The organism is Actinomadura latina NBRC 106108 (assembly GCF_001552195.1).
Lineage (GTDB): Bacteria > Actinomycetota > Actinomycetes > Streptosporangiales > Streptosporangiaceae > Spirillospora > Spirillospora latina.
On the sequence record NZ_BCQS01000013.1, the window covers coordinates 230,687 to 324,448 of the forward strand.

92 protein-coding genes and 1 pseudogene (1 of these 93 running past the window's edge) are annotated in these 93,762 nt (G+C 72.2%); 48 read left to right on the forward strand and 45 right to left on the reverse strand.

The features are described from left to right. The 3 genes from AL2_RS20365 to AL2_RS20375 form a co-directional block, all read left to right on the forward strand. Positions 1-118, forward strand: the final stretch of a protein-coding gene (locus tag AL2_RS20365; RefSeq protein WP_067635692.1) for an ABC transporter permease. The gene continues 686 nt to the left of window position 1, outside the view; only the last 118 of its 804 coding nucleotides appear in the window; the start codon falls outside the window, past its left edge; it ends in the stop codon at positions 116-118. A gap of 56 nt (positions 119-174) precedes the next feature. Further along, on the forward strand, positions 175-1,011 hold the full coding sequence (locus AL2_RS20370) for an ABC transporter ATP-binding protein (RefSeq protein WP_067635908.1): 837 nt from the start codon (positions 175-177) through the stop codon (positions 1,009-1,011). 92 nt (positions 1,012-1,103) lie between these two features. Continuing rightward, a complete protein-coding gene (locus tag AL2_RS20375; RefSeq protein ID WP_245666766.1) occupies positions 1,104-2,381 on the forward strand; it encodes a flavin-dependent oxidoreductase in 1,278 nt (425 codons plus the stop codon). Between the two features lie 47 nt (positions 2,382-2,428). Here the strand turns inward: AL2_RS20375 and AL2_RS36540 are convergent, their stop codons facing one another. Beyond that, complete coding sequence (locus tag AL2_RS36540; protein WP_210748471.1) at positions 2,429-2,593, reverse strand: hypothetical protein; 165 nt, start codon at positions 2,591-2,593, stop codon at positions 2,429-2,431. Between the two features lie 10 nt (positions 2,594-2,603). On the opposite strand from AL2_RS36540, the gene AL2_RS20380 reads away from it, so the two are divergent. Then, positions 2,604-2,852 carry a hypothetical protein gene (locus AL2_RS20380; RefSeq protein WP_210748470.1) on the forward strand — a complete coding sequence of 83 codons (249 nt, stop codon included), beginning with the start codon at positions 2,604-2,606 and terminating at the stop codon, positions 2,850-2,852. Here AL2_RS20380 and AL2_RS20385 read toward each other — a convergent pair. Then, positions 2,818-3,450, reverse strand: a complete 633-nt coding sequence (locus tag AL2_RS20385; protein ID WP_245666767.1) for a TetR/AcrR family transcriptional regulator — start codon at positions 3,448-3,450, stop codon at positions 2,818-2,820. The two genes, AL2_RS20380 and AL2_RS20385, sit on opposite strands and share 35 nt — an antisense overlap. A gap of 116 nt (positions 3,451-3,566) precedes the next feature. On the opposite strand from AL2_RS20385, the gene AL2_RS20390 reads away from it, so the two are divergent. Together AL2_RS20390 and AL2_RS20395 are read left to right on the forward strand one after the other, a co-directional pair. Then, complete coding sequence (locus AL2_RS20390; protein WP_067635698.1) at positions 3,567-4,961, forward strand: MFS transporter; 1,395 nt, start codon at positions 3,567-3,569, stop codon at positions 4,959-4,961. Continuing rightward, a complete protein-coding gene (locus tag AL2_RS20395) occupies positions 4,958-5,644 on the forward strand; it encodes an SGNH/GDSL hydrolase family protein (protein ID WP_067635700.1) in 687 nt (228 codons plus the stop codon). The genes AL2_RS20390 and AL2_RS20395 overlap by 4 nt, the downstream gene beginning before the upstream one ends. Here AL2_RS20395 and AL2_RS39300 read toward each other — a convergent pair. The 5 genes from AL2_RS39300 to AL2_RS20425 all read right to left on the reverse strand — a co-directional run bounded on the left by AL2_RS39300 (position 5,626) and on the right by AL2_RS20425 (position 12,689). After that, complete coding sequence (locus tag AL2_RS39300; protein ID WP_245666769.1) at positions 5,626-7,527, reverse strand: bifunctional 3'-5' exonuclease/DNA polymerase; 1,902 nt, start codon at positions 7,525-7,527, stop codon at positions 5,626-5,628. The genes AL2_RS20395 and AL2_RS39300 overlap by 19 nt on opposite strands. A gap of 161 nt (positions 7,528-7,688) precedes the next feature. Then, positions 7,689-8,186, reverse strand: a complete 498-nt coding sequence (locus AL2_RS20410) for a DUF4234 domain-containing protein (protein WP_067635702.1) — start codon at positions 8,184-8,186, stop codon at positions 7,689-7,691. Positions 8,187-8,344: 158 nt separating this feature from the next. Then, positions 8,345-9,865 (reverse strand): metallophosphoesterase family protein, encoded by a 1,521-nt coding sequence (locus tag AL2_RS20415; protein ID WP_067635704.1) that lies wholly within the window; start codon positions 9,863-9,865, stop codon positions 8,345-8,347. A 329-nt stretch (positions 9,866-10,194) separates the two neighbouring features. Further along, positions 10,195-11,076 carry a diacylglycerol/lipid kinase family protein gene (locus AL2_RS20420; RefSeq protein ID WP_067635706.1) on the reverse strand — a complete coding sequence of 294 codons (882 nt, stop codon included), beginning with the start codon at positions 11,074-11,076 and terminating at the stop codon, positions 10,195-10,197. 5 nt (positions 11,077-11,081) lie between these two features. Continuing rightward, on the reverse strand, positions 11,082-12,689 hold the full coding sequence (locus tag AL2_RS20425; protein ID WP_067635913.1) for an FAD-binding oxidoreductase: 1,608 nt from the start codon (positions 12,687-12,689) through the stop codon (positions 11,082-11,084). A gap of 63 nt (positions 12,690-12,752) precedes the next feature. Between AL2_RS20425 and AL2_RS20430 the strand changes: the two genes are divergently transcribed. From AL2_RS20430 to AL2_RS36550, 4 genes are all read left to right on the forward strand, one after another. After that, on the forward strand, positions 12,753-13,361 hold the full coding sequence (locus tag AL2_RS20430; RefSeq protein WP_067635708.1) for a TetR/AcrR family transcriptional regulator: 609 nt from the start codon (positions 12,753-12,755) through the stop codon (positions 13,359-13,361). A 56-nt stretch (positions 13,362-13,417) separates the two neighbouring features. Continuing rightward, on the forward strand, positions 13,418-14,965 hold the full coding sequence (locus AL2_RS20435; protein WP_067635710.1) for a glycerol-3-phosphate dehydrogenase/oxidase: 1,548 nt from the start codon (positions 13,418-13,420) through the stop codon (positions 14,963-14,965). Positions 14,966-15,075: 110 nt separating this feature from the next. After that, a complete protein-coding gene (locus AL2_RS20440) occupies positions 15,076-15,981 on the forward strand; it encodes a ferredoxin family protein (protein ID WP_067635712.1) in 906 nt (301 codons plus the stop codon). A 185-nt stretch (positions 15,982-16,166) separates the two neighbouring features. Then, complete coding sequence (locus tag AL2_RS36550) at positions 16,167-16,463, forward strand: WhiB family transcriptional regulator (RefSeq protein WP_021600082.1); 297 nt, start codon at positions 16,167-16,169, stop codon at positions 16,461-16,463. A 259-nt stretch (positions 16,464-16,722) separates the two neighbouring features. On the opposite strand, the gene AL2_RS20450 is transcribed toward AL2_RS36550, so the two are convergent. Genes AL2_RS20450 through AL2_RS20460 form a run of 3 tightly spaced genes read right to left on the reverse strand, consistent with a single transcriptional unit; the run spans position 16,723 to position 19,547 of the window. Further along, positions 16,723-17,433, reverse strand: coding sequence for a phosphoribosyltransferase (locus tag AL2_RS20450; protein WP_067635714.1), 711 nt, complete (start codon positions 17,431-17,433; stop codon positions 16,723-16,725). 35 nt (positions 17,434-17,468) lie between these two features. Beyond that, positions 17,469-18,455, reverse strand: a complete 987-nt coding sequence (locus AL2_RS20455) for a phosphotriesterase family protein (protein WP_067635716.1) — start codon at positions 18,453-18,455, stop codon at positions 17,469-17,471. Positions 18,456-18,482: 27 nt separating this feature from the next. Beyond that, complete coding sequence (locus AL2_RS20460) at positions 18,483-19,547, reverse strand: YihY/virulence factor BrkB family protein (RefSeq protein ID WP_245666771.1); 1,065 nt, start codon at positions 19,545-19,547, stop codon at positions 18,483-18,485. Between the two features lie 661 nt (positions 19,548-20,208). Between AL2_RS20460 and AL2_RS20470 the strand changes: the two genes are divergently transcribed. Genes AL2_RS20470 through AL2_RS20490 form a run of 5 tightly spaced genes read left to right on the forward strand, consistent with a single transcriptional unit; the run spans position 20,209 to position 23,758 of the window. Beyond that, the gene (locus AL2_RS20470) at positions 20,209-21,876 is read left to right on the forward strand and encodes a nitrite/sulfite reductase (protein ID WP_168444741.1); all 1,668 of its coding nucleotides are present in this window, start codon (positions 20,209-20,211) and stop codon (positions 21,874-21,876) included. Continuing rightward, positions 21,873-22,040, forward strand: a complete 168-nt coding sequence (locus tag AL2_RS20475; RefSeq protein ID WP_067635722.1) for an Insertion element protein — start codon at positions 21,873-21,875, stop codon at positions 22,038-22,040. The genes AL2_RS20470 and AL2_RS20475 overlap by 4 nt, the downstream gene beginning before the upstream one ends. Then, on the forward strand, positions 22,037-22,747 hold the full coding sequence (locus tag AL2_RS20480; protein ID WP_067635724.1) for a phosphoadenylyl-sulfate reductase: 711 nt from the start codon (positions 22,037-22,039) through the stop codon (positions 22,745-22,747). The genes AL2_RS20475 and AL2_RS20480 overlap by 4 nt, the downstream gene beginning before the upstream one ends. Further along, on the forward strand, positions 22,729-23,490 hold the full coding sequence (locus AL2_RS20485; protein WP_067635726.1) for a sirohydrochlorin chelatase: 762 nt from the start codon (positions 22,729-22,731) through the stop codon (positions 23,488-23,490). The genes AL2_RS20480 and AL2_RS20485 overlap by 19 nt, the downstream gene beginning before the upstream one ends. Positions 23,491-23,527: 37 nt before the next feature. Next, positions 23,528-23,758 (forward strand): hypothetical protein, encoded by a 231-nt coding sequence (locus AL2_RS20490; protein ID WP_157438258.1) that lies wholly within the window; start codon positions 23,528-23,530, stop codon positions 23,756-23,758. Between the two features lie 2 nt (positions 23,759-23,760). Here AL2_RS20490 and AL2_RS20495 read toward each other — a convergent pair whose 3' ends face one another. Continuing rightward, positions 23,761-24,471 carry a DUF1707 SHOCT-like domain-containing protein gene (locus tag AL2_RS20495; protein ID WP_083946717.1) on the reverse strand — a complete coding sequence of 237 codons (711 nt, stop codon included), beginning with the start codon at positions 24,469-24,471 and terminating at the stop codon, positions 23,761-23,763. Positions 24,472-24,653: 182 nt separating this feature from the next. Between AL2_RS20495 and AL2_RS20500 the strand changes: the two genes are divergently transcribed. Further along, positions 24,654-26,279 (forward strand): acyl-CoA dehydrogenase family protein, encoded by a 1,626-nt coding sequence (locus tag AL2_RS20500; RefSeq protein ID WP_245666773.1) that lies wholly within the window; start codon positions 24,654-24,656, stop codon positions 26,277-26,279. A gap of 95 nt (positions 26,280-26,374) precedes the next feature. On the opposite strand, the gene AL2_RS20505 is transcribed toward AL2_RS20500, so the two are convergent. From AL2_RS20505 to AL2_RS20520, 4 genes are read right to left on the reverse strand one after another with little or no spacing between them, the layout of a single operon-like run. Further along, positions 26,375-27,457: a saccharopine dehydrogenase family protein gene (locus AL2_RS20505; RefSeq protein WP_067635731.1), complete on the reverse strand. Its 1,083-nt coding sequence runs from the start codon at positions 27,455-27,457 to the stop codon at positions 26,375-26,377. Position 27,458: 1 nt separating this feature from the next. Beyond that, positions 27,459-29,075: an AMP-binding protein gene (locus AL2_RS20510; RefSeq protein ID WP_067635733.1), complete on the reverse strand. Its 1,617-nt coding sequence runs from the start codon at positions 29,073-29,075 to the stop codon at positions 27,459-27,461. Next, on the reverse strand, positions 29,072-30,319 hold the full coding sequence (locus tag AL2_RS20515) for a thiolase family protein (protein WP_067635735.1): 1,248 nt from the start codon (positions 30,317-30,319) through the stop codon (positions 29,072-29,074). The genes AL2_RS20510 and AL2_RS20515 overlap by 4 nt, the downstream gene beginning before the upstream one ends. A gap of 40 nt (positions 30,320-30,359) precedes the next feature. Beyond that, complete coding sequence (locus tag AL2_RS20520; RefSeq protein WP_210748469.1) at positions 30,360-31,622, reverse strand: acyl-CoA dehydrogenase family protein; 1,263 nt, start codon at positions 31,620-31,622, stop codon at positions 30,360-30,362. A gap of 232 nt (positions 31,623-31,854) precedes the next feature. Here AL2_RS20520 and AL2_RS20525 point away from each other — a divergent pair, with 232 nt between their 5' ends. Further along, entirely contained in the window at positions 31,855-33,150 is a 1,296-nt protein-coding gene (locus AL2_RS20525; protein WP_067635739.1) for a PucR family transcriptional regulator, read from the forward strand. Positions 33,151-33,308: 158 nt separating this feature from the next. Here AL2_RS20525 and AL2_RS20530 read toward each other — a convergent pair whose 3' ends face one another. The 5 genes and pseudogenes from AL2_RS20530 to AL2_RS40125 all read right to left on the reverse strand — a co-directional run. Next, the gene (locus AL2_RS20530; RefSeq protein ID WP_245666775.1) at positions 33,309-34,415 is read right to left on the reverse strand and encodes an Acg family FMN-binding oxidoreductase; all 1,107 of its coding nucleotides are present in this window, start codon (positions 34,413-34,415) and stop codon (positions 33,309-33,311) included. An 82-nt stretch (positions 34,416-34,497) separates the two neighbouring features. Further along, positions 34,498-37,209 (reverse strand): pyruvate, phosphate dikinase, encoded by a 2,712-nt coding sequence (gene ppdK / locus AL2_RS20535; RefSeq protein WP_157438259.1) that lies wholly within the window; start codon positions 37,207-37,209, stop codon positions 34,498-34,500. Next, positions 37,202-37,657: an ATP synthase subunit C gene (locus AL2_RS40120; RefSeq protein ID WP_218003687.1), complete on the reverse strand. Its 456-nt coding sequence runs from the start codon at positions 37,655-37,657 to the stop codon at positions 37,202-37,204. Before AL2_RS40120 ends, ppdK begins: the two co-directional genes overlap by 8 nt. A 39-nt stretch (positions 37,658-37,696) precedes the next feature. Then, the gene (locus AL2_RS39305; protein ID WP_067635743.1) at positions 37,697-37,927 is read right to left on the reverse strand and encodes a hypothetical protein; all 231 of its coding nucleotides are present in this window, start codon (positions 37,925-37,927) and stop codon (positions 37,697-37,699) included. 64 nt (positions 37,928-37,991) lie between these two features. Then, positions 37,992-38,336 (reverse strand): annotated as a pseudogene (locus tag AL2_RS40125) (hypothetical protein); the annotation flags it as partial. On the opposite strand from AL2_RS40125, the gene AL2_RS20545 reads away from it, so the two are divergent. Beyond that, the gene (locus tag AL2_RS20545; RefSeq protein ID WP_067635745.1) at positions 38,230-38,682 is read left to right on the forward strand and encodes a pyridoxamine 5'-phosphate oxidase family protein; all 453 of its coding nucleotides are present in this window, start codon (positions 38,230-38,232) and stop codon (positions 38,680-38,682) included. The pseudogene AL2_RS40125 and the gene AL2_RS20545 sit on opposite strands and share 107 nt — an antisense overlap. A gap of 664 nt (positions 38,683-39,346) precedes the next feature. On the opposite strand, the gene AL2_RS20550 is transcribed toward AL2_RS20545, so the two are convergent. After that, complete coding sequence (locus AL2_RS20550) at positions 39,347-39,910, reverse strand: DoxX family membrane protein (protein ID WP_067635919.1); 564 nt, start codon at positions 39,908-39,910, stop codon at positions 39,347-39,349. 490 nt (positions 39,911-40,400) lie between these two features. On the opposite strand from AL2_RS20550, the gene AL2_RS20555 reads away from it, so the two are divergent. The 5 genes from AL2_RS20555 (at position 40,401) to AL2_RS20575 (ending at position 44,566) form a co-directional block, all read left to right on the forward strand. Further along, positions 40,401-40,715 (forward strand): SHOCT domain-containing protein, encoded by a 315-nt coding sequence (locus AL2_RS20555; RefSeq protein ID WP_067635747.1) that lies wholly within the window; start codon positions 40,401-40,403, stop codon positions 40,713-40,715. Between the two features lie 66 nt (positions 40,716-40,781). Further along, complete coding sequence (locus tag AL2_RS20560) at positions 40,782-41,303, forward strand: CBS domain-containing protein (protein ID WP_067635749.1); 522 nt, start codon at positions 40,782-40,784, stop codon at positions 41,301-41,303. 404 nt (positions 41,304-41,707) lie between these two features. After that, positions 41,708-42,124 carry an Hsp20/alpha crystallin family protein gene (locus AL2_RS20565; protein WP_067635751.1) on the forward strand — a complete coding sequence of 139 codons (417 nt, stop codon included), beginning with the start codon at positions 41,708-41,710 and terminating at the stop codon, positions 42,122-42,124. A 466-nt stretch (positions 42,125-42,590) separates the two neighbouring features. After that, a complete protein-coding gene (gene gap, locus AL2_RS20570) occupies positions 42,591-43,589 on the forward strand; it encodes a type I glyceraldehyde-3-phosphate dehydrogenase (RefSeq protein ID WP_067635753.1) in 999 nt (332 codons plus the stop codon). A gap of 689 nt (positions 43,590-44,278) precedes the next feature. Next, positions 44,279-44,566, forward strand: coding sequence for a MerR family transcriptional regulator (locus AL2_RS20575; RefSeq protein ID WP_083946733.1), 288 nt, complete (start codon positions 44,279-44,281; stop codon positions 44,564-44,566). A gap of 82 nt (positions 44,567-44,648) precedes the next feature. Here the strand turns inward: AL2_RS20575 and AL2_RS20580 are convergent, their stop codons facing one another. Next, complete coding sequence (locus tag AL2_RS20580; protein WP_067635755.1) at positions 44,649-45,146, reverse strand: RNA polymerase sigma factor; 498 nt, start codon at positions 45,144-45,146, stop codon at positions 44,649-44,651. A 108-nt stretch (positions 45,147-45,254) separates the two neighbouring features. Continuing rightward, positions 45,255-46,196: a MerR family transcriptional regulator gene (locus AL2_RS20585; RefSeq protein WP_067635757.1), complete on the reverse strand. Its 942-nt coding sequence runs from the start codon at positions 46,194-46,196 to the stop codon at positions 45,255-45,257. Positions 46,197-46,330: 134 nt separating this feature from the next. Between AL2_RS20585 and AL2_RS20590 the strand changes: the two genes are divergently transcribed. The 5 genes from AL2_RS20590 (at position 46,331) to AL2_RS20610 (ending at position 50,773) form a co-directional block, all read left to right on the forward strand. Then, positions 46,331-46,834 (forward strand): TspO/MBR family protein, encoded by a 504-nt coding sequence (locus AL2_RS20590; protein ID WP_067635758.1) that lies wholly within the window; start codon positions 46,331-46,333, stop codon positions 46,832-46,834. 135 nt (positions 46,835-46,969) lie between these two features. Next, positions 46,970-47,266 (forward strand): hypothetical protein, encoded by a 297-nt coding sequence (locus tag AL2_RS20595; protein ID WP_067635923.1) that lies wholly within the window; start codon positions 46,970-46,972, stop codon positions 47,264-47,266. Positions 47,267-47,419: 153 nt separating this feature from the next. Further along, a complete protein-coding gene (locus AL2_RS20600) occupies positions 47,420-48,889 on the forward strand; it encodes a phytoene desaturase family protein (protein WP_067635761.1) in 1,470 nt (489 codons plus the stop codon). Then, positions 48,886-49,797, forward strand: a complete 912-nt coding sequence (locus tag AL2_RS20605) for a phytoene/squalene synthase family protein (RefSeq protein ID WP_067635763.1) — start codon at positions 48,886-48,888, stop codon at positions 49,795-49,797. The genes AL2_RS20600 and AL2_RS20605 overlap by 4 nt, the downstream gene beginning before the upstream one ends. Before the next feature lies 1 nt (position 49,798). Beyond that, a complete protein-coding gene (locus tag AL2_RS20610) occupies positions 49,799-50,773 on the forward strand; it encodes a phosphate acyltransferase (RefSeq protein WP_067635765.1) in 975 nt (324 codons plus the stop codon). A gap of 5 nt (positions 50,774-50,778) precedes the next feature. Here the strand turns inward: AL2_RS20610 and AL2_RS20615 are convergent, their stop codons facing one another. Then, positions 50,779-51,513 carry a spheroidene monooxygenase gene (locus AL2_RS20615; RefSeq protein ID WP_245666777.1) on the reverse strand — a complete coding sequence of 245 codons (735 nt, stop codon included), beginning with the start codon at positions 51,511-51,513 and terminating at the stop codon, positions 50,779-50,781. Here AL2_RS20615 and AL2_RS20620 point away from each other — a divergent pair. Continuing rightward, positions 51,473-52,084, forward strand: a complete 612-nt coding sequence (locus AL2_RS20620; protein ID WP_067635925.1) for a glycerol-3-phosphate acyltransferase — start codon at positions 51,473-51,475, stop codon at positions 52,082-52,084. The genes AL2_RS20615 and AL2_RS20620 overlap by 41 nt on opposite strands. Here AL2_RS20620 and AL2_RS20625 read toward each other — a convergent pair. From AL2_RS20625 to AL2_RS20635, 3 genes are read right to left on the reverse strand one after another with little or no spacing between them, the layout of a single operon-like run. After that, a complete protein-coding gene (locus tag AL2_RS20625; RefSeq protein WP_067635769.1) occupies positions 52,035-53,153 on the reverse strand; it encodes a glycosyltransferase family 2 protein in 1,119 nt (372 codons plus the stop codon). The genes AL2_RS20620 and AL2_RS20625 overlap by 50 nt on opposite strands. Positions 53,154-53,155: 2 nt before the next feature. Then, positions 53,156-54,607, reverse strand: a complete 1,452-nt coding sequence (locus tag AL2_RS20630) for a phytoene desaturase family protein (RefSeq protein ID WP_067635770.1) — start codon at positions 54,605-54,607, stop codon at positions 53,156-53,158. Beyond that, entirely contained in the window at positions 54,595-55,389 is a 795-nt protein-coding gene (locus AL2_RS20635) for a carotenoid biosynthesis protein (protein WP_083946736.1), read from the reverse strand. Before AL2_RS20635 ends, AL2_RS20630 begins: the two co-directional genes overlap by 13 nt. A gap of 27 nt (positions 55,390-55,416) precedes the next feature. On the opposite strand from AL2_RS20635, the gene AL2_RS40130 reads away from it, so the two are divergent. Then, entirely contained in the window at positions 55,417-55,707 is a 291-nt protein-coding gene (locus AL2_RS40130; protein ID WP_312032861.1) for an SAM-dependent methyltransferase, read from the forward strand. Between the two features lie 225 nt (positions 55,708-55,932). Here AL2_RS40130 and AL2_RS20645 read toward each other — a convergent pair whose 3' ends face one another. Both AL2_RS20645 and AL2_RS20650 read right to left on the reverse strand, forming a co-directional pair. After that, positions 55,933-56,727, reverse strand: coding sequence for a DeoR/GlpR family DNA-binding transcription regulator (locus tag AL2_RS20645; RefSeq protein ID WP_067635774.1), 795 nt, complete (start codon positions 56,725-56,727; stop codon positions 55,933-55,935). A 114-nt stretch (positions 56,728-56,841) separates the two neighbouring features. Beyond that, a complete protein-coding gene (locus AL2_RS20650; RefSeq protein WP_067635776.1) occupies positions 56,842-57,630 on the reverse strand; it encodes an SAM-dependent methyltransferase in 789 nt (262 codons plus the stop codon). 112 nt (positions 57,631-57,742) lie between these two features. Here AL2_RS20650 and AL2_RS20655 point away from each other — a divergent pair, with 112 nt between their 5' ends. The 4 genes from AL2_RS20655 to glgX all read left to right on the forward strand — a co-directional run bounded on the left by AL2_RS20655 (position 57,743) and on the right by glgX (position 62,006). Continuing rightward, positions 57,743-58,603: a hypothetical protein gene (locus tag AL2_RS20655; protein ID WP_157438261.1), complete on the forward strand. Its 861-nt coding sequence runs from the start codon at positions 57,743-57,745 to the stop codon at positions 58,601-58,603. A 60-nt stretch (positions 58,604-58,663) separates the two neighbouring features. After that, entirely contained in the window at positions 58,664-59,212 is a 549-nt protein-coding gene (locus AL2_RS20660; protein ID WP_067635780.1) for a DUF4262 domain-containing protein, read from the forward strand. 24 nt (positions 59,213-59,236) lie between these two features. After that, on the forward strand, positions 59,237-59,824 hold the full coding sequence (locus tag AL2_RS20665; RefSeq protein WP_067635781.1) for a GNAT family N-acetyltransferase: 588 nt from the start codon (positions 59,237-59,239) through the stop codon (positions 59,822-59,824). A gap of 88 nt (positions 59,825-59,912) precedes the next feature. Continuing rightward, the gene (gene glgX, locus AL2_RS20670; protein WP_067635783.1) at positions 59,913-62,006 is read left to right on the forward strand and encodes a glycogen debranching protein GlgX; all 2,094 of its coding nucleotides are present in this window, start codon (positions 59,913-59,915) and stop codon (positions 62,004-62,006) included. Here glgX and AL2_RS20675 read toward each other — a convergent pair. Beyond that, complete coding sequence (locus tag AL2_RS20675) at positions 62,003-62,404, reverse strand: hypothetical protein (protein WP_067635785.1); 402 nt, start codon at positions 62,402-62,404, stop codon at positions 62,003-62,005. The genes glgX and AL2_RS20675 overlap by 4 nt on opposite strands. A gap of 148 nt (positions 62,405-62,552) precedes the next feature. On the opposite strand from AL2_RS20675, the gene AL2_RS20680 reads away from it, so the two are divergent. Then, the gene (locus AL2_RS20680) at positions 62,553-63,272 is read left to right on the forward strand and encodes a pyrimidine reductase family protein (protein ID WP_067635787.1); all 720 of its coding nucleotides are present in this window, start codon (positions 62,553-62,555) and stop codon (positions 63,270-63,272) included. On the opposite strand, the gene AL2_RS20685 is transcribed toward AL2_RS20680, so the two are convergent. Beyond that, positions 63,254-63,988 carry a dihydrofolate reductase family protein gene (locus AL2_RS20685; protein ID WP_067635789.1) on the reverse strand — a complete coding sequence of 245 codons (735 nt, stop codon included), beginning with the start codon at positions 63,986-63,988 and terminating at the stop codon, positions 63,254-63,256. The two genes, AL2_RS20680 and AL2_RS20685, sit on opposite strands and share 19 nt — an antisense overlap. A gap of 63 nt (positions 63,989-64,051) precedes the next feature. Here AL2_RS20685 and AL2_RS20690 point away from each other — a divergent pair, with 63 nt between their 5' ends. Beyond that, positions 64,052-65,143 carry an ATP-dependent DNA ligase gene (locus AL2_RS20690; RefSeq protein WP_067635791.1) on the forward strand — a complete coding sequence of 364 codons (1,092 nt, stop codon included), beginning with the start codon at positions 64,052-64,054 and terminating at the stop codon, positions 65,141-65,143. A 55-nt stretch (positions 65,144-65,198) separates the two neighbouring features. Here AL2_RS20690 and AL2_RS20695 read toward each other — a convergent pair whose 3' ends face one another. Then, complete coding sequence (locus AL2_RS20695; RefSeq protein WP_083946721.1) at positions 65,199-66,893, reverse strand: alkaline phosphatase D family protein; 1,695 nt, start codon at positions 66,891-66,893, stop codon at positions 65,199-65,201. A gap of 218 nt (positions 66,894-67,111) precedes the next feature. Between AL2_RS20695 and AL2_RS20700 the strand changes: the two genes are divergently transcribed. Next, the gene (locus tag AL2_RS20700; protein ID WP_083946722.1) at positions 67,112-69,493 is read left to right on the forward strand and encodes a HelD family protein; all 2,382 of its coding nucleotides are present in this window, start codon (positions 67,112-67,114) and stop codon (positions 69,491-69,493) included. On the opposite strand, the gene AL2_RS20705 is transcribed toward AL2_RS20700, so the two are convergent. Beyond that, positions 69,476-70,222 carry a FadR/GntR family transcriptional regulator gene (locus tag AL2_RS20705; RefSeq protein WP_067635795.1) on the reverse strand — a complete coding sequence of 249 codons (747 nt, stop codon included), beginning with the start codon at positions 70,220-70,222 and terminating at the stop codon, positions 69,476-69,478. The genes AL2_RS20700 and AL2_RS20705 overlap by 18 nt on opposite strands. Before the next feature lie 194 nt (positions 70,223-70,416). On the opposite strand from AL2_RS20705, the gene leuA reads away from it, so the two are divergent. Then, positions 70,417-72,201, forward strand: a complete 1,785-nt coding sequence (leuA, locus tag AL2_RS20710) for a 2-isopropylmalate synthase (RefSeq protein WP_067635797.1) — start codon at positions 70,417-70,419, stop codon at positions 72,199-72,201. On the opposite strand, the gene AL2_RS20715 is transcribed toward leuA, so the two are convergent. Continuing rightward, positions 72,198-72,425 carry a DUF4236 domain-containing protein gene (locus tag AL2_RS20715; protein WP_312032862.1) on the reverse strand — a complete coding sequence of 76 codons (228 nt, stop codon included), beginning with the start codon at positions 72,423-72,425 and terminating at the stop codon, positions 72,198-72,200. The two genes, leuA and AL2_RS20715, sit on opposite strands and share 4 nt — an antisense overlap. A 212-nt stretch (positions 72,426-72,637) precedes the next feature. Between AL2_RS20715 and AL2_RS20720 the strand changes: the two genes are divergently transcribed. Then, a complete protein-coding gene (locus tag AL2_RS20720; protein WP_157438262.1) occupies positions 72,638-74,578 on the forward strand; it encodes a Xaa-Pro dipeptidyl-peptidase in 1,941 nt (646 codons plus the stop codon). Between the two features lie 85 nt (positions 74,579-74,663). On the opposite strand, the gene AL2_RS20725 is transcribed toward AL2_RS20720, so the two are convergent. After that, positions 74,664-75,746, reverse strand: a complete 1,083-nt coding sequence (locus AL2_RS20725) for a DNA polymerase domain-containing protein (protein ID WP_067635804.1) — start codon at positions 75,744-75,746, stop codon at positions 74,664-74,666. A gap of 65 nt (positions 75,747-75,811) precedes the next feature. Here AL2_RS20725 and msrB point away from each other — a divergent pair, with 65 nt between their 5' ends. Then, entirely contained in the window at positions 75,812-76,213 is a 402-nt protein-coding gene (msrB, locus tag AL2_RS20730) for a peptide-methionine (R)-S-oxide reductase MsrB (protein ID WP_067635806.1), read from the forward strand. A 26-nt stretch (positions 76,214-76,239) separates the two neighbouring features. Here msrB and AL2_RS20735 read toward each other — a convergent pair whose 3' ends face one another. The 3 genes from AL2_RS20735 to hemG are packed head-to-tail and all read right to left on the reverse strand — an operon-like array spanning position 76,240 to position 78,990. Next, entirely contained in the window at positions 76,240-76,821 is a 582-nt protein-coding gene (locus AL2_RS20735) for a hypothetical protein (RefSeq protein ID WP_067635808.1), read from the reverse strand. Positions 76,822-76,862: 41 nt separating this feature from the next. Next, a complete protein-coding gene (gene hemQ, locus AL2_RS20740; protein ID WP_067635810.1) occupies positions 76,863-77,561 on the reverse strand; it encodes a hydrogen peroxide-dependent heme synthase in 699 nt (232 codons plus the stop codon). Beyond that, the gene (gene hemG, locus AL2_RS20745) at positions 77,518-78,990 is read right to left on the reverse strand and encodes a protoporphyrinogen oxidase (protein ID WP_067635812.1); all 1,473 of its coding nucleotides are present in this window, start codon (positions 78,988-78,990) and stop codon (positions 77,518-77,520) included. Before hemG ends, hemQ begins: the two co-directional genes overlap by 44 nt. Before the next feature lie 149 nt (positions 78,991-79,139). Here hemG and AL2_RS20750 point away from each other — a divergent pair, with 149 nt between their 5' ends. Both AL2_RS20750 and AL2_RS20755 read left to right on the forward strand, forming a co-directional pair. Continuing rightward, on the forward strand, positions 79,140-80,249 hold the full coding sequence (locus AL2_RS20750; RefSeq protein WP_067635814.1) for a hypothetical protein: 1,110 nt from the start codon (positions 79,140-79,142) through the stop codon (positions 80,247-80,249). A 128-nt stretch (positions 80,250-80,377) separates the two neighbouring features. Beyond that, positions 80,378-81,346, forward strand: coding sequence for a DUF4349 domain-containing protein (locus tag AL2_RS20755; RefSeq protein WP_067635816.1), 969 nt, complete (start codon positions 80,378-80,380; stop codon positions 81,344-81,346). Here AL2_RS20755 and hemE read toward each other — a convergent pair. Then, on the reverse strand, positions 81,343-82,356 hold the full coding sequence (gene hemE, locus AL2_RS20760; RefSeq protein WP_281181604.1) for a uroporphyrinogen decarboxylase: 1,014 nt from the start codon (positions 82,354-82,356) through the stop codon (positions 81,343-81,345). The two genes, AL2_RS20755 and hemE, sit on opposite strands and share 4 nt — an antisense overlap. A 230-nt stretch (positions 82,357-82,586) precedes the next feature. Here hemE and AL2_RS20765 point away from each other — a divergent pair, with 230 nt between their 5' ends. The 4 genes from AL2_RS20765 to efeU all read left to right on the forward strand — a co-directional run bounded on the left by AL2_RS20765 (position 82,587) and on the right by efeU (position 85,897). Continuing rightward, complete coding sequence (locus AL2_RS20765) at positions 82,587-82,796, forward strand: hypothetical protein (protein ID WP_157438263.1); 210 nt, start codon at positions 82,587-82,589, stop codon at positions 82,794-82,796. 154 nt (positions 82,797-82,950) lie between these two features. After that, positions 82,951-83,517 (forward strand): DUF3000 domain-containing protein, encoded by a 567-nt coding sequence (locus tag AL2_RS20770; protein WP_067635822.1) that lies wholly within the window; start codon positions 82,951-82,953, stop codon positions 83,515-83,517. 229 nt (positions 83,518-83,746) lie between these two features. Beyond that, positions 83,747-84,946 (forward strand): ribonuclease D, encoded by a 1,200-nt coding sequence (locus AL2_RS20775; protein ID WP_067635931.1) that lies wholly within the window; start codon positions 83,747-83,749, stop codon positions 84,944-84,946. A gap of 87 nt (positions 84,947-85,033) precedes the next feature. Beyond that, positions 85,034-85,897 carry an iron uptake transporter permease EfeU gene (gene efeU, locus AL2_RS20780; protein WP_067635824.1) on the forward strand — a complete coding sequence of 288 codons (864 nt, stop codon included), beginning with the start codon at positions 85,034-85,036 and terminating at the stop codon, positions 85,895-85,897. A 31-nt stretch (positions 85,898-85,928) separates the two neighbouring features. Here efeU and AL2_RS20785 read toward each other — a convergent pair whose 3' ends face one another. The 6 genes from AL2_RS20785 to AL2_RS37590 all read right to left on the reverse strand — a co-directional run bounded on the left by AL2_RS20785 (position 85,929) and on the right by AL2_RS37590 (position 91,048). Further along, a complete protein-coding gene (locus AL2_RS20785; RefSeq protein ID WP_067635827.1) occupies positions 85,929-86,291 on the reverse strand; it encodes a hypothetical protein in 363 nt (120 codons plus the stop codon). An 80-nt stretch (positions 86,292-86,371) separates the two neighbouring features. Beyond that, on the reverse strand, positions 86,372-87,559 hold the full coding sequence (locus AL2_RS20790) for an ABC transporter permease (protein ID WP_067635829.1): 1,188 nt from the start codon (positions 87,557-87,559) through the stop codon (positions 86,372-86,374). Then, on the reverse strand, positions 87,556-88,272 hold the full coding sequence (locus tag AL2_RS20795; protein ID WP_245666778.1) for an ABC transporter ATP-binding protein: 717 nt from the start codon (positions 88,270-88,272) through the stop codon (positions 87,556-87,558). The genes AL2_RS20790 and AL2_RS20795 overlap by 4 nt, the downstream gene beginning before the upstream one ends. Further along, a complete protein-coding gene (locus AL2_RS20800; protein WP_067635831.1) occupies positions 88,269-89,306 on the reverse strand; it encodes a peptidoglycan-binding protein in 1,038 nt (345 codons plus the stop codon). The genes AL2_RS20795 and AL2_RS20800 overlap by 4 nt, the downstream gene beginning before the upstream one ends. Then, complete coding sequence (locus tag AL2_RS37585) at positions 89,303-89,581, reverse strand: hypothetical protein (protein WP_157438264.1); 279 nt, start codon at positions 89,579-89,581, stop codon at positions 89,303-89,305. Before AL2_RS37585 ends, AL2_RS20800 begins: the two co-directional genes overlap by 4 nt. A 1,122-nt stretch (positions 89,582-90,703) precedes the next feature. Then, on the reverse strand, positions 90,704-91,048 hold the full coding sequence (locus AL2_RS37590; RefSeq protein WP_157438265.1) for a hypothetical protein: 345 nt from the start codon (positions 91,046-91,048) through the stop codon (positions 90,704-90,706). Positions 91,049-91,344: 296 nt separating this feature from the next. Between AL2_RS37590 and AL2_RS36575 the strand changes: the two genes are divergently transcribed. Together AL2_RS36575 and AL2_RS38100 are read left to right on the forward strand one after the other, a co-directional pair. Continuing rightward, the gene (locus AL2_RS36575) at positions 91,345-92,595 is read left to right on the forward strand and encodes a DUF455 family protein (protein ID WP_083946726.1); all 1,251 of its coding nucleotides are present in this window, start codon (positions 91,345-91,347) and stop codon (positions 92,593-92,595) included. A gap of 72 nt (positions 92,596-92,667) precedes the next feature. After that, positions 92,668-93,762 (forward strand): serine/threonine-protein kinase (locus AL2_RS38100; RefSeq protein WP_281181603.1); only part of this gene is annotated, 1,095 nt, incomplete at its 3' end.

The following is a 93,762-nucleotide window of genomic DNA, read 5'->3' on the forward strand; positions in this document are numbered from 1 at the left end:
GATGTGGGCCGGGATCGTGATGCTGGGCATCCTCGGCTTCCTGTTCAACGCCGTGTTCATGCTGCTGGAGCGGCGCCTGCTGTCGTGGCACGCGGGTGCGCAGAGGCTCGCGAGTTGACGATGACCGCCACGCAGACGAACCTCAAGACGTACACACGAGAAAAGGCGGCCGCGATGCTTCAGATAACCGGCCTCACGCACTCCTACGCCGACGGCCACCTGGCCCTCGACGGGCTCGACCTCACCGTCCCGGACGGCGAGATGGTCAGCATCGTCGGCCCGTCCGGCTGCGGCAAGTCCACGCTGCTGCGCTGCATAGCCGGGCTGATCACCCCCACCGGCGGAACGCTCACGCTGAACGGGAAGCCGGTCGACGGAGTGCCCGACGACCTCGCGGTGGTCTTCCAGGACTACAGCCGCTCGCTGTTCCCCTGGCTGACGGTCCGCGACAACGTGGCGCTGCCGCTGCGCCGGCGCGGCAAGTCCCGCTCGGAGCGGCGCGCCGCGGCGCAGGAGGCGCTGGAGTCCGTGGGGCTCCCGGACGCGGGGCGCAAGTACCCGTGGCAGCTGTCGGGCGGCATGCAGCAGCGCGTCTCGATCGCGCGGGCCCTGGCGTACCGCCCGTCGCTGATGCTGATGGACGAGCCGTTCGGGTCCGTGGACGCGCAGACCCGGGAGGACCTGGAGGACCTCGTCCTTCAGGTGCACCGGCACGAGAAGATGACGATCCTGCTCGTCACGCACGACATCGACGAGAGCGTCTACGTCGGCGACCGGGTGGTGGTGCTGAACCGCTCCCCCGCCCGGGTGCACGCCGACCTGCCGGTCCCCCTGCCGTCCACCCGCGACCAGATCGAGACGCGGGGCCTCCCCGAGTTCGTCCGGCTGCGCGCCGAGGTGGGCCGGCTGGTCCGCGGCGGCGCCAAGGTGCCGGGCGCGGCACCGGCCGACACGGCGTCCGACACGGCGTCCGACACGGCTTCCGCGCTGGGATCGAAGCCGGCGCGGTGAGGACGGCCGCCAGGCGCGGCCTACGACCGATACCGGGGCGGACCGGGCACGCTGGGTGCCGGGTCCGCCCCTACCATTTGAAGGGGCGTTATATGGGCGTGCGCGACATGCGCGTACTCATCGTGGGGGCGGGCATCGGCGGGCTCACCACGGCGTTGAGCCTGCACGAGGCCGGTATCGATGCGCTGGTCGTCGACTCCGCCGCACGTTTGCGGCCGCTCGGCGTCGGCATCAACCTGCTCCCGCACGCCGTCCGCGAGCTGACCGAGCTGGGCCTCGGCGGCGAGCTGGCGGACCTCGGCATCCCCACCGCCGAGATGGTGCATTTCGACCGGTACGGCGGCCGGATCTGGGGCGAGCCGCGCGGCCGGGCCCTCGGCTACAACTGGCCGCAGTACTCGATCCACCGCGGCGAGCTGCAGATGGCGCTGCTGGACGCGGTGCTGGCGCGGCTCGGCAAGGAGTCCGTCCGCACCGGCACCGTCTTCGAGGGCTTCGAGCAGGACGGGACGCAGGTGCGGGCGCGGCTGCTCGACCGCGCGTCCGGGACCGCCGAGACCGTCGCGGCGGACGTGCTGGTCGGCGCCGACGGGCTGCACTCGGCCGTCCGCGCGCAGCTGCACCCCGGTGAGCCGGCTCCGCTGTGGAACGGCATCCGGATGTGGCGCGGCCTCGCCGAGGGCGAACCGTTCCTCACCGGGCGGACGCTGGCCGTGGCGGGCAGCAACACCGCGTGCAAGATGGTCGTCTACCCGATCTCGATGCGCGCCGAGCGGCGCGGGAAGGCCCTGCTCAACTGGGTCGCGGAGGTCAAGCTCCCGGCCGCCCGGCTCGACGCGTCCGCCGACTGGAACCGGACCGGCAAGCTCGACGACGTGCTCCCCCACTTCGCCGGCTGGACGTTCGACTGGCTGGACGTCCCGGCGCTGCTGTCCGCCTCGGCGGAGATCCTCGAGTACCCGATGGTCGACCGGGACCCGCTCGACCGGTGGACGTCCGGCCGCGTCACCCTGCTCGGCGACGCCGCGCACCCGATGTACCCGATCGGCTCCAACGGCGGCTCCCAGGCCGTCCTCGACGCCCGCGTCCTGGCGCACGAGCTGGCCAGGGCCGCCGGCCCCGCCGAGGGGCTGCTCGCGTACGAGGCGGAACGCCGCGAGACGGTCAACGCGATCGTCCTGGCATGCCGTGACATGCCCGCGGACCGCATCCTGCACACGGTGAGCGAGCGGGCGCCGCAGGGCTTCGAGCGCATCGAGGACGTCCTGACCCCCGAGGAGCTGACCGCCATCACCGGCGCCTACCGCCAGACGTCGTTCTCCGACGTCGAGGCGCTCAACGCGCGTCCCGCGTACACGACCGCAAGCTGACGGACGGCGTCCGGGCGGGTTTCCCACGGGCGCGGTGAGGTTCCGCCTCACCGCGCCCCTGAGCCTGGCGGTCGCGCCGCGGCCGTGTCCATCTGCAGCGGGTCGACGGAGCGCGCCCCGTCCGCCGTGTTGAGCAGGACGGGCCAGACGGCGCTGAACACGATCGAGGCCACCTGCATCTGGGTGCCGAGGTCGAACAGCACGATGAACACCGGGACGAGGGTGGATCTTCGCCGGGTTGCGGCTCGCGCTGTCGCTGTCGCTGATCCTGATGGGCTTCTTGAGCTGCTCCCCGGCACGTCCGACGGGCTGGGCTTCGAGCTGACCAACGCGCAGAGCCAGTCGGACCTGCCGACGCTGTGGTCGGTGATCGTGCTGCTCGGCGTGCTGGGCTACCTGCTCAACGCGCTCCTGCTCGCCGTGGAGCGGAGGGCGCTCAGCTGGCACCGGGCGGCCCGCCGGGAGCCGTGACGGCGGCCAGGCGGGTGTTCATGGCGCGGGTGGCACGCTCGTAGAAGACGGGGTCGTCGTGGAGGAGCGCGCCGGCCGCGCCGGTGCGGCAGACGGCGTCCAGCTCGAAGGCGACCTGCGGGATGTCGGCGGACGCGTCGATCTCGCCGCGGTCGCGCGCCTCGCGGAGGCAGCGTTCCAGGAAGGCGCGCCAGTCGCGCTGCGACGCGGCGATGGCGTCGCGGACGCGGCCGGGACGCGCATCGAACTCGGCCATCGTGGAGTGGAAGAAGCAGCCGCCGGGGAAGACGGGCGCGCGCTGGTAGCGCTGCCAGGCGTCCAGCAGCGCGCGGACGCGCCCGAGCCCCTCGGGGACGGCGAGGGCCGGCTCGACCACGTGCTCGCGGAACACGGCGGACGCCTTGCGGACGGTCGCGAGCTGCAGCTCCTCCTTCGAGCCGAAGTGCGTGAACACGCCGCTCTTGCTGATCCGCAGTTCGGTGGCCAGCCGGCCGATCGACACCCCCTCCAGGCCCTCCGCCGAGGCGATGTCGGCGGCCCGGCACAGGATGACGTTGCGGGTCTGCTCGCCCTTGAGGAGCCGTCCGTCGGTGCTCACGCCCACCAATGTGCACGACCGTTCGTTCAAAGTCAATGCGCCCACCCCCTTGACGGCGTGGGTCTTCAGAGAAGAAAGTACGACCGTTCGTTTAATTTTCTTCGAGAGGCCCGCCCATGACCACCGAGACCACCGCGGCGCCGCCCCTCCGGGCCCGCGCGCGGCGGGACGTGCCCTGGCTGGCGGCCGGGGCGACGTTCCTGGCCATGCTGGACGCCACCGTGGCGAACCTGGCCGTCCCCGACCTGCACGCCGACTTCCCGGGCAGCCCGCTGTCCCGGCTGACCTGGGTGATCACCCTGTACGCGGTGCCGTTCGCGGCGCTGCTCGCCCCCGCCGGGCGGCTCGCCGATCTGGTCGGGCGGCGCGCGCTGTACCTGTGGGGCGCGGGGCTGTTCACGCTCGCCTCGCTGGCCTGCGCGCTGGCGCCGAACGTGCCCGTCCTGCTGGCGACGCGCGGCGTGCAGGGCGCCGCGGCCGCCGCGCTGATCCCCGCGTCCCTCGCCCTGCTGCTGCACGACACGCCCGTCGAACGGCGGGCGAGCGCGATCGGGCTGTGGAGCGCCGCGGGCGCGTTCGCCGCCGCCATCGGCCCCGGCGTGGGCGGCGTGCTGGTGGACCAGCTGGGCTGGCGGTCCCTGTTCGTCATCAACGTGCCGGTCGGCGTGGCGATGCTGCTCGGCGGGCTGCGGCTGCCGCGCGTCCGGGGCGAGGCCGGGCGGCTGCCCGACCTCGTGGGAACCGCCCTGCTCGGCGCGGGCGTCGGCGGGGTCGTGCTCGGCGTGACGCAGACCCAGGACTGGGCCTGGACGGACGCCCGCACGCTCGCGCTGCTGCTCGGCGGCGCCGCCCTCGTCGCGCTGGCCCTCCGGCGGTCGGCGCGCCACCCGGTGCCCGCGCTGGAGATCTCGCTGTGGCGCAACCGCGGGTTCGCCGCCGCGAACGCCGCCTCGTTCCTGTACGGGACGGCCCTGTACTCCTGGTTGCTGCTCGGCGTGCTCTACCTGACCGCCGAGTGGGACTACTCGATCCTCAAGGCCGGCTTCGCCTCGACGCCCGGCGCGTTCACCGCCACCGCGGCGGCGATCGTGATGGGCCGGCTCACCGGGCGCATCGGGGTCCGCCCCGCGATCACCGGCGGGGCGCTGATCATGGTCGCCGCGGGAGCGTGGACGATCGCGTCGCTGCCGGCCGGCCCGCACTTCCTCACGTTCTGGCTGCCGGTCGGCCTCCTCGTCGGGACGGGCATGGGGATGGTCACCACCGGCACCGCCTCCGCTGCCGCGCTGTCGGCCGGCCCGCTGCGGTTCGCCGGCGCCACCGGCCTCAACACCACGGCGCGCCAGATCGGCGGCGCGTTCGGCATCGCCGTCCTCGCCGCGCTGCTGCCCGCCGGCGCCGGGCACGACGACTACACCGCCGTCTACCTGTTCTGCACGCTGGCCGCCGCCGGCGCGGGCCTCGCGGGCCTGCTCCCGGCCGTCCGGCCCGCCGCGAAGGAGAGCTCATGACCGGGACCGCCCTGTCCGAGGAGACCGACCCGGCCGTCATGTCCGCCGCCGACGGCGTCGCGCTGCTGGCGGACGCGCCCTGGACGCGGATGGCGGTGATCGGCGACAGCATCGCCGAAGGCGTCCGCGAACCCGTGCCCGGCTACCGCGACCTGTCCTGGACCGACCGCGTCGAGGAGGTGCTCGGCACGGTGACGCCCGGGTTCGGCGCGCTGAACCTCGGCCGCCGCGGCGCCCTCGTCGCGGAGGTCGCCGCGGAGCAGCTCGGACCGGCGCTGGCGTTCGGCCCCGACCTGGCGATCGTGACGGCCGGCGGCAACGACATGCTGCTCCCGGAGTTCGACGCGGAGGGGGTGCGGCGCGGGCTGGCCTCGCTGGTCTCCGCGCTGCGCGCGACCGGGGCCGACGTCGTCACGATCGGGCTGCTGGACATCACGGTGTCGGGGCTCGTCCCGGACCCGTACCGGGAGCGGCTCTCGGCCCGGACGCGGCGGCTGGGCGCGCTGACCGCCGAGGTCTCCGCCGAGTTCGGCGGCGTCCACGTGCCGCATCCGCCGGACCATCCGCTCGCCGCCGACCCCGGCATCTACAGCACCGACCTGCTGCACCTGAACGCGCGCGGGCACGCGTTCGCCGCCGCGAACACGGTGCGGGCGCTCGCGGCTCACTTGGCGTCGGCGTAGCGGTCGACGACGGCGACCTCCATCGGGAACACGACCGGGGTGTCGCCGAACAGCAGGCGGCGCGCCTCGTCGGCCGCCGCGTGCACGGCGGCGGCGACGTCCCCGGCCAGCCCGGCGGGGGTGTGCACGATGACCTCGTCGTGCTGGAAGAACACCAGCCGGGGCGGGCCTGGCGGGGTCCGGGCGGAGTTCGCCGGCGGGACGGCGGCGGGCGGGGGCTGGAGGGCGGTGAGGCGGCGGCGGAGGGAGCCGAGGAGGGCGAGCGCCCAGTCGGCGGCCGTGGCCTGGACGACGAAGTTGCGGGTGAACCGGCCCCGGCTGCGCAGCGCCTGCGCGGCCGCCGGGTCGGGCGCGTCGCCGTCGCCCGCCGCGGTCAGCTCGCGCCACCCGGCGGACGGCGGCGGGCAGGTGCGGCCGAGCCGGGACCGGACGAGCCCGCCCCGCTCCCCCGCCCGCGCGGCGGCCTCCACGTACTCGAACGCGTCGGGGAACCGCTTCCTGAGCACGGCGAGCAGCTGCACGGCCTCGCCCGTCCCGCCCCCGTACATGGCGGAGAGCAGGGCGATCTTGGCCTTGTCGCGGGCGCTGTGGCCGCCGTCGCCGTCATCGTGGAAGGCGTCGGAGAGGGCCGCGTAGAGATCGCCGTGCGCGGCGGCGTCGGTGAACGCGCGGTCGCCGGCGAGGGCGGCGAGGACGCGGGGTTCGAGCTGGGCCGCGTCCGCGACGACCAGCGACCAGCCGGGGTCGGCGACGACCGCCCGGCGCAGCACGCGCGGGATCTGCAGGGCCCCGCCGCCGCTCGTCGCCCAGCGCCCGGACACCACGCCGCCGACCACGTACTCGGGACGGAACCGGCCGCCGCTCACCCAGGTGTCGAGCCAGGCCCAGCCGTGCGCGGTGTGCAGGCGCGCCAGCTCCTTGTACTCCAGCAGCAGCGGGACGGCCGGATGGTCGAGCCGCTTGAGGACGTGCGCGCGGGTGGACGGGATCGGCAGGCCCGCGGAGGCGAACGCCTTGAGGATCTGCGCCGGCGAGTCGGGGTTGACGTGCACCCGCGGGGCGGAGCGGAGCTCGGCGGTTGACTGGTCGCGGGCGGGGGCCGGCGTGGGGGCTGGAGGACGGGCTGCCGAGCGGAGCTCGTCCTTTGATTGGTGGCGGGCGGGGGCTGGAGAACGGGCTGCCGAGCGGAGCTCGTCCTTTGATTGGTGGTGGGTGGGGGCTGGAGGACGGTCGAATGCGGCGCTGATGCGGTCGGCGAGGTCTTGCAGCCGGCGGGGGCGCAGGCCGCCGGTGGGGCGGGGGCCGAGCAGTTCGGTGAGCAGCGCGTCGTGCTCCGCGGCCGACCAGGGCAGCCCGTCGTGGCCCAGTTCGGCGGCCACCAGCGCGCCCGCCGACTCGGCGGCGGCGAGCAGCGCGAAGCCGTCCAGCCCGGCGATGGCGCGCTGCTGCGCGGCGTGCACCGCGACGACCTGCGCGATGTCGTCGGCGGATTCGGCTCGCCCCGCGTCGTCGTCGAACAGCGACGCCTGGGCCGGCTCGTCCTCGGGCGGCGGACGGTCGGGCGGCACCGGCTCGCCGCGCAGCCGCGCCCACGCCGCGCGCACCGAGCGCGGCTCCCCGTACCGTCCGGCATGGCCGAGGAGAAGGCTCTCGACCAGTTCGAGGTCGTGGCAGCGGGCCACCCGCACGCCCGCTTCGAGGAGGCGCGGGTAGAACCGGGCGGTGGACGGCCACACCCAGCGCGGCGCGCCGGCCCGCTCCTGCTCGTCGATCGCCGCGACGAGGTCGGGGACGGCGCGTGCGGGGGCGGCGGGCGTGCCGTCCTCGGCGAGCGTCCGCAGCGTTCCCGCGCCGGCGGGGCCGGCGGCCACCGCGATCCTCACGCGTCCATTGTGGCCGCGGCCCCTGACAGAACTCCGCCCGGGCGGGGCCCGGACACGCGGAACCCCTCCGCGGCGGGTGATCCGCGGAGGGGTTCGGCGTGATCTTCAGCGGGGGCCAGGGCCGTAGCCCCGGTAAAGGATCAGGTGAGCGATCCGAGGGATCAGGCGACCAGCGAGACCTGCTGGCCCGCCGGGGTGTCGCCGTAGCGGTCGACGACCTTGTTCAGCTGGATCTGGTAGTACAGCACCCCGAAGCCGAAGATGCCGAGCAGGAAGCCCATGCCGCCGCTGCAGGTGGCCTGGAGGCCGGCGGCGCGCTGGGCCTGGGCGATGCGGCCGGCCAGCTTGACGTACATGACCAGGGGCCAGATGCCGAGTGTGATCGCGCCGAAGAGCATGGACAGCAGCGCGTTGGTCGCGGCGTTGTCGATGCGGCGGTCGTACTCGTGCAGCTCGGTGTGGACCTTGAAGAACCACACCAGGCCGTAGATGCCGAAGGTGATGATGGGAAGGCCGAGCCAGGCTCCGACCGGGTTGCGGCGCTTCATGTTGTTGCCCGCGCCGACGGCGGCGGGGGCCTGCTGCTGTGCGGGGGCCGGCACCTGGCCGCCCTGGTGAGGCTGCTGTGCCTGGCCCTGGCCCTGCTGGGGGTAACTCATCGGATTTGCTCTTCCTTTGGGACGCGGTCGCTTGCGGCCGACCGTCCAAAACCGTTCACCCGTGTGATTGACCCAAGACCTTAACGGCATCCGAGCACGTCGGGGCCATCAAACGCCGGTTGTGGCCATTAACGCGCCGGATTCACCGGTATGACCGGCTAGCGCAGCGGGATCGTCACCTCGTCTTCGCACGGCGGCGACTCCTCGTGGTCGCCGCAGCCGGTCGCGGCGTAGCAGCGGATCCGCAGCCGCGACTCGGTCACGTCCAGGCGCAGGAAGCTCTTGAAGAACGGCGGCCGGTCCCAGTCGGCCAGCTCCGAGCGGAAGCGCTGCGGGAGCCGCCGCACCGGCAGCCGCAGGAACCGGGGGCGGCTGCGGCCGCCGCGCGGGACGCCGAGGACGGACGCGACGAAGCGCGCGCGGCGGGACGGCGTGGTCTCCCCGGCCGCCTTGTAGCCGCGTCCCGGCCTGATGCCGAGCCGGTGCCGGACGGCGGCGGTGGCCTCCTCCGGGGTCAGTTCGAACAGCTTCGGCAGCCGCAGCCACCGCCCGTACAGCTTGCTGTAGCGGGACAGGGAGTCGCCCCGCAGCGGGTAGCAGCGGAACTCGTTCTCCTCCACCACGCTCGTCCGGGGGATGGTGTGGGTCGCGTGCATGAAGGCGCCGCCGCCGCCCGAGACGATGTACTGGATCGTCCGGCCGTCGCCGGTCCGCACCGGGTAGCGCTGGTAGTTGTGGATGTCGCCGCCGATCGCGGCCACGTAGTGGTGCGCCGGGTCGCGGACGATCTCGTCGACCGTCCCGCCGCCCTCGATCGGCCCCGGCCGGTGGTCGTCGTCCACGTACAGGGGCTTGCCGGTCACCAGCAGCTTGGGCTTGGGGCCGCCGGAGACCTCGCGCAGCCACCGGCCCTGGTCGCGGTCGAGGCCGCCGGTGATGCCGGTGTCGATGCCGATGACGCGCAGGGACGGCGTGTCGATCGCCCAGTACGGCCCCGGCTGGACGGCCCGCTGCCCGGGCGCGCCCCGGAACGTGCGGCGCGCCTCCGCGAGGACCTCCGGGTCGATCGTGCCGGAGTGGCGCCAGAGCAGGCGGGGGACGAACGCGAGCAGCCCGCGCCAGGGCGGCGGCGAGCAGTCCGCGTCCAGGTCGCAGAAGACGTGCAGGAAGCCGCGCAGCCCGTCGTACCAGTCGTGGTTGCCGGGGATCGCGTAGACGGGCGCCGGATAGTCCTTGTAGGGGCGGAAGAACTTCTCCGGGTACTGGCGCCCGTCCCCGGTCGGGTAGACCACGTCGCTGGCGATGATCATGAAGTCGGTGCCGGCGGCGGCGTGCAGCAGCGGCGGCACCACCGCGTACTGCGACCGGTCGCCCTCTCCGGTGTCGCCGAGCAGCGCGAACGAGAACTCGGGGGACGGGCGGTGCAGGGTGAACGCGGCCGGGGTGCCGCGCTCGCGCAGGGCGGCGACGCAGCGCCGCCGGATCGCGTCGGACGGGTCGCCGAACAGCCGCGCGATCACGTCGTTGCGGGACCGCCACAGCACCGCCGGGCGGCGCCACGAGAAGTCCGGGACGCGGGCCGGGAGCAGGTCGTTGAACGTGCCGGGTCTTCCGCAGACCCACCCCGCACCCGCCTCGGAGGTGCGCGAGTTGTCGGGCGCGGGGGAAACCTCGGACACGGAACGCCTCCGGCAGCGGTGAGGGGATCCTCACAGCCTGTCCGGAGGCGTTCGCGCCGTCAAGCGCGGCATCGGGCGCCGTGTCAGACGCGGTATCGGCCCGGTGCGCGCGAGGGCGTGGTGGACGCCGGCGCCACCCCCAGGGACGCCGGCGCCACCACGTCGGGAGCGCCCGCGGTCATCATGAGTCCCCCCAGAACGGCGAGCGTGCAGTCGCCTCTCATGATGCCTCCACGGACAGCTCCAAGGTCCCGAAAGCGGGACGTAACCGACGCTATACGGAGGGCCGTAATGCAGGCGTAAACCACCCCAAACGAGGGGCCAAAACCTCAGGGGGCCAGCACCCGCAGGGCGCCCGGCATGATCCTCGCGGTGACCGGCAGCTCCCCGGGCAGCTCGCCGTCCGCCCCGTACGGGAGCGTCCGGCCGGGCGGCCCGGCCAGCTCGATCCGCACCTCCCGGCCGCGCATGACCTCCACCTCGGGGCGCCGGACGTGCGTCCCGTCCGCCAGCTCGCGCATCACGGCGAAGAACAGCGTCCGCGGAGCCCTGCGGATGAGGACGACGTCGAGCAGGCCGTCGTCCACCCGCGCGTCCGGGGCGATGTGCTTGCCGAACCCGTAGTAGCCGGAGTTCGCCGCGACGACGGTGTACCCCTCGCGCCGGTGCTCCGCGCCGTCCACGGTGATCAGGTAGTCGGCGTGCCGCCAGCTGACGACCGCCCGCAGCGCGCCGACGTAGTAGGCGGCCGAGCCGCGCAGCAGCCGCGTCTTGTTGGCGTTGTCGTTGGCGATCGCGTCGATGCCCGCGTAGACGCTGCCGAGGACGGGCGTCCCGTTGGCCTCGATGGCGTCCACCGCGCGCGGCTCGCCGTCCAGCAGCAGCGGGGCGAGCTCCGCCGCGCCGGACGGGACGCCGAGCTGGCGCGCGAAGTCGTTGCCGCGCCCGGCCGGGACGATCCCGAAGACGGCGTCCGTGCCCGCCAGGGCGCCGCCGACGCAGCCGACCATGCCGTCGCCGCCGACCCCGAGCACCACGCGCCCGGTCTCGGCCGCGCCGCGGGCGACCGCGGCGGCGTGCTCCATGCTCCGGCTGTACTCGACGTCGAGCTCGGCGCCCGCCTCGCGCAGCAGCCGGCCGAGCGGCATCAGGCAGGACGCGGACGCGGAACCGCCCGCCGCCGGGTTGACGATCGCGGTGAACGCGCGCATGGCGGCTACTCCTCCGGGGCCGGCGGGACGAGGACGCCCGGGTTGAGGATCCCGGCCGGATCGACCCGGTCCTTGACGGCGCGCAGCATCGCGGCGCCCAGCGGCCCGATCTCCCGCGCGTACCAGCCGCGGTGGTCGGTGCCCACGCCGTGATGATGGCTGATCGTCCCGCCCGCCGCCAGGATCGCGTCGCCGGCCGCGCGCTTCGCGTGCGCCCAGTGCTCGACCGGGTCCTCGCCCTGCGCCGACACGACGGTGAAGTACAGGGACGCGCCGGACGCGTAGACGTGCGAGATGTGGCACATGACCAGCGGCGGCGTCCCCGCCCCGGAGAGGGTCCCGATCAGCGCCAGGCGCACGGCGTCGTAGAGCTCCGGGACGTCCGACCAGAACGCCGCGGTCTCCAGCGTCTCGGCGAACGCGCCCACGTCCAGCAGGGAGTCGCGCAGGTAGGGGGCGTTGAAGCGGCCGTGCTCCCACTTCTCGCCCGGCCCGGCGCCGAGCGGCTCGCCGCCGGCGTCGCGGAGCACGCCCGCCGCGCCCGCCCGCCGGGCCGCCACGTCCTGCGCAGTGCCCTCGAATCCGACCACGGCGAGGCACCCGGCGGACGACGTCGCCCCGTCCTCCAGCGCCTGCCCGCCGATCGCGGCCGGGTCGGCCAGCCCGACCATGGTCTCGGCCTCGTCCGACAGCCGCAGCACCGTGGGGAGCGGGCCGTCCTGGGCGAGCCGGCGGAGCGCGGCGGCGCCCTCGGCGAAGGACGCGAACCGCCAGCCCTCGTACTCCCTCGCCGCCGGGACGGGCCGGATCCGCACGGTCACCGAGGTGATCACGCCGAACGCGCCCTCCGAGCCGAGGACGAGCTGCCGCAGGTCGGGGCCGGCGGCCGACTTCGGCGCGCGGCCGACGTCGAGCGCCCCCTCCGGGGTCGCCACGGTCAGGCCGACCACCATGTCGTCGAACCGCCCGTATCCGGCGGACGCCTGCCCGCTGGACCGCGCCGCCGCGAACCCGCCGATCGACGCCCATTCGAACGACTGCGGGAAGTGCCCGAGCGTGAAGCCGCGCTCGGCGAGCAGCGCCTCCGCCGCCGGCGCGCGCAGGCCCGGCTGCAGGACGGCGGTCCGGGAGACCTCGTCGACCGAGACGAGGCGGTCCATGCGCCGCAGGTCGAGGGCGATGAACGCGTCCACGCCCTGCGGGGCCAGCCCGCCGACGACGGACGTACCGCCGCCGAACGGCACCACCGCGATCCGCTTCCCGGCGCAGAACTCCAGCACCGCGAGGACCTCGTCGTGCGAGCCGGGCAGGACGACCGCGTCCGGCGCGGCGGAGGTCTCGCCGGCGCGGATGCGCAGCAGGTCGGGCGTCGACTTGCCCCCCGTGTGCCGGACCCGCGACTCGGCGTCGGCGCGGACGTTCCCGTCCCCGACGATCCCGGCGAGCGCGGTCAGGTCCTCCCCAGGGAGCCTGGGCGCGGCGACCTCCAGCTCCGCCAGCCGGGCCGGCGGCGCCTCGGCGGGCCGCACGCCGAGCAGGTCGCGCAGCAGCCCCACCATGGGCTCGGGCAGCGGCGCGGCCTTGGCCGGATCCCCCCAGCCGCTCCACAGCATGTCCCGCGTCTCCACGCCGCCTCCCTCTCCACCCCGCCGTCGCTTGGGCTTACACTGTGACACATGACGTCGAATCGTCACAACAGGGTGGCGGCACGGACCGCCGACGACACCGTCCTCGACGCCGCGCGCGACTGCGTGCTGGCCGTCGGGGTGCGCCGGACGACGCTGACCGACATCGCCCGCCGCGCGGGCGTCTCCCGGATGACGCTGTACCGCCGCTGGCCGGACGTCCGCACGATCGTCGCCGACCTGATGACCCGCGAGTGGACCGGCATCGGCGAGGCGCTGCAGCCGCCCGACGACGGCCGCCCCGTCCGGCCCCGGATGGTGGACGGCCTGGTCACCGGCGTCCGCACGTTCCGCGACCACCCCCTGCTCCGCAAGATCATCGAAGTCGACCCGGAACTGCTGCTCCCCTACCTGCTGGACCGCTGCGGCGCCAGCCAGCGGGCGTTCCTGGCCTGGTTCGAGGAGGCGATCGCCGCGGGGCAGCGGGACGGCACGATCCGCGCCGGCCACCCCGGCCGGCAGGCGCGGGCGCTCCTGCTGGTCGTCCAGTCCTTCGCGCTGTCCGCGCCGATCATGATCGACGCGGCCGACCCCGCCTTCGACGCCGACGCCCTCGACACCGAACTCCGCCACGTCCTGGAGCGGACGCTGGCGCCCTGACCGCTGCCCGACTCTTCGCCTTCGCCGGAAGACGGAGGCGCCTGGGAGGAAGCCCGATGACCGGACCGGAACCGCGGACGTCGCTCAGCGCGGCGCGCCGGGAACGCGAGCTCGCCGCCCTGCCGGACGAGGTGGTGGACGTGCTGGTCGTCGGCCTCGGCGCGACCGGGGCGGGCGCCGCGCTGGAGGCCGCGTCGCGGGGCCTGTCGGTCGCCGCGATCGACGCCCACGACCTGGCGTTCGGCACGTCCCGGTGGAGCTCCAAGCTGATCCACGGCGGGCTGCGCTACCTCGCGTCCGGGCAGGTGGACGTGGCGCACGAGAGCGCGGTGGAGCGCGGCGTGCTGATGCGGCACACGGCTCCGCACCTGGTGCGGGCGCTCCCGTTCGTCCTGCCGCTGACCCCGCTGGTGTCGCGCGGGCAGGCGGCCGTCGCGCACGGCGGCATGCGCGCCGGGGACCTGCTGCGCCTCGCCGCGCGCACCCCGCGCTCGGTGCTGCCCGGCCCGCGCCGGCTGTCGGCGGTCGAGACGCTGCGGCTCGCGCCCGCGCTGCGGCCGCACGGGCTGCGCGGCGGGCTGCTGTCCTGGGACGGGCAGCTCTGCGACGACGCGCGCCTGGTCACCGCGCTCGCCCGCACCGCCGCCGGGCACGGCGCCCGCGTCCTCACCCGGTGCCGGGCGGTGCAGCTGACCGGCGACGGCGCCCTCGTCCGGGACGAGCTGACCGGGCGGGAGATCACCGTCCGGGCGCGGGCGGTGCTGAACGCGGCCGGCGTCTGGGCGGGCGGCCTCGTGGACGGCGTGCGGCTGCGCCCGTCGCGGGGCACCCACCTGGTGCTGCGGGCCGAGACGCTGCGCGGGCTCTCCGCCGGGCTGCACGTGCCGATCCCGGGCGGCGGCGCCCGGTTCATGCTGGTGCTTCCGCAGGGCGACGGCCGCGTCTACGTGGGCCTCACCGACGAGCCGGCGGACGGGCCGATCCCGGACGTGCCGGAGCCGACCGAGGCCGAGATCGGGTTCCTGCTCGACGTGCTCGGCTCGGCCCTGGACGTCCCGGTCCGCCGCGCGGACGTGATCGGCGCGTACGCCGGGCTGCGCCCCCTGCTGGACGTCGGGAACGGCCGCGACACGGCCGACATCTCCCGCCGCCACGCGGTGCTGACCTCCCGGGACGGCGTCGTCACGATCGTCGGCGGCAAGCTCACCACCTACCGGCGGATGGCGCAGGACGCCGTCGACGCGGTCGTGCGCGCCCGCGGCCTCGCCGCCGGGCCGAGCCGGACCGCCCGCCTCCCGCTGGTGGGGGCGGCCCCGCGGGCCCGGCTGGACGCGCTGGACGCGCCGTCCCGCCTCGTCCACCGGTACGGGACCGAGGCGCCGCTGCTGGCCGCGCTGGGCAGGGAGGACCCCGCGCTGGCGGAGCGCGTGCTCCCGGACCTGCCGGTGACCGGCGCGGAGCTGGCCTGGGCCGTGCGGCACGAGGGCGCCCTCGACGCGGGCGACCTGCTGGACCGCCGCACCCGGATCGGGCTCGTCGCCGCCGACCGGGAGGCCGCGCTGCCGGCCGCGGAGGCCCTCCTGCCCCGGGCCGCCCTGCAGTGAGCCGGTCCACTGAGACCTCTGTCACCTCTGCCGCCGCACCCCTCCTGGTTTGGCGGCGAACCGTTAGGTTACCCTTACCTAATCGTTGGAAGATCGGCCGGGGGGATCACTTGACGCGCGGTAAGGGCTGCGGGCACTGCCTCGGCAGCCACACGGGCGAGCGGCCGTGCCTGGCGAGCGCGACCACGAAGGCGCGCGCCTGGCTGCTCGTCGAGCACCCCGGCCCATGGCCGGGGAACGTCACCGACCTGCCCGGCGCGGAGCCGGTGGGCGACGCGGTGCGCGCCGCGAAGAAGGCCGGCGTCCGGCCGCAGCTGATCCGGCGGCCCGGGCGCCGCCGGGCCACCCCGCCGATCCAGGTGTACGCCGCGTTCTCGCGCGGCGCCGAGGTCTGGATGGAGGGGCGCGAGCTGGCCGACCCGGCGGACCTGGCGTCGCTCGACCTGGCCGCGCTCGCCGCCGGCCGCTCCCCGGGGCTCGGCGAGCCGGTGGCCGCGCCGCTCCTGCTGGCCTGCACGCACGGGCGGCACAACGCCTGCTGCGCGCGCACCGGCGCTCCGCTGGCGCGCGCCCTCGCCACGCGTTTCGATCGCCTCGTGTGGGAGACCACCCATGTTGGCGGCGACCGATTTGCGGCGAATTTGGTGTGTCTTCCCCACGGGCTGTACTACGGCGACCTCGGCGAGACCGAGGCCGTGCGGGCCGTGGACGCCTATCTGCGGGGCGAGGTCGTCCTCGACCGGTTCCGCGGCCGGGCCGGGACGCCCGAGCCGGCGCAGGCGGCCGAGCACTTCGTCCGGGCGCACACCGGCGTCCTCGGGGTGGACGAGGTGACCGTGGAATCGGTCACTGGGACATCCCGGTACGAAGCAGTCGTTGTCGCCCGGCAGAGCCGTTACCGGGTCACCGTGGAGGCCGTCCAGCAGGCCGATCCCTGCGGTCCGGCCTGCGGGGAGAACCTGCGAACCCATGTTGTTAGGGAACTCACCCTTCTCAACGAGGCGGCCCTCGTGTAATCTCTCCGAGGCCCCATTCGAGGGTCTCCCTGTCGCAAGTCCCCAGGTTTCCGGAGTAACCGGGCGGGGAACAGAGCGGCAACTCCAGACGTTGGAACATTCGGCGCTTCTGACTCATGTCACCCGAAGCACGTCGAGCGTCCATGTCCCGATTTTTGTTCGAAACCAATCAAGGTGGGTGTTCCATGGCTCAGGTACGTCGGCAGGCAAACCTCCCTCGTCCCAGCTGGGGCTGGCAGGACGCCGCGGCGTGCCGGGGGGAAGACCTCGTCCTCTTCTTCGGTCCCGACGGCGAACGCCAGCCCGAGCGTGAGATCCGCGAGCGCAAGGCCAAGCAGATCTGCATGGGCTGCCCGGTTCGCACGGAGTGCCTGGACTACGCGGTGTCCCGGCCCGAGAAGTACGGCACGTGGGGCGGTCTCAACGAGGACGAGCGCGCGTCCGAGCGCCGTCGCCGGATGCGCCGCGCCAACGCCGCCTAAGCGAGCACGAAGGCGCCGAAACGCTCCCATCGCGATCCCCGGCACGCCACCCTGAAAAACGACACGGCCCCGCCCCGCGGGGCCGTTTGCGTGCCCGGACCCGGCCCGCCCCGGCGGAGCCGGTGCCGGGTGGTCACATCTGCGTCTCAGTCGAGTTACATCGTGCCACGACATTCCGCTTGGCACGCCTTTAGCGCAAACGGCTCGGCGACGTGACCCATTCACCGAAATTCGCACCCGCCATTTCCTGTGGGCCGCTTCACAGCGGGCCCGCGCCCGCGCCCCGTCCGGCCCGCTCCAGCCAGGCGGTCACGTCGTCGTCGGTGAGCTGGTCGAAGTCGCGGTACCACTGGCCCACGGCGCGGAACTCCCACGGCGCCGCCGGGACGACCATGTCGTCCACCTCGGCCTCCAGCGCCCGGACGGTCTCCGCGGCGCCCACCGGCACCGCGAGCACCAGCCGGGACGGCCCGCGCTCGCGCATCGCCCGCACCGCGGCGCGGGCGGTGCCGCCGGTCGCCAGCCCGTCGTCCACCACGATCACGGGGCGCCCGGCGACCTCCGGCAGCGCGCGGCCGCGCCGGTAGGCCGCCACGCGGCGGCCGAGTTCGGCGCGCTCGGCCGCCACCGTGGCGGCCAGGTCGTCCTCGCGCAGGCCGAGCCGGTCCAGCAGGTCGCCGTCGAACACCGGCGAGCCGCCCTCGGCGATGGCCCCGACGCCGAGTTCGGGCTGCGGCGGGTATCCGATCTTGCGGGTCACCAGGACGTCGAGCGGCGACCCGAGCCGCCGCGCGACCTCGAAGCCGACCGGGACGCCGCCGCGGGGCAGCGCGAGGACGGCCGCCCCGTCCAGCCCCAGGGGGACGAGACGCTCGGCCAGCACGCGGCCCGCCTCGCTGCGGTCGGTGTAGGGGAGCCGGACGGTCTCCGCCCGCTGGAGGCCCTCCCGTGCGGATCTGTTCCGGGACATGGGGGACACCCCCTTCCGGGGTCTCCCCTACCCACTCACGCCCCTGTGAGCCACCCCAGCGGGTTGCCGTGCAGGATCGCGTCCAGGGTTGCGTCATCGGCTCCCGCGGCGCGCAGCGCGGGCAGGAACGTCTCGAAGAGGTAGCCGAAGCCGGCGCCGCCGTAGCGGCCGATCTGCGCCATCCGCGACACGCCGGTGCTCAGCAGCACCCGGTCGGCGTGCCCGGCCTCCAGCAGGTCCATCACGCAGCGGACGCGGCGGCCGATGGCGGCGTGGTCGTCGCCGGCGAGGCCGAGCGTGCCGAACGAGACGTAGCCGCCCGTCTCGGCGATCTTGCGGTGCTGGCCGGGGTCGTCGACCCGGTCCTGCTGGCCGACCGCGACCCGGTCCGGGGACAGCCCGGCGGCGGTGAGGATCTCCAGCTGGGCGAGGCCCGCCCGGCCGTAGGTCGCGACGGACAGCCCGGAGTAGCGGGCCGCGCGCGCGGCGGCGCGCAGGCACAGCTCCTCGGTCTCGGTCGGCGCCTCGCCCCAGGTGCCGATCTCGCCGATGACGCCGGGCAGGCAGTTGGTGCCGTCCATGCCGAAGCCGACCTCGGCGAGCAGCCGCTCGGCGAGCCGCTCGACGCCCGTCGGCCCGTCCGGGCCCGGCCCCGCCGCGAGGGTCTCGCGGACGAACGCCGGGTGGAACGGCTCGGTGAACACGCCCGTCCCGGCGACCACGGCCACCCGGGCGCCGGCGCTGATGCGGGCGAGCGCGGCGGCGTTGCGGCCCATGCCCGAGCACGTCAGGTCGACGACGAGGCCGAGGCCGTGCTCCTTGCGCAGCGCCGACAGCTCCCGCTGGACGCCCTTCTCCTCGTCCAGCCAGCGGCCCGGATCGGAGCCGACCAGCTGCGGCCGCGCGGGCCAGCGCAGGTCCATCTGCAGGTGCTCGTGGGAGAGCACCGGCCCGGTGACGTCCGACGTCGCGATCGTGCCGGTCACGGTGCGCAACCGGCGCGGCTCCTCACTGGGGGTCATGACACGCGAGGTTACGACATGTTTGACCTATTCAGAGCCGGTTCCGGGTTTGTTTTTACCCGCGCTCGCCTGGTCGCCGGGCGGCTGCTCGTTCTGCGCGTCGCGCACGGCGCGCGCACGGGCGGTGTCGCCGCTCGGCCACAGCCGGTCGATCTCGGCGTTGAGCGCGGCCCCGATCAGCACCGCGAGCGCCGCCACGTACAGCCAGGCGAGCACCGCGATCGAGGCGGCCAGCGGCCCGTACACCGACACGCCGCTCAGCGACCCGGCCAGGTAGAGCCGCAGCCCGGCGCTGCCGGCGATCCAGATCAGCAGCGCGAGCACGGCGCCGGGCACCTCGCGCCACCAGGACGTCCGCACCGGGACGCTCATGTGGTAGAGCAGCGCGAGGAAGACGATCGACAGCGTCACCAGGATCGGCCAGTACGCCAGCTGGACGGTCTCCGCGCTCTCCGGCAGCGCCTGCCGCACCAGCGCGGGCCCGGCCACCAGCATCGGGATGACGACCAGCATGACCAGCAGCCCGATGAGGTACAGCACGAACGCCCGGGTCCGGGTGCGGATCACCCCGCGGACGCCGGACAGCCCGTAGGAGATGGTGATCGTGTCGACGTAGACGTTCGTGGCCCGCGACCCGGCCCACAGCGAGATCAGGTAGCTGACGGACACGATGTCGGGGCTGCCGCCGCGGATCACGTCGTCGATCAGCGGCACGACCACCGAGTCGACCGCCGGACCGGTCAGCACGTTCCGCGCCTGCTCGATCACCCACGAGCGGACCTCGGCGACGGTGTCGCGGCCGAGCAGGCCGCGCAGGTGGCCCATCGTGCCGATCAGCCCGATGACGAGCGGCGGCAGCGACAGCAGCGCGAAGAACGCGGCCTCGGCCGCGAGGCCGGTCACCCGGTAGCGGAACGCGCCGACCGCGGTGCCCTTGGTCAGCAGCCAGCCGACGCGGCCCGCGGTGCGCGCCGCCGACCGGGCCCGCGCCGTCAGCAGCCGGCGCAGGTTCGGGCGGGGGCCGCGCGGGTCCCGTTCGGAGTCGGAGTCCCCGGCCGAGGGGACGCCCTCGGCGTCGGAGACGGTCGTCACACCGCCCCACCGTAGAGCGTCACGCGCCCGGAACATGTCGCATCGCCCATTTCAGTGGCCCGCTCCGCGCGTCGCGTGCCGATCGCCTCCCCCGTCCGATCGTCCCGCCAGGGGCCTGCTTCCCCGTCCATCCCCTTGCCCATACCCGGTTGGACGGACCGGAACGTCGCCCGGACCATGATCACCGAGCGCGTTTGCCTCCATGGGCGACAATAGAGAAATGATCTGCCCGTCGTGCCGAGAGCGCCGCCACGAGGAGTGCCGCGGCGGTTCCTGGTGCGATTGCCAGCACCTCCCGCCGCCCGGCACGCCCGGCGAGCGGGAGCGGTCCGGGCGCCCGACCGGCGAGAACGCCGAGCCCCGGGTGAACTGGCGGCGGCAGGGATGACGCATCTCACGTGTCCGTATGCCGGACGTAACTGGACAGTGCGCGAGACGTCGTGTCAGAGTTCGAGTATGACTGCTGCGGACCCGTTGCTGGCCAAGCGCCGGCACGTGGACTTCCAGCGCGTCCGCAGCGCGATCTGTCGGTGACGCCCCGACCACGCCCCCTGCTCAGCGGGCGCGTGGTGCATCGGCGTCACCTTTGACCTGATCCTGCTCAGCGTTGAGCCGGCCGTCCAAGACTGCCGGTGCGCTACGCGTCCCTCACGCCCAACAGATGAGGACGCGCGCCGTGCCACCCGCGATCAAAAGCAAGAAGGGCGAGGGCCAGTGGGCCCTCGGCTACCGCGAACCCCTGAACGCCACCGAGGAGAACAAGAAGAACGACGACGGGCTGAACGTCCGGCGCCGCATCATCGACATCTACTCCAAGCACGGGTTCGACTCGATCGACCCGTCCGACATGCGCGGCCGGTTCCGCTGGATGGGCCTGTACACCCAGCGGCGGCCCGGCATCGACGGCGGCAAGACCGGCGCGCTGACGGACGAGGAGCTCGAGGACCGCTACTTCATGATGCGGATCCGCATCGACGGCGGCCAGCTCAGCGGTCCGCAGCTGCGCACGATCGCCGACATCTCCCGCAAGTACGCGCGCGGCACCGCCGACATCACCAACCGGCACAACATCCAGCTGCACTGGGTCGGCATCGAGGACGTCCCCGCGATCTGGGACGCGCTCGCCGCCGTCGGCCTGCACACCACCGAGGCGTGCGGCGACGTGCCGCGCACGATCATCGGCTGCCCGCTGGCCGGCATCGCCGCCGACGAGGTGATCGACGCGACGCCGCAGCTCCGCGAGATCCACGACCGCTACATCGGCTCCCCCGAGTTCTCCAACCTGCCGCGCAAGTACAAGACGGCGCTGTCGGGCTGCACCTCGCACTGCACCGTCCACGAGATCAACGACATCGCGTTCGTCGGCGTGGTGAACGAGCAGGGCGAGACCGGCTACCAGCTGTTCGTCGGCGGCGGGCTGTCCACCAACCCGATGTTCTCGCGGAGCCTCGGCGTGTTCGTCAAGCCCGCGCAGGCCCACGAGGTGTGGCACGGCGTCACCTCGATCTTCCGCGACTACGGCTACCGGCGGCTGCGCAGCCGCGCCCGGATGAAGTTCCTGGTCAAGGACTGGGGCGCCGAGAAGTTCCGCGAGGTGCTGGAGAAGGAGTACCTCGGGTACGCGCTGCCGGACGGCCCCGAGCCGGCCGCCCCGGACGTCCACCGCGACCACCTGGGCGTCCACCCGCAGAAGGGCGGGAACTTCTACGTCGGGTTCGCGCCCCGCGTGGGCCGGCTGAACGGCGAGCTGCTCGGCGTCATCGGCGAGCTGGCCGACCGCTACGGCTCGGGCCGGGTCCGCACGACGCTCGAACAGAAGATGATCATCCTGGACGTGCCGGAGGAGAACACCGAGGCCCTCGTCGAGGCGCTCGCCGGGCACGACCTGCACGCGCGGCCGTCCACGTTCCGGCGGCACATGATGGCGTGCACCGGCATCGAGTACTGCAAGCTCGCGATCGTCGACACCAAGCAGCGCGCCATGGACCTGATGGACGAGCTGGAGAAGCGGCTCCCGGACTTCGACCAGCCGCTGACCGTCAACATCAACGGCTGCCCGAACTCCTGCGCCCGCGTCCAGGTCGCCGACATCGGCCTCAAGGGCCAGCTGGTCGTGGACGAGAACGGCGACCAGGTGGAGGGCTTCCAGGTCCACCTGGGCGGCCGGCTCGGCGCCTCGTTCGGCAAGAAGGTCCGCGGGCTGAAGACCACGTCGTCCGGGCTGACCGACTACGTCGAGCGGGTCGTCCGCAAGTTCGACGAGCAGCGCGACGAGGGCGAGAAGTTCGCCGACTGGGTGCAGCGCGCCGACGAGGCCGACCTCAAGTGAGCGAGCGCATGGCGCCGTTCTACTGCCCCTACTGCGGCGAGGAGAACCTGGAACCGCGTGAAGAGCACGGTTCCTGGTTCTGCCCCGACTGCCTCCGCAACTTCACGTTGAAATTCCTCGGTGTCGGAGCTCCCCGCACCGCGAGCAAGGAGATCCCTCGGTGACCCTTCTGGAGACCGACAGACCTACCCTTGACCTCGAAGACATCGTCGAATCGGCCGCCGCCGCGCTGGAGGGCGCGCCCACGCTGGAGGTCATCCGCTGGGCCGTGGCCACGTTCGGCGACCGCATCTGCCTCACCTCGTCCATGTCGGACGCGGCGCTGATCCATCTGGTGTCGAAGGTGAAGCCCGGCATCGACGTCCTGTTCGTCGACACCGGCTACCACTTCGCCGAGACGATCGGCACCCGGGACGCGGTCGAGGCCGTCTACCCGGTGAACGTCATCAACGTCACCCCGTCCCGGACGGTCGAGGAGCAGGAGGCCGCGCTCGGCCCCAGGCTGCACGGGCGCAACCCGGACCTGTGCTGCCACCTGCGCAAGGTCGAGCCGCTCGGCCGCGCGCTGGAGGGCTACATGGCCTGGTTCAGCGGCATCCGCCGAGACGAGACCGCGAGCCGCCGCGACCGGAGGGTCGTCGAGTGGGACCGCAAGCGCGGCATGGTCAAGGTCAACCCCATCCTGGGCTGGACCCAGGAGGACATGGACAACTACATCGAGGACAACGGGGTGATCGTCAACCCGCTGCACTACGACGGCTACCCCTCGATCGGCTGCGAGCCGTGCACCCGCCCGGTCGCGCCCGGCGAGGACCCGCGCAGCGGCAGGTGGGCCGGGATGGGCAAGACCGAATGCGGCATCCACCTGTGAGCACGCCCATGGTCGCCGTGGCGCACGGGAGCAGGGACCCGCGCGCCGCCGCGGCCGTCGCCGGCCTGCTCGGCGCCGTCCGGGCGCGCCGCCCGGACGTGGCCGTGCACGCCGCGTTCCTCGACCACGGCCCGCCGGCGCCCGACCGGGTGCTGGACGGCCTGGCCCGGGACGGCGCCGGCGAGGCGGTCGTGCTGCCGCTGCTGCTCACCGCGGCCTACCACAGCAAGACCGACCTCCCGGGCGTCCTGCACCGGGTGCGCGCCCGGCATCCCCGGCTGCGCCTGCGCACGGCGGGCACGCTGGGCCCGGACCCGCTCCTGGTGACCGCGCTGGAGCGCCGCCTGTCGGACGCGGGCGTCGAGCCCGGCGACCCGGACACGGCGGTCGTCCTGGTCTCGGCGGGTTCCAGCGACGCGTCCGCCAACGCCACGATCGCCCGCCTCGCCCAGGAGTGGCGCTCGCGCGGCTGGCGCGACGCCGTCCCGGCCTACGCGTCGGCGGCCGGCCCGAAACCGGGCGAGGCCGTGGCGGCGCTGCTGGAGGCGGGCGCCCCGCGGGTGGCCGTGGCGTCCTACTTCCTGGCGCCCGGCTACTTCACCGACAAGGTCCGCGCCGAGGCCCTGGCCGCCGGCGCCGCCGTCGTGTCCCCGGCCCTCGGCGCGGCCCCGGAGATCGCCGAGCTGATCGTCCGCCGCTACGTCGAGGCGCCGTCGGCCGTGCGCAGGGCCACGGCCGTGTAGACGTTCGGCGGCGGGGCGACCGGGTATGCGGTCCGCCATGAAGCGCGAGGATGCCGGCCACGAGCCCGAAGAGACCCACGACCGCGAGTTCGCCCCCGTGAACGAGCGCTCCGACGCCCGCGGCCGTACCGTCCGCCGGCCCCGCCCGGCCGGCGGGGAGGGGACGAGCGGCACGGGTACGCCCGGCGTGAAGCACGAGCACCCCGACACGCTCCCGCCGGACGAGGCGGGCGTCGAGGAGGCCGAGCGCGGCGACGACAGCCGCTGACGCTATTTGCGGTCCCGCCACCACTCGGTGATGGCGCGGCGGACGGGCGCGTGGTGCTCATCGTCGACGATCTTGATGTCGCCCATCACGGCGGTCGCGGTGACCCGGACGACGGGGACGCGGGCGCCGGGATGCGGGTCGCGGACGTTGACCCGCCGGTCGCCGAGGAAGGTGTGGCCGGACAGCTCGATGCTGACGCCGTCCGGAACGATGATCTTGACGTCGCCCATCACGGCGGTGGCGGTGATGCTGACCTCGCCGGTCGTGACCTGCGCGCCGCGCAGGTCGAGCTCGACGTCGCCCATCACCGACAGGGCCTCCAGCGGCCCGTCGATGCGGCCGACGATGCGCTCCTTGCAGTCGCCCATGACGGCGCTGAACTTGCGCTTGACCTGGACGGGCGCGGGGTTGGCGCCGGGGGCGCCCATGCCGGGCAGGTCGGCGGTGATGCGCTCGAGGTCGCCGCGGCTGACGGCCGCGTAGGCGGCCTCGGTGCGCTCGGTCAGCTCCTCGAAGGTGAGCCGCCCCTCCACGGACGCGATCCGCAGCCGCTCGACGACGGCCTCCCGCTCGGCGTCGGACGCCCGGACGGTGTCGGGCGCGGTCGTGACGTCGAGGGGCTCCGGTACGGGCCGGTCGGGATGGGCGTCCTGCCGCCGCGCCGCCGGACGGCCGTGGCAGGACGGCTCGGGCTGCGGACTGGACTGACTCATGTTTCGAAGGTATGCCCCCGCCGCAGCGCGACAATCCGCCGGGGGGACGAGATCGCCCCACCACTTCAGGAGGATGGACGTCCGGCCACGGTAGAGGCATGATCATCCCCTGCCCGAACGAGGTTCTGTATCCTGCACGGCAACGGCGTGAACATGGGGAACGGCATGTGGAGGCCGGCGCGGTGACGCACGAGGTGGTCAATCAGGTTCCCCCGCTCACCGGGCACGACGAGGCCGACGAGGCCGTCCTGCTGGACGGGCTGGCGCGCGAGGGCGCGGGCTGGGCCGAGGCCGAGGTGCACGAGCTGGGCGTCCTGGCGGGCACCGAGAAGGCCCGGGAATGGGGGCGCCTCGCGAACGAGAACCCGCCCGTCCTGCGCACGCACGACCGCTACGGGCACCGGATCGACGAGGTCGAGTTCCACCCGGCCTGGCACGAGCTGATGAACGTCGCGGTGACGCACGGCCTGCACGGTTCCGCATGGGCCGACTCCCGCGAGGGCGCCCACGTGGCGCGCGCCGCGAAGTTCTACACCTGGCGCGTCGACGCCGGCCACGGCTGCCCCATCTCGATGACGTACGCGGCCGTCCCCGCCCTGCGGCAGTCCCCCGACCTGGCCGCCCGGTACGAGCCGCTGCTGGCCAGGCCCGAGTACGACTTCGGCCTGCGCGCCCCGCTCACCAAGAACGCGCTGCTCGCCGGCATGTCGATGACGGAGAAGCAGGGCGGCTCGGACGTCCGCGCCAACACCACCCAGGCCGCGCCCCAGCCCGACGGGACGTACCGGCTCGTCGGCCACAAGTGGTTCACCAGCGCCCCGATGTGCGACGTGTTCCTCACCCTGGCCCAGGCGCCGGACGGCCTGACCTGCTTCCTCGTCCCCCGCGTCCTGCCCGACGGCACGCTCAACCCGCTCCGGCTGATGCGCCTCAAGGACAAGCTCGGCAACAAGTCCAACGCGTCCTCCGAGGTCGAGTACGAGAACGCGGTCGCCTGGCGGGTCGGGGACGAGGGCCGCGGGGTCCGCACCATCATCGAGATGGTCAACATGACCCGGCTCGACTGCGTGATCGGCGCGGCGTCCGGGATGCGGCACGGCGTCACGACCGCCGCGCACCACGCCAGCCACCGCAAGGCGTTCGGCGCGTACCTGATCGACCAGCCGCTGATGCGCAACGTCCTCGCCGACCTCGCGATCGAGTCCGAGGCCGCGACGATCACGATGCTGCGCCTCGCGGGCGCCACCGACCGCTCGGTGCGCGGCGACGCCGGTGAGACGGCGTTCAAGCGCCTCGCCCTCGCCATCAGCAAGTACTGGATCTGCAAGCGCTGGCCCGCACACGCCGCCGAGTCCCTCGAATGCCTGGGCGGCAACGGCTACGTCGAAGAGTCGGGCATGCCCCGCCTGTTCCGCGAGTCGCCGCTGAACTCCATCTGGGAGGGCTCCGGCAACGTCGCGGCGCTCGATCTCCTGCGTGCGACACTGCGCGAGCCGCAGACGCTGGAGGCGTTCTTCGACGAAGTCGACCTCTCTCACGGGGCCGACCCGCGCCTGGACGCCGCCGTCAAGGACGCCAAGGACGCCTTCACCGATACCGCGACGATCGAGTTCCGCGCCCGCCGCGTCGCTGAGCGCATGGCCCTCGTCCTGCAGGCATCCCTGCTGGTCAGGCACGGTCACCCGGCCGTAGCCGATGCCTTCTGCGCCACTCGCCTCGGCGGCGACTGGGGCGGCGCCTTCGGCACCCTCCCGCCAGGCTTGGACGTCGCCCCGATCATCGACCGCGCCACCCCGAAAGTCACCTGAGGCCGCACTCAAGATCAGCGTCCGGAGCCCGTCACGCCACCGCATCGACGTGACCACGACCGATCCCGAGCGAGATCATCCGCTGGCGTACCGGGTCAGCTGTGGAGGCCGTGCTCGGCCAGGGCGGCCATCAGTTCCCGGTGGCCGAAGGCCGCGGTGGCGGGTTGGAAGCCGACCGCGCGCAGCCTGCCGTCGAGGATACGGCGGCAGGACTCCGCGACCAGGGCCCCGGTCTGGAGGTACGGCGAGGTCGTGTGCAGCAGTACGTGGCGGCCGGTGGTGGCTCCGCGCGCCCAGCAGGAGATGGTCGCATGGTTGACCTCGGGGACCTCCATGGGGGGTTCTGACGCGACGAACATGCCCCACTCGTTGGTCACCTCCTCGAGTTCCTCGCGGGACTTGGTCTGAGCGAGGTCCTGGTAGGCCGCGACGCGGTCCTGGATGAAGTCGACGAGCGGTGATTTGGGGAGCGCCACGAGCACCTGGCAGTTGCGCACCCGGGCATCATCCCGGAACCACAGCGGCTCGAAGCCTCCGCCCCACGGCATGCCGGTGTGGACGGCGTGGCGGCCGGGGACGGCCACGTCCACGGCCGTGCCCGCCGGCCATTCGAGCAGTGCCCCGTCCTGCTTGTACTGCTGCGGCAGGCAGCACATCCGCAGGAAGGACAACGTCGAGGCGACGGTGGGCATCGACTTCGGGGCGTAGAGGATGTCCAGCGAGTCGATGCCCGGCGTCTCCAGGGCGAGTTCGGCGGCGATCATCCCGGCCGTCCACATGAAGGCGCAGGCGGACACGAACACCAGGTCGCGGTCGGCGAACGAGGGTCCGTAGCGGTCCCGCATGCCGGTGGCGTAGTCCTGCTCGCCCGTCGTGTCGATGTAGTGGCAGCCGGCCGCGAGCGCCGCCCGGACGACCGGCTCGGCGAACTGGCCGAACGGGCCGACCACGTTCACGACGATCCGCGCCCCGCGGAACAGATCGGTCAGCGCCTCCTCGTCGTGCCGGACGGCGCACACCTGCGCGTCGTGCTCGCCCGGCACCCGGTCGAGCGCGTCCTTGAGCCGCTGCTCGTCGCGGCCCGCCGCGATGAACGGCAACCCGTTCCAGGTCAGGTACTCGGCGATCACCCGGCCGGTGTAGCCGCTCATGCCGTAGACGACGATCGGTGCCGCCATGTCATGCTCCTCGCTGTTCGGTGTGGACGGAGTCGGGGTCTTTTTCGAAGGTTTCGAGCAGGAAGCGCTCCTGCGGCTTCTCCGAGGCGGTCTTCGGGATCCGGTCGAGCACCTGGACGTACGCCGGCACCGCGCCCGGCTCCAGGCCCGCCCGGCAGGCCCGGAACACCGACTGCGGGTCGAACGCGGCGCGGTCGCGGGGGACGGCGGCGGCGACCACGTCCTTCTCCCCGGGCGCCCCGGACGCCGCCGGAACGCCGTACACGTGCACGTCGTCCACGTCCGGGCACTCGGCGACGACCTTCTCGACGACCGCGGGGGCGATGAACTCGCCGTTGTGCCGGATGCCGCCGCCCTTGCGGTATTCGAAGTACAGCCAGCCGTCCTCGTCCTGCCGGACGACGTCGCCCATGTGCAGCCAGCCGTCCCGGCATTTGGCGGCCGAGTCGTCCGGCCGGTCCCAGTACCGCACCGCGAACGGCGTGTGGTCGGCGTTGCGGAACAGCAACTCGCCCGGCACCCCCGGCGGGCAGTCGCGTCCTTCCTCGTCGACGATGCGGTGCTCCAGGCCGGGTGCCGGCCTGCCGATGCTGCCGACCGGGCCCTCCCCGACCGGTTTGATGGTGAGCCCGCCTTCCGCCGCGCCGTAGAACTCCAGCAGCCGTACGCCGAAACGCTTCTCGAAGTCGTCCCACAGGGCGGCGGGCATGCCGGACGAGATCACGACGCGCACCGGGTTGTCCGCGTCGCCGGGGTGCGGCGGCTCGGCGTAGACGGCGGTCGTCATCCCGCCGAGCAGGGCGAACGTCGTGCACCCGTACCGGCGGGTGATGTCCCATAGCCGGGACTTGGTGAAGCGGCGGGACAGCACGCAGGGCAGCCCGGCCGCCAGGGACGCGCCGAGGGTGACGAGCTGCGCGTTGGCGTGGGTGAGCGACAGGCCGGAGTAGGGCCGCTCGTCCGGGGCGTATCCGAAGATGAGCGGGGCGAGGGCGGCCGTGTCGCAGAAGCGGCGGTGCGTCATCACGATGGCCTTCGGGTCGCCCGTGGTACCCGAGGTGAAGATGAACTGCATCGGCCGGTCGGGGTCGCCGCCGGCGATCGGCAGCTCCGTGGGGCTGTCGATCAGCGCCTCAGGGTAGCGCCGGACGGTGAGCCCGGCCGGCAGGCTCGGCGCGTCCCCGGCCGGCGGCGCCTCGCCGGTGTCCAGCACCACCGCCCACCGCAGGCCCGGCGCGTCCGGCAGCGCGCTCGCCAGCCCGTCCAGCGCATAGTCGGCGGCGATCACGCCGCGGCAGCCGGTCGTGCGCAGCATGAACGCCAGCCGGTCGCCGCGGGCGCGCGGGTCGATCGGCACGAACACGGTGCCGGAGATCGCGGCGGCCACCATCGCCTCGACGAACTCGGCGTGGTTGGCCATCAGCAGGGCGAACCGCTCCCCGGCGGCCATGCCGAGGCCGAGCAGCCCGCGGGCCAGCCGCTGTGCGTTATCCCACAGGTCCAGGTAGTCGCGCACCTCGTCGGGGTGCGCGCCGCCGCCCTCGACGGTCAGCACGGGCAGGTCGGGACGGACGTTCGCGTGCTCGGCCACGATGTGGGCCAGGGTCCGCCCGGTCATCGCGTCTCCCTCCGCAGGACGCTGACCACGATGGCGCCGACGTCGCCGCCGATGAATCCGCCGCCGTTCTCGGCCAGTGCCGTCCGCGCCCCGGCCACCTGCCGGGCGCCGCAGCGCCCGCGGAGCTGATCGGCCAGCTCGACGATCTGGCCGGCGCCCGAGGCGCCGATGGGGTGCCCCTTGCGCAGCAGCCCGCCGGAGGTGTTGACCGGGATCCGCCCGCCGACCTTGGTGTCGCCGTCCTCGATCAGCCGGACGCCCTCCCCCTTGGGCGCCAGCCCCAGGTACTCGTAGTGGACGAGTTCGGCGGGCGACGAGGCGTCGTGGAGTTCGACGACGTCCAGGTCGCCCGGGCCGACGCCGCCGGTCTCGTAGGCGGCCCGCGCCGCGTACTCGACCGCCGTCGGGTCGGCGCCGGCGGGCTCGTGGTCCCAGCCGGACGCCAGCACCGAGGACAGCACGCGGACGCGGTCGCGAAGGCCCAGTTCGGCGGCCGTCCGCTCGGAGACGAGCACGATCGCGGCGGCGCCGTCCCCGATCGGTGAGCACATCGTGAGCGTCAGCGGGTCCACGACCATCGGCGCGGCGAGGACGTCCTCCACGGTGAGCGCCTTCTGGTACTGCGCCTTCGGGTTGAGGCTGCCGTGCACCGAGTTCTTCGCGGACACCATCGCGAAGTGCCGCGGGGTCGCCCCGTGCTCCCGCATGTACGACCGGGCGAGCTCGGCGTACAGGTCCATGAACACGGATCTGCCCTGGCCTTCCGTACCGGCGCCCGTCGCCGACTCGGCCTCGGCCGCCTTCCGGGCCAGCCACGCCATCGTCTCGGCCGCGGCCTCCACGTCGATGGCGCCCTGGAAGACCGAGAAGGTCCGGAGCTTGTCGGGGTGGTGGAGCTTCTCGAAGCCGGTGACGAGGACGACGTCGTAGACCCCGGCCGTGATCATGGCCGCCGCCTGGTGGAAGGCGGTGGCCGATGTCGCGCAGGCGTTCTCCACGTTGACGACGGGGATCCGGCCGATCCCCATGCCGCGCAGGACGACCTCCCCCGGGATCAGGACCTGCCCGGTGACGACGCTCGCGGCGGCGTTGCCCATGTAGGCGGCCTGGATCCGGCCGCGGTCGAGCCCGGCGTCCTTCAGCGCCGCCTCGATCGCCTCGGCCGCCAGCGATTTCAGGCCGCGGTCCAGGAACTTGCCGAACCGTGTCATTCCGACGCCCGCGACGTATGCGCGCATCTGCATCAGGTCCTCCTCTGGGCGAAGTGGTGAAGGCCGGTGGGGTTCACAGCAGGGACGGGTCCACCAGCCGGGATCCGCCCTTGATCGCCAGCAGCTCGTTGCAGCCGTCCTCGATGAGCGAGGCGCGCGCGTCGCGCAGCAGCTTCTCCATCGGGTACTCCCGGCTGAGCCCGTTGCCGCCGAAGATCTGCAGCGCGTCGTCTGCCACCTCGAAGGCGATCCGGGTGGAGGTGATCTTCGAGGCGATCGAGCCCTGCAGCGCCGGCACCGGATGCGTCAGGTTGTGCAGGAAGACCTGGCGGGCCAGCGACCGCGCCAGCTCGACCCGGCGGAACATGTGGAAGAGCCGGGCCCGCACGTTCTGGTGCCGGATGATCGGGACGCCGCCCTGCCTCCGTGTGTGCGCGTAGGCCAGCGCCAGCCCGTACGCCTCGCGTGCGACTCCCGTGAACACCGCGCCCATCGAGGCGTTGGCCTCGGCCAGGATCGAGTAGACGGCGCCCTGGTACTGGTCCGGCCCGGCGAGCACCAGTTCCGGCTCCAGTTCGACGCCGTCGAAGAAGATCTCGCCTTGGTTGAGGGAACGCTGGCCCAGCTTGTCGAGCGGCCTGCCCCGGGACACGCCTTCGCGGTCGAGCGGAACGAGCAGCACCATGCCGGGGCGGGGCCCGTCGCCTTCGTCGCAGGCGGTGTAGAGGATCGCCACCTGGGCGATGCAGCCGTTCGACACCCACGCGGACTTGTGGCCGTCGAGGACGATGCGGTCCCCTTTGCGGACGGCGACCAGGTTGGGCTGCCCGTAGTCGCCCTCCGCGTGGAAGGCCGCCCCGTCCGCGTCGAGCATGTCGGAGCCGTGGTCGGGTTCGGTGATGGCCCAGCAGCCGAGGAGCGACTCGGGGTACTTCTCCAGCAGGTCGCGCCGGCCCCACGCGGTCATCATGAGGCTCGGCAGCATGCCTGCGCCGATGGTGATGGCCAGTCCGGCGTCGGCGGCGCCGAGTTCCTCCCACAGCGCGGGCAGGAGCACCGGTAGCTCGTCGGGGGGAAGCTGCATGATCGTCGAGGCCGTGACGCCGAGTTCCCCGAACGTCCGGAGGAACGGCCACAGCGGCGAGTCCGCGGCGATGACCTCCGCGGGTTCAAGCCGGTCGAGGAGGGTTCCGGTGGGACGGACGTGCCCGTCGGCGAAGCTCCGGACCAGGTCGAGCAGGTCCTGCTGGCCGGCCGTCAGCGGTGCGCCGAGGCCGGTGGGCGGCAGCGCGAGGTACTCGGGTACCTCGGGGATGCCGATGGCGTCAGGGTTCACGTCGGTCCTCACTTCAGCGTGCATACGGGGAACGTGCGTGCCGGCGGCGGAGCCGGTGAGCGGGGTGGGCGATCGGATCGGTGATATGCCGCAGAGCGTAGGAAGGACCGAATCCGCTGCCATTGGGACGCCGTCCCGAACATTCACCGAGGCATCGGGCGCAGCGCACGAAATCGAAATCGTCACAGCCCGGGTCGCTGTTCTCCGGGGCCGCGGCTCCTACCATCGCCGTATGGACCTCAACGTGCCGGTGCATGGTCCGGTCGCGAAAGCCGTCGCCGCGCTCGATCCGAGGATCGGCGACATCACCGGCGAGATCGTCGCGAACATCCTCGACGAGAACCCCCGGCTCCGGGAGGACCTGGACCTCGTCGACCTGCTGTCGGCGAGCGTCGAGGCGAATGTGACCACCGCGGTCCACGTGATCGGGCACGGCATCCCGATCGAGCGGGTCGAGGCTCCCCCGGCCGCCGCCGAGTACGCCCGCCGGCTCGCCCAGCGCGACATCCCGATCAGGCTGCTCATCCGCGCCTACCGGCTCGGGCAGGCCGTCTTCACCCGATGGTGCTACAACGAGCTGGTCGCCCACGTACCCGACCGGGACACCGCACTGGCGGCCGGACAGGCCTTGAACCAGAGCGCGTTCGTCTATATCGACCAGGTCACCGAGTACGTCGTCACCACGTACACCCGCGAACGCGAGCAGTGGCTCCGGTACGCGGACGCGGCCCGCGCCGAGCAGGTCCGCTCACTGCTCGAAGGGGGCGCCGAGGTGGACGTCCGGGCGGCCGAGGCGGCCCTCGGCCATCCGCTGCACGGCACCCATCTGGGCCTGGTCGCCTGGATCGGCGACGCGGGCCCCGGCGGCGAGGGCAGTGCCCTGGCCAGGGTCGAACTGGTGGCACGGCGGGTCGCCGAACGCCTGGCCGCGTGCGGCCCGCCGCTGGTGATCCCGCGGGACGAGTCCAGTGCGCGGGCGTGGCTCCCGCTGCGGTCGCCGGTCCGCCTCGTTCCGGAGTCCTTCGACGACGTCCTGGCGGGGCGGGGCCGCGGGATCCGGCTGGCCGTCGGCGAACCCTCCCCCGGCGTCGAGGGCTTCCGCCGGACGATCCGCGAGGCGGAGCGGGCCCGGACGGTCGCGGTCGCGGCGGGGCTCGCGGGCCGGCCCGTGACGCTGTTCGGCCGGATCGCGCCCGTGGCGCTCATGGCGGCGGACCTGACCGGTACCCGGGAGTGGGTCGCGCGCACCCTCGGGCCGCTCGCCGCCGACGACGACCAGAACGCCCGGCTGCGGGAGACGCTGCACGAGTTCCTCGCCTCTCGCGGCAGCTACCTGGAGACCGCCAAACGGCTCACGCTGCACAAGAACACGGTCCTCTACCGTGTGCACAAGGCCGAGGAGGTGCGCGGCCGCCCGGTCGGGGACGACCGGCTGGAGGTGGAGCTCGCGCTGTTCGCCTGCCGGTGGCTCGGGCCGTCCGTGCTCTCCGCTCCCGCACCCTCCGGTGGGACGCCCCACCGGAGGTGAGCGCGGAGCGAGGTCAGGCGCCGATCCGCTCGACCGTTGGGTCGGGAGGGTGGTGTCGCACTCGATGATCTTGGCGTGGAGGATGGCGGCGCGGCGGGCGGAGAAGTCCTCCACCAGGCGCACGTCCCGAAGACACGATCCAGGGCGGGACGCAGGTGTCATTCGCTGCTGAGGACGTCCGCGACCGGGCGCCGACGGCTGTGCAGGCGGCGTGCCACGTGGCCGAGGCGCAACACCATCTGCGGATGCCCGCAGACGAGGTCGCGGCGTACCGCCGCCCGCAGGTGGGGCAGTTCCAGCGGCTGCGTGTGGAAGGCCGCGCTCACGTCCAGCGTCGCCGCGTGCAGCAGCACATGCTGGAGCGCCTGACCGGCGAGCAGCCAGTCCACCCGCCTGTCCTCCCGAGTGGTCAGCACCGCGACCGTCCCCACGGCCGCAGGGGCGGCCCTGCGGTCGAGTTCCCGGTCGCCCGCATCGCGCTCGTCCTCCCAGGGTGCACCGGCGGCGAGGTCTCGCGAGGGGAACTCCAGGCCATCCGCCTGAGCCGGGGAGGAGCCCATCGCGAGGCCGTCGACGCGCCCGCTGTCCGGCGGGGCGGTCCAGGCCAGCAGCTCGCCGAGAATACGAGGATCGCAGTGCTGGGCGGCCTCTGCGGCCTGGACGTGCTCGGCCAGGTGCCGGCACTGCGCCTCGTCCTTGACGACGCGGAGGCCGGCGCCCTCGTACCGGGCGATGCCGGTCAGCACGGTCGGCAGCATGGGCGGCAACGGGGTCGCCAGGAATCGCCCGCGGTGCGTGTGACGGCGCGGGATCGTCCGGTACAGCAGATCCTCGTAGGGCCGCGGGGCCGTCCTCGTCCCCCAGGTGACCCGGGCCAGCAGGTCCGGGTACGCCGGATTGGGCAGCAACCGCACCTGCGGAGTGAAGCCCAGGCGCCGTACCGCCAGCCGTGCATTGAACAGGGCCGCACCGCAGCTGATGAGCATCTCGCGTCCGCCCGGGTCGGCGATCGGCAGCCGGCGCGCCGGGTCGGCCCACAGCTCCAGCCCGTCGGGGCGCTCGACGAACCGCCACGGCTGGGTGTTGTGAAGGGACGGCGCCAGAATGGCCGCGCGGGCGACGAAGCGTGCCGCCAGATCGGTCCTTCCGGTGCCGAAAGGCTTCGCGGACGTGTCCCGGCGCTCCGTCGGGAATCGTGTGGCGTTGACCATCTCGATGACCTCCAGCCGTGAGGGTCCGGCACTTACAGCCTGCTGGGCGGACACCGGGGCGGCATCGTGTCCAAAGTCCCCTCTGCCAGGACCTTCGGCCCCGCGCCCGGCCTCTTCCTGCCGGGCAAGCCGAGCCTCAGCGCGTGTCACCGTCCGTGCTGTGCTCGGCGGCGCCCAGGACGGCGGCTCGGCCGGCCTCCAGGCGGGCGATAGGCACCCGGAACGGCGAGCAGGAGACGTAGTCCAGTCCCACCCGGTGGAAGTACCGCACGGACGCCGGGTCCCCGGCGTGCTCACCGCAGACGCCCAATTCGAGATCGGGCCGCCGGGCCCGGCCCTCCGCCGCGGCGATCTCGATGAGGCGGCCGACGCCGTCGCGGTCCAGGGTCTCGAAGGGCGAGGCGCCGAAGATGCCCTTGTCCAGGTAGACGGCGAAGAATTCGCCTTCGACGTCGTCCCGGGAGAAGCCCCAGGTGGTCTGGGTGAGGTCGTTGGTGCCGAAGGAGAAGAACTGCGCGGCCCCGGCGATCCGCCCGGCGGTGAGCGCGGCCCGGGGCAGCTCGATCATGGTGCCGATCGGCATGTCGATCGCGGCGCCGGTCCGTGCGGCCACCTCGGCGAGCACCCGTTCGGCGTCCGCACGGACGATCTCCAGCTCCCGCACCGCGCCGACCAGCGGGATCATGATCTGCCCGCGCGGGTCGCCGCCGGCCCCGGCGCGTTCCGCGGCGGCCTCGGCGAAGGCCCGTACCTGCATGGCGAACAGTCCGGGGACGGCCAGGCCGAGCCGGACGCCGCGCAGTCCCAGCATCGGGTTCTGCTCGTGCAGGCGCCGCACGGCGGCCAGCAGCCGTCGGTCGTGCTCGACGGGCTCGCCCCGGGCCTCGGCGACCGCCACGCGCACCGACAGTTCGGTCAGGTCGGGCAGGAACTCGTGCAATGGCGGATCGAGCAGTCGCACCGTGACCGGCAGGCCGTCCATCTCCGCCAGGATCGCGGTGAAGTCCGCACGCTGCAGCGGCAGCAGGGCCGCCAGTGCCTCTTCCCGTTCGGCGTCGGCGCCGGCGAGAATCACCCGTTCGATGAGCGGGCGCCGTTCTCCGAGGAACATGTGCTCGGTACGGCACAGGCCGATGCCGCGCGCCCCGAAGCGCCGTGCCCGCGCGGCGTCCTGCGGCGTGTCGGCGTTGGCCCGGACCTCCAGCCGCCGGACGGCGTCGCCGTGGGACAGTATCCGGTGCACCGCCAGCACTATCTCGTCCGCCTCCGGGCCTCGCGGGTCGAGCTCTCCCTCGAAGTACCGGACAACCGGGGACTGCACGACCGGCAACTCCCCCAGGTACACGGCACCGCTGGAACCGTCCACGGAGATGACATCCCCTTCGGCCACGACCACTCCCCCGGGGCCGGTGAACCGGCGACCGGCGGTGTCGACTTCGAGGTCCTCCACCCCGCACACGCAGGTGGTGCCCATGCCCCGGGCGACGACGGCGGCATGCGAGGTCTTGCCTCCGCGGCTGGTCACGATGCCCGTGGCGGCGATCATGCCGCCGAGATCGTCGGGGTTGGTCTCGCGGCGCACCAGCACGACCCGCTCACCGCGGCTCGCCCGTTCCATGGCGGTCGGTGAGTCGAACACCGCCCGGCCGACCGCGGCGCCGGGCGAGGCCGCGATCCCGGTGGCGATGGGGCGGGCGCCCGAGCCCGCCGCGAAGCGGGGGAACGCCAGCCGGCCCAGCTGGTCGCCGCCGACCCTGGCGACGGCCTCGTCCATGTCGATGAGTCCTTCGTCGGCGAGCTGGACGGCGATCCGGAAGGCGGCCTCGGCCGTGCGTTTGCCGACGCGGGTCTGCAGCATCCACAGCTTGCCGCGCTCGATGGTGAACTCGATGTCGCACAGGTCGCGGTAGTGGTTCTCCAGCGTCCGCATGACCTGGAGTAGTTCGTCGTAGGCGCGCTTGTCGATGTGCTCCAGTTCCTGGAGCGGCACGGTGTTGCGGGTCCCGGAGACCACGTCCTCGCCCTGGGCGTTCCGCAGGTAGTCGCCGTAGACGCCCGCATGTCCCGTCCCCGGGTCCCGGGTGAACGCCACCCCCGTGCCCGAGTCCGCGCCCAGGTTGCCGAACACCATGGCCATGACGTTGACCGCCGTGCCGAGTCCGTCCGGGATGTGCTCCCTCCTGCGGTATAGCCGGGCCCGCTCCCCGTTCCAGGAATCGAAGACCGAGCGGATCGCCATGTCGAGCTGCGTGCGCGGATCCTGCGGGAAGGGTCCGCCCGTGGCGGCGAGGACGATGTCTTTGAACTGTTCGACCAGGACGTTCAGCTCCTCGACGCCGAGGTCCACGTCGGCGGTGACGCCCTTGTGTCGTTTGACCCCCTCAAGCGCGTCCTCGAACCGCTCCCCGGGCACGCCGAGGACGGTCTTGCCGAACATCTGGATGAGGCGGCGGTAGGAGTCCCAGGCGAACCGGGTGTCGCCGGTCCGCGCGACCAGCCCGGCCAGCGTCACGTCGTTGAGGCCGATGTTCAGGACGGTGTCCATCATTCCCGGCATGGAGAACTTCGCACCGGAACGCACGGACACCAGCAATGGATCAGCGGCCTCCCCGAGGACCCGTCCCGCCTTTGCCTCCAGGGCGGCCAGGTGCGTGCTCACGGCCTCCCGCAGTCCCGCGGGTTCCCGGCGCTCGGCGAGGAACGCCCGGCACGCCTCGGTCGTGATCGTGAAGCCCGGGGGGACCGGCAGGCCGAGACCGGCCATCTCGGCGAGGTTCGCGCCCTTCCCGCCCAGCAGATCGTTCAGGTCCTTGCCGCCTTCGGCGAAGTCGTAGACGAGCTTAGGCACGGGTGTCTCCTCCCGCTCGCCGCCGATCACGGCGAGATCGGCGTCCGAGTCCGACTCTGCCTGAGGCGTCCTCCGGATCCACGGGGCGAAGGTCCCGCAAAGGCCTCGAAGGACGTCCCCGACCGGCGGGGCCGGGGGTCATCGGGTCCAGAGCACCGCATGATGGTGGGTTCCATCGGAAGCGGCCGCGGAGTATCCGGCGAGTTGTCCGTGATCGTTGATGCCGTAGGCCGCAGCCGAACCACCGGCGGGCAGCCTGGGCAGCGGAACCGCCCGGCCGTTCCGCCACACGATGGCGTCGGCCGTAGATGGCGATGCCCTCGGCGAGACCGACGATCACCATCGCGCGCCCGAACAACTCGGGCCGCTCACTCATCGCCGCCAGCGCCGCAGCGCCGACGTAGGCCACCGCGATACCGGCGCCGATGGCGGCCCCGGCGACGGCGATTCCGGTGCCGAGATAGCGATGCGACGGCGTGGGCCGTCATCACTTCTGCGGACATGAGCCGTCCGCCTCCTCTGCGATCATGGGAATGTGCCAGGGCCGGAACGGACGGCCCTGGCTTCGGAAGAGCCGCGAGAACAGCTCGTAGTACTCCAGCCGGAGCGCCTGCACGGCGGCGACGAGCGCCTCCAAAGCGAACGTCACGGCGGTGCCGGCGGCGAACACGACGAGGGCCAGGACCGCGAACGCTCCTCCCCGCTGCCAGACGATCACTCGCGTGGGGATGCCGGATGGGTGAGTGCCAGCCGTTGGAGTTGCGGAGTGCATGGACGATCGCGACCGGGCAGGGCGCGTGCTGTACCAGGGCGTGGCTGACGGATCCGAGCAGGCCGCGGAAGCCGCCCGGTCCCCGCGCTTGTGTCCGGCACCGCGGGCACTCGCGAATCGAGAACGAGAACCTCGCACGTGACCGAACTGGCCTCTCCCGGGAAGACCTTCCATTCGAGGCCGGCGCTTCCGTCCGGAAGACCTTCGAGAACACCTGCCACAAGAACAGCGAAACCAGCGGAGGACCCATGAACGACGAGCTGCAGTACCTCGATCCGGCCGCCTGCCTCACGCTCGTCCAAGGGGTGGCCGTCGGCCGGATCGCGTGGGCCGAGGAGGACGACACCGTCACCATCCTGCCGGTCAACTTCGTCTTGGACGGCGAAGCTCTGGTCTTCGCCACCGCCCCAGGCGCCAAACTCGACGCCATCCGCGGAGGACGCCCGCTCACCTTCGAAGCCGACGACCTCGAACCGGCGCTCAGGACGGCTTGGAGCGTGCTCATCTCCGGCCACGCCGAAATCGTCACCGACCCGGAGGAGATGGAACGCCTCCGGAACCTGCCTCTCACCCCGTGGATTCGTTCTCCCAAGCACCTCTTCGTGCGGCTGGCCCCCCGTCACATCAGCGGACGCCGCATCCCCCTGCACGCCGGCGGTGTCACAACCGAACACATCGACCCCACAGACGAACCCGCGTGATATCGCCCCCAGGTTGGTGACGGTGCACACCACCGGCAGTGATGCGGCGCAGAGGACCTTCGTCTCTGACTCCGCCCGCCGCAACCGCGGCCCTCTGGGTCCCCGAACTCATCACCGGCCGCGGCATCGTCTGCGCCGCCCAAGCGATCGTCACGCCTTGGGCCCCTGGTCGGCTCGGTTCCGGGAGGCGAAGGGTACGCGGCATGGCCATCGGCGATCGCTTCGGAGAGTTCCATCAGCCGCGACTGAGTCGCCTCCAGCCGCTCGCCGAGGAGTCCGGCGAAGCGGCGCGTCAGTTCGACGGAAGAGCCACGACCGGCCCAGCACCGAACCCGGGCCGAAAGTGTCGATGACAACGGGGCCGCGGCCGGGCACGTGCAGTGCAGGCCGGCGCTCCTCATGCCCGTCAGGAACGGTTCACGCGCAATATCTGCACTGGTCACAGCGCTCATTCGGCAGCCGCCGCAGCTGGGCCTCCCGCACCGCCCAACGCAAAGACTTGACCACTCGCTCTACTGCGCCTGCTCGTCACTGATCGGTGCGTTTGAGGACTCGCACTACGCAATGTCGCCAATGCTCGGCCTTGCGCCGGCGGCTATGACGCACATGCTGACACGCAGCAGGACGCCCGCCGCTGGGCGGGCGTCCTGGAGGATTCCGTCGGCTACTTGAGGAAGGGGAGCCTTTCCACCAGCGGGGTCTTGCCCCACCAGCGGCCGAGTCCCAGGGTGTCGCCGGCGCTGACCAGGGCCAGTCCGACGATCAGGAGTGCGTAGATGATGTGGTCGTCCATGAAGACGTTGTTCTCCGGAGGAAGGACGGCCGTCCACATCAGGACCAGCAGCGCCGCGCCGCCGGCGGCCGCGACCCGCATCCCGATGCCCAGGATCAGTGCCGCGCCGACCCCGGCCAGCCCGATCATGAACAGCCAGTCGGCCCAGGCCGCGCCGGCCAGGTCGTTGTAGAACCCGGCGAACGGGCCCTTGGGTGCGTGCGCCAGGAACCCCTCGGTGGGGCTTCCGCCGTCCAGCCAGCCCTTGCCGGCCGGGGTCGCGTGGCCCAGCCCGAACAGCTTGTCCACGAACGCCCATGCGAACACCCAGCCCAGCGCCAGTCGCGCGGCCGCCCAGATGTAGCGAGCGGCGGGCGTCTCGGTCAGCGGCTTGGGGGCGACCACGCGGATCAGAGTGCTCCGCCTCACGTGCGTCTTGTGCTCGGAGACTGCCATCGCCGTCTCACCTTCCATCACATCGCCTTGGTTTCTTCACCTCCTACTCAACGCCGTCCGCGGCCGGTGATTTAGATCCGTTTGGCGCACGATCAACGGGACGAAGGTCCCCGCGTTCGGCGGTATGTGGGGACTGAAGGTCCTCCCGGACGCGGGCCCCGCCTCCGCAGGTGTCACCGCCGAGGTCTAGCGCCGTCTAGGGCGCGTTGGGGGACAGCATCAAGAGCGCGCGACAATGTGGGCGCGCGCGGACCGCCGGTGATCCGTGACGCTGCCGCTGGATGACGGTGTCGTGCAGGTCCTTGGCGATCCGGTCGCGATCCTCCAGCAGCGCCAGCAGCTCGTCCGTCCATCGAGGTCATCTCCGTACTTCCGCCTTACCGGTTGGGGTCGCCAATTTCAAAGGCATGGGTTCGCCTATGCGCAGGACCTTCGGCCCTGGGTGTGCTCGAACGGGCAGCGCAAGCTGGGAGTAGAAGGAGGTGCGGCCATGAACATCGGGTATGCCCTCGTGATCGCCACTCCCGGCGATGGCTGGGGGCACATGGGAAACGGCGGCTGGTCCGGCTGGATGTGGCTGTGGGGGACGGCGATGGTGCTGTTCTGGGTCGCCGTGATCGGCGCGGCGGCCTGGCTGGTGGCCCGTGCCGCAGCGCCGCGTCGCACGGGGGCTCCGGGCCCCGGGAAGCCCGGGCTGGAGCACGCGCGGGAGATCCTCGCCGAGCGTTTCGCACGCGGCGAGATCAGCACAGAAGAGTACGACGAGCGGCTGGCCAAGCTGGACGGACGGAACGTCCGCGCTTGACCGGTGCCGCGTCGACACAGGGGCCGAAGTGCAAGTCCCGACGAGAACGGACCGCCAGGAGGGAACATGGCCGAGCAGCCGCCGCTGGAACAGCGCCCTGCCTCCGAGTTGATGACCCGGGACCTGCTGACCGTCGCCGCGAGCGAGTCCGTGCTGATGGCCTGGGAGCTGATGTGCAAGGCCGAAGTGCACCATCTGCCCGTGACCGATGACGAGGGCGGCTTCGTGGGCGTCGTTGACGCGCAGACCCTGACCTCGATGTGGAACGCCGCCGTCCCGCAGCATGCCCGCCGGCCCGTGACGACCCTCCTGCCGTCCTGGCCGCCCGTGACGGTCCGGCCGTCGGCCACGGTCCGCGAGGCGGCGCGCGCCATGCTCGAATCCGGCAAGGACTTCATACCGGTGACCAATGACCACGGTGCCCTGGTCGGCCTGATCACCGCACGAGACCTGATCGGCGCACTCGCCGGCGCGGAACGCGACATCGCTCCGGCAAGCGGAGGCATGCCGTCCCTCTACCGGATCGAACCGGTGCTACCGAGCACTCCGCCGGCGCACCCGGGCTCCAGCGGCATAGTGCCCGACTGAGCGAGCCCCGTCCCAGGGGGCCAGACCGTGTTGTCAGGTGGCGGGCCGATGCTGCTGGACGATCGCCACCGCGCACGGGCATGGTGCAGCATCGCCGAACTCGTCGCGCCCGCATCGTCGGATTCGTGGACGAGCGCCTCGGTGACGGGTTCGCGCCTGAGCAGCGTGGAGGCCTTCCCGCTCGCTCCCAGGTCGCGGGCCCGGGGGGCGCCCTCGCACAGCAGGGTCTCACCCGCTCGCCGACATCCTGCGGCAGCTCGGCTACGAGCACGGCCCCGACCTGGCCGCCAGGACCATCGCCGCGCTCCAGCACGGCCGTACGACACCGAGGAGTGGAAGCATCCGGAGGCCGACCAGGTCCCTCACCTGTGGGTTTCGCTCAGATCCGAGCCGAGGGAGGCACCATGAGCACACTGGAGCGGCGCGAAACGCGCGGCATCTTCCCCGAACTGTTCGACTGGATCGAGTCGCCGTTCACCGTGTTCCGCACCGGAACCGGCCAGACGATGCGGGTCGAGAACTACGTCGACGAGGGCGACCACGTCATCCGCGCCGAACTGCCCGGCATCGACCCCGACAAGGATGTCGAGATCACCGTCACCGGAGACGTCCTGCTCATCCACGCCGAACGCCACGAAGAGAAGAAGGAGGCCCACCGGACGGAGTTCCACTACGGCTCCTTCACCCGGTCCTTCACCCTCCCGGCCGCCACCGAGATCGACGACATCAAGGCCTCTTACGACAAGGGCATCCTCACCGTCCGCGTGCCGATGCCCAAGGCCGCCAAGGCCGAGGCCAAGCGAATCACCGTCGAGAAGTGACGACCCGGAAGTGACGACCCGTCGAGCGGAGAGCATCGCATTGAGCGCTCAATCGATGCCCTCCGTTCTCGTCGGCCATTCTCATTGGCGCGGCACGTCTCGTCGGCACCAGGGCTGACGTCCCTGCCCGGCCGCCCCCAGCGCCCAGCGGTCCATGCCCATGACGAAGCCGAACTGCACAATGCCCCGCTCCTCATCCTGCGCTCGGCGGCGCCGGCGGAGTCAGCACGTCATAGCGCGCGCCCAGAAAGAGATGAAGCGGGAGACGTCCTGCGCTCAACGGGCATCCGCAGCACTCTGCGCTTCCAGTGCCGAAGGTCCCCTTCCCGACGCAGCACCGCGGACGCACGCTCCGACGATGGTCCCTGGCGTCGCCCACCCGGCTTCACCGAGCCTGGAGGGGTCGCGGAGCCAGGTCGGCCGGAGAGAGTCCCCGACCGACCGGCTCAATCAGGCAGGAGACGAGATGACCACCCCGGTTGGAATCAATGGATTCGGACGCATCGGGCGCAACTACCTGCGCTTGGCGCTGGAGCGCGACCAGGAGGTCGCCGCGATCAATGACGTCACCGACACCGCCACGCTCGCACACCTGCTCAGGTATGACTCCACCTACGGCCGACTCGGCCGGACGGTCGAGCACGACGACGCGGCACTGATCGTCGATGGCCGCCGCATCCCGGTCACCGCCCACCGCGACCCCGCCGACCTCGCCTGGGACGCCGTCGGCGCCGAGATCGTGATCGAGTCCACCGGCAAGTTCCGGCGGCGCGAGGATGCCGCCGCACATCTGAAGTCCGGCGCCCGCAAGGTGATCCTCTCTGCCCCCGGCAAGGACGTGGACGCCACGATCGTGATGGGCGTCAACGAGCGCGTCTACGACCCGGACCGGCACACCGTCGTCTCCAATGCCTCCTGCACGACCAACTGCGTCGCCCCCATGGCCAAAGTGCTTCACGACACGTTCGGTGTGGCCAAGGGCTACATGACCACCGTCCACGGCTACACCAACGACCAGAACCTCCTCGACTCACCGCACAAGGATCTGCACCGCGCGCGCTCTGCCGCCGTGAACATGATTCCGACCAGTACGGGCGCCGCCCGCTCCGTCGGCGCGGTGATCCCCGAGCTGGCGGGACGGTTCGACGGCATGGCCCTGCGCGTGCCCGTCGAGGACGGTTCCCTGGTCGATCTGGCCTGCCTGCTCGACCGGCCGGCGACCGCCGAGGAGATCAACGAGGCGTTCGCGCGGGCCGCCGACGGCCCGCTCGCCGGGATCATCCGGTACAACACGCACCCGATCGTGTCCCGCGACGTGATCGGCGACCCGGCGTCCTGCGTCTTCGACGCCCCGCTCACCCAGTCGAGCGGCGACCTGGTGAAGGTGTTCGGCTGGTACGACAACGAATGGGGCTACACCTGCCGCCTCGCCGACCTCGTCGACCACGTCGCCGCCCGCCTGTGACGGCGCCCCGATCATCTCCGCCGTAGCGTCGTCGAAGCACACGATGTGATCTACGAAACTTTGTAGTGGCCGCGGTAGATTTTCGCGCCCTCGGTGGGTAGTGTTCCTGTCATCGAAGAGAGACGAGTCCAGAAGAACCGGCAGAGGACGAACTGCCGGAAGGCATGGATGACGCCGACCGGGCGTGCTGGGGCCAACGCAGTGAAAGGGGCTCCGGCAGCGGGTCGCACCGGCGGCCAGAGGGCTGCCGGGAGCAAGAGAACGCAAGAAAACGCAGTACACCGAGAAACACGCAGTACCGGTAGTGATGTCGAGGAAAGGAGGGTTCGGCGCCATCGGGATCGCCCGCTGCAGGCTCCAGTCACGCCGCACGGGTACCGCAGCTCCACAGATTGGACGGTGGTCTACGGTCACGCATCCGCGATCCCCGGGTCTCCGCCCGCGTTCGGGCGGCTGACACGGAAGACCGGCCTCTCGAGGCCAGTAGATGGTGTTGTTCCTCTGGGCCCCGGCGCCGCTGTTAGGCGCCGGGGCCCCTGTCGTCGTTGCTGCCGCCCGACCCACCCGCCTAGGCAGTATGGAAGCTTTGAGTGAAAGCACCCCGGCCGGCCCTGACCGGCGACCAGCCAGACCAACTCGACGACCGGCTTGAAGACAAGTTCGAGGACGAGGACTACCCCGCCTACAGCATGGGCCGTGCCGCGGAGATGCTGGACGTCACCCCGGCGTTCCTGCGCAGCCTGGACACCGCCCGGCTGATCGTCCCGCAACGCTCGTCCGGCGGGCACCGCCGCTACTCCCGCTACCAGCTGCGCCTGGCCCAGCGGGCCCGCGACCTGGTCGACCAGGGCACCCCGCTGGAGGCGGCCTGCCGCATCATCATCCTGGAAGACCAGCTCGCCGAAGCGAAGAGCATCAACGCCCAGCTCCGGCGGGAGGGCGCAACGCGGCGCCCGCCCCAAAGCCCGGCCCAGTAGGCGAAGGGCTTCACCGGACCGCCTCGTTCGTGTATTCGGTGGGGACGCTGAGGGCGGGGACGGCGGTGTCGTCCAGGAGGGGTTACAGCAGGGCCCTCATCCGTCGCAGCCCGCGGGTGGTGCGCGCTTTGACGGTGCCGAGCGGGATCGCCAGCCGGTCGGCGATCTCCCGCTGGGTCAGCTGCCCGAAGTGGGCCAGCACGATCGCCTGCCGCTGCGGCGCCGGAAGCCCGGCCAGCGCGTCGCGCAGGTCGCAGGCGGCGTCCACGGCGGAGGTGGCGTCGGGCACGCCGACCGTGTCCTCCAGCGGCACCGACCTGCGCGAGTGCCGCGCCTCGGCCCGCAACTGGTCGATGGCCCGCTTCCGGGCGATGGCCAGGACCCACGGCTCCAGGCCGCGTGCCGGGTCGAGACGTCGGCGTGATCGCCAGACGTCCAGGAAGACCAGCTGGACGACGTCGTCCACGGCGTGGTCCGGTACGAGCCTTCCCGCGTGGCGGCGGACCAGGGGGCCGAGCACGGTGTAGCACTCGGTCAGCGCCGTCTCGTCGCCTTGGGCGAGCCGCTCTGCCAGGGTCATGCGGTCCCGAATGCCCGGGAAAATCGCTTCAAAACTTGTTCATAGTTAAGAGTGGGTGAAGTAGCGACAAGGCAGCGCAAACCGAATGGCCCCGGCACCGAGTGCCGGTCAGAACGCTCCGAGCAGGGACGTCAGTTCGGTGACGGCTTCGGGGAGGGCCGTCACCGGCACGGCGTGCGCCGGCAGCCGGTCGCGCGCCCAGCCGGGCCCGCCGACCACCAGGCGGTGCGGCGGACGGGTCGCCGGCAGCTCCGCCAGCCATGCGGGTTCGCCGGTCTCGGCGGTCTGCGACCAGACGAACACGGCGTTCGGTCCGGCCCTCCGGATCGCGGCGGCCAACGCCGCCGGCGGCACGCGCGCCCCGAGGACCAGCGCGTCCACACCGGCCTCGGCCAGCGCGGCGGCCAGTGCGTGCACCGGCAGGCTGTGCTGCTCCTCCGGCGCGCAGGCGAGCAGCACCGGACGCGCGTTGACCGGCCGGGCGGGCGGCGCCGTCTCCGCCAGGCAGCCGAGCAGCACCGTGGACAGCAGATGCTCGACCTCCACGCACTCCCCGGACGCCGCGTGCTTGCGCCCGATCCCGGCCAGTACCGGCACGATCAGACCGTCCCACGCCCGCACGACCCCGTCCCGGCGCAGCGCGGTCCGCACGGTCTCGGCCAGGGCGGGCCGGTCCAGCGCCATCGCCGCGCGGGCCAGCCCCCGTACCGCCGCGGCCTGCCGCCCGCCTCGTCCGGGGCCGGTCTCGGGCAGGGGGACGCGGTTGCCGCCGGCGCCGTGCGCGCGCGCGGGGGGAGGCGCGCCCGGAGGCGCGCCCAGCGCGGCGCGGGCGGCCTCGCGCGGCGGCGCACCGGCGAGGATCCGCCGCTGCATGACCTCCAGCCGCGCCAGGTCCGCGGACGTGTAGCGGCGGTGGCCGCCCGGGCTGCGTCCGCTCGGGCCGATGCCGTACCGGCGGTCCCAGGTGCGCAGGGTGGACGGCGCCACGCCGAGGCGCTGCGCGACGGCGCCCACGCCCAGCCCGGCCTCCTGGTCCGCCGGCCCGCCCATGCGTCCGCTCCCCTTCGTCCCACCCGAGTTGCAAAGCGTACGATCTGCCAGGTCTTCGCCGGAACTCCATGCGCCGGTTTCACCTCGGCGCCCGGGACGCGTGCAAGTGCCGCCGCCCTGGGAAGAGGCGGGCCATGAAGTCGACGAAGAAGCCGGAGCGGCGGCCGGCGGCCGGCGGGTGGCGGACCTACGCGGCAACGGCCGCCGCCGTGACGGCGGCCGCGGCCATCGGATCCAAGGCGGTCAACGCCAACAGCGTCTGGTACCAGTCGCTGTCCAAGCCTCCGTGGCAGCCGCCGCCCTGGGCGTTCGGGCTGGTATGGACGCCTTTGTACGCCTCGGTCGCCTGGGCGGGCGGACGCGCCCTGCTGCGGGCGCGGGGACGCCGCCATCGTGCGCTGGCCACCAGCCTCGGAGTCAACCTGCTGCTGAACACCGCCTGGAACCATCTGTTCTTCGGCCGGCGCAGCACGAAGGCCGGGCTGGTGGGGACGGTGCTGCTCGACCTGAGCAACGCCGACCTGATCCGCCGCACCGCCGCCGTCGACGCCGCGGCGGCCGGGGCACTGGTCCCGTACGCGGCCTGGTGCACGTTCGCGACCGCACTGAACGCCGACATCGCACGTCGCAACCGTTAGACCGCCGACGGCGAGCGCCGGGGCCGAGTACCCGGGCCTGCGGGTCCTTCAAAGGGTGTATGGCGGGCAAAGTCCGCTTCAGGTGCGCTTGTGCAGGTCAGAGGGGGGTACGAGCTGATCGATCAAGGGGGGAATATGATCAACACTCTGCACAAGCGGGGCATCAAGTCCAGCGTCATGTACACGGCGGGCATCGCCTCGATCGGCCTCGCTTTCGCCTCCTGGGCGGCGTCCAACCGGCTTGAGGACGCGGGCCTGGAGCGCGCCGACCGGTGGGGCATCTTCATCGGCGAATGGGCCCCGACGTTCTTCGCCATGGGTCTCGCCCTCCGCATGGAGGAGACACGCGACGAGGCCGGGATGGGGACATCGGGGCAGCGCGCCTCGATGGACGAGAGGGCCGCCACGTCGCCATCCGCCGCCATGCGTTAATCGCGGCGATTCCCGGCGGACCCGGCCGCGCCTCCGGGCCCTGTGCAACCGATCGGCCGCCCGGTTCCGAAGAACGGTGCAGAACCTTTCGGACGACGATGGAGGAACAGTGCACTCCCGACATCGTGTGCAGGGTCCGGGCGGCGGGCGCTGATGGCGGCGGGCGGTCCGGTCGTCGTGATCGGGGCGGGCCTGTCCGGGCTGTCGGCGGCGGTCCATCTCGCGGCGCGGGGCCGTGACGTCGTGGTGGTCGAGGCCCGTGACGAACCGGGCGGATGCTGCGGGTCGGCGCATGCCGGCCGCTACCGGTTCGACACGGGCCCCTCGGTGCTGACCATGCCGCAGGTGCTGGCGGACACGTTCGGCGCGGCCGGCGCGGACATGGAGGACCTGCTGCCGCTCCGGCGCCTGGACCCGTTCTACCGGCTGTCCTTCCACGACGGCTCACGGCTGGACGTGGTGGCGGGCGCGGAGCGGATGGCCGAGAACGTCCGCGCGCTGTGCGGGCCGGACGAGGCGGCCCGGTACCTGCGGTTCCGGCGGCGGCTCGGCGCCATGTTCGAGGCCGAATGGCCGGCGTTCATCGACGCGGACATGACCCGGCTGCGGAGCATGGCCCGTCCCATGGCGCTGCTCAGGCTGGCGGCGGCGGGCGGGTTCCGGCGCCTGGACCGGTTCGTGGCGGGCCAGCTCACCGACGAGCGGCTCGTCAGGGCGCACACGTTCCAGGCGCTGTACGTCGGGCTTCCGCCCGCCAAGGCGCTGGCCATCTACGCGGTCGTCGCGCACATGGACACCGTCGGCGGGGTGTACTTCCCCACGGCCGGCGGCATGCACGCGGTTCCGCAGGCCCTGGCCGCCGTGGCCGGGAAGGCGGGCGCGGAGGTCAGGTACGGCGTGCGGGCCGAGCGGGTCGAGACGGACGCGTCCGAGGTGGCGGCGGTCCGGCTGGCCGGCGGCGAGCGGCTCCCCGCCGGGGCGGTCGTGGTCACCTGCGACCTGGTGGAGGCCCACCGGGGCCTGCTGCCCGACGCGGCGGGCGACTGGCGGCTGCGCCGCCCGCGGTACTCACCGTCCTGCCTGGTCATGCACTTCGGGCTCGACCACCGGCCGGCCGGCCGGGCGCACCACACGCTGCACTTCGGCCGCGAGTGGGCCGGCACCTTCTCGGCTCTGACGGCCGGACGCCCGCAGCCGGACCCGAGTCTCCTGGTCACCTGCCCCGAGGGCGACGGCACCGCGGCGCCCCCAGGCCACTGCACGCTGAGCGTCCTGGAACCCGCCCCGAACATGGCGAGCGGAGCCGACTGGGACCGTCTCGCGCCGCGGCTGGAGCAGCGCCTGCTCGGCCGCCTGTCCGACCTGGGGTACGGCGACCTGTCGGCGGCGCCCCGGCGGACCTTCGATCCGCGGGCCTGGTCCCGCCTGGGCCATTCGGCGGGCACGCCCTTCGCGCTGGACCACCGGTTCGCCCAGACGGCCTGGTTCCGGCCCGCCGGCCGCAGCCGCCGCGTCCCCGGCCTGCACTTCGCCGGGATGTACACCGCGCCCGGTGTGGGCGTCCCACCGGCTCTGATCTCCGGGCGGCTCGCCGCCGCCCGCATCCTGGAAGGCCGCCGATGACGCTGACCGCGAGCTACGAACACTGCCGCCGTCTCAACGCCCGCCACGGACGCTCGTTCTACCTGGCCACCCTCCTGCTGCCGGCGTGGAAGCGCAGGCATGTGCACGCGCTGTACGGGTTCACCCGGCACGTCGACGACATCGTGGACACGTGCGGCGAAACCGCCCCGGACACCGGCGGAAGGGCGAGAGCGCTCGACGAGGTGGCCCGGCGGCTGAGCGCGAGCCTGGCGGGCGAGGCGATCGAGGACCCCGTGCTGCCCGCGTTCGTGCACACCGTCCGCTCCTTCGGCATCGAGCGCACCGACATCGACGCCTTCCTGCGGTCCATGCGCGCCGACCTCACCGTCACCCGGTACGGCACCTACGACGACCTGCTGGCGTACATGGAGGGCTCGGCCGCCGCGATCGGGCTGATGATGCTCCCCGTCCTGGAGACGGTGCCGGGCGCCGGGCGGCCGGCCCGCGAGCCCGCCCGCGAGCTGGGGCGCGCGTTCCAGCTGACCAACTTCCTGCGGGACGTCGCCGAGGACCTGGCCCGGGGCCGCATCTACCTGCCGCAGGAGGACCTCGCCAAGTTCGGGGTGACCGAGGGCGACCTCCGCCGCGGCGGCCGCGCGCGGGCGCTGTGCGAGCTGGTGGCCTTCGAGTCCGACCGCGCCCGGGACCACTACCGCCGCGCGCTCGACGGCGTGGAGCTGCTGGCGCCGTCCTCCCGCCCCTGCATCCGGGCCGCGTACGAGCTGTACGGCGGCATCCTGGACGAGATCGCCGCGGCGGGCCACGACGTGCTGACCGCGCGGGCGCGGGTGCCGCGCCGCCGCCGGGCCGCGATCTTCGCGCGGCACCTGCTGGCCGCGGCCGCCGCCGGCCGCGCCGAACGGCGGCTCCCGGCGAGGGTGACCTGAGATGGGCGGGGCGACGCGTCCGGTGGTGCTGGACGCGATGGGCGGCGACCACGGGCCGGCGGAGACGGTGCCCGCGGCTCTGGCGGCCCACCGCGACCACGGCGTCCCCGTCCTCCTCGTCGGGCGGGCCGATGACGTGCGCCGGGAACTGCGGCGGCACGGCGGCGCCGGCGAGGTGGAGGTCGTGCACGCCGACGGGATCGTGCCGATGGCCGAGCGCGGCGCGGCAGCCGCCGCCCGGCGGGATTCGAGCCTCATGGTCGGGTGCGCCCTCGCCCGGCGGGAGGGCGGCTCGTTCGTCTCGGCCGGGTCCACCGGGGCCGTCGTGACGTGCGCGGTCCGATCCCTCGGGCGGCGGGAGGGCGTGCTGCGCCCGGCGCTGGCCGTGGCGCTGCCGACGCTGACCGGTTCCACCGTGCTGGTCGACGCCGGCGGGACCGCCGACCCGACCCCGGAGATGCTCGCGCAGTTCGCCCTGCTGGGCGCCGCGTACGCGCGGAGCGTCCTCGGCGCGCCCGACCCGTCGGTGGGCCTGCTGTCCATCGGCGCCGAGCCGGGCAAGGGCAACCGGCTCGCCCGCGAGGCCGCCGGGCTGCTGCCGGGCATGCCCGTCCGCTTCCACGGCAACGTGGAAGGGCACGACGTGCTGGCCGGAACGGTCGACGTGGTCGTGACGGACGGCTTCACCGGTAACGTCGTGCTGAAGAACATCGAGGGCTGCGTCCGGACGACCCTGGACATGGTCGCCGACGCCGGCATCGCCCCGTCCGGGCGGCTGGCGGAGGTCGCGCGGCTCTACACGGCGGACACGCATGGAGGTGCCGCCCTGCTGGGGCTGACCGGCACGGTCGTCGTGGGGCACGGCTCCTCCCGGTCCGCCGCCCTGGCCCGCGCGTGCGTGGTCGCGTCCGAGCTGGGCGCGGCGGACGAGCCGGTGCCGGCGGGCGGTCGCGCTTCCGCAGGGCCGGTCGCGTGAGGTGCTCAGCCGGGACTGAGAGCGTGCAGCGGGTCGCGCCCGTCCCAGGTGCCCCGGCTCGCGTAGGGGGTGAAACGGGCGAACAGCTCCTCGGCGTACCAGTCTTCGCCGCGCACGCGTCCGATGACGGCGCGGTGCGCATCCGTCCGGTAGGCGAATCGCGTCATGGCGGTCTCGTCCCGCCAGAGGGAGAAGGTCGCCTGCCGGGCCAGCGGCCACTCCCCCACCCCGATCGAGGCGAGGCAGCCCTCCTGGCGGCGCAGGTCCCGGTCCACGTCCGGCACCGACCGGTAGAACGCCCGCAGCCGGCCGGGACGGATCGACGCCCTGGTCAGCACGGCCACCGGCCCGTCGCCGGCGGAACGGGCGGGTCCGGCCGCGGCGAAGGGGTCGCGTCCGCCCCAGCGGCCGCGGGAGCCGAGCGGCGCGAGCCGGACGTGCCACGACTCCGCGGCCTCCTCCCGCCACCGTCCGGCCACCGGCGAGCGCGCGAGGAACTCCTCCAGCGCGGGCTCCCCGTCCCACACGGCGAACAGCGCCCAGCGGCGCAGGTCGGCGCCCAGGCTCATGGACCGGCCGCGGCCCGTGCCCAGCAGCCGCCAGAACGACAGCCCGCCGGTGCGGCGCAGCGGCGGCCGGTCGAACGCCATGTGCCGCATGGCGTCCACACCCGCGTACCTGATGAGGTGGAACGAGGCGATGACCCTGGTATCGGCGGTTCCCGTGCTCGGCTCGGCCATCGGCGGCTACCTGCTCGGCTCGGTGCCGGTCGCGGTGCTCGTCGGACGCGCCCACGGCATCGACCCGCGCGACGTCGGCGACCGCAACCCCGGCTTCTGGAACATGATGGAGCAGCTCGGCTGGAAGGCCGCCGTCCCCGTGTTCGCCGGCGACATGCTCAAGGGCACGGCGGCGGGCCTGGTCGGGCTGGCCGCGGGCGGAGGCGAGACCGGCGCGCTCGGGACGGCCGCCGGGGCGAGCGTCCTGCCCGTGTACACGGCGGTCGCCGCCGCGATGGCCGGGCACGCCTGGCCGGTGTTCGCGGGCCGGCGGGGCGGCCGCTCGATCCTCGCGTTCGCCGGCGGTTTCGCGGTGATCTGCCCGCCGGCGTTCGGGCTCGGCGTCGCGCTGCTGACCGGGGTGAGCCTGGCGTCGCGTTCGTTCGCCCGGGGCACGCGCGTCGCGGTCTTCTCCCTGCCGGTGCTGCAACTGCTCTTCGCGCCCGCCGAGCACGTCGCGGGCACCGGGGCGCTGATGTGCCTCATCGGGCTGCGCTTCGGACAGGCCGCCGTGGCGGGGCGCCGCGCCTGACCGCCGGACGGCCGTACGTCCGGCCGCGCCAGGTGCGCGCCGGCCGCAGCACCGACCACGTCAGGCGCGCCGCGGTCAGCACGTCGCAGAACGGTGAGACCGCCAGGCCCATGCCCGGCCGCGCGTAACTGGCGCGCAGGGCCGTGGCCAGGAGAAGCCGCTGGACGAGCAGCCCGAGGTCCAGCGGTGTCGGCCGTCCCGTCACCAGCCGCAGCATCGGCAGGGTGAGGGTGAGCCAGACGACCGCGAGATCGGCCGCCAGCCCGCCGCTCCCGGTCACGTCCCGCAGCGAGATCGACCGTCCCCACTCGCGCCACACATCCGCGGCCGACTCGTGCATATCGACGTCCAGCAGGGCGCCGGCGTCGCGGAAGGCGATCCGCCAGCCGTCCCGCGCGAGCAGCCGGCCGAGGGCGACGTCGTCGGTGAGATGGCCGCGGACCCGCGCGAACCCGTCGGCCTGCGACATCCGGGACTTGCGGAAGGCCAGGCACTGGCCGTTCACCAGGAGCCGGCCCGGCGACGCGGCCTCCGGGCCGATCGGCCCGAACCGGTAGACCAGGCCGGCCAGGAACGAGGCGTGCAACGCCTGCTCGGCCACGCCGCCGCAGACGAACCGGGGTCCGGCCGACACCAGATCGAAGCCGTCGAGCAGCGCCACGAGTTCCGCGCACAGCCCCGGCTTCGGGCGCGTGTCGGCGTCCAGCAGGACCACGAGCGGCCCTTCGGCGGCGCGCACGCCCTGATGCGACGCCCACTGCTTGCCGACCCAGCCGTCCGGCAGCGGCGCCCCGGGAACGACCTTGGCGCCCAGCCGTGCCGCGAGCCGTGCCGTGCCGTCGCGGGACTCGTCGTCCACGACGATCACCTCGGACACGTCGGGGTCCGCGAGCAGGGGCCGCACGCAGTCCCCGATCCGCGACTCCTCGTCCCGCGCCGGGATCACCACGGAGACCGGCCGCGGCGGCGGTCCGGAGAATCCGGGCACGAACGCCGCGGGACGGTTCCGGCCGCGCGCCAGCCGCGCGGCCACCACCCCGGCGGCCACCGTCTGGAGCGGTGTCAGCATCCTCATCTCACCCGCACGCCCGTCCCGGCCGGCATGTCCCGCTCGACGAGCGAGGCGACGATCCGGCCGCCCATCGCGACCAGCGGCAGGCCACCGCCCGGATGCGCCGACCCGCCCACCAGGTACAGCCCGCGCCGCGGCCCCCGGTTGCCCGGCCTGCGGAACGGCGCGAACGCCCCCCGGTAGGCGGTCCCGTAGATCGCCCCGCCCCACGCGCCGTACCGGTCGCGCAGGTCGGCGGGGGTGAACGACTCCACGAACCGCAGCCGGCCCGACAGGTCGTGCCCGCGGCGCGCCAGCCGGTCCAGCACCAGGTCCCGGTAGGCGTCCGGGGTCAGCGGCCAGCGGCCCGGATCGCCGGCCGGGACGTTGACCAGCAGCACCCAGTTCTCGGTCCCGGCCGGCGCCTGGGACGGGTCGTCCACCGCCGAGCAGCCGATGTAGATCGTCGGGTCCTCCGGCGGCACCCCGCGTTCGAAGATGTCGCCGAACTCCCGCCGGTAGTCGGCCGAGAAGACGACGGAATGGTGCGGCAGCCCCTCGGTGCGTCCCTCCACGCCGGCGAGCAGCAGGAACGCCGACGAGGACGGGCCCAGCCGGCCGATCCTGCGCAGCCTCCGCCGATCCGGCAGCAACCGGCCGTACAGGGCCGCGGCGTCGGCGTTCACCACCACGGCGTCGCCGCTCACCCGCTCCCCCGACGCCAGCGCCACGCCCGACACCGCCGACCGGTCGGCGATCACCTCCACCACCTCGCTGCCGGTGCGGACGTCCACACCGGCCTCGACGAGCAGCCGGGTCAGGTCGCCGGCGAGCCGGGGCAGCCCGCCCGGCACGTACCAGCCCCCCTCCCCGTGCTCGATCGCCGGGACGCAGCCGAGCGCGGCCGGCGCCCGGTACGGGCTCGACCCCGCATACGTCGCATACCGGCCGACGTACTGGCGCAGCCGCGGGTCGCGGAAGAACCGGCGGGCCAGGCCGTCCAGCGTCCGGCCCGGGGCGACCGCGGCCAGGTCGCCGATCCGCGCCCGCTCGGGGCGGCGGCCCAGCGGTCCCGCGAAGAACGTCCGGCGCGACGCGTCCAGGCAGCTCGCCGCCCAGCGGTGGAAGGCGCGCCACGCCTCCCCCTCCCCGGGGGCCAGCCGCTCGACCCGCGCCGCCATCCGATCCGGATCGCGGCAGGCGCGCAGCTCGGACCCGTCGGCGAAGCGGTAGCGGCACAGTTCGTCCAGCTCCACGAGCTCGCGGGCGACGCCCAGCTCCCGGAAGATCCCCGGAAGGGTCAGCAGCGACGGCCCCAGCGAGAAGACGAACCCCGCACGCTCGCGCTCGGCGAGCTTCCCGCCGAGCCGGTCCAGCCGCTCGTACAGCCGGACCTCGTGGCCGCCCCGCGCCAGCAGCAGCGCGGCGACCATCCCGCCGACGCCGCCGCCGACCACGATCACCTCGGCCATCGACGCCTCCAGGCCAGGACGGAGAACGTCCCCATCGCCGCCCCGCCGGCCGCGGCCACCCCCCGGTCCGGGGGGTCGAACACCGCGGCGAACGCCAGCGTCTCCATCACCGTCATCACCCCGTAGATCGCGACGAGCCCCCTGGACGCGGGCGCCCGCGTCCGTCCGACGATCATGTCGATCATTCCCATGACCAGCAGCGATACCACCAGCCATCCCGCGAAGTTGCTGAGCGGCACGCCCCGGTACGGCCCTTCGTCCGCCCACCTCCACAGGTCCAGCCGGAGCATCTGCGGATCCAGGAACAGGTCCCACGCCGTCAACGCCAGCGCGCCCGCCGCCCACCTCCTGGGCCCGCTCTCCGGGACGATCGCGGTGGCGACCGCATGCGCGGCCAGCCCCATCCCGCCCCACGCCAACGCCACGATCACCGGCACACCGCCCAGCTGAGGCCGCAGCAGCGACGTATAGGAGTACTCCCCGAACGGAACACCCGTGCGGACACCGATCCACTCCGCCGCATACCCCCCGACCACCGCGGCGCCGAAGGCCCCGGCCGCGCGGCCGGTCCCGTCCCGTCCCGCGGCGAACGCCACCGCGCTCGCCGCCAGCAGCACCACGACGACGCTCGTCAACCGGATCGGCTCGGGCCGCACCCCCGACACGACCTGCGCCACCACCATCGCGCCCAGCGACCCGGCCCCCGCGAGCGCCCAGGCCCTCGCCCGCCGCTCGACGCCGCTCGCACGCCGTCCGGCCCACCGCCCGCGCACCTGCCCCATATACGGCCTTCGCAGGAGACCACCGCCGTGGATGCACCTTCCCTCCCAGGCGATGCGGCCCGCCCTGACTCGGCTGACAACCCGCGTCCCGCCGAGGTGCTGTGCCACGCCACCGTCTGGGAGAACCGCCGGTTCCTGCAGCGCGTCGTCCACTACCTGGCCGAGGCCGGGATCGACCAGTTCATCGACCTCGGCACGGGGCTGCCCACCCAGGGCAACGTGCATGAAGTCGCCCAGAAGGTCATCTCCGACGCGCACGTCGTCTACGTGGACGGCCCCCGGCGGGATCTCCGGTGGACGGCGGGCGCCCCGGGGTAGTGGGTCTGTGCGCCCGCCGCCCGGTCTGGAGGCGGAACCGATCAGCGGAGCGGCATCTCGTCGTTCTCCGCGTGGACCGCGTCGGTGTCGGGATGGCTTCGGTGCCGCCATTGAGCCACCTTCGATCAGATCCTGTCAACATCGCTCATATAACGACATCATCGGGCCAGTACAGCGTCACCCCGCCCGCAGGGTCATGACAGATATTGATCGGACTTGCGAGAGCTAGGCGTCGCCCGGGACGGCGGCGACCCAGACGTCGACCCCCGCGTTCTCGATCTCCTCCAGCTCCGGCTTCGGCGCCCGGGCGTCGGTCACCAGGAAGGCGATCTCGTCGGCCGGGACCGTCTGGAACATGGTGTCGACGCCCACCTTCGTGTGGTCGACCAGCGCGACCACCTCCTGGGCGGCGTGCGCGAGGGCGCGGTCGACGCCGGCGACCAGCATGTTCGGCGTGGACAGGCCGCGTTCGGCCGTCAGCCCGTTGCCGGAGATGAACGCCCGGCGGACCCGCAGGCTGGCGAGGGTCTGCTCGGCGGCGCCGCCGACCAGGGCGTGGATGGCGCCCCGCAGCGAGCCGCCCGTCATCACGACCTCGACGCCGCGCGCCTCGGTGAGGACCTGGGCGACGAGCAGCGAGTTGGTGACCACGGTGAGCGAGTCGAAGCCGAGCAGCTCGCGGGCGAGCTCCCGGGTGGTCGTGCCCGCGCCGACCACGATGGCGTCGCCCTCTTCGACGAGTTCGGCGGCGAGCCGCGCGATCGCCGTCTTCTCCTCCGCGGCGACCTTGGCCTTCTGCTGGAAGGTGGGCTCCCGGGACAGCCCGCCCGGCGCCACCGCGCCGCCGTGCCGGCGGTCGAGCAGCCCCTCCGCCTCCATCGCGCGGATGTCGCGGCGCACGGTCGCCTCGGACGCCTCCAGCGTGGCCGCCAGTTCGCGCATGGAGACCGCGCCGTTCACGCGGACCATCTCCAGCAGCCGTTGCCGCCGCTCGGCCGCGAACCCCGGACGACGTGCCATGGAGACCCTTTCCGGAACGATCCGACGATGACGGCGGGCACGTCGATGATGCCAGATCAGGCGGGCCGTCACCGGCCGCGCTCCGCCGCGTCCGGGGGCGGGCGCCGCTGGGCCTCAGGGCTTGCGGGCGACGGCTCCGTAGGCGTCGATGGGGGCCGGGGTGGTGTCGGGGCGCCATTCGCTGATCGGGACGAGTCCCGGCTCGACCATCTCCAGGCCCTCGAAGGCGCGGGCGAGCTGCTCGGGGCTGCGCAGGACGTAGGGGACGCCGCCGCTCTCGACGAGCTTCTCCGCGCCCTCGACGACCTCCGCGCCGGTGTCGGTGCCGTCCCACAGCACCAGGTGGCTGCCGGACGGCGTCGCGTCCATCACCCGCCCGACGATGGCGCGGAGCACGGTCAGGTCGGGCTCGTAGCCGAGCACGCCCATGAACATGACCGCGATGGGCTCGTCGAAGTCGAGCGTCTCGCGGGCGCCGGCGAGGATCAGGTCGGGCTCGTGGTAGTCGGCGTGGACGTAGGTCGTGGAGCCCGCACCGGTGGTGCTGCCCAGCAGGGCGCGCGCGTGCACGAGGACGAGGGGGTCGTTGTCGACGTAGACGATCCGCGACTCGGGCGCGATCCCCTGCGCGACCTCGTGGGTGTTCTGCATCGTGGGGAGGCCGGTCCCGATGTCGATGAACTGGCGGATGCCGGCCTCGCCGGCCAGGAAGCTCACCGCGCGGATGAGGAACCGCCGCGACAGCCGCGCCATCGTGACGATCTGCGGGTACACCTCGGCCACGGCGGCGCCGGCGGCGCGGTCGGCCTCGTAGTTGTCCTTGCCGCCCATCCAGTAGTTCCAGATCCGCGCCGCGTGCGGCACCTCGGATTCGACGGTGGCGGGGTCGACGGACTCGGCCATGAGGGCCCCTTCCGGTCACGGCCGCGGGCTGCCCCGCGCGACGAGGACGTTGTACCGCATAAAATAGGCCATTCTCATGACGTTTTGGCGATGACCGACAAACGGAGACGTGGTGTCCATTCGACGGCTCGCCGCGATCGCCGTGGCACTGCTCGCGCTCGCCTTTCTCGCAGCCTGCGGAGGCGGTGGCGGACCGCCCCCGCAGCGGGCCCGGATGGACGTCACGGTCCTCGACGACGGCGGCGCCGAGATCGATCTGCACGCGGCGGGACGGCTCTCGTCGGACGCCGAGGTACGGGCCCTGACCGGACGCATTGCGCGGGAAATGTTCCCCACTGCCGAAAAAGTCCGTGTTCACACCAGAAAAGCGCGTGGTGTTCCCTTTGCTCGCGCCGAGATTCACCGCGCCTACCGGACGGGCCGGAAGGCGGCACTGCGGATCGACGCGTCCGGCGCCCTGCGGCGGCTCACCGCGAAGGGCTTTGAGGACACGGCGATGAGGCTGCGCGTCCCGCCGGTGCCGGGCACGGTGCGGGCGGACGGCGAACCGGCCGCGCGGCGCGCCTGGCGGCTGCGCGAGGGCGCGCCCGCGCCCGTCCTGGCGATCGAGATGAGGCCGCGGCCCGCCCGGTGGTACGGGGCGATGGCGCTGCCCGCGCTCGGCGCGCTCGGCGTCGCGCTCGGGTTCTTCGTGCGGCGCCGCGCCCTGGCGCTGCCCGCCGCCGGCCTCGCCGTCGCCACCGCCGTCCTCGCGGTCGTCCTCGCGGCGGGACGGCAGGGCGCCAACCTCGGCGTCGCGGGCCTGCTCGGCGGGACGGCGCTGAAGGCGGCGTCCGTCGCACCGCTGACGGCCGTGCCGCTCGGCCTGCCGGCCGCGATGCTGCTCGCCGCCGTGCTCGCCCGGTGGCTGACCGGCCCGCGGACCGGCGGCGCGCACGAGGCGCGGCCGCGGGACACCGGCGTGTTCTGGTGACGCCCGCCCGAGGGGGACGCCCGCGCGGCCCCGGGGCCGATTGATCGTAAACTGAGGGTCATGTCCGGCGATCGCCCCTCGTGCACCTGCGTGATGTGCCGTGACTACGGCGACCGCGACCGCCTGGACAACTTCCAGCTCCGCACGATCGTGCACGTCACCCAGTACGGGTGGAGCGTCGTCCTCGTGCAGCCCGACGCGGACGGGCCCGGCTGGGCGTACACGATCGGCCTGTGGCACAGCCACCGGGCGCCCGAGCTCGCGATGTTCGGCGGCGACGTGTACGAGACCGAGGAGATCCTCAACGTGCTCGGCCGGCAGACCGCCGAGGGGAACGGCCCGGCCGACGGCGAGCGCCGCGACGGCGTCGTCCGGGGCCAGCAGGCCGCGTTCCGGAACGCCGACCCGCTCTGGTACGACGGGCTGTTCGCGGGCGCGGTGGCGTTCTACCGGCGTCCCCCGCTGCCGATCCTGCAGGTCGTCTGGCCCAACCGGCACGGCCTGTTCCCGTGGCAGCCGGGCACCGACCTGCCGTTCCGGCACGCCCAGCCGTGGCTGTGGCTCGACCCGAAGCAGCACCCCATCGGCATCTGGACCCGGCGGCTCTGACTCTCCGGGGCATACGATCGGCGGGTGTACGGGCCGCTCGCCGAGACCATCCGTACCCAGCGCCTCGTCCTGGAGCCGCTGGCGGTCCACCACGCGGACGAGATGGCGCCCGTCCTGGACGACCCGCGCCTGCACCGCTACATCGGCGGCGAGCCCCTCACCCGCGACGAGCTGCGCGCCCGCTACGCGCACCTGGTCGCGGGCCCGGCCCCGTTCCACCAGGAATGCTGGCTGAACTGGATCGTCCGCCGCGCCCGGGACGGGCAGGCCGTCGGCTACGTCCAGGCGACGGTCACGCCCGCGGCCCCCGGCTTCACCGTGACTCCCCCGTCGGCCGGGTCGACGGTCACGCCGGGGCCGCCGCGGCACATCGCGTCCGTCGCCTGGGTCATCGGCATGCCCTACCAGGGGTTCGGCTTCGCCACCGAGGCCGCCCGCGCCCTGCTGGGCTGGCTCGGCGCACACGGCGTCGGCGCGGTCGTCGCGACCGTCCACCCGGCCAACCGCGCGTCCGCCGCCGTGGCGTCGAAGATCGGCCTGCGCGCCACGGGCGAGACCCGCGACGACGAGGTCGTCTGGCGGCTGCCGCCCCCGGGCGTACCGCCTCCGTGACACTCTGGTGGCGGCCCGTGGCGCGCGGCGGGCCGGGCTCTTAGGCCACAATCGATGGGTCGGGACGGATCGGCCGGGAGGGGAGAGCATGCGGGAGGTGTGGCCCGGGGACCCCTATCCGCTGGGCGCCACCTGGGACGGCACGGGCACGAACTTCGCCCTGTTCTCCGAGGTGGCCAGGCGGGTCGAGCTGTGCCTGTTCGACGCCGGCGGGAACGAGACCCGGCAGGATCTCCCGGAGGTCGACGGGTTCGTCTGGCACGGCTACCTGCCCGGCATCGGGCCCGGCCAGCGCTACGGGTACCGGGTGCACGGGCCGTTCGGCCCGCGCGACGGGCATCGCTGCAACCCGTCCAAGCTGCTGCTCGACCCCTACGGCAAGGCCGTGGAGGGCGACGTCCGCTGGCACGAGTCGCTGTTCTCGTACCGGTTCGACGACCCGGATGCGCTGAACGAGGACGACAGCGCCCCCTACATGCCGAAGAACGTCGTCATCAACCCGTTCTTCGACTGGACCGACGACCGGCCGCCGCGCGTCCCCTACCACGAGAGCGTCATCTACGAGGCGCACGTGAAGGGCCTGACCAAGCTGCACCCCGGCATCCCGGAGGAGCAGCGCGGCACGTACGCGGGCCTCGCGCACCCGGTGATGATCGACCACCTGCTCGACCTCGGCGTGACGGCCGTCGAGCTGATGCCGGTGCACCAGTCGGTCCCCGAGCACGCGCTGGTGGCGCGGGGCCTCGACAACTACTGGGGCTACAACACGATCGGCTTCCTCGCGCCGCACAACTCCTACAGCTCGTCCGGGCAGTACGGGGAGCAGGTGCTGGAGTTCAAGGCGATGGTCCGCGCCCTGCACGAGGCGGGCATCGAGGTCATCCTGGACGTCGTCTACAACCACACCGCCGAGGGCGACCACCTCGGGCCGACGCTGTCGTTCCGCGGCATCGACAACGCCTCCTACTACCGCCTCCGCGACGACGACAAGCGCTACCACCTCGACTACACCGGCTGCGGCAACTCGCTGAACGTCCGCAACCCGCACGCGCTGCAGCTCATCATGGACTCGCTGCGCTACTGGATCCTGGAGATGCACGTCGACGGGTTCCGGTTCGACCTCGCCTCCGCGCTCGCCCGCGAACTGCACGACGTCGACCGGCTCGCCGCGTTCTTCGACCTCGTCCAGCAGGACCCGGTCGTCTCGCAGGTGAAGCTGATCGCCGAGCCGTGGGACGTCGGCGAGGGCGGCTACCAGGTCGGCAACTTCCCGCCGCTGTGGACGGAGTGGAACGGCAAGTACCGCGACACCGTCCGCGACTTCTGGCGCGGGTCGTACGCGACCATGCCGGAGTTCGCGTCCCGCCTCACCGGCTCGTCCGACCTGTACGAGCACAGCGCGCGGCGCCCGTTCGCGTCCATCAACTTCGTCACCTGCCACGACGGGTTCACGCTCACCGACCTGGTGTCCTACGACCACAAGCACAACGAGGCCAACGGCGAGAACAACCGGGACGGCACCGACGACAACCGCTCCTGGAACTGCGGCGCGGAGGGCCCCACCCGCGACCCCGCGATCCTGGGCCTGCGCGCCCGGCAGCGCCGCAACTTCCTCGCCACGCTCTTCCTGTCGCAGGGCGTCCCGATGCTGTCGCACGGCGACGAGCTGGGCCGCACGCAGAAGGGCAACAACAACGCCTACTGCCAGGACAACGAGATCGCCTGGGTCCGCTGGGACGACTCCGACGACGTGGAGTTCGTCCGGATCCTGTCCCGGCTGCGCCACGACCACCCGGTGTTCCGGCGGCGCCGCTTCTTCACCGGGCGGGGCACCGGCGCCGCCGCCGACATCTCCTGGCTCACCCCGGCCGGCGACAGCATGACCGACCAGGACTGGAACGTCGGGTTCGCCAAGTCCCTCGGCGTGTTCCTCAACGGCGACGCCATCACCGAACCCGACCCGCGCGGCCGCCGCGTCCGCGACGACTCGTTCCTGCTGCTGATCAACGCCGGGTCCGAGCCGGTCGAGTTCACCCTCCCCGGCGCCGAGTACGGCGAACGCTGGGAGTACACCCTCGACACGGCCGAACCCGACTCGTTCGGCGACCGCCCCCGCCTCAAGGCCCGCGACACCGTCCCCCTGACCGACCGCGCGCTCCTCGTGCTGAGGCGGCTCCCCTAGGCGCGGGTCACCCGGATGGCGGTGAGGAAGACCAGGACGAGCGTCGCGACCGCCACCGCGCCGTGGACGGCGACGGCCGCGGCCGGGAACGACTGTTCCGCGCCGCGGGCGTGCCGGCCGCCGCGGCCGACGAGCCAGCGGGTGAACAGCATGAACCCCTGCAGGGCGACGACCAGCAGCGCCGCGAACGCCCCCCACGCGTAGCCGGCGGTCCCGGTGGCCAGGTAGGCGACCCAGACGCCGAGGCCGCCTGCCGCCGCCAGCGGATGACCGACCACGACCAGGATCGGAAACCGCGTCACCTTCGTCGAACGCCCCCCGTTCAGGATCCAGATGACCAGCAGGTAGCCGCCCGCGACGGCGGCGAGGATCCACGCGCCCAATGCCGCGTACTCCACCCCCCGCTCCCTTCTGTGCACTTCTGCTCCCCGTCCCCGAGGGCAAGTGTCGCCTCCAGACACTCCCGGCATGACGGATTCGTACAGATTGGTGCACAGCCTGTTGCGCGGCCGTCCGGAACGGAACGTGCAGTAGCTTGAGATGCCTATGCGGACTCTCTCTCCGGAGCCCGGCGAGGTCGATCTCGCCGAGCGCTACGCGTATCCGGCCGGGACCACCTGGCTGCGGGCGAACATGGTCGCCAGCCTGGACGGGGCCGCGCAGCGCGAGGAGCGCAGCGGCGGCCTCGGCAACGCCGCCGACCGGCACCTGTTCCTGCTGCTGCGGGGGCTCGCCGACGTGGTCATCGTCGGCGCGGGCACGGTGCGGGCCGAGGGGTACGGGCCGGTCAAGCGCAGCGAGGGCTGGGGCGGCGTGCGGGACGCGCGCACCCCCGTGCCGCCGATCGCGGTCGTGTCCCGCACGCTCGACCTGGACTTCGACGCGCCGATCTTCACCGAGGCGCAGGTGCCGACGATCGTGCTGGCGACCGCGACCGCCGACCCGGTCCGGCTGAAGGCCGCGCGGGAGCGCGCCGACGTCATCATCGCCGGGAAGGACACGCTGGACTTCTCCGTCGCCGTCCGGGAACTCGCCGCCCGCGGCCACAGGCGCCTGCTGTGCGAGGGCGGTCCGGGCGTCCTCGCGCAGGTGGTGGCGGCCGGGCTGCTGGACGAGCTGTGCCTCACGCTGAGCCCGGCGCTGCTCGGCGGGCGCGCGGTGCGGATCCTGAACGGGCCGGCGGTGCCCGTCCCGCCGGAGATGACGCTCGCCCACGCCCTGCAGGACGAGGAGTTCCTCTTCCTCCGCTACGTCCGCAACCGGTAGCGGACGAACAGCACGCCCTCGTCGATGTAGAGAGCGGTCGGGTCGAGCGGTATCTCGGCGTCCAGGCCGTCCAGGAGGCGGGTGTGGCGCGGGCCGCCTAGCAGGGTCGGGGCGATGTTGAGGCACAGTTCGTCCACGAGGGACGCGCGGATCAGCGCCGTCGCCAGGGCGGGGCCGCCTTCGCAGAGGAGATGCTCGTAGCCGAGGTCTTCGCGGAGGGCCGTGATGGCGGCCGGGAGGTCGACGTCGTCTTCGCCTACCGCGACCACCTGGATGTGGCTTGGGGCGCGGTTCCGGCTGCTCTGTGACGTCACCACGATGGTGGGTGTCTCGGCCTCGGTGAACAGCGGGAGCGTCCAGTCGAGGTCGAGGGAGCGGCTCACCACGACCGTGGGGGCGGGCGGTCTCCCCCGGCGCGCGCGCAGATCATGACGCAGGCGGGCGGGGCCGAGACGCCCTGTGCGGACCGTGCCCGCGCCTACGAGGATCGCGTCGGTCAGTGCGCGCAGGGTCCGGAAGACGCGGAAGTCGGCGTCGCCGCCGAGGCCGTCCGTCCAGCCCTCGGCGTCGGTGACGGAGCCGTCCACGCTCATGACCATGCCGAGCCGCAGCCCGGGCTGGTCGCCGTAGGCGTCGTAAGGGTCGACGTGGGAGTCGACGTGGGAGTCGGCGTACGGGTCGGCGCCGGCGGCGGGCCCGGGCAGCAGACGGCGCATGACCTGCACGTTATCGGAACCCCGGGATGGTGTTCTGTCGGTGGCGGGGAGCAAGATGGCGGGATGGACCTGCCGATCAGCCCGCCGCTGCCACCGATGCTGGCCAAGGCGGTCAAGACCATGCCCAAGGGCGACCTGCTGTACGAGCCGAAGTGGGACGGCTTCCGCTGCATCGTGTTCCGCGACGGCGACGAGGTCGAGCTGTCCAGCCGCGGGAAGAAGCCGCTCACCCGCTACTTCCCCGAGGTGGTCGAGGCGGTGAAGCGCGAGCTGCCGGAGCGGTGCGTGGTCGACGGCGAGATCGTGCTGCCGAAGGGGACGCGGCTCGACTTCGACGGCCTCCAGCAGCGCATCCACCCGGCCGCGTCGCGGATCAAGCTGCTGTCGGAGGAGACGCCCGCGTCGTTCGTCGCCTTCGACCTGCTGGCGATCGGCGGCGAGTCGCTGCTGGAGGTGCCGCTCGGCGAACGGCGGCGGCGGCTCGTCGACACGCTGTCCGGGGTGAAGGCGCCGGTCCACGTGACGCCGGCGTCCGACTCCTACGAGCTGGCGCTGCGCTGGTTCGACGAGTTCGAGGGCGCCGGGCTGGACGGCGTCATCGCCAAGCCGCGCGACACCGTGTACGAGCCCGACAAGCGCGTCCTGTTCAAGGTCAAGCACGAGCGGACGGCCGACTGCGTGGTGGCGGGGTTCCGCTGGCACAAGTCCGGCCCCATCGTGGGGTCGCTGCTGCTCGGTCTCTACAACTCCGAAGGCAAGCTCCAGCACGTCGGGGTCGCGGCCTCGTTCACGATGGAGCGCCGCGCGGAGCTGGTGGAGGAGCTGCAGCCGTACCGGCTGGAGAACCTCGCCGAGCATCCGTGGTCGGAGTGGGCGAACCAGAACGAGGCGACCGTCGACCGGATGCCGGGCGCCGTGTCCCGCTGGACGGGCAAGAAGGACCTCAGCTGGGTTCCGCTGCGTCCCGACCTGGTCGTGGAGGTGGCGTACGAGGCGATGGAGGGCGCCCGTTTCCGGCACACCGCCCGCTTCCGCAACTGGCGTCCCGACCGGACGCCGGAGTCCTGCACCTACGAGCAGCTGGAGGTGCCTGTCGCCTACGACCTGAGCGACATCTTCAGCGGCGGCGCCACGAAGGCGCGGGTCGACCGCTGAGGCGCCCCGGGCCGGGCGCGGCGGCGTGCCGCGCCCGGCGCTCGGTCGCGGCCGGTCAGGGCTGGGTCTCGTTGTCGATGGTCTGCTGGATCAGGTCGCGCTCCGACTGCGCCGACATCTTCGCCTTCGCGTACGGGCGCAGATAGGCCTGGTTGACGCCGGGGACGCGGTCCTCGATGACGAACGTGGCCTTGGTGGAGATCTCGGCACCCGGCGTCCGGACGGTGGGCAGCGTCTTGAAGTCGGCCTTCATCTCGTCCTTGCCGATCGTCGTCAGCACATAGCCCCGCTGGTTGTTGTAGAAGCGCAGGTGCGGGTTGATCTTGAGGTAGGGGTGGTCGGCCGGGTTCGAGTCCGCGCCGTCACCGGTGCTGGTGATGGACGTGCACACCAGCTCGGAGCCGACGGTCTTCGAGTCGGGGTCGTCGTAGTCGGTCTTCAGGTCGCTCGCCCAGTGCGCGTGGACGTCGCCGGTGAGCACGACGGGGTTGCGGACCTTCGCGTCCAGCCAGCCCCTGGTGATCCGGTCGCGGGACGCGGCGTAGCCGTCCCACGCGTCCATCGAGGTCTTCTTGACCGGCCCGGCGGTGTTGTCGCGCTGCGCGAAGAACACCTGCTGGCCGAGGACGTCCCAGCGGGCGCGGGAGCGGCGGAAGCCGTCCAGCAGCCATGCCTCCTGCGCGTTTCCGGTGATGGAGCGCTTCGGGTCGGCGGCCTCGGGGCAGTCCTTGTAGCCGTCGCCGCAGCCCTGGTCGTCGCGGAACTGGCGGGTGTCGAGCATGTGGAAGTTGGCGAGCCGCCCCCACTGGACGCGCCGGTAGATCTGGATGTCCGGCCCCTTCGGGACGGAGCGTCGGCGCAGCGGCATGTTCTCGTAGTAGGCCTGGAACGCGGCGGCGCGGCGGGCGCGGAACGCCTCGTAGGACGGGGTGTCGGAGTTCGCCTCGGGGATGTCGTCCGCCCAGTTGTTCTCGACCTCGTGGTCGTCGAACACGACGAGCCACGGCGCCGCCTGGTGCGCGGCCTGGAGGTCGCGGTCCGACTTGTACTGGGCGTGCCGCAGCCGGTAGTTCGCCAGCGTGACCGTTTCGGGGCCCTCGTGGTCGCGGACGTTGCCCCCGGCGATCGTGTAGACGTCCTTCTTGTACTCGTACTGGTAGTCGCCCAGGTGCAGGACGAGATCGGGGTTCTCCTCGGCGAGTCGCCGGTACGCGGTGAAGTAGCCGTGCTCGAACTGGCTGCAGGAGACGAAGGCCATCGCGAGGGCGGGGCCGTAGGTGGCGGGGTGGGGGGCGGTGCGGGTCCGTCCGGCCGGGGAGATGTGCCGGCCGGTGCGGAAGCGGTACCAGTAGTCGCGGCCGGGGCTCAGGCCGTTCAGCTCGACGTGGACGGAGTGGGCGGACTGGGGGCGGGCGGCGGCGGTGCCGCGCCGCACGATGCGCCGGAACCGCTCGTCGGACGACACCTCCCAGCCGACGGGGACGGTGCGGGCCGGCATGCCGCCGAGGCCGTCGCCGGCGAGGGGGTCGAGGGCGAGGCGGGTCCAGAGGACGAACCCGTCCGGGCCGGGATCACCGGACGCGACGCCCAGGGTGAACGGGTCGCCGGGCAGGGTTAGGGAGCGGGGGGCGGCTGCGCGGGCGGTGCCGGGCAGGGCGGTGACGGCGGTGGTGGTGACGGCGGTGGCGGTGGCGAGACCGGTCGTGACCAGGAAGGTGCGCCGGTTCAGCGGGTGCGCGGAGTCTGCCATGGAGGAGCGACCTTTCGGAAGGATCCGGCATTGATCGCCGGACAGCCTCACGAAGATCGGTGACCGATGGGCGCCGCGCGGATGACACCCGCCGCAACAAAGACGATCTTTTGGGCGGCGTTAGAAGATCATGCAGAGCGACACGAAGGATGCTAGGCTGGCAGCTTGGAAGTTGCGCACAGAAAACCCAATCCTATAAATAGGAGTGTAGCCGAAGCATGGGACTCCGTCAAGCGGACGCTGTCAACCCCGACCGCGATAATTCTGTGCCGGTGCGCGTCGAACAGGCGTACGTGGACCGCGTGTACGCGAGGCTCGACGTCGAGCGGGCCAAGGCCGAGTCCGCGCTGCGCGACGGGCCGGCGGCGGGCGGCGGCGCCGCGTTCCAGGCGCGGGTGGAGAGCGCCGTCGCGACCGACGAGGCGGCCCGCCGGCTCGCCCGGCTCGGCGGTGTCGAGAACGGCCTGTGCTTCGGCCGGATCGACCACCGCGCGGACGCCGGCGGCCCCGGCGACACGTTCTACATCGGCCGCGTCGGCCTCCGCGACGAGGATCACGAGCCCATCCTGATCGACTGGCGAGCCGCCGCGGCCCGCCCGTTCTACACCGCGACGCCCGGCGCGCCCGGCACCCTCGCGCGCCGCCGCCACCTGCACCTGCGCCACCGCGAGGTCTTCCGGCTGGACGACGAGGTCTTCGACCTGGAGGGCCTGGCGGAGTCGGAGCGGCGCGGCATCGTCGGCGAGGCCGCGCTGCTGGCCACCCTCCGCCGCGGCCGGACGGGCCGGATGAGCGACGTGGTCGCGACCATCCAGGAAGAGCAGGACCAGGTCATCCGGTCGGGCCTGCAGGGTGTGCTCGTCGTCCAGGGCGGCCCCGGCACCGGCAAGACGGTCGCCGCCCTGCACCGCGCCGCGTACCTGCTCTACACGCACCGGGACGTCCTCGAACGGCGCGGAGTGCTCGTCGTCGGCCCGAACGCCACGTTCCTCCGCTACATCGAGCAGGTCCTTCCCGGCCTGGGCGAGACAGACGTCGTGCTGGCCACGGTCGGCGAGCTCTATCCCGGCCTCAAGGCGACGGCACGGGAAACCCCCGCGGTCGCCGTCATCAAGGGCGACCTCCGCATGGCCGACCTCGTGCAAGCGGCCGTCCACGATCGGCAGCGCGTGCCCGCGGACGGCGTCCACATCGACACCGACGGCCTCACCCTCACTGTGGACGCCGAGAAGTGCGAACAGATCCGTGATCGTGCCCGCGCCTTGCGTCTCCCCCACAACGTTCAGCGGCGCCGCTTCGTCCACGACATGCTGGAGGCCCTCGCCGTCGACCGGGCTGAGCAGTACGACCGCATCATGGACGAGCCCCTGGAGGAGATCGCCAAATCGGGAGGTCTCCCCACCTGGCTCCAGGAACTCATCGACGAGGCCGAGGACGAGCCCCTCCTGGACGAAACGGACCTCCGCCTGGCCAAGGAGGCCCTCTGGCAGGACCCGGCCGTCAGCAAGGTCCTCAACGACCTCTGGCCCGAGCTGACCCCTCAGCAGCTGCTGGCCGACCTCTACGCCTCCCCCGACACCCTCGCCCGTCTGGGCGCCCAGGCGGGCCTTCCCGACTGCGCGCTCCTGCACCGTCCAGCCGACTCCCCCTGGACCGTCTCGGACGTCCCCCTCCTGGACGAGGCCGCCGAACACCTGGGCAAGGACGACTCCGCCGACAGGGCCCGCCAACGCGAGGCCGACGCGGCCCGCGCCGACGAGGAGCGCTACGCCCGCGAGGTCATCGAGTCCGCCGGCACCACGAACCTGCTCTCGGCGCGCGACGTGATCTCGGCGAGCGACCTGGCCGGCCGCCACCACGACGGCGGCCCGCCCCTCACCACCGCGCAGCGCGCGCTGGCCGACCGCGAATGGGCGTACGGCCACGTGATCGTGGACGAGGCGCAGGAACTCTCCGAGATGGCCTGGCGCACCGTCATGCGCCGCGTCCCCACCCGCTCCCTGACCGTCGTCGGCGACATCGCCCAGACCGGCAGCGCGGCGGGCGCCACCACCTGGGGCCAGATGCTCGACCGCTACGTCCCGGGCCGCTGGCGCGAGCAGCGCCTCCTCGTCAACTACCGCACCCCGGCCGCCATCATGCGGATCGCCGCCGACGTCCTCGCCGCCGTCGACCCGGGCCAGACACCACCCGACCCGGTCCGCGACGACGGCCCGCCCCCCACCGCACTGGCGCTGCCGATCACCGAACTCCCTGCCCTCATCCAGTCCGAACTCGCCCTCATCACCGACGACGTCTCCGCCGAGGGCCGCCTGGCCGTCATCACCTCCGGAGCCCGCCACGCCGCCGTCCTGGACGCCCTCCCGGACGCCGCCGCCGGCGCCACCCCGGACGCCCTCGACGCCCCGGTCGTCGTCCTCACCGCCGAGGAGGCGAAGGGCCTGGAGTTCGACTCCGTCATCGTCGTGGACCCGTCCGGCATCCTGACCGAGTCCCCCAAGGGCGGCCAGGACCTCTACGTGGCCATGACCCGCCCCACCCGCCGCCTGACGATCCTCCACGACAACGACCTCCCGCCCCTCCTAGCCTCCCTGGAGTAGGACGGCGAGGGTCTGGGTGAGTTCGGCCTTGATGATCTGGCCGGCGGCGGACGGGTCGCCGGCACGGATGGCTTCGACGAGGGCGGCGTGGGCGGCGCGGCCGTGGGCGGTGTCGGAGGTGCGGACGTCGACCAGGGCGGCGAGGTCGAGGAGGCCGTCACGCAGGACGGGGGCGAACTCGGCGAACAGGTCGGCGAGGATCGGGTTGTGCGCGGCGGTCACGACGGCCGTGTGCAGGGCGATGTCGGCGTCGATGAACGCCTCGATGGCGGGGCCGGCGAAGGCGGTGTCGCGGGCGGCGAGGGCCGTGTCGAGGGCGGCGAGGTCATCGTCGGTACGGCGCTCGGCGGCCAGTTCGGCGGCGCGGACCTCCAGCATCATGCGGATCTCGTAGACGTCGGCGACGGAGGCGCGGCGGAGGCGGGCGGGCCAGTTCCCGTCCGGTTCGGTCGCGATGACGAACACGCCCGCGCCCTGCCGGGGCTGGACGAGCCCGGCGCCGGCCAGGGCCCGGAGAGCCTCGCGGACGGTCGAGCGGCCCACGCCCAGTTCGCCGGCGAGGGTCGTCTCGCCGGGGAGTCTCGTCCCGACCGGCCAGGAGCCGCCGGCGATCTGGTCGCGGAGGCGCTGGGCGGCCTGCTCGACGAGCGGGCTGGGCCGGAGGGGGCCGAGCGGAGCTCGTCCGCTTGGCGGCGGGTGGGGGCTGGCGGACGGTGGGCCGAGCGGCATCGAGGTTCCTCCGGGAGAGCAGACCACCAGGGTAGCTTCCCTCAGCTTGTCTGAGGAGCTGAGGTGTGGTTGGCTGGCGGGCATGTCGTGGCGGGTTCTCCTTCTCGGTCGCCGCGGCGGGGCCTGATCCAGACCGGCACCCCGCTGCGGGGTCCGGTGCTGCCGGTCGTCCGGCGATCACGAGGACACGCCCCATGGACTTCCCGACTCTGAGCACTCCCTCCGGCCCGGTGGCCGGGCCCTTCTGGAATCCGCAGCGCGGCAGCTCCATGCCGTTCCACCGGTACCGGTCGATACACGACCGGGTTCCGTCACCCGTCCCCGAGGTCGAGCGCACCTGGCCGTCCAGGCGTGCCGGGGAGGCGCCGCTGTGGGTGCCCGTCGACCTGCGGGACGGCAACCAGGCGCTGGCCGAACCCATGGACACGGCGCGCAAGCGGCGCATGTTCGATCTGTTCGTGACGATGGGTTTCAAGGAGATCGAGGTCGGTTACCCGTCGGCCAGCCAGACCGACTTCGGCTTCGTCCGGCACCTGGCGGAGGCGGGCGTACCGGACGACGTGACGCCCGTGGTGTTCACGCCGGCGCGGCGCGAGCTGATCGAGCGGACGTTCGCCTCGGTCGAAGGGCTGCCGAGGGCGGTCGTCCACCTCTACACGGCGACGGGGGCGGTGTGGCGCGACGTCGTGCTCGGGTCCGACCGGAACGGGGTGAAGCAGCTGATTCTGGACGGAGCCGCCGACGTCGCGCGGCTCTCCCGGCCGGGAGTGCGGTTCGAGTTCTCGCCCGAGACCTTCAATTTCACCGAGCCCGACTACGCGCTGGAGGTCTGCGACGCGGTCACCGGGCTGTGGGACGCCTCCCCCGACCGGCCGGTGATCCTGAACCTGCCCGCGACCGTCGAGATCGCCACGCCGAACGTGTACGCCGACCAGATCGAGTACATGCACCGGCACCTGGCCCGGCGGGACGCGGTGATCCTTTCCGTCCACCCGCACAACGACCGCGGGACGGGGGTCGCCTGCGCCGAGCTGGCGGTGCTCGCGGGCGCGCAGCGGGTCGAGGGATGCCTGTTCGGCAACGGCGAGCGGACCGGCAACGTCGACCTCGTCACCCTGGCGCTGAACCTGCACGCGCAGGGCGTCGACCCCCGGATCGACTTCTCCGACATCGACGAGATCCGCCGGACGGTCGAGTACTGCAACCGGCTGCCCGTCCACGAGCGGCACCCGTACGGCGGCGACCTCGTCTACACGGCGTTCTCTGGGACGCATCAGGACGCGATCGGCAAGGGCATGGCCCGGCACGCCCGCCGCGCGGAGGAGACGGGGACGTCGCCGGAGGAACTGCCGTGGGACGTCCCGTACCTGCCGATCGATCCGGCCGACGTGGGACGCGGGTACGAGGCGGTCATCCGCGTCAACAGCCAGTCCGGTAAGGGCGGGATCTCCTACCTGCTGCGCACCGGGTACAGGCTCGACCTGCCGCGCCGCCTGCAGATCGAGTTCTCCCGGGTCGTGCAGCGGGCGACGGACGGCAGCGGCGAGGAGATCACGGCGGCCGAGCTGTGGGACCTGTTCCGCGGCGAGTACCTCGACCCCGCCGGCCCGGTGTCCGTGGTCGGCTGGCGGACGGCCGGCACCGGCCCGGCGCGGCACGGCTTCACCGGCGTCGTCCGCGTGGACGGCGACGAGCGCGAGCACACCGGCTCGGGCGGCGGCCCCGTCGAGGCGCTCGCCGACGCCCTGTCGTCAGCCGGGATCAAGGTGGACGTCCTGCAGTACGCCGAGCACGCGACCGGCTCCGGCCCGGGTCATGCCGGGGAGACGGACTCCCGGCGGCTGCACGGGGCCATGGCCGTCGCCTATGCGGAATGCCGGGTCGACGGTGTGACGTCGTGGGGCGCGGGACGTGACGCGTCCGCGCTGACCGCGTCGGTGGACGCTGTCCTGTCCGCGGTGAACCGCGCGAAGCGCTAGTCGCGGCGGCGGCCGAGCGAGCGCCGCCAGGACAGGCCGGTGCCGGGGATCCGGAACGTCACCTGGCGGCGCCCGTCCGCCGAGCGGGTGTAACGGGCGCCGCGGGCGCCGACGCTGTGCCCGACGCCCTTCTTGGACAGGTTGATGCGGAACGGTCCCATCCGGACTGCTTTTCGGTAGCTCCATCCCATGCGGAGGGGGATGCCCGGACGATCTCCGGGCATCCCCCTTCCGCTTTACAGACAGACCGAGATCACCATTTCGGTCAGGCCGGAGGGCGCAAGGGCAGGAGGTGACCAAATCCGGTCCGAGTTCGTCGTGCGCCGCCCTTTACCCCGCGTCCCGCGGCGAGGAGCGTGTGCCCCCGTAGAGATCATTTTCTCAGCCTCGGAGGTGCGGGTTGGCCAGGCGATCCCTGAGACGAACCCGGCGGACGATGACGGTGGCCGCGCTCACGGGCGCCGCGCTCGCCGGCGCGGGCGGCGGCGCGACGGCGCTGGCCCAGCCGTCCCCCAAGATCGTGGTGAAGGGCGGCGTGACCCAGCCGGTCTTCTCCTACAAGGACGCGATCCGCGAGCACGTCTACGTCGAGTCGAGCGTCGACAGCGACCAGGACGGCAAGAAGGACCGCGTCAACGTCGACATCATCCGGCCCAAGGAGACCGAGCACGGCCTCAAGGTCCCCGTGATCATGGACGAGAGCCCGTACTACGACAACGCGGGACGCGGCAACGAGGGCGAGCTCAAGACCTACGACGCCGACGGGAACCCGGTGAAGTTCCCGCTGTTCTACGACAACTACTTCGTCCCGCGCGGGTACGCGTTCCTCGCCGTGGACATGGTCGGGACGACCCGGTCCGACGGCTGCCCGGTCAGCGGCGGGCCCACCGACGTCCTCGGCGGCAAGGCCGTGGTCGACTGGCTCAACGGCCGCGCGAAGGCGTTCACGCCGGACGGCGCCCCGGTGCGGGCGACGTGGACGACCGGCCGCACCGGCATGATCGGCAAGTCCTACGACGGGACGCTCGCCAACGGCGTCGCCGCGACCGGCGTCGAGGGGCTGGAGACCATCGTCCCGATCTCGGCGATCAGCAGCTGGTACGACTACAGCCGCATGAACGGCGTGAAGTACTGGACGGACGAGCAGCCGTGGCTGGCGAGCTACGTCGACACCGACCCGCCCGAGAAGTGCGCCGCCGTCAACGCCGGCCTGGACGAGGGCGAGGACGACGCCACCGGCGACTACAACGCGTACTGGAAGACCGCCGACTACCGGAACGGGACGATCGCCCGCGCGTCCCGCGTCCGCGCGAGCATCTTCGCCGCGCACGGCGTCAACGACCTGAACGTCAAGGACGACCAGTTCGCCGAGTGGTGGAGCGCCCTCGCGCGGCGCGGCGTGCAGCGCAAGGTATGGCTGTCGCAGCGCGGCCACGTCGACCCGTTCGACATCCGCCGCGACGCCTGGGTGGACACCCTGCACCGCTGGTTCGACCACGAGCTGCAGAAGATCCCCAACGGCATCATGCGGGAGCCGCGCGCCGACATCGAGATCGGCCCCGACCAGTGGATCACCCAGCGCGACTGGCCGTCCCGGGACGCCCGGGACATCGTCCTGCGCCCCGGCCCCGGCGGCGCCCTCGGGCTGGAGCGCGCATCCCGCGGGACGACGGCGACGTTCACCGATGCCCCCGGCCCGCGCGGCGACGGCCACTCCGAGGGCGCGATGGTCTCCGACCCGACGACCGCCCAGCCGTACCGGTCCGCCTTCGTCTCGGGCCCGCTCCCCGCGACCGGACGCCTCTCCGGCACCCCCGACGCCCGCCTGAAGATCAAACTCGACAAGCCCACGTCGAACCTCACGGCACTGCTCGTCGACTACGGGGATGACACCCGCGTCGACTACCTCGGCTCCGGCGCCGGCATCCGGACGCTCTCCACCGAGGACTGCCACGGTGAGAGCACGCCCGCCGACGACGCCTGCTACAAGCAGACCGAGGTCACCACGGTCACGTCCCCCGTGAACGTGGTCGCGCGAGGCTGGCTCGACGCCCAGAACGCCCGCTCGCTGAGCAGCCCGAAGCCGCTGAAGCCGGGCCGCTACTACACCGTCCGCTGGCAGACGCTCAGCCAGGAGTACCTGCTGAAGAAGGGCCACCGCCTGGCCCTCGTCCTCGCCGGTACCGACGCCGACTACAACACCGAGACCCCGACGGGCGCCCAGGTCACCGTCGACCTGCGCGGCAGTTCCGTCACCATCCCGGTGACCGCCGCCGAGGACGACCCGGCCACCATGATCGCCCCCGCCCAGCCGCGGACCGCGTGGCGGGGCCCGGCCCAGGTGACCCTTCCCGTCCAGGAACGCGACCTCTCCTGACCCGCGGTCTCCGCCGGCGACGGCCCCGCCACCCCCAGGCGGCGGGGCCGTCCCCGGCAACGCGCGGCGCCGCGAATACCCGCGGTCAGTGGTTGTCGGTGTCCTTGCTGGGCTGGACGCGCTTGGGCTCGCCCGGCATCTTCGGGTAGTTCGGCGGGTACGGCATGTCGCCGAGGCCGTGGTCCTTCTCGTCGCGGTCGGCCAGGTCGAGGAGCGCGTCCAGCGAGAAGGACTCGTCGTCGATGGACGCGTGGAGGTCGCCCAGCTCGGCGAACCGGGCGGGCATCGTGGCGATGGTGAAGTCGCGCGGGTCGACGTCGGGCAGTTCGTCCCAGGTCACGGGGGCGGAGACGGGGGCGTGCGGGGCCGGGCGCACGCTGTAGGCGGACGCGATCGTGCGGTCGCGCGCGTTCTGGTTGAAGTCGATGAAGATCTGCTCGCCGCGTTCCTCCTTCCACCACCTCGTCGTGACCTCGGCGGGGTTGCGGCGTTCGACCTCGCGGGCGAAGGCGAGGGCGGCGCGGCGGACCTCGGTGAACGTCCAGCGGGGCTCGATGCGGACGTAGATGTGCACGCCAGCCTTGCCGGACGTCTTGACGTAGCCCGTGTAGCCCAGCTCCGACAGCAGGTCGCGAGCCGGGCCGAGCGCCACCCGGACGGCGTCGGAGAAGTCGGTGCCGGGCTGCGGGTCGAAGTCGATGCGCAGCTCGTCCGGATGGTCGACGTCGCCCTTGCGGACGGGCCACGGGTGGAAGGTCAGCGTCCCCAGGTTCGCGGCCCAGGCGATCACGGCGGGCTCGGTCGGGCACACCTCGTCCGCGGAACGTCCGCTGGGGAAGGCGATGCGGGCGGTCTGCACCCAGTCGGGCGCGCCCTTCGGAATCCGCTTCTGGTAGAACGCGTCGGACTTTCCGGCGCCCATGCCGGACTGGCCGCGCGCGTAGTCCTCGCGGGTGGCCATCCTGGCGCCCTCGAAGACCCCGGCGGGCCAGCGTTCCAGGGTCGTCGGGCGGTTGCGGGTCGCGCGCAGGATGCCGTCGCCGACGGCCAGGTAGTACTCCACCAGCTGCCGCTTGGTGTAGCCGTGCTCCGGAAAGTAGACCTTGTCGGGATTGGTCACCTTGACGAGCCGATCCCCGACCGGGATCTCGATGAAGGGCGAGGCCATAACCGCACGTTAACTCACGGGCACGACAGTCCTGCGCGAGCGCCTCGCGGGGTACCTTCGAAGGCATGGAGAAGATCCGCAAGAGCGAGGACGAGTGGCGGGCCCAGCTGAGCCCCGAGGAGTTCCAGGTGCTGCGCGAGGCCGCCACCGAGAAGCCCTTCACCGGCGAGTACACCGACACGAAGACCGTCGGCGTGTACCGGTGCCGCGCCTGCGGGACGGAGCTGTTCCGGTCGGGCACGAAGTTCGAGAGCCACTGCGGCTGGCCGTCGTTCTACGAGCCGTCCGACTCCGACAAGGTCACGCTGATCGAGGACCGCTCGCTCGGCACGGTCCGGACGGAAGTGCGGTGCGCCGTGTGCGACTCCCACCTGGGGCACGTGTTCCACGGTGAGGGCTACGACACCCCGACCGACGACCGCTACTGCATCAACTCGATCTCGCTGACACTCGAACCCACCGAGTAGCCCACCAGGCAGGGCGGCGGGAGCCGCTAGCGGGTTTCGCCGACCTCGCAGTCGTCCTTGTCGCTCTGCTTGTTGGCGAGGACGACGCTGCCGTTGTCGTCGCTCTTGCCGTGGACGAAGACGCGGGGCTCGTCGTCGCCGCCGTCCTCCAGGAACTGGGTCGTCCACTCGCAGAGATCGAGGGCGGGCTTGGAGTTCTCGTCGTCCTCGCCCAGGTCGGTGTAGACGCGCACGAACTGCCCGCTGTGCCGGACGTCGGTCACGTGCGCGACGACCTTCCCGTCCGGGTCCTTCGTCCTGAAGTACGGCACCGCGTCGGGGATCTCGTCGGGGTCGCCGACGGCGGCGTCGATCTTCTCGTGCGGGGACGGGGACGTGTCCGTGCGGGCGGCGACGGCGGCGTGCGGCTCCGGGGAGGAGCCGCCGGTCAGCGTCAGCGCGGTGACCGCGACGACGGCCACCAGCGCCGCGGCCACGGTGCCGGCCACCGCCAGCCGGCGCCGCCGGGACGTCCGGACCGCCGTGACCAGGCGGTTCCAGCGGACCGCGAGCTCCGACGGCGGCCTCGCGTGCCGTCCCCGGGGCGGCTGGGCGGGAGACTTGGTCACGGACGGCACCTTACTGCTGTTTCGCCCCGCCCCTGGCCGGGTCAGGCCAGATTCGCGACGAGTTCGGCGACCGGCTTGCGGCGCCCGGTGTAGAACGGCACCTCGAGGCGGGTGTGCAGCCGCGCCCTGGCGCCGCGCAGGTGGCGCATCAGGTCGACGATGCGGTGCAGCTCGTCGGCCTCGAACGCCAGCATCCACTCGTAGTCGCCGAGCGCGAACGACGACACGGTGTTGGCCCGGACGTCGGGGTACTCGCGCGCCATCTTGCCGTGCTCGGCGAGCATCGCGCGGCGCTCGTCGTCCGGCAGCAGGTACCACTCGTAGGACCGCACGAACGGGTACACGCACACGTAGTTGCGCGGGTTCTCGTCGGCCAGGAACGCCGGGATGTGGCTCTTGTTGAACTCCGCCGGGCGGTGCAGCGCCATCTGCGACCACACCGGCTCGCTGGCGCGGCCCATCGCCGTCCGGCGGAACCGGGTGTAGACCTCCTGCAGGTCATCGGACGTGGGCGCGTGCCACCAGAACATGAAGTCGGCGTCCGCGCGCAGCCCGGCGACGTCGTAGAGGCCGCGGGTGGTGACGTCCTTCTGGGCGGCCTGGTCGAGGAGGTCCTGCACCTCGGCGGCGTCCTGCTCGCCGAGCGTGCCGGGCTTCGCGACGCGGAAGACCGACCACATCGTGTAGCGGATGACGTTATTGAGTTCGCGTGCCTTCGGCTTGCCCGCCGGATCGGTCATGTCCTGCTCCTTCTCGACTGCGCAGATGGTCCAGCACCCGGGTCGCCGCCGCACGCGCCGAGGCGATGCAAGCGGGGATGCCGAGGCCGTCGTAGGCGGCGCCCGCGACGGCCAGCCCCGGCGCACCGGCGACCGCGGCCCGGACCTTGGCCACGCGGTCGGCGTGGCCCACGTTGTACTGCGGGAGGCCGCCGCCCCACCGGGTCACCCGGCTCTCGGCGGGCAGCTCGGTGACGCCGCACGTCGCGGCGAGCTCGGCCATGGCGGTGGCGGCCAGCTCCTCGTCGGCCTTCTGGAGCGTGCGCTCCTCGCCGAACCGGCCGATGGAGCAGCGCACCGCGATGACACCGGGGTCGCGGTCGCGCAGGTGGGGCCATTTCACCGAGCTGAACGTGACGGCCTTGACGCCGCGTCCGCCGCGCTCGGGGTCGCTCTCCACGCCGGGGACGAGATAGCCGCTGCCCTTCGGCACGCGCGGGAACGCGGTGGCCCGGTAGGCGAGCGTGATGATCGCCATGCTGGCGTAGTCGATGCCGGCCAGCTCGCGGGCGGCGGCGGGCGCCTCCTCCTCGAGCAGCCGGGACGCGGGAGCGGCCGGCACCGCGATCACCACGGCGTCGGCGTCCAGGTACTCGGGGTCGCGGGTCGGGCCGATGGTGAGCCGCCAGCCGTCCTCGCGGCGGCGCAGCTCGCGGACCATCGCGCCGGTCCGGACCGTCCCGCCGGCGGCGGTGATGTCGGCGGCGACCAGGTGCGGGAGCGTGCCGAGCCCGTCCGGGAGCGTGGCGAACACGGGCCCGGGGTCCTTCGGCGCGGCGTCCCGGATGCCCTGCACCGCGCTGATGAGCGAGCGGTGGCCGCGCGCGGCGGCGGCGACGCCGGGCAGCGTCGAGTCGAACGACAGCAGCTCGACCCGGCCCGCGTACACGCCGCCGAGCAGCGGCTCGACGAGCCGGTCGACGACCTCGCGGCCGACGCGGGCGCCGATGAAGTCGGCGACGGACACGTCCCCGCCGCGCGGCGTCTCCGGCAGGACGAGGTCGAGCGGGACGCGCGCGAGGCCGGCCGGCGACAGCACCCGCGACGCGGCGAGCGCCTTCAGGTCGGACGGGACGCCCATGACCTGGCCGGACGGGATCGTGCGCAGCGCGCCGCGGCTGAAGATCGCCGAAGAGGTGGTGCCCGGGTTCACCAGGTCGCCGATGTGCCCGAGGTCGCGGACGAGGTCCATGCCCTCGGGGCGGCGGGCGAGCATCGACTCCGCGCCCTCGTCCACCGGGATCCCGGCGATCTCGCCGACCCGGAGCTTGCCGCCGATCTGGGGGGAGCCTTCGAGCACGGTCACCCGCACGCCGTCCCGGGCGAGCACGCGGGCGGCGGCGAGGCCCGCGATGCCGCCCCCGACGACAACGGCATGGGACGTGGTCATGGCTCCAGCCTTCCAGACGTTCCGCCGGATCGCGCACCGGGGCGGCCGGAGCGGCGAGCATCACATCGGCGTGCCGCACCACGGCGGGGCGCCTTTTTGTCGCGGAAGTGACAAGATCCGAATGACCATGCCAGCAGATACTGGCGTGCATGACTTCTTGGAAGGCTCTGCCGGCCGCCGCCGCGGCGGTCCTGCTGGCCGCCGGGCTCGCGTCCCCGGCCGCCGCCGCGACCCGCGGCGACTTCACGCCGGTGTCCCTGCCGTTCTTCTGGCCGAACAACTACCTCTACGACCTCGACGCCGCCTCGCCCGACAGCGTCTGGATCGCAGGGACCCAGGGCGAACTGGTCGTCCCCGGCCCCATCCCGGGCAGTGGCACCACGCTCCCCGGCAACCCCGTCGTGCGGCGCTGGAAGAACGCCCGCTGGGTCGAGTATCCCCTCCAGAACCTGGACAGCAGGGGCAGCATCACCGACGTCGACGCCGCCGGCCCCGAGGACGTGTGGATCAGCGGCTTCAGGTACGCCGTGGGCGACGCGTACCCCACGACGTTCCCCTACCTGGCGCACTTCACCGGTGCTGGGTTCGAGCAGGTGTCCCTGCCGTCCGGTGCGCGGAACGCGACCCTCCAGGCGAGCGCGGCCGGCGTCTGGGTGAGCACCGGCAGCGGCGTCTACCGCCGGACGGGCGACGCCTGGACGCAGATCACCGCCCTCCCGGACATGGACCGGAACACGTCCTACATCCGGGCGGACGACGACATCTGGGTCCTCGGCAGGGTCTCCCAGACCGACCAGACCCTCATGGCGCAGCACTGGGACGGGCAGTCCTGGACGAGCGTCCCCGTGCACGAGCCGTCCGTCGCCGGCGCCGGCTTCACCGACATGATCGCCCTCTCGCCCACCGACGCGTGGGCGACCGGCATCAGCTACACGACGTCGCCGGCCACGCCCGTCCTGATGCACTGGGACGGCACCGCCTGGACGAGCGTCACCCCGCCGTCCGGCCTCAACGCGCTCACCAGGATCATCAAGAGCGAGGCCGGGACGCTCTGGGCCCTCGGGCACGACCTCGACGAGCCCGCCAAGCCCGCCCTGCTCCGCTACAGCGGCGGCACGTGGGAGCAGGTGCCGACAACCGCCGTGCCGAACCGGAGCAACATCTACGCGACCGCGCTGGCCGCCGTCCCCGGCACCGGCGCCCTGTGGACGCTCGGGTCCGTGAACATCGGCGGCCCCGTCGTGCTCACCGACGGCTGAGCGGGCCGAGCCGGTGCGTCCGGTCACGGCCCGCAGCGGGGCCGGGCCGTGACCGGCGTGCCCCGCATCGTGGCCCTTTCGTGATTCACCCCACGGAACGGTGACCTGCATCACCTCGTCCAAGCCGCATGCGGATCGTCAGGAACGTCACATGTGCGCTGGTCGTCCTGCTGCTGGCCGGGGTCCTGGCCGCATGCGGCGGCGGCTCGTCGGATTCGTCGGAGGCCGTGGACCGGGGCGGCGCGCCCGCTCCGGCGACCCGGAACGAAGCGGGACCGGCGGGAGGCCCCGCCGCCGGGAAGGCCGCCGGCGGGAACACCGCCGACGGGAGCACCGCGAGAGGGCCGCAGGCGCCGCTGCCGGCCGGGCGCGAGGTCGTCCACACGGCGCGGCTGCGGGTCCGGGCCGGGGACGTGGAGGACGCCGCCGCCAAGGCCAAGCAGATGGCGACCTCGGCCGGCGGCTACATCGAGCAGGAGTCGAGTTCCAGCGAGCCGGCCCGGTCGGAGATCACGCTGAAGGTCCCCGCCGACCGGTACACCGACGTGCTGAACCAGCTGAGCACACAACTCGGTACCAGGCTCTCCCTCTCCCAGGAGGCCGAGGACGTCACCGGCGAGGTCGCCGACGTCGACGCCCGCGTGCGGTCGGCGAAGGCAGCGCTGGAGTCGTTCCGCAAGCTGCTCGGCCGCGCGAACTCCGTCGGCGAGGTCATCCAGGTCGAGCAGGAGATCGCCGAGCGCGAGGCCGACCTTGAGGCGCTGCAGGCGCGGTCGAACTCGCTCAAGCACCGCACCCAGTACGCGACCGTGACCGTGACGCTGGTGACCAAGACCGCCGCGCCCAAGGAGGACGACGAACGCGGCGGGTTCATCGGCGGACTCCAGAACGGCTGGGACGCGTTCACCGCGTTCATCGGCGGCATCGCCGCCGTGGTCGGCTGGCTGCTGCCGTTCCTCGTCCTCGCCGCCGCGATCGGCTGGCCCCTGCTCGCCTTCCGCCGCCGCTTCCGCGGCCGCAGGCCGGACCCGAACCCGAACCGGGAGCCGGAGAAGGCCGCCGCGGGCGCGGGACCGTCGCAGGAACCGCCCGCCTAGCCGTTGTCGCCGCTGCTCGCCTCGTGGACGAGATCCGCGAGGCGGGCCAGCACGTCCGGGTTCGTGGACGGCAGGACGCCGTGGCCCAGGTTGAAGATGTGGCCCTCGGCGGTGCGGCCCCGGGCCAGCACGTCGCGGGCGCGGCGCTCCACCGTCTCCCACGGCGCGAACAGGATCGCCGGGTCGAGGTTGCCCTGCAGGGCCTTGCCCGGTTCGACGCGGCTGACGGCCTCGTCGAGCGGGACCCGCCAGTCGACGCCCACGACGTCCGCCCCGGCCTCGCCCATCGGGCCGAGCAGCTCGCCCGTCCCGACGCCGAAGTGGATGCGCGGCACGCCGAGCGGCTCGACCTCGGCGAAGACGCGGCGGGTGTGCGGCAGCACGGACTCGCGGTAGTCCTGCGCGGCGACCGCGCCGACCCACGAGTCGAAGACCTGCACGGCGCTCGCCCCGGCCGCGACCTGCAGCTTCAGGAACGCGATCGTGAGGTCGGCGAGGCGGTCCATGAGGTTCGCCCACAGCTCGGGCTCGCCGTACATCACGGCCTTGGTGCGCTCGTGGTTCTTGGACGGGCCGCCCTCGATCAGGTACGAGGCGAGCGTGAACGGGCCGCCCGCGAAACCGATCAGCGGCGTCGCGCCCAGCTCCCCGACGAGCCCCTGCACGGCCTCGGTCACGTACGGGACGTCGTCCGGGACGAGCGGGCGCAGCACGTCGAGGCCGTCCGCCGACCGGATCGGGTCGGCGATGACCGGCCCGACGCCCGGCTTGATGTCGAGGTCGACGCCGATGGCCTTGAGCGGCACCATGATGTCGCTGTAGAAGATCGCCGCGTCCACCGCGTACCGGCGCACCGGCTGCATCGTGATCTCCACGATCATGTCGGGGCGGGTGCACGACTCCAGCATCGGGACGCCCTCGCGGACCCGCAGGTACTCCGGCAGGGAGCGGCCGGCCTGGCGCATGAACCACACGGGCGTGTGCGGCACCGGCCGCCTGCGGCAGGCCAGCAGGAAGGGGCTCTCGGCGAGGGCGGCCTTGTCAGGGGTGTTCGCAGAGTCGTCACTCGAACGGGCAGCGTCAGCGGTCACGTTGTGATGGTCCCACGAAACGCAAGGTGGGAAGGCACCGGTGTGGCGGCTGAGGCGAAACGAACTTCCGGACACGCCGAGCGAAGTCCCGCATTCTGTCACCGGCGCGTGCGAACGTGATGCGTGTCATAGCCGAGGGAGGTTCCCCCTTGTACTGCTCCACCTGCGGTGATGAACGTGAGTTCGAGCAGCCGCCGTGTCCCGACGGGCACGGTGCGGAGTGTCCCGAGCGGGCCTGCGTCGAGTGCGGCGCGGCGGTCCTGGTCGGCCTGCCGCCGGTGACCGCCGCGGCCCGCGAGACCGGCCCGCAGACCGTTCAGGCGCCCCGCCGCGCCGCCACCGTGCGAGCCGTGGCCTGAGCGGCCCGGCCCCCGAGACGAAACCACCTGTGCCGTGCCTGTTTCCCCTCCGCGTCCCCCCGTCGCCGCGCGCGGCGGCGCCCCGTCCCGGCAGCACCGACCCGAGCCGATCCCCGGCGCCCAGCCACTCACTCGCGACCAGGCCGGTCCACCCATGAACCCACCTGCCTTCCAGCGGGCCGTCGACGTGCTGCGCTCCTTCCTCGACGGTCCCGCCGTCCGGCCGGAGCTCGACCTGGAGGACATGCCCGCCCCGCAGCGCCTCGCGCCCTACGCGGCGGCCATGTCCGGCAGCGTCTACCGCGACGACGACACCGAGGTCGCCACCGGGCGCCTCATCGTCCTGTACGACCCGGAGGGCAGATCCGGCTGGACGAACGGGTTCCGCGTCGTCGCCTACATCCGCGCCGACCTGGAGCCCGACATCGCCGCCGACGAGCTGATCGGCTCCGTCGCCTGGGACTGGCTGCTGGAGGCCCTGGAGCCCGCCGGGTACGCGAACGTGTCCGGGACGATCACCCGGGCGGTGTCGGAGAGCTTCGGCGACAAGCGCGACGAGCCGTCCACCACCGAGCTGGAGCTGCGCGCCTCCTGGTCGCCGACCGGCGACGACCTCGCCGGCCACGTCGCGGCGTGGTGCGAGGTGATGTCCACCACGGCCGGGCTGCCGCCGTCCGGCGTCGCGGCGCTGCCGGAACGGCCGGGCGGGGGGGACGGTTGAACGACGTACGGTAGGGGGCGTGAGCACAGCGCCCGAGACCGGATCTGTCACCAAGCAGGCGGCGGGGGAGAACGCGGAAACAGTGGGAGTGTCCGAAACGCGCGCCACCGGCCCCCAGCGGGAGACCGGTGCGGAGGAGACCGCGGCCGAACGTCCTGGGACCGTTCCCGAACAGCCGGGAACGGGTCCCGAAAGCGCGGAGGCCGCTACCGGCCCGCCGGCCGTCCCCCTGCTGGAACCGCGCGAGGGCGTCCCGCCCGTGATCGAGACGGCCGCCGAGCTCGACCGCGCCGTCGCGGCGTTCGCCGCGGGCAGCGGCCCGGTCGCGGTCGACGCCGAGCGGGCCTCGGGCTACCGGTACGGGCAGCGCGCCTACCTGATCCAGTTGCGCCGCGAGGGCGCCGGCACCGCGCTGATCGACCCGATCGCCTGCCCCGACCTGTCCGCGCTGGACGCCGCGCTCGCCGACGCCGAGATGGTCCTGCACGCCGCCAACCAGGACCTCCCGTGCCTGGCGGAGGTCGGGCTCGTCCCGCGCCGGCTGTTCGACACCGAGCTGGCCGGGCGGCTGCTCGGCTACGCGCGGGTCGGGCTCGGCTCCATGGTCGACAACGTGCTGGGCTTCGTCCTGGAGAAGGGCTATTCGGCGGCCGACTGGTCGACCCGCCCCCTCCCCGAGGACTGGCTCCGCTACGCCGCGCTCGACGTCGAGCTGCTGGTCGAGCTGCGCGACGCCCTGCAGGAGGAGCTGGAGACCGCGGGCAAGCTGGAGTGGGCGCTGGAGGAGTTCTCCGCGATCCTGGCCACGCCGCCGAAGCCGCCGCGTCCCGACCCGTGGCGCCGCACGTCCGGCATCCACCGGGTGCGGAACCGGCGGGCGCTCGCCACCGTCCGCGAGGTGTGGACGGCCCGCGACAAGATCGCCCGCGAGCGCGACCTGTCCCCCGGCCGGGTGCTGCAGGACGCCGCCATCATCGAGCTGGCGCAGAAGTCCCCGAAGACCCCCGCCGAGCTGCAGGCCCTCCCGACGATGCGGGGGCGCGGCGCCCGCCGGCACCAGTCGGCGTGGCTGCGCGCCGTCGCCCGCGCCCGCGACCTGTCCGACCGGTCGCTGCCGGAGTCCAACCTGCCCGGCGACGGCCCGCCGCCGGCGCACCGCTGGGCCGACCGCGACCCGGAGGCCGCCAAGCGCCTCACCGCCGCCCGCGCCGTCGTCGCGGCGCTCGCCGACGAGCACTCGATGCCGTCGGAGAACCTCGTCCAGCCCGACTCCGTCCGCCGCCTCGCCTGGACGCCGCCGGCGGAGTCGTCACCGTCCGCGATCGGCGCCGCCCTCCGCGGCCTGGGCGCCCGCGCCTGGCAGGTGGATCTGACCGCCCAGCCCCTGGCCAAGGCCTTCCTCCGGCTGGAGACCAAAGGAGACCTGTAAGGCCTCTTGCCGGGGGTGCATGCGGGGCGCAAACTTGGTTAGGTTAGCTTTGCCTAAAAGGTTTGTGCCATCGGGAGGAGTGCGGCGATGCTACTGGGCAACTTCCTCATCGGACTGCGTGAGGGGCTGGAGGCCGCGCTGGTCGTCAGCATCCTGATCGCGTACCTGGTGAAGACCGGCAACCGCCGGGCCCTGGTCCCCGTCTGGACGGGGATCGGCGCCGCCATCGTGCTCGCGTTCGCGTTCGGCATCGCGCTGAGCGCCGCGTCCTCGGAGATGCAGTTCAAGACGCAGGAGCTGTTCGGCGGCGTCCTGTCGATCATCGCGGTGGGCCTCGTCACCTGGATGGTCTTCTGGATGCGCAAGACCGCCCGGTTCATGAAGGCCGAACTGGAGGGCAAGCTCGAAGGCGCGCTGAACGTCGGGCCGCTCGCCCTCGCCGCCGTCGCGTTCCTCGCCGTCGGGCGCGAGGGCCTGGAGACCGCGCTGTTCCTGTGGACGAACATCTCCAACTCGTCCGGCGGCTCCACCGAGCCGATCATCGGCGCGTTCCTCGGGCTCGCCGTCGCCGTCGCGCTCGGCTACCTGCTCTACCGCGGCGGCCTCAAGATCAACCTGAAGCGGTTCTTCACCTGGACGGGCGCCGCGCTCATCGTCGTCGCCGCCGGCGTGTTCGGCTACGGCTTCCACGACCTGCAGGAGGCCGAGGTCTTCCCCGGCCTGAACGCCGTCGCGCTGGAGCCGCACGCGTTCTTCGCCCGGTTCGGCGGCGCCGGCGACTGGATGCAGACGGTGTTCCAGGGCGTCCTGAACGTCACGCCGCAGATCACCTGGCTGCAGCTGATCATGTGGGCGGCCTACCTGGTCCCGGTGATGTTCCTGTTCCTGCGGGCCCCGTCGCCGTCCAAGCCCGCCCCGGCCAAGGCCACCGAGCCCGCCACCACGTCCTGATCCGGCGGGGACGGCCCCGAACCCCCGGCTCTCAGAGGTCGGGCAGCGGGTCCCGGGGGAGGCTGTCCCGGGCGAAGATCTCGGCGTCGGCGGCGTTGACGACCGGGACGTACTCGTCGTCCACCTCGAAGACGGCGCCGGCGAACTCGAAGGACGCGCCGGCGCCGGTCTCCACCGGCCCGATCCGGGTGCCGCGCGGGTAGCTGCCCCAGATCGTCTTCGGGTTGCCGCTCCGCGGCGAGCCGGTGGAGATCACCGCGACCTGGTCGTCGGTGACGACGAAGAGGAAGCCCGCGCCGCCGCCGTAGGCCATCGCGGGGAAGATGTAGCGGATTCCCCCGTCGACCCCGAGGAACTCCCGGCAGCGCTCACGAAGCGGGCGTGGCACCGGCATGGCTGTTGAGGCACCTCCCCCGGGGGCGGAACACGGCTGCCGTCACAATCATGCACCGCCCCGGGCGAACGTGACCAGTGTCAGACCGACGCCAGCGCCGTCGTCGGCGGCAGCCGCGCGGCCCGCACCGCCGGGTACAGCCCGGCGGCCGTCCCGATCGCCAGCGTCGCGGCGAGCGCGCCGCCGAGCGCCCACACCGGCACGACCGGCGGCCAGCCCTTCCACAGCGCGAACCCGGCGGTGACGGCCGTGCCGAGCACGGTGCCGGCCGCGCCGCCGAACGCCGACAGCAGCAGCGACTCGGCGAGGAACTGGGTGCGCACCTGCCCGCGGGTCGCGCCCAGCGAGCGGCGCAGCCCGATCTCGCGGCGCCGCTCCAGCACCGAGATCACCATCGTGTTGGCGACGCCGACCCCGCCGACCAGCAGCGCGACCGCGCCGAGCCCGAGCAGCAGCCCGGTGAACGCGCCGGCCGCCGCGGCCTTCGCCTCCAGCGCGTCCGAGGGGCGGCTGACCTGCACCTCCTCGGGATGCTCGGGGTTGACCGTCCGGGCGAGGACGTCCCGGACGTCGGTCACCGACGCGTCCGTGGAGCGCTCGTAGATCGTGGTCGGATGCCCGTCGAAACCGAGGTGGCGGCGGGCCGCGTCCCAGCCGACGAGGGCCGAGCGGTCGATCTCGGGGGCCAGCTCGGCGGGCCGCAGGACGCCGAGGACGACGAACCACCGGCCGCCGATCCACACCCGGCCCTTCTCCACACCCAGCCGTTCCGCGGCCTCGGAGCCGAGCACGACGCCGGGATAGCGCCCGGTGCCCGCGTTCAGCCAGCTGCCGCTCGCGGTATCCACGTCGAGCGTGCCGAGCAGTTCCGTCGTGGCCGCCTGCACGGCGATGCCCTGCGTGACCTCCGCCGGGATCTTGTCGGTCCTGCGGACGGTCGCGTCCACCGCCCCCGTCGCGCCGACCGCGGTGACCGGGCCGATCCGGCGCACCATCCCGGGCGCCGGCTCGGGCAGTTCCGCCTCGTCCCCGAACAGGGTGTCGCCCGGCTTCGCGGTCAGCAGGTTGGTGCCGAGCCGGTCGAGCCGCGCCAGCAGGTCCTCCTTGCTGGACGAGGAGATCCCGATGACCGCGACCATCGTGGCGATCCCGATCGCGATGCCGAGCGCGGACAGCACGACCCTGGCCGGACGGGCCCTCAATCCGCCGAGGCCGACGCGCAGCACGTCGTTCGCGCCGAGCCGCGCGGGCGCCAGTTCCGTCTTCATCGGCTGCCCGCCTCCGCCTGCTCGTCCGCGACGATCAACCCGTCCCGGACCCGGACCCTCCGCCGCGCCCGGCCGGCCACCTCCGGATCGTGCGTGATGATCGCGACGGTGGTGCCGGCGCGGTTCAGCTCGTCCAGCAGGGCGAGCACCTCCGCGCCCGCCGCCGAGTCGAGGTTGCCCGTGGGCTCATCGGCGAGAAGCAGGTCGGGCTCCCCCACGACGGCCCGCGCGACCGCGACCCGCTGCTGCTCACCGCCCGACAGCTGGTGCGGCCGGTGCCCGGTCCGGTGCCCGAGGCCGACGCGTCCGAGCGCGGCCCGCGCCCGCTCCCGCCGCTCCGCCGGCCCGGCGCCGCCGTACAGCAGGCCGTCGGCGACGTTGCCGAGCGCGCTCACGCCCGCCGCCAGATGGAACTGCTGGAACACGAACCCGAGGTGCCGTGCCCGCAGCGCCGACAGCTCCCGGTCACCGAGTTCGCCGACCTCGTGCCCGGCGACCCGCACGCTGCCCCCGGTGGGACGGTCGAGCGTCCCGATCATGTGCAGCATCGTCGACTTCCCCGACCCGGACGGCCCTACGATCGCCACCATCTCCCCCGGGGCGATCACCAGGTCGACGCCCTTCAGCGCCGCGACGCCGCCCGCGTACTCCTTGGTCACCCCGGCCAGCTCGACGATGTTCTCGCCCCGCACGTCCATGCCCAGCGTGTTCATTCGGCAGGCACCCCGACCTTCGCGCCCTCGCGGACACCGGTGATCTCGACCCGCCCGCCGCCGAACGCCCCGACCTCCACGGGCACGAGCCGCCGCCCGCCGTCGACGACCTCCACACCGAACCCGCCCTCCCGCAGCGCCAGCAGCGCCTCCACCGGCACCGACAGGACGTTCTTCCGCCGCTCGCTCTCCAGCTCGACGCTCACCGGCGCCTCGTCCAGCCGTCCCGTCCCGGCGTCGCCGATCGAGATGTCGACATCGACCGTGGTCTTCTTGTCCTGCCCCGACCCGGTGCTCTCCGCGACGCCGCTGATCTCGATGATCTCTCCCTTCACGGCCTTGCCACCGGGCAGCTCCACCGAGACTCCGGCGCCCTTCTTCGCGAGGTCCTGCTTGTCGGCGTCGAGATCCACATGCACGACCCGCTTCGTCCCGGCCACGGTCAGGACGGGCTGCCCCTGCCCGACGCGCTTCCCCTCGGGCGCCTTGACCTCCCGTATCCGCACGGCCCCGCTCAGGAAGACGACCTGACTGGAATCAACGGCACCGGTCTCCGCGAGCCCCCGATCGTCCTGCCACTCCCGCACCGCGGCCTCGGTCGCCCCGGTGAACTCGTCGTCCACGGCCATCCCGTCGTACCCGAGCGCCCGCAGGTTCTCCTCAAGCCGCCGGACGTCCGTGCCCGACTCCCCGCTCCGCAGCGTCCGGTACATGGGGCTGCCGCCGTACATCAGCGTGACCGGCTCGCCCGCCACCTTCAGCAGCGTCCCGCCCCGCCTGACCTCCGCCCCTTGCTCCGGCGCCCACGTCACGACACCGGCCGCGCCCGTCCACACCTGCCGCACATCGTCGTAGGTGAGCTTCCCGTCGACCGTCTCGGTGTCCACGAGATCACCCCGGCTCACCACGGCGGTGGCCAGCCGGGCCGGGTGCCCCGCCGCCGCCTCACCGCCGCCCGCCGTCCAGGCCAGCACGCTGCCGCCACCGGCGACCACCACGACGGCGACCGAGCCGACGACCAGGACGCGCCTCACCGTCCAACCCCCGGCAGGCTGCCCTTGCACGCCTCGCGCGCCTTCTCCAGGGCGCTCCGGTCGATGTCCCCGGCCGGAAGCCTGATCTGCCCGTCCGGCCCCGGATCGGGGATGTCCACCCCGTGCTCCCGCATGCACTGCGCGAACTCGACGTACTGGTCGCGCACCTTCGGGTCCTTCAGATCGGGCATCTTCCCGCCCGCCTGCAACCACTGCCGACACTTCTCCAGCGCACCCTCCAGCTTCTTCCTGTCGCCTCCCTTCCCGAGCCGCATCGCCCTCTGGTCCCCACTACCAGGATCAGGGACGTCAACCCCGTTCTCCCGCATGCACTGCGCGAACTTGAGCTGCGCGTCCTCCGCCGAAAGCGACTGACTGGGCGAAGCCGACGCGGACCCCTTCCCCGCCGCCCCACCGGCGGAAGCGACCCCGCTCCCGTCGTCCCCGCATCCCGCGAGCCCGACCACGAGCGCCGCAACGACGCCCCACACCCGAAGCCTCATCACGCTCCTCTCCGCCGGGACGCTGTGCCCTGGCGAAGCACCATGAGACTGACGAAGGGGTTAAACCCGCATTAGCCGCGCTCGTTCCGACGGGATCCGACCAAGTCGCGGAACGTCGCCGGACGAGCCTCTCAGCAGCAGAAACGTCCGAAGGGGTCCCGGTGAGTCGGAGTGGATCGAGCCCCGTTGGCTCCCCACTCTGGCTCCCGTGGCTCCCCGGGCAGAGTGGAGGCGACCCGAGCCGCAGCGACCCACGCGCACCACCCCATAACGAGCAACGCGCCACCTGGCACATCTCGGACAACCAGGCACCGAAGTGGAGCAAACCCCCAAAGCAAGTGCTACTCGCGGAGTGTCTCGCAAGCCTGGACGGCCCAGGCAGCCACGTCTTCCAGCGCCACCTAACGACCTCGTGCATGGTCGTGGTGACGCGGCGCCTACCTGATCGTTAATCACCGAACTGGTCACCCCAGGCCCGTCGTCCGGGCCTGCTCGATCTACTCAAAGCCAGCCCGCCGATGCAAATCCTGGGCGACGCAGGATTACCAGCCTTGGTGGCCAGACTGGCGGCCCGGCGGGAACGCCACCGCAACCGAAAATCGCAAAGAACACGCCGCCCTGCGGATCCGCGTCGAGCACGCGATGGCGCATCTGAAGAACTGGCGCGCTGTGGCCCGTCATCACGGACGCAGTTAACATCTCGACCACATCGTCAGGCGGCCGCGGCGCCGCTTTCCCGTCAACAAGCCTGCACCCGCACAAGCGCGTCTCAGGCGTGATCTCCGAGAATCTCGCAGGATTACTAACGCGCCATCACAACCATGCTCGAGATCGCTAATCACGATGTGCCGTAACCCGCCCAATCAACCTTCCGCGGGTCGGTCAACCCAAAAATCAAAGAAAAGGTTGAATCAATATCACTCCGGCAGAAATTTGTTCGGAGATGGAATTCCAATCCGATGTCTTTTCAAGCATGGAGATATATCTATTTGGATCTGAGACGAAGAGAGTTAGCTTGCGGGGGTAGCCCGCGTTCTCCAGCACTCGCCTAACAAGGCTTACAGATAGACTCATTGCCGAGATATCGGTGACAATCAATGCAATCTCTTCACCTTCTTCAATGTGCTCCATGTCAAAATCCCTGACATCTACATGACGAGCATCAATCTCTCCATTCACGGTGATGGCTAGTTTTGCAATTGAGTTACCTTTGTCGAATACCCAAGTCGATCGAGTCACGAAATTCACTCCCACTTTGTGGCAGACAGGCTAGCAGCAAGAGAATCGGAGTGACCAAAAGATCGATTCCTGGACAACCATAATTAAGATCCTTGTGACGTTGAACCGTTTACTATGAGACTATCGTGACTGGAGTGACGAAGGAGCAGTCAAAACCTTCCAAAAATAAGCTCTGCACTGGTAGACTTAGGTAGGAACGCCAAGTTATTAGCAATACGATCGCCGGTCTCACGACCAGAAGTCGGAGCCGGCGAGGACTAATCTTCGCCGCTTGAAATCATAGCAAGGAGACAAAAATGCGATCCGCGGACCCTCCCCACTATGACTCGGAGTTCCTAAGGAATCGACAGGCGCTCCAAGCCTTGCTATTCTCAACCACGAAGTTAATGGAAATATCTGCAAGTGTACTGGTGCGCACCCCATCGATACCCCAGAAGCTTGAGCTGTCCCGCAATATTTGGGCCCTCGCTCAATCCTCCCAACTTCTAGTCGATAGAATCGGCTCATTAAGAACGCGAGTTGCTCTTCCACGACCAGGTAGCCGTGAATATGCCGACTTCATCGATGATGTGATTTCTCTGTCAGATCCCGTTAGGGAGCACGAGATACTGGAAAAACTTGCGTATCCAGACTTGAGAGATTGCGTGGAGCTTCATCGCACACGAGTTCCGGCCTCAGACGAGGTGACAGTGGACTGCTTGAACCAAGTCAGAGAACGACTAACGGAACTGAGTCTGCCTGGACCTCAGGAACCTGTCTCAGCGCCACTGCACTTCCCTTTCCCGAAGACCGGCGCTTTGTCCTGCGGCCTGGTCAGGGAAAACCTGTCACTGGAAAAGATCTTCATTGGGCGACGCACTCTCGAAAGAATCCCGAATCGACCTGGTCGCGACGCATTGGTTACTCAAGAACGTACACGCGACCGAGAAGAAAGACTTTCCAAATACGGCCCGATACTCTACGATTTTGCATTTCGAATCGAATTGTGTGCCGCCGAAATTTGTGCCGCGCTATTGGCACACCATACCGAAGCTCCATGGGGACTTCGATTTGATTTGGCGAGACAGCTTAGGGATGAGATCCGGCATTTCGAGCTGTTTATATCTCGCGCGAATGAACTTGGATGTAAAATTGGCGATCTTCCGGTTCGGTTCGAGGTCTGGGATAATTTCATTCTCGGTAACGATCTGGCTGAGCGTTTAATCATAGAGCAACGTCTAGGAGAAGGCGGCGCTATTGATAGTGCGGACAACATCTATAAAAGGCTAAAGGAGGACGGAGAGGAGGAATTGGCATCCGCATTTCAGTATGTCACTGCCGATGAAATCGTCCACGTCGCCAACGGCAATAAATGGCTCCGATATCTACTCGGAAATGACGAAGCAGTGGCAAAATTGGAAAACAAGATCAAGGACCGCTTGAAAGCCTGTCGATCGGTTGAGGTTTATAAGCACCCCATAAGCGTTGAAAATCGGCAACTGGCAGGATTCACGCTAGTAGAAATTGAAAATATTCAGCAAGAGTTTACGGCCCGCGAGAACGGCTGATTATAGATTGTTTCGAGGGCATTACTCGGCGGCTCTCTTTATCCGCAGAAGCGTCATTCTTTAACACCTGGAGTGGATTTGGAGGATTTCAAGCCGCTAAGAGACCAGGATCCTTCTAATATTGGTTCCTATGCCGTAATTAGACGGCTAGGGTCCGGTGGGCAAGGAACTGTGTATTTGGTGCGAACAAGCAATGGTGCATTAGTTGCGCTTAAGTTGCTTCACGCTCACTTCGCCGGTGACGAGACAGCGCAGTCCAGATTTCTTCGTGAAGTTGACGCTGCTCGTAGAGTCTCGGCCTACACCGCCCGCGTTCTGGACTTAGGGACGCATCGAGGAGTCCCGTACGTAGTTAGCGAATACATACCAGGCGAGTCTCTGGCCAGCTACATTTCCCGTGAGGGCCCTCTTCAATCTGACCCATTACATCGCCTTGCCTCGGGAACTCTCATTGCGCTTGCCGCTATTCATGCAGGCGGCATTGTACATTGCGACTTTAAACCAGAAAACATCCTACTTGACTCAGACGGCCCTAGGGTTATTGATTTCGGAATTGCGCGAGCGCTGGATACTATAACCTCCAATGTGAGTCGGCGTATTGGGACGCCAGCGTATATGGCCCCTGAGCAAGTGGATGGAGGAAAGCTGAGTCCTTACACCGATATGTTCGCTTGGGCTGCAACAATGATCTTCGCCGCCACAGGGAAACATGCGTTCGACGGCAGTTCCCTGGCGGCCATTATGAGTCAGATTATCGCCGTTGATCCAGACGTATCTGGAATTCCAATGCCGCTGAAAAAAGTAGTGTCGGCCAGTTTTAGTAAACCTCCAAAGCAACGTCCCAGCGCCACCGAGGCTCTACTTTGGCTCCTGGAAGGGAAATCTCCGAACAGGATTTTTCGGGGCAATATAGATGCAAGTAGGACTGTTATCGATTCGACTATTCCTGCACATATATTTGGCCTTCAAGTCGGAGTGCCGCTTAGGGGGCAAGCGCGCGAGCTGGTGACGATTGCCTACTCATGGCGAGACGGCAGACCGATCCTGATTGCCAATGGTGCCGGGAGTGCAAGCCAGATGTGGGACTTGGCCACTGGCCAACAGATCGGCGAGCCACTCGCCGGCCACACCGAACCCGTGTGGGCGGTGGCCTGCACGGTGCTGGGT

Coding starts and splice junctions, on each gene's coding strand:
- AL2_RS20370 (WP_067635908.1), top strand. CDS start 175: ATGCTTCAGATAACCGGCCTCACGCACTCCTACGCCGACGGCCACCTG.
- AL2_RS20375 (WP_245666766.1), top strand. CDS start 1,104: ATGGGCGTGCGCGACATGCGCGTACTCATCGTGGGGGCGGGCATCGGC.
- AL2_RS20390 (WP_067635698.1), top strand. CDS start 3,567: ATGACCACCGAGACCACCGCGGCGCCGCCCCTCCGGGCCCGCGCGCGG.
- AL2_RS20395 (WP_067635700.1), top strand. CDS start 4,958: ATGACCGGGACCGCCCTGTCCGAGGAGACCGACCCGGCCGTCATGTCC.
- AL2_RS20410 (WP_067635702.1), bottom strand. CDS start 8,186: ATGAGTTACCCCCAGCAGGGCCAGGGCCAGGCACAGCAGCCTCACCAG.
- AL2_RS20420 (WP_067635706.1), bottom strand. CDS start 11,076: ATGCGCGCGTTCACCGCGATCGTCAACCCGGCGGCGGGCGGTTCCGCG.
- AL2_RS20425 (WP_067635913.1), bottom strand. CDS start 12,689: ATGCTGTGGAGCGGCTGGGGGGATCCGGCCAAGGCCGCGCCGCTGCCC.
- AL2_RS20430 (WP_067635708.1), top strand. CDS start 12,753: ATGACGTCGAATCGTCACAACAGGGTGGCGGCACGGACCGCCGACGAC.
- AL2_RS20435 (WP_067635710.1), top strand. CDS start 13,418: ATGACCGGACCGGAACCGCGGACGTCGCTCAGCGCGGCGCGCCGGGAA.
- AL2_RS36550 (WP_021600082.1), top strand. CDS start 16,167: ATGGCTCAGGTACGTCGGCAGGCAAACCTCCCTCGTCCCAGCTGGGGC.
- AL2_RS20450 (WP_067635714.1), bottom strand. CDS start 17,433: ATGTCCCGGAACAGATCCGCACGGGAGGGCCTCCAGCGGGCGGAGACC.
- AL2_RS20455 (WP_067635716.1), bottom strand. CDS start 18,455: ATGACCCCCAGTGAGGAGCCGCGCCGGTTGCGCACCGTGACCGGCACG.
- AL2_RS20470 (WP_168444741.1), top strand. CDS start 20,209: ATGAGGACGCGCGCCGTGCCACCCGCGATCAAAAGCAAGAAGGGCGAG.
- AL2_RS20485 (WP_067635726.1), top strand. CDS start 22,729: ATGCGGCATCCACCTGTGAGCACGCCCATGGTCGCCGTGGCGCACGGG.
- AL2_RS20490 (WP_157438258.1), top strand. CDS start 23,528: ATGAAGCGCGAGGATGCCGGCCACGAGCCCGAAGAGACCCACGACCGC.
- AL2_RS20495 (WP_083946717.1), bottom strand. CDS start 24,471: ATGAGTCAGTCCAGTCCGCAGCCCGAGCCGTCCTGCCACGGCCGTCCG.
- AL2_RS20505 (WP_067635731.1), bottom strand. CDS start 27,457: ATGGCGGCACCGATCGTCGTCTACGGCATGAGCGGCTACACCGGCCGG.
- AL2_RS20510 (WP_067635733.1), bottom strand. CDS start 29,075: ATGACCGGGCGGACCCTGGCCCACATCGTGGCCGAGCACGCGAACGTC.
- AL2_RS20515 (WP_067635735.1), bottom strand. CDS start 30,319: ATGCAGATGCGCGCATACGTCGCGGGCGTCGGAATGACACGGTTCGGC.
- AL2_RS20525 (WP_067635739.1), top strand. CDS start 31,855: ATGGACCTCAACGTGCCGGTGCATGGTCCGGTCGCGAAAGCCGTCGCC.
- AL2_RS20545 (WP_067635745.1), top strand. CDS start 38,230: ATGAACGACGAGCTGCAGTACCTCGATCCGGCCGCCTGCCTCACGCTC.
- AL2_RS20550 (WP_067635919.1), bottom strand. CDS start 39,910: ATGGCAGTCTCCGAGCACAAGACGCACGTGAGGCGGAGCACTCTGATC.
- AL2_RS20555 (WP_067635747.1), top strand. CDS start 40,401: ATGAACATCGGGTATGCCCTCGTGATCGCCACTCCCGGCGATGGCTGG.
- AL2_RS20560 (WP_067635749.1), top strand. CDS start 40,782: ATGGCCGAGCAGCCGCCGCTGGAACAGCGCCCTGCCTCCGAGTTGATG.
- AL2_RS20565 (WP_067635751.1), top strand. CDS start 41,708: ATGAGCACACTGGAGCGGCGCGAAACGCGCGGCATCTTCCCCGAACTG.
- gap (WP_067635753.1), top strand. CDS start 42,591: ATGACCACCCCGGTTGGAATCAATGGATTCGGACGCATCGGGCGCAAC.
- AL2_RS20575 (WP_083946733.1), top strand. CDS start 44,279: ATGGGCCGTGCCGCGGAGATGCTGGACGTCACCCCGGCGTTCCTGCGC.
- AL2_RS20580 (WP_067635755.1), bottom strand. CDS start 45,146: ATGACCCTGGCAGAGCGGCTCGCCCAAGGCGACGAGACGGCGCTGACC.
- AL2_RS20585 (WP_067635757.1), bottom strand. CDS start 46,196: ATGGGCGGGCCGGCGGACCAGGAGGCCGGGCTGGGCGTGGGCGCCGTC.
- AL2_RS20590 (WP_067635758.1), top strand. CDS start 46,331: ATGAAGTCGACGAAGAAGCCGGAGCGGCGGCCGGCGGCCGGCGGGTGG.
- AL2_RS20595 (WP_067635923.1), top strand. CDS start 46,970: ATGATCAACACTCTGCACAAGCGGGGCATCAAGTCCAGCGTCATGTAC.
- AL2_RS20600 (WP_067635761.1), top strand. CDS start 47,420: ATGGCGGCGGGCGGTCCGGTCGTCGTGATCGGGGCGGGCCTGTCCGGG.
- AL2_RS20605 (WP_067635763.1), top strand. CDS start 48,886: ATGACGCTGACCGCGAGCTACGAACACTGCCGCCGTCTCAACGCCCGC.
- AL2_RS20610 (WP_067635765.1), top strand. CDS start 49,799: ATGGGCGGGGCGACGCGTCCGGTGGTGCTGGACGCGATGGGCGGCGAC.
- AL2_RS20620 (WP_067635925.1), top strand. CDS start 51,473: ATGACCCTGGTATCGGCGGTTCCCGTGCTCGGCTCGGCCATCGGCGGC.
- AL2_RS20615 (WP_245666777.1), bottom strand. CDS start 51,513: ATGGCCGAGCCGAGCACGGGAACCGCCGATACCAGGGTCATCGCCTCG.
- AL2_RS20625 (WP_067635769.1), bottom strand. CDS start 53,153: ATGCTGACACCGCTCCAGACGGTGGCCGCCGGGGTGGTGGCCGCGCGG.
- AL2_RS20630 (WP_067635770.1), bottom strand. CDS start 54,607: ATGGCCGAGGTGATCGTGGTCGGCGGCGGCGTCGGCGGGATGGTCGCC.
- AL2_RS20635 (WP_083946736.1), bottom strand. CDS start 55,389: ATGGGGCAGGTGCGCGGGCGGTGGGCCGGACGGCGTGCGAGCGGCGTC.
- AL2_RS20645 (WP_067635774.1), bottom strand. CDS start 56,727: ATGGCACGTCGTCCGGGGTTCGCGGCCGAGCGGCGGCAACGGCTGCTG.
- AL2_RS20650 (WP_067635776.1), bottom strand. CDS start 57,630: ATGGCCGAGTCCGTCGACCCCGCCACCGTCGAATCCGAGGTGCCGCAC.
- AL2_RS20660 (WP_067635780.1), top strand. CDS start 58,664: ATGTCCGGCGATCGCCCCTCGTGCACCTGCGTGATGTGCCGTGACTAC.
- glgX (WP_067635783.1), top strand. CDS start 59,913: ATGCGGGAGGTGTGGCCCGGGGACCCCTATCCGCTGGGCGCCACCTGG.
- AL2_RS20680 (WP_067635787.1), top strand. CDS start 62,553: ATGCGGACTCTCTCTCCGGAGCCCGGCGAGGTCGATCTCGCCGAGCGC.
- AL2_RS20685 (WP_067635789.1), bottom strand. CDS start 63,988: ATGCGCCGTCTGCTGCCCGGGCCCGCCGCCGGCGCCGACCCGTACGCC.
- AL2_RS20690 (WP_067635791.1), top strand. CDS start 64,052: ATGGACCTGCCGATCAGCCCGCCGCTGCCACCGATGCTGGCCAAGGCG.
- AL2_RS20695 (WP_083946721.1), bottom strand. CDS start 66,893: ATGGCAGACTCCGCGCACCCGCTGAACCGGCGCACCTTCCTGGTCACG.
- AL2_RS20700 (WP_083946722.1), top strand. CDS start 67,112: ATGGGACTCCGTCAAGCGGACGCTGTCAACCCCGACCGCGATAATTCT.
- AL2_RS20705 (WP_067635795.1), bottom strand. CDS start 70,222: ATGCCGCTCGGCCCACCGTCCGCCAGCCCCCACCCGCCGCCAAGCGGA.
- leuA (WP_067635797.1), top strand. CDS start 70,417: ATGGACTTCCCGACTCTGAGCACTCCCTCCGGCCCGGTGGCCGGGCCC.
- AL2_RS20715 (WP_312032862.1), bottom strand. CDS start 72,425: ATGCCCGGAGATCGTCCGGGCATCCCCCTCCGCATGGGATGGAGCTAC.
- AL2_RS20720 (WP_157438262.1), top strand. CDS start 72,638: ATGACGGTGGCCGCGCTCACGGGCGCCGCGCTCGCCGGCGCGGGCGGC.
- AL2_RS20725 (WP_067635804.1), bottom strand. CDS start 75,746: ATGGCCTCGCCCTTCATCGAGATCCCGGTCGGGGATCGGCTCGTCAAG.
- msrB (WP_067635806.1), top strand. CDS start 75,812: ATGGAGAAGATCCGCAAGAGCGAGGACGAGTGGCGGGCCCAGCTGAGC.
- hemQ (WP_067635810.1), bottom strand. CDS start 77,561: ATGACCGATCCGGCGGGCAAGCCGAAGGCACGCGAACTCAATAACGTC.
- hemG (WP_067635812.1), bottom strand. CDS start 78,990: ATGACCACGTCCCATGCCGTTGTCGTCGGGGGCGGCATCGCGGGCCTC.
- AL2_RS20750 (WP_067635814.1), top strand. CDS start 79,140: ATGACTTCTTGGAAGGCTCTGCCGGCCGCCGCCGCGGCGGTCCTGCTG.
- AL2_RS20755 (WP_067635816.1), top strand. CDS start 80,378: ATGCGGATCGTCAGGAACGTCACATGTGCGCTGGTCGTCCTGCTGCTG.
- AL2_RS20770 (WP_067635822.1), top strand. CDS start 82,951: ATGAACCCACCTGCCTTCCAGCGGGCCGTCGACGTGCTGCGCTCCTTC.
- efeU (WP_067635824.1), top strand. CDS start 85,034: ATGCTACTGGGCAACTTCCTCATCGGACTGCGTGAGGGGCTGGAGGCC.
- AL2_RS20785 (WP_067635827.1), bottom strand. CDS start 86,291: ATGCCGGTGCCACGCCCGCTTCGTGAGCGCTGCCGGGAGTTCCTCGGG.
- AL2_RS20790 (WP_067635829.1), bottom strand. CDS start 87,559: ATGAAGACGGAACTGGCGCCCGCGCGGCTCGGCGCGAACGACGTGCTG.
- AL2_RS20795 (WP_245666778.1), bottom strand. CDS start 88,272: ATGAACACGCTGGGCATGGACGTGCGGGGCGAGAACATCGTCGAGCTG.
- AL2_RS37585 (WP_157438264.1), bottom strand. CDS start 89,581: ATGCGGCTCGGGAAGGGAGGCGACAGGAAGAAGCTGGAGGGTGCGCTG.
- AL2_RS36575 (WP_083946726.1), top strand. CDS start 91,345: ATGCGATCCGCGGACCCTCCCCACTATGACTCGGAGTTCCTAAGGAAT.